The sequence below is a fragment of the Gottfriedia endophytica genome (assembly GCF_017814275.1).
GTDB classification, from domain to species: Bacteria; Bacillota; Bacilli; order Bacillales; family Bacillaceae_G; genus Gottfriedia; species Gottfriedia endophytica.
Genome location: NZ_JAGIYQ010000016.1, coordinates 1 through 84,786 on the forward strand (window position 1 = coordinate 1; position 84,786 = coordinate 84,786).

Annotated in this window: 81 protein-coding genes and 4 other annotated features; of the genes, 24 read left to right on the plus strand and 57 right to left on the minus strand. The window is 32.5% G+C overall.

The annotated features are described in order from the left end of the window. Nucleotides 1-155: 155 nt before the first annotated feature. The 4 genes from hemY to J5Y03_RS17065 form a co-directional block, all read right to left on the minus strand. Nucleotides 156-1,586: a protoporphyrinogen oxidase gene (gene hemY / locus J5Y03_RS17050; RefSeq protein WP_209407211.1), complete on the minus strand. Its 1,431-nt coding sequence runs from the start codon at nucleotides 1,584-1,586 to the stop codon at nucleotides 156-158. A 42-nt stretch (nucleotides 1,587-1,628) separates the two neighbouring features. Then, entirely contained in the window at nucleotides 1,629-2,561 is a 933-nt protein-coding gene (gene hemH, locus J5Y03_RS17055; protein WP_209407212.1) for a ferrochelatase, read from the minus strand. A 25-nt stretch (nucleotides 2,562-2,586) separates the two neighbouring features. Beyond that, nucleotides 2,587-3,630 (minus strand): uroporphyrinogen decarboxylase, encoded by a 1,044-nt coding sequence (hemE, locus tag J5Y03_RS17060; protein ID WP_209407213.1) that lies wholly within the window; start codon nucleotides 3,628-3,630, stop codon nucleotides 2,587-2,589. Nucleotides 3,631-4,105: 475 nt separating this feature from the next. Beyond that, nucleotides 4,106-6,229 (minus strand): transglycosylase domain-containing protein, encoded by a 2,124-nt coding sequence (locus tag J5Y03_RS17065; RefSeq protein WP_209407214.1) that lies wholly within the window; start codon nucleotides 6,227-6,229, stop codon nucleotides 4,106-4,108. 232 nt (nucleotides 6,230-6,461) lie between these two features. Between J5Y03_RS17065 and J5Y03_RS17070 the strand changes: the two genes are divergently transcribed. Next, nucleotides 6,462-7,625, plus strand: a complete 1,164-nt coding sequence (locus J5Y03_RS17070) for a M20 family metallopeptidase (protein WP_209407284.1) — start codon at nucleotides 6,462-6,464, stop codon at nucleotides 7,623-7,625. Further along, nucleotides 7,622-8,068 (plus strand): hypothetical protein, encoded by a 447-nt coding sequence (locus J5Y03_RS17075; protein ID WP_209407215.1) that lies wholly within the window; start codon nucleotides 7,622-7,624, stop codon nucleotides 8,066-8,068. The genes J5Y03_RS17070 and J5Y03_RS17075 overlap by 4 nt, the downstream gene beginning before the upstream one ends. A 1,039-nt stretch (nucleotides 8,069-9,107) precedes the next feature. Here J5Y03_RS17075 and J5Y03_RS17080 read toward each other — a convergent pair. The 8 genes from J5Y03_RS17080 to J5Y03_RS17115 all read right to left on the minus strand — a co-directional run bounded on the left by J5Y03_RS17080 (nucleotide 9,108) and on the right by J5Y03_RS17115 (nucleotide 15,169). Continuing rightward, nucleotides 9,108-9,488 carry a BsuPI-related putative proteinase inhibitor gene (locus J5Y03_RS17080; protein WP_209407216.1) on the minus strand — a complete coding sequence of 127 codons (381 nt, stop codon included), beginning with the start codon at nucleotides 9,486-9,488 and terminating at the stop codon, nucleotides 9,108-9,110. A gap of 426 nt (nucleotides 9,489-9,914) precedes the next feature. Continuing rightward, nucleotides 9,915-10,136: a hypothetical protein gene (locus J5Y03_RS17085; RefSeq protein WP_209407217.1), complete on the minus strand. Its 222-nt coding sequence runs from the start codon at nucleotides 10,134-10,136 to the stop codon at nucleotides 9,915-9,917. 3 nt (nucleotides 10,137-10,139) lie between these two features. Then, nucleotides 10,140-10,847, minus strand: coding sequence for an ABC transporter permease (locus J5Y03_RS17090; RefSeq protein ID WP_209407218.1), 708 nt, complete (start codon nucleotides 10,845-10,847; stop codon nucleotides 10,140-10,142). Further along, a complete protein-coding gene (locus J5Y03_RS17095) occupies nucleotides 10,831-11,574 on the minus strand; it encodes an ABC transporter ATP-binding protein (protein WP_209407219.1) in 744 nt (247 codons plus the stop codon). Before J5Y03_RS17095 ends, J5Y03_RS17090 begins: the two co-directional genes overlap by 17 nt. Further along, nucleotides 11,567-12,232, minus strand: coding sequence for a TetR/AcrR family transcriptional regulator (locus tag J5Y03_RS17100; protein ID WP_209407220.1), 666 nt, complete (start codon nucleotides 12,230-12,232; stop codon nucleotides 11,567-11,569). The genes J5Y03_RS17095 and J5Y03_RS17100 overlap by 8 nt, the downstream gene beginning before the upstream one ends. 244 nt (nucleotides 12,233-12,476) lie before the next feature. Further along, nucleotides 12,477-13,199 carry an EcsC family protein gene (locus tag J5Y03_RS17105; protein WP_209407221.1) on the minus strand — a complete coding sequence of 241 codons (723 nt, stop codon included), beginning with the start codon at nucleotides 13,197-13,199 and terminating at the stop codon, nucleotides 12,477-12,479. A 21-nt stretch (nucleotides 13,200-13,220) separates the two neighbouring features. After that, nucleotides 13,221-14,435, minus strand: coding sequence for an ABC transporter permease (locus J5Y03_RS17110; protein WP_209407222.1), 1,215 nt, complete (start codon nucleotides 14,433-14,435; stop codon nucleotides 13,221-13,223). Further along, entirely contained in the window at nucleotides 14,432-15,169 is a 738-nt protein-coding gene (locus tag J5Y03_RS17115) for an ABC transporter ATP-binding protein (protein ID WP_209407223.1), read from the minus strand. The genes J5Y03_RS17110 and J5Y03_RS17115 overlap by 4 nt, the downstream gene beginning before the upstream one ends. Before the next feature lie 1,041 nt (nucleotides 15,170-16,210). Between J5Y03_RS17115 and J5Y03_RS17120 the strand changes: the two genes are divergently transcribed. Further along, on the plus strand, nucleotides 16,211-16,648 hold the full coding sequence (locus J5Y03_RS17120) for an HIT family protein (protein WP_209407224.1): 438 nt from the start codon (nucleotides 16,211-16,213) through the stop codon (nucleotides 16,646-16,648). 259 nt (nucleotides 16,649-16,907) lie between these two features. Beyond that, nucleotides 16,908-17,468, plus strand: coding sequence for an HTH-type transcriptional regulator Hpr (locus J5Y03_RS17125; RefSeq protein ID WP_209407225.1), 561 nt, complete (start codon nucleotides 16,908-16,910; stop codon nucleotides 17,466-17,468). Here the strand turns inward: J5Y03_RS17125 and J5Y03_RS17130 are convergent. From J5Y03_RS17130 to J5Y03_RS17140, 3 genes are all read right to left on the minus strand, one after another. Beyond that, nucleotides 17,465-17,809: a DUF1878 family protein gene (locus J5Y03_RS17130; protein ID WP_209407226.1), complete on the minus strand. Its 345-nt coding sequence runs from the start codon at nucleotides 17,807-17,809 to the stop codon at nucleotides 17,465-17,467. The two genes, J5Y03_RS17125 and J5Y03_RS17130, sit on opposite strands and share 4 nt — an antisense overlap. A gap of 162 nt (nucleotides 17,810-17,971) precedes the next feature. After that, nucleotides 17,972-18,058, minus strand: a complete 87-nt coding sequence (locus J5Y03_RS17135) for a YjcZ family sporulation protein (protein WP_209407285.1) — start codon at nucleotides 18,056-18,058, stop codon at nucleotides 17,972-17,974. An 85-nt stretch (nucleotides 18,059-18,143) separates the two neighbouring features. Beyond that, a complete protein-coding gene (locus J5Y03_RS17140; RefSeq protein ID WP_209407286.1) occupies nucleotides 18,144-18,227 on the minus strand; it encodes a YjcZ family sporulation protein in 84 nt (27 codons plus the stop codon). 472 nt (nucleotides 18,228-18,699) lie between these two features. Here J5Y03_RS17140 and J5Y03_RS17145 point away from each other — a divergent pair, with 472 nt between their 5' ends. Further along, the gene (locus tag J5Y03_RS17145; RefSeq protein ID WP_209407227.1) at nucleotides 18,700-19,521 is read left to right on the plus strand and encodes a peptidylprolyl isomerase; all 822 of its coding nucleotides are present in this window, start codon (nucleotides 18,700-18,702) and stop codon (nucleotides 19,519-19,521) included. A 182-nt stretch (nucleotides 19,522-19,703) separates the two neighbouring features. On the opposite strand, the gene J5Y03_RS17150 is transcribed toward J5Y03_RS17145, so the two are convergent. Continuing rightward, complete coding sequence (locus J5Y03_RS17150; RefSeq protein WP_209407228.1) at nucleotides 19,704-19,907, minus strand: sporulation YhaL family protein; 204 nt, start codon at nucleotides 19,905-19,907, stop codon at nucleotides 19,704-19,706. A gap of 76 nt (nucleotides 19,908-19,983) precedes the next feature. Continuing rightward, complete coding sequence (gene yhaM, locus J5Y03_RS17155) at nucleotides 19,984-20,925, minus strand: 3'-5' exoribonuclease YhaM (RefSeq protein WP_209407229.1); 942 nt, start codon at nucleotides 20,923-20,925, stop codon at nucleotides 19,984-19,986. Nucleotides 20,926-21,128: 203 nt separating this feature from the next. Between yhaM and J5Y03_RS17160 the strand changes: the two genes are divergently transcribed. Continuing rightward, the gene (locus J5Y03_RS17160) at nucleotides 21,129-21,314 is read left to right on the plus strand and encodes a YhzD family protein (RefSeq protein WP_209407230.1); all 186 of its coding nucleotides are present in this window, start codon (nucleotides 21,129-21,131) and stop codon (nucleotides 21,312-21,314) included. A 164-nt stretch (nucleotides 21,315-21,478) separates the two neighbouring features. Here J5Y03_RS17160 and J5Y03_RS17165 read toward each other — a convergent pair whose 3' ends face one another. Further along, on the minus strand, nucleotides 21,479-22,270 hold the full coding sequence (locus J5Y03_RS17165; protein WP_209407231.1) for an enoyl-CoA hydratase: 792 nt from the start codon (nucleotides 22,268-22,270) through the stop codon (nucleotides 21,479-21,481). Between the two features lie 90 nt (nucleotides 22,271-22,360). Continuing rightward, entirely contained in the window at nucleotides 22,361-23,845 is a 1,485-nt protein-coding gene (locus J5Y03_RS17170; RefSeq protein WP_209407232.1) for a coproporphyrinogen III oxidase, read from the minus strand. A 254-nt stretch (nucleotides 23,846-24,099) separates the two neighbouring features. On the opposite strand from J5Y03_RS17170, the gene J5Y03_RS17175 reads away from it, so the two are divergent. Continuing rightward, nucleotides 24,100-25,209, plus strand: coding sequence for a lactonase family protein (locus J5Y03_RS17175; protein WP_209407233.1), 1,110 nt, complete (start codon nucleotides 24,100-24,102; stop codon nucleotides 25,207-25,209). A 213-nt stretch (nucleotides 25,210-25,422) separates the two neighbouring features. Here J5Y03_RS17175 and J5Y03_RS17180 read toward each other — a convergent pair whose 3' ends face one another. From J5Y03_RS17180 to J5Y03_RS17200, 5 genes are all read right to left on the minus strand, one after another. Next, complete coding sequence (locus J5Y03_RS17180; protein ID WP_209407234.1) at nucleotides 25,423-25,641, minus strand: DUF2922 domain-containing protein; 219 nt, start codon at nucleotides 25,639-25,641, stop codon at nucleotides 25,423-25,425. A gap of 26 nt (nucleotides 25,642-25,667) precedes the next feature. After that, nucleotides 25,668-25,883, minus strand: coding sequence for a DUF1659 domain-containing protein (locus J5Y03_RS17185; protein WP_209407235.1), 216 nt, complete (start codon nucleotides 25,881-25,883; stop codon nucleotides 25,668-25,670). 144 nt (nucleotides 25,884-26,027) lie between these two features. Beyond that, on the minus strand, nucleotides 26,028-26,897 hold the full coding sequence (locus J5Y03_RS17190) for a Cof-type HAD-IIB family hydrolase (protein WP_209407236.1): 870 nt from the start codon (nucleotides 26,895-26,897) through the stop codon (nucleotides 26,028-26,030). A 197-nt stretch (nucleotides 26,898-27,094) separates the two neighbouring features. Then, nucleotides 27,095-27,865 (minus strand): GNAT family N-acetyltransferase, encoded by a 771-nt coding sequence (locus J5Y03_RS17195; RefSeq protein ID WP_209407237.1) that lies wholly within the window; start codon nucleotides 27,863-27,865, stop codon nucleotides 27,095-27,097. Nucleotides 27,866-28,494: 629 nt separating this feature from the next. Further along, entirely contained in the window at nucleotides 28,495-28,848 is a 354-nt protein-coding gene (locus J5Y03_RS17200; RefSeq protein ID WP_209407238.1) for a YlbF family regulator, read from the minus strand. A 537-nt stretch (nucleotides 28,849-29,385) separates the two neighbouring features. Between J5Y03_RS17200 and J5Y03_RS17205 the strand changes: the two genes are divergently transcribed. From J5Y03_RS17205 to J5Y03_RS17230, 6 genes are all read left to right on the plus strand, one after another. Continuing rightward, entirely contained in the window at nucleotides 29,386-30,483 is a 1,098-nt protein-coding gene (locus J5Y03_RS17205) for a YheC/YheD family endospore coat-associated protein (protein WP_209407239.1), read from the plus strand. A gap of 21 nt (nucleotides 30,484-30,504) precedes the next feature. Further along, on the plus strand, nucleotides 30,505-31,590 hold the full coding sequence (locus J5Y03_RS17210; protein ID WP_245208949.1) for a YheC/YheD family endospore coat-associated protein: 1,086 nt from the start codon (nucleotides 30,505-30,507) through the stop codon (nucleotides 31,588-31,590). Next, nucleotides 31,590-32,942: a YheC/YheD family endospore coat-associated protein gene (locus J5Y03_RS17215; protein ID WP_209407241.1), complete on the plus strand. Its 1,353-nt coding sequence runs from the start codon at nucleotides 31,590-31,592 to the stop codon at nucleotides 32,940-32,942. The genes J5Y03_RS17210 and J5Y03_RS17215 overlap by 1 nt, the downstream gene beginning before the upstream one ends. Then, a complete protein-coding gene (locus J5Y03_RS17220) occupies nucleotides 32,939-34,123 on the plus strand; it encodes a YheC/YheD family protein (protein WP_209407242.1) in 1,185 nt (394 codons plus the stop codon). The genes J5Y03_RS17215 and J5Y03_RS17220 overlap by 4 nt, the downstream gene beginning before the upstream one ends. 67 nt (nucleotides 34,124-34,190) lie before the next feature. After that, on the plus strand, nucleotides 34,191-35,117 hold the full coding sequence (locus tag J5Y03_RS17225) for a PucR family transcriptional regulator (RefSeq protein ID WP_209407243.1): 927 nt from the start codon (nucleotides 34,191-34,193) through the stop codon (nucleotides 35,115-35,117). A gap of 165 nt (nucleotides 35,118-35,282) precedes the next feature. Then, complete coding sequence (locus J5Y03_RS17230) at nucleotides 35,283-36,380, plus strand: ABC transporter ATP-binding protein (protein WP_209407244.1); 1,098 nt, start codon at nucleotides 35,283-35,285, stop codon at nucleotides 36,378-36,380. A 58-nt stretch (nucleotides 36,381-36,438) separates the two neighbouring features. Here J5Y03_RS17230 and J5Y03_RS17235 read toward each other — a convergent pair whose 3' ends face one another. The 10 genes from J5Y03_RS17235 to J5Y03_RS17280 all read right to left on the minus strand — a co-directional run bounded on the left by J5Y03_RS17235 (nucleotide 36,439) and on the right by J5Y03_RS17280 (nucleotide 46,320). After that, the gene (locus tag J5Y03_RS17235) at nucleotides 36,439-36,681 is read right to left on the minus strand and encodes a hypothetical protein (protein WP_209407245.1); all 243 of its coding nucleotides are present in this window, start codon (nucleotides 36,679-36,681) and stop codon (nucleotides 36,439-36,441) included. Nucleotides 36,682-36,761: 80 nt separating this feature from the next. Beyond that, the gene (locus tag J5Y03_RS17240; RefSeq protein ID WP_209407246.1) at nucleotides 36,762-36,956 is read right to left on the minus strand and encodes an alpha/beta-type small acid-soluble spore protein; all 195 of its coding nucleotides are present in this window, start codon (nucleotides 36,954-36,956) and stop codon (nucleotides 36,762-36,764) included. Between the two features lie 155 nt (nucleotides 36,957-37,111). After that, the gene (locus J5Y03_RS17245) at nucleotides 37,112-37,846 is read right to left on the minus strand and encodes an amino acid ABC transporter ATP-binding protein (RefSeq protein ID WP_209407247.1); all 735 of its coding nucleotides are present in this window, start codon (nucleotides 37,844-37,846) and stop codon (nucleotides 37,112-37,114) included. 14 nt (nucleotides 37,847-37,860) lie between these two features. Next, nucleotides 37,861-38,556, minus strand: coding sequence for an amino acid ABC transporter permease (locus tag J5Y03_RS17250; protein ID WP_209407248.1), 696 nt, complete (start codon nucleotides 38,554-38,556; stop codon nucleotides 37,861-37,863). Further along, the gene (locus J5Y03_RS17255) at nucleotides 38,543-39,337 is read right to left on the minus strand and encodes an amino acid ABC transporter substrate-binding protein (protein WP_322099599.1); all 795 of its coding nucleotides are present in this window, start codon (nucleotides 39,335-39,337) and stop codon (nucleotides 38,543-38,545) included. The genes J5Y03_RS17250 and J5Y03_RS17255 overlap by 14 nt, the downstream gene beginning before the upstream one ends. Nucleotides 39,338-40,421: 1,084 nt before the next feature. Then, nucleotides 40,422-41,723, minus strand: a complete 1,302-nt coding sequence (locus tag J5Y03_RS20050) for a globin-coupled sensor protein (RefSeq protein ID WP_280850556.1) — start codon at nucleotides 41,721-41,723, stop codon at nucleotides 40,422-40,424. A 225-nt stretch (nucleotides 41,724-41,948) separates the two neighbouring features. Beyond that, on the minus strand, nucleotides 41,949-43,367 hold the full coding sequence (locus J5Y03_RS17265) for an amino acid permease (protein ID WP_209407250.1): 1,419 nt from the start codon (nucleotides 43,365-43,367) through the stop codon (nucleotides 41,949-41,951). Nucleotides 43,368-43,791: 424 nt separating this feature from the next. Then, nucleotides 43,792-45,108: a hemolysin family protein gene (locus J5Y03_RS17270; protein WP_209407251.1), complete on the minus strand. Its 1,317-nt coding sequence runs from the start codon at nucleotides 45,106-45,108 to the stop codon at nucleotides 43,792-43,794. Between the two features lie 105 nt (nucleotides 45,109-45,213). Further along, nucleotides 45,214-45,897 carry a zinc metallopeptidase gene (locus tag J5Y03_RS17275; RefSeq protein ID WP_209407252.1) on the minus strand — a complete coding sequence of 228 codons (684 nt, stop codon included), beginning with the start codon at nucleotides 45,895-45,897 and terminating at the stop codon, nucleotides 45,214-45,216. Between the two features lie 6 nt (nucleotides 45,898-45,903). Continuing rightward, nucleotides 45,904-46,320 (minus strand): MerR family transcriptional regulator, encoded by a 417-nt coding sequence (locus J5Y03_RS17280; protein ID WP_209407288.1) that lies wholly within the window; start codon nucleotides 46,318-46,320, stop codon nucleotides 45,904-45,906. Nucleotides 46,321-46,502: 182 nt separating this feature from the next. On the opposite strand from J5Y03_RS17280, the gene J5Y03_RS17285 reads away from it, so the two are divergent. After that, nucleotides 46,503-47,462, plus strand: coding sequence for an aminoglycoside phosphotransferase family protein (locus tag J5Y03_RS17285; protein ID WP_209407253.1), 960 nt, complete (start codon nucleotides 46,503-46,505; stop codon nucleotides 47,460-47,462). Nucleotides 47,463-47,764: 302 nt separating this feature from the next. Here the strand turns inward: J5Y03_RS17285 and J5Y03_RS17290 are convergent, their stop codons facing one another. The 6 genes from J5Y03_RS17290 to J5Y03_RS17315 all read right to left on the minus strand — a co-directional run bounded on the left by J5Y03_RS17290 (nucleotide 47,765) and on the right by J5Y03_RS17315 (nucleotide 54,889). Continuing rightward, a complete protein-coding gene (locus J5Y03_RS17290) occupies nucleotides 47,765-48,991 on the minus strand; it encodes an alpha/beta hydrolase family protein (protein ID WP_209407254.1) in 1,227 nt (408 codons plus the stop codon). A 418-nt stretch (nucleotides 48,992-49,409) separates the two neighbouring features. Further along, nucleotides 49,410-50,498, minus strand: a complete 1,089-nt coding sequence (locus J5Y03_RS17295) for a CapA family protein (protein ID WP_245208946.1) — start codon at nucleotides 50,496-50,498, stop codon at nucleotides 49,410-49,412. Nucleotides 50,499-50,643: 145 nt separating this feature from the next. After that, the gene (locus J5Y03_RS17300; RefSeq protein WP_209407255.1) at nucleotides 50,644-51,834 is read right to left on the minus strand and encodes an acetyl-CoA C-acetyltransferase; all 1,191 of its coding nucleotides are present in this window, start codon (nucleotides 51,832-51,834) and stop codon (nucleotides 50,644-50,646) included. Between the two features lie 127 nt (nucleotides 51,835-51,961). Then, a complete protein-coding gene (locus J5Y03_RS17305; RefSeq protein ID WP_209407256.1) occupies nucleotides 51,962-52,612 on the minus strand; it encodes a CoA transferase subunit B in 651 nt (216 codons plus the stop codon). A gap of 13 nt (nucleotides 52,613-52,625) precedes the next feature. Continuing rightward, a complete protein-coding gene (locus J5Y03_RS17310) occupies nucleotides 52,626-53,324 on the minus strand; it encodes a CoA transferase subunit A (RefSeq protein WP_209407257.1) in 699 nt (232 codons plus the stop codon). 683 nt (nucleotides 53,325-54,007) lie between these two features. Beyond that, on the minus strand, nucleotides 54,008-54,889 hold the full coding sequence (locus J5Y03_RS17315; protein ID WP_209407258.1) for an NAD-dependent epimerase/dehydratase family protein: 882 nt from the start codon (nucleotides 54,887-54,889) through the stop codon (nucleotides 54,008-54,010). Between the two features lie 168 nt (nucleotides 54,890-55,057). Between J5Y03_RS17315 and J5Y03_RS17320 the strand changes: the two genes are divergently transcribed. From J5Y03_RS17320 to J5Y03_RS17335, 4 genes are all read left to right on the plus strand, one after another. Further along, a complete protein-coding gene (locus J5Y03_RS17320; RefSeq protein WP_209407259.1) occupies nucleotides 55,058-55,381 on the plus strand; it encodes a hypothetical protein in 324 nt (107 codons plus the stop codon). A 437-nt stretch (nucleotides 55,382-55,818) separates the two neighbouring features. After that, a complete protein-coding gene (locus tag J5Y03_RS17325) occupies nucleotides 55,819-56,301 on the plus strand; it encodes a DUF2975 domain-containing protein (RefSeq protein ID WP_209407260.1) in 483 nt (160 codons plus the stop codon). A 10-nt stretch (nucleotides 56,302-56,311) separates the two neighbouring features. Then, complete coding sequence (locus J5Y03_RS17330; RefSeq protein ID WP_004434885.1) at nucleotides 56,312-56,530, plus strand: helix-turn-helix domain-containing protein; 219 nt, start codon at nucleotides 56,312-56,314, stop codon at nucleotides 56,528-56,530. Between the two features lie 330 nt (nucleotides 56,531-56,860). Continuing rightward, nucleotides 56,861-57,118, plus strand: coding sequence for a hypothetical protein (locus tag J5Y03_RS17335; protein ID WP_209407261.1), 258 nt, complete (start codon nucleotides 56,861-56,863; stop codon nucleotides 57,116-57,118). Nucleotides 57,119-57,684: 566 nt separating this feature from the next. On the opposite strand, the gene aspD is transcribed toward J5Y03_RS17335, so the two are convergent. The 5 genes from aspD to J5Y03_RS17360 form a co-directional block, all read right to left on the minus strand. Then, the gene (gene aspD, locus J5Y03_RS17340) at nucleotides 57,685-59,334 is read right to left on the minus strand and encodes an aspartate 4-decarboxylase (RefSeq protein ID WP_209407262.1); all 1,650 of its coding nucleotides are present in this window, start codon (nucleotides 59,332-59,334) and stop codon (nucleotides 57,685-57,687) included. A 98-nt stretch (nucleotides 59,335-59,432) separates the two neighbouring features. After that, nucleotides 59,433-60,632 carry an aspartate-alanine antiporter-like transporter gene (locus J5Y03_RS17345; protein WP_209407263.1) on the minus strand — a complete coding sequence of 400 codons (1,200 nt, stop codon included), beginning with the start codon at nucleotides 60,630-60,632 and terminating at the stop codon, nucleotides 59,433-59,435. A gap of 379 nt (nucleotides 60,633-61,011) precedes the next feature. Further along, nucleotides 61,012-61,926 carry a UDP-N-acetylmuramate dehydrogenase gene (gene murB, locus J5Y03_RS17350; RefSeq protein WP_209407264.1) on the minus strand — a complete coding sequence of 305 codons (915 nt, stop codon included), beginning with the start codon at nucleotides 61,924-61,926 and terminating at the stop codon, nucleotides 61,012-61,014. A gap of 304 nt (nucleotides 61,927-62,230) precedes the next feature. Further along, nucleotides 62,231-63,271, minus strand: coding sequence for a PTS sugar transporter subunit IIC (locus J5Y03_RS17355; RefSeq protein WP_209407265.1), 1,041 nt, complete (start codon nucleotides 63,269-63,271; stop codon nucleotides 62,231-62,233). 204 nt (nucleotides 63,272-63,475) lie between these two features. After that, nucleotides 63,476-64,660, minus strand: coding sequence for an MFS transporter (locus tag J5Y03_RS17360; RefSeq protein WP_209407290.1), 1,185 nt, complete (start codon nucleotides 64,658-64,660; stop codon nucleotides 63,476-63,478). Between the two features lie 185 nt (nucleotides 64,661-64,845). On the opposite strand from J5Y03_RS17360, the gene J5Y03_RS17365 reads away from it, so the two are divergent. Then, nucleotides 64,846-65,403: a PadR family transcriptional regulator gene (locus J5Y03_RS17365; protein WP_209407266.1), complete on the plus strand. Its 558-nt coding sequence runs from the start codon at nucleotides 64,846-64,848 to the stop codon at nucleotides 65,401-65,403. Between the two features lie 75 nt (nucleotides 65,404-65,478). On the opposite strand, the gene J5Y03_RS17370 is transcribed toward J5Y03_RS17365, so the two are convergent. Together J5Y03_RS17370 and J5Y03_RS17375 are read right to left on the minus strand one after the other, a co-directional pair. Next, complete coding sequence (locus J5Y03_RS17370; RefSeq protein ID WP_209407267.1) at nucleotides 65,479-66,456, minus strand: alpha/beta fold hydrolase; 978 nt, start codon at nucleotides 66,454-66,456, stop codon at nucleotides 65,479-65,481. A gap of 170 nt (nucleotides 66,457-66,626) precedes the next feature. Next, complete coding sequence (locus tag J5Y03_RS17375; protein ID WP_209407268.1) at nucleotides 66,627-67,262, minus strand: glycosyltransferase; 636 nt, start codon at nucleotides 67,260-67,262, stop codon at nucleotides 66,627-66,629. Between the two features lie 213 nt (nucleotides 67,263-67,475). Between J5Y03_RS17375 and J5Y03_RS17380 the strand changes: the two genes are divergently transcribed. Together J5Y03_RS17380 and J5Y03_RS17385 are read left to right on the plus strand one after the other, a co-directional pair. Further along, complete coding sequence (locus tag J5Y03_RS17380; RefSeq protein WP_209407269.1) at nucleotides 67,476-68,549, plus strand: hypothetical protein; 1,074 nt, start codon at nucleotides 67,476-67,478, stop codon at nucleotides 68,547-68,549. Nucleotides 68,550-68,948: 399 nt separating this feature from the next. Further along, entirely contained in the window at nucleotides 68,949-69,263 is a 315-nt protein-coding gene (locus J5Y03_RS17385; protein WP_209407270.1) for a TfoX/Sxy family protein, read from the plus strand. Between the two features lie 278 nt (nucleotides 69,264-69,541). Here the strand turns inward: J5Y03_RS17385 and J5Y03_RS17390 are convergent, their stop codons facing one another. From J5Y03_RS17390 to J5Y03_RS17405, 4 genes are all read right to left on the minus strand, one after another. Further along, complete coding sequence (locus J5Y03_RS17390; protein ID WP_209407271.1) at nucleotides 69,542-70,189, minus strand: hypothetical protein; 648 nt, start codon at nucleotides 70,187-70,189, stop codon at nucleotides 69,542-69,544. A 283-nt stretch (nucleotides 70,190-70,472) separates the two neighbouring features. Next, nucleotides 70,473-71,852, minus strand: coding sequence for an amino acid permease (locus J5Y03_RS17395; protein ID WP_209407272.1), 1,380 nt, complete (start codon nucleotides 71,850-71,852; stop codon nucleotides 70,473-70,475). A 137-nt stretch (nucleotides 71,853-71,989) separates the two neighbouring features. After that, nucleotides 71,990-72,218: a binding site (T-box leader), on the minus strand. A 48-nt stretch (nucleotides 72,219-72,266) separates the two neighbouring features. Then, nucleotides 72,267-72,496: a binding site (T-box leader), on the minus strand. A gap of 88 nt (nucleotides 72,497-72,584) precedes the next feature. Then, the gene (locus tag J5Y03_RS17400) at nucleotides 72,585-73,970 is read right to left on the minus strand and encodes an amino acid permease (RefSeq protein ID WP_209407273.1); all 1,386 of its coding nucleotides are present in this window, start codon (nucleotides 73,968-73,970) and stop codon (nucleotides 72,585-72,587) included. Between the two features lie 139 nt (nucleotides 73,971-74,109). Continuing rightward, nucleotides 74,110-74,340: a binding site (T-box leader), on the minus strand. Nucleotides 74,341-74,387: 47 nt separating this feature from the next. Next, nucleotides 74,388-74,616, minus strand: a binding site (T-box leader). An 87-nt stretch (nucleotides 74,617-74,703) separates the two neighbouring features. Further along, nucleotides 74,704-75,576 carry a GNAT family N-acetyltransferase gene (locus J5Y03_RS17405; protein WP_209407274.1) on the minus strand — a complete coding sequence of 291 codons (873 nt, stop codon included), beginning with the start codon at nucleotides 75,574-75,576 and terminating at the stop codon, nucleotides 74,704-74,706. A gap of 160 nt (nucleotides 75,577-75,736) precedes the next feature. Here J5Y03_RS17405 and J5Y03_RS17410 point away from each other — a divergent pair, with 160 nt between their 5' ends. Next, the gene (locus J5Y03_RS17410) at nucleotides 75,737-76,276 is read left to right on the plus strand and encodes a GNAT family N-acetyltransferase (RefSeq protein WP_209407275.1); all 540 of its coding nucleotides are present in this window, start codon (nucleotides 75,737-75,739) and stop codon (nucleotides 76,274-76,276) included. 92 nt (nucleotides 76,277-76,368) lie between these two features. Here the strand turns inward: J5Y03_RS17410 and J5Y03_RS17415 are convergent, their stop codons facing one another. Both J5Y03_RS17415 and trhA read right to left on the minus strand, forming a co-directional pair. Continuing rightward, nucleotides 76,369-76,803: a Dps family protein gene (locus J5Y03_RS17415; protein ID WP_209407276.1), complete on the minus strand. Its 435-nt coding sequence runs from the start codon at nucleotides 76,801-76,803 to the stop codon at nucleotides 76,369-76,371. Nucleotides 76,804-77,067: 264 nt separating this feature from the next. Continuing rightward, nucleotides 77,068-77,715, minus strand: a complete 648-nt coding sequence (gene trhA / locus J5Y03_RS17420; protein WP_209407277.1) for a PAQR family membrane homeostasis protein TrhA — start codon at nucleotides 77,713-77,715, stop codon at nucleotides 77,068-77,070. 194 nt (nucleotides 77,716-77,909) lie between these two features. On the opposite strand from trhA, the gene J5Y03_RS17425 reads away from it, so the two are divergent. Beyond that, nucleotides 77,910-78,494 (plus strand): DUF1836 domain-containing protein, encoded by a 585-nt coding sequence (locus tag J5Y03_RS17425; RefSeq protein ID WP_209407278.1) that lies wholly within the window; start codon nucleotides 77,910-77,912, stop codon nucleotides 78,492-78,494. 57 nt (nucleotides 78,495-78,551) lie between these two features. Here J5Y03_RS17425 and J5Y03_RS17430 read toward each other — a convergent pair whose 3' ends face one another. The 4 genes from J5Y03_RS17430 to J5Y03_RS17445 form a co-directional block, all read right to left on the minus strand. Next, nucleotides 78,552-79,115: a beta-class carbonic anhydrase gene (locus J5Y03_RS17430; protein WP_209407279.1), complete on the minus strand. Its 564-nt coding sequence runs from the start codon at nucleotides 79,113-79,115 to the stop codon at nucleotides 78,552-78,554. 414 nt (nucleotides 79,116-79,529) lie between these two features. Then, a complete protein-coding gene (locus J5Y03_RS17435) occupies nucleotides 79,530-80,306 on the minus strand; it encodes a hypothetical protein (protein WP_209407280.1) in 777 nt (258 codons plus the stop codon). After that, nucleotides 80,299-81,048, minus strand: coding sequence for a hypothetical protein (locus tag J5Y03_RS17440; RefSeq protein WP_209407281.1), 750 nt, complete (start codon nucleotides 81,046-81,048; stop codon nucleotides 80,299-80,301). Before J5Y03_RS17440 ends, J5Y03_RS17435 begins: the two co-directional genes overlap by 8 nt. A gap of 53 nt (nucleotides 81,049-81,101) precedes the next feature. After that, the gene (locus J5Y03_RS17445; protein WP_245208947.1) at nucleotides 81,102-81,887 is read right to left on the minus strand and encodes a phosphotransferase family protein; all 786 of its coding nucleotides are present in this window, start codon (nucleotides 81,885-81,887) and stop codon (nucleotides 81,102-81,104) included. A gap of 306 nt (nucleotides 81,888-82,193) precedes the next feature. On the opposite strand from J5Y03_RS17445, the gene J5Y03_RS17450 reads away from it, so the two are divergent. Continuing rightward, on the plus strand, nucleotides 82,194-84,620 hold the full coding sequence (locus J5Y03_RS17450) for an Ig-like domain-containing protein (RefSeq protein ID WP_209407283.1): 2,427 nt from the start codon (nucleotides 82,194-82,196) through the stop codon (nucleotides 84,618-84,620). Nucleotides 84,621-84,786 lie beyond the last annotated feature (166 nt).

An 84,786-nucleotide genomic window follows, 5' to 3' on the forward strand; every position in this document is an offset into this window, starting at 1 on the left:
TAAGCATGAATCAAAAAAGAAATTTAACTAAGTAATAGCTCAACATAAAGGCAAAAATAGAGCTATTTCCTGAAGGAAATAACTCTGTTTTTTTTTCATCTCCACTTTTTGGGGTCTTGACCAAAGTTGACTGCTCTTTTTTTAAATAATTTAAATCAATGAATAATAGCTACTTCTTCATTATTCTTGTTAAATAAAAGATCAAGTGTTTCTTTTACAGCCCGTTCTCCTTGGTCAATACAATCAGGTAGACCCGCTCCATAAAATGAGCTACCTACTATTGTTACACCAGGCATTTCTTCTTTTAAATAATTTTGAATTGCTTTTGTACGGTCAAGATGGTTAATTGTGTATTGTGGCATTGCTTCCTTCCAACGTGAAACAACAAAAAATTCTGGTTGTTCTGTAATGCTCATCGTTTTCTTTAAGTCCTTAAGCACAATATTCACTAATTCTTCATCTGTTTTATCACAAATGTCTTGATCATCAGGACGACCAACGTAACAACGTAATAACACTTTTCCTTTTGGACAAGCGTGTGGCCATTTTTTATGTGTCCAAGTACAAGCTGTAATTGTATAGTCGCTATTACGTGACACAACAAAGCCTGTTCCATCAATATCCTTCTTAATGGCACTTTCAGGGAAAGCCATTGCAACATTCGCTACACTTGTCGATGGGACAGATTTTAGAGTCTCAAATACAGCTTGGTGATTTAACATATTAGGTAAATGTTGATGTGGTACTGCAATGATTACTTTGTCAGCCTGTAAAATATGTCCATTATTTAGTAAGCATTCATAGCTACTACCAACTTTTCGAACTTCTAGCACTTTCATTCCTTTTAAAACATCTTCTTGTGGTAATTCTTCCTCAATTCGCTCAACGATTGATTGAAGACCATTTGTTAATGTTTGAAAAATCCCTTTACTTGGTGCAGGACTATTAGATGGTTTCTTTACTGGAACCGATTTTTTCATTCCTAACACAATACTTCCATGCTGTTGTTCAACTTGATAAAACTGCGGAAACGTTGCCATTAAACTCATTTTATCAATATTTCCAGCATATATTCCGGATAATAACGGCTCAATTAGATTTTCGACTACTTCGTTTCCTAATCTTCTTCTAAAAAAAGCACCAAGTGACATATCACCTTCAACTTTTGTTTTAGGTAAAACAAAATCAAAACTTGCTCTTAATTTTCCAATTGGTGAGAATAGACCTGAAAATGCAAAGGGCATGATTTTCGTAGGAATTCCCATCGTTGAACCTTCTGGCATGCTGTGAAGGTGATTATTTACTAAAACGAATGATTTCCCGGCAGTATTATGAACAATTTGGTTACTTAAACCTAAATTTCCCGCTAACCTAGAAGCACTTTTTTTTCGAGCTAAAAATGAATCCGGTCCACGTTCAATAACAAAGCCATCTTTACGGACAGTTTGAATTTTACCACCTAGAGATTGGGAAGCTTCTACTAGCTTTATATCCAATGGCAAATTCTTTTCCATTCGTTCTTTATGCAAATAATACGCAGCGGAAAGACCAGTCATTCCACCACCGATAATCACTACTTTTTTCATACTCTATCTTCTCTTTTCTTTATAGTAGTAAAAAAATTTCAATTATTGCTCATTTAACTTTTTTAATACAACATTACTTAATGAATCGATGAACAATTCATCAGTATTTGGCATAGGCGGTCTAACATACGCTTTATGCAATTCTTTCGTTACATTTTGACATTCAATATCATTGTCATAAAGTACTTCTAAATGTTCACTAACAAATCCGATTGGCAGATAAACATATGTGTTAAACCCATTTTCTTCGTCTAATGTTCTAGTCAAATCCTGCACATCTGGCCCTAACCAAGGATCAGGTGTATTACCTGCACTTTGCCAGCCTAATGCATAGTGACGAACATCAGTTTTTTCAAGAATTAAATTAGTTGTTTCTTTTAACTGATCAGGATATGGGTCACCATATGATAAGATCTTTTCCGGTAAACTATGGGCTGAGAAGACAAATACAGTTGATTCTTTCTCTGCTTCTGACATTGGTTGTAAAACTTTGTTTACTTCACTTACCCAATACCCAATAAATTTCTCTTCTTTATACCAATCCGTTACATGATAAATCGTTGGTCCTGTTATGCTTTCTGAATGCTTCGCAGCTCTCTCATTATATGATTTCACACTAAATGTTGAATAATGCGGTGCTAAAACAATGCTAACTGCTTTTTCTATGCCATCATTTTTCATTTGTTCTACAGCATCTTCAATAAATGGTTCGATATGCTTAAGTCCTAAATACGCTTTAAATTCATATTGATCTTGAACTGTATTTAGACGTTTTTCCAAAGCTTCAGCTTGTTCAACCGTAATTTTTGCAAGAGGTGAAATCCCTCCAATTGCACGATATCTCTCTGTTAATTCTTCAAGCATTTCAGGAGATGGTTTTCTTCCGCGACGTATATCTGTATAGTAGCGTTCAATATCTTCTTCTTTATATGGTGTACCATAAGCCATTACTAATAAACCAATTTTTTCTTTCATCCGAATCACCTATTCTCCCTGTTTGTTATGCTTGTCCTTTTGAAGAATATTCATGTACAAAATGTGTTAAGCGTTTTAATGTTTCTGGATTAACTTCAGGGAATACACCATGACCTAAGTTGAAGATATGACCAGGAAACTTTAGACCCTCATCAAGAATTGATTTTGCTTTTTCCTCAATAACTTCCCAAGGAGCTAATAAAAATGCTGGATCTAAGTTACCTTGTAGAGTTTTTGTAATTCCTTTTTCTCTAGCTTCAGTGATTGAAGTTCTCCAATCTAAACCAATTACATCTACAGGCAAATCATTCCACTCATGAATTAAATGACTTGCTCCAATACCAAACATAATCGTAGGTACATTAAACCCTTTTAAAGCTGTAAATATTTTATCCATGCAAGGCTTAATATAATAGCGATAATCAGGAGTATTCAATGCTCCAACCCATGAATCAAATAATTGAATAGCTTTTGCACCTGCATCTACTTGCGCTTTAACATATTTAATTGTCATATCTGCTAAATGGTTCATTAATGCAAACCATGCATCTGACTGAGAATACATAAATGATTTTGTTTTATTATAGTTACGAGATGGTCCACCTTCTATTAAATAACTAGCAAGTGTAAAAGGTGCACCTGCAAATCCAATCAATGGAACCGTTAAAATTTCAGTTGTTAGTAATTTAATTGTTTCAAATATATATGGTAATTGCTCAGTAGGTTCAATATCTGTTAATTTATTTACATCTTCAATTGATCTGATAGGATTATGAATAACCGGACCGATCCCTGCTTTTATCTCAACATCTATTCCAATTGCAGGTAGTGGTGACATAATATCCTTATACAAGATTGCAGCATCATTGTTATATTGTTCTACTGGTAATGCTGTTACATAAGCACATAACTCAGGTTGATGAGTAATTTCAAATAAAGAATACTTTTCTTTTATTTTTCGATATTCAGGCTGTGAACGCCCTGCCTGTCTCATATACCATACAGGTGTATGTGTTACTTTTTCTCCCCTAATTGCTTTCAAAAATGTATCGTTAAACTTTTTTGTCATTACTAGACACTCCCCCATAAAAAATAATCACTCTAATATCTAAACTTACTATACCTTTTGAGCTTTTAAAAGTATAGAAATCTATTTTAAATGTCACAAAACAGCCACATTTATATCCTACTTAATTTAAATTTGCTCTATTTATTGAATTTTTATCATTAAAAATACAGTAAAAGCTTATAATCATATTAAATTACACCTCTATTTTAGAATGCGTTAGTTGATTACAACTCCAGGATGCTCGCTTTCCGTGGGGCGTGAGCTGAGCCTCCTCGTCGCTATCGCTCCTGCGGGGTCTCACCCTTCCCGCTATTCCCACAGGAGTCTCGCACCTTCCGCTGTAATCAACTTCTTTCTTTATAGTTAGCAATCTCAAAAGAAACAACTTTTTAGAACGAAAACAACCTAAATAAAAAAGCCCCCCTTTAAATCCATCGGATAAAAAGAAGAGCTTTAAATGTGTTTATTCTCTATTTTATATGCTTGGTTTTAGTAAAATAGACCTATCTCCTTCTTGATTTGTTTGAGGATTATAAGGAACAACATAATAACTTGGTACCTTAAAAATATTTACAAATGTATCACGATATTCTCCAGTTCCAGTCACAGTATCAATTAACTGCGCTTTTCCGTTAGATACTCTATAAATATGATATTGCTGCCTTTTGTCTGAAGGTGGGGTCCAGTTAATTATGACAGTAAATAAACCAAAAGGAGTAAACGAAACTCTGGATGTCACATTAGCAATTGGACTCATATTGATTGGAGAAGCCAAGTCAATAATATTTTTCGGTTTTTTAAATCTAGTAGTAGGCTCACGACCAGCATCTCTTAAAATTTTCTTGAATAAAACAGTTGGATAAGTACTCCCATTTCGTAAAAAATGTGTTGCATCGGTTTTATCATACCCCATCCAGACAGCCCCTACTACTTCAGGGGTATAACCTACAAACCATGCATCTTTATTTCCTTCTGGATGTCCTGGTATATTTGTCGTACCTGTCTTACCAGCAAGATCACCGTAAAAAGCACCTCTACTTGCTGTTCCACTGTCTACAACACCCTTCAACATTTTTGTCATATACCAAGCAGTTTGTGGGCTATAAACTTTCTTTTCTTCAACCTTTGCTTCATGCACTAACTCATTATTACTATTATAAATTGCACTAATAACATAAGGTGTAAGAGCGTCCCCATCATGATCAAACGTACTAAAACCTTTTACTAGTTCGAGTGGCGTCATACCTTTTTGGAGGCCACCTAAAGCCATACTTAATCCTTGATCAGGTATGTGAATATCCATTTTATCTAAAAATCCTTTTGCATAATTAATTCCTATTTGATTCAATATCCAAACTGCGGGTATATTAGCAGATTGAAGAATTGCATCATACATCGTAATGTTTTTGCTATATTCATCATTAAAATTTTTCGGAGTATAGTTTCCAAAACTCATTGGTTCATTTGGTAATATTGAATATGGAGTATATTTTCCAGTTTCAAGTGCTGGCCCGTAATCTAGAATCGGCTTTATTGTAGAGCCAGGTTGTCGTTTAACATGAACTCTATTTATCCCTCTAAAGAAATAATTTCTTCCACCAATAGCTGCTTCAATTCCACCAGTTTTAGCATTTATTAAAACGAATGCACCTTCTGCTCCTGCATCTGTACCCGGAAAATAATTTCCATTTTTAAAAAGTTCATAGGCCACTAATTGTGTTCTTTTATCAATTGGAACTACAACCTTATATCCCCCACTTAATAATTCATCGTAAGATAGATTGTATTTCTTTTCTGCTTCACTGATCACCATATCAATGTAAGTAGCAAAACCATTTTCTAATTTTTGTTGTGTAATATGTAAAACAATCGGGGTTGTAATGTGACTATTATACTCCGCTTGAGTAATGTATCCATTTTTAACCATTGTATATAGGACTAGGTTTCTCCTTTTTTTACTATCTGTAGGATGTGTTACTGGATCATAGTAAGTTGGGGCCTTTAATAATGCAGCTAAATTGGCTCCCTCTTCTAATGTTAATTGACTAACCTCTTTCCCAAAATAATATTTCGCTGCTCCACCTATACCATATACACCGTGACCAAAATAAACTTGATTCAAATACATTTCAAGAATTTGTTTTTTCGTATAGGTTCGTTCTAAATTAATCGCAATAATAATTTCTTTTGTCTTTCGAAGTAATGTTTTTTCATTCGTTAAAAACACATTTTTTGCTAACTGTTGGGTAATTGTACTTGCCCCTTCTACCTTTCTACCAGCCATTAAATCATGTAAAATAGCTCGAGAGATCCCTTTTATATCAATTCCATGATGCTTATAAAATCGTTCATCTTCTATCGATACAAATGCGTTTGGAACATAAGAAGGCATATCATCAATTGATACAATTACATGATTTTCATTATAAAGTCTTGATATAAATTTCCCATTTGCATCAACCATTTGAGAAGTAGAGTGAATAACTAATTTATCTTTATCAATTACGTAATTTCCTAAAAAGATAATCACTAAATAACCTATAAAACCAATAAGAAAGACACCTATTATCCCAAGTGCTATATAACTCCACTTTTTCATATTGCTCACCATCTTTTAATTAATGCATTTAGCGCTTAGTATAACCATCTTCATTCATAAATATCTCATTTCTCACTAAATTATTGCCTCGGAAATACATAAATCTACAAAATTCCTTCTTAAATTGAAAAGGAATACTCTTTGAGATGTGGAATACATTTACTACAGCACAAATAAGGGGTGAATAGTATTGAATAATCTTTTTTCTTTATTAGATGACTTTTATCCAAATATGGTTGAAACAAGAAGATTTTTACATCAACATCCTGAATTATCCTTTCAAGAAGTAGAAACAGCTCGTTATATTCAAAATTTCTATGAAAAACTAGGTGTACCTTACAAAGCCAATATAGGTGGAAATGGAGTTGTCGCTACAATCGTAGGAAATGGTCCGGGTCGTACAATTGCACTAAGAGCAGATTTTGATGCACTACCAATTCAAGATGAAAAAAATGTACCTTATGCTTCAAAAGTTAAAGGTGTCATGCATGCTTGTGGACACGATGGACATACTGCGACACTCCTTTATTTAGCTAAAGCATTTTATGAAACTCGTAACAATTGGACCGGAAAAATCGTTTTAATTCATCAACATGCTGAAGAGTATGCACCAGGTGGAGCAAAATCAATGATCGAAGCAGGCTGCTTAGATGGAGTCGATGAGATTTATGGCACACACCTATGGGCACTAAATGAAACTGGATCTATCGGATATAGAAGTGGTCCCGTAATGGCTGCTGCAGACAGATTTTCAATTACAATTCAAGGTAAAGGTGGACATGGTGCAGCACCTCATAACTCGAAAGATAGCATCATAATTGGAAGTCAGATTGCGATAGCACTCCAACAAATTGTTAGTCGTAGAATTAATCCAATTGATACAGCTGTCGTTTCAATTGGTAGTTTTGAAGCAAAAAATGCATTTAATGTTATTGCAGACAAAGCAACCCTAATTGGTACGGTTAGAACATTTAAAAAAGATGTTCAAGAAAAAATTAAAATTGAAATGGAACGAATGATTAAAGGAATTTGTGATGCAAATGACGTTACATATTTATTCGAGTACGACGAAGGTTATCCGGCAGTGGTTAACCATGAATCAGAAACTGCACTTTTAGTACATTGTGCGAAAGAAATACAAGAAGTTCAAACTGTATCAGAAATAGAACCATCAATGGGTGGCGAAGATTTCGCATATTATTTAGAAAAGGTTCCTGGTACATTCTTTTTCACTGGTGCTAAATCACCTGACACAGAAACACCTTATCCACATCATCATCCAAAATTTGATTTTGATGAAAATGCCATGTTAATCGCAGCCAAAACACTTGGAGCAGTAACGTTACAAGCATTAAACAAACAACCTGCAACAGAAGAAGAAACTGTTGTGAGGTGAGCATAATCGAAGTAGTTGAAAGAAAAAAGAGACTTAATACACGTCTAATTTTTGGGTTATTAGTTATTGGAGTATTTATAGCTATAACTTTTCCAACATTTGGAAATGAGCTTAACAAATTTTTTGTTCAAAAGACAAAGAAAGAATCAACTGTTACGAAAACTTTAACTAAAGATGAAATTGCTCAGTTGCATGAACAACAATTGTATGGACTTACTTATAAATATGATAAGTGGAATACTAAATGGCTATCTAATGAAATTCGCGATGGAGCATACACGGTATTTAAAATGGATTTATTTATGTCAAACCAACCTGAATACGATTCAGCAAAAATTAAATTTAATGTTACTAAGTACAAAGTTGATGGTAAAATTGTTGAGTTTATGAGTAATAGTAAAATAACTCAAGTTCATTCAAAAAGTGGCTGGAAAGATAAATAATTCTATCATTCTTTAACATATAAAGGCACCCGAAGAAATTCGGATGCCTTTTAATATGCTATTCAAATAGGCTACGGAGAAATAAATTTTTAACGATGTCGCTCAACAATATAAAAAATTTCCAATTAGTATGACTGTAATTGATATAATAATAAAACCAATGAAAAATATCCTTTGAATTTTATTCCTCTAGATAATTACAGTGAGATTATTTGATTTCCGTTCCAGGATACTCGCTTTCCGTGGGGCGGGCGGTGAGCCTCCTCGTCGCTAACGCTCCTGCGGGGTCTCACCTGTCCCACTATTCCCACAGGAGTCTCGCACCCTCCGCTCCAATCAAATAATTATCATCAGTTTCCTTAAATTCTTAAAAAAAAACAACAATATTTATGAAAAGACCTACATTTAATTTCTTTTTATTCATTTTTTGACAAACACCATATCTTATTTTAGGATGTCAAAATCCTTCTAGTACCGTACCCACAATAAATTTACAATTATAATCCCACCACCTTACCAATTGGATTAAAAATAAAAAACAGCAGCTTTGATGTATTCTCAAAACAGCTGTTTCGTATCTTTATGAAATTCTACCAATAAGTTATTGATTGTACCGTCAAGCAAAATGTATTTTATGACGTATTCTTAGTTGGAGTAATTTTTATATTAATTACTTATATCTCCTTCTTCTAGTTTTTTGTTTAATAGCACATAATCATTTTTTAAAGGTTATTGCAACTCTATCTAATCTATCTCCATTTTGATAAAAACTTCAACACACATTACTTCTACATGTTAAATTGAAAAAAGCAATGAATCATGCTCTTGATAGATACCTGTATCACCGATTCCAATTGAAGTAGCTGATCAATTTAAGCAGGAGAGGAGGAAAATCCCATAACCTCCTTTCTTGCTTTACTTTGTGAGTGGCTCCAAAAAGAATTAATCGTTGCCGTGCCCCTACCTAGACCTCTACTGTTACAGTATAATTTCATTATTTCCCTGAAATCCTCGCTTATCGAACGGCTGTATTTTCAGGCTAAATATTGAATGTAAAAGAAGTAATTGGCTTTGAAGGTACAAGTTTGTCATTTATTTTCCATACATTTAATATGGCTTTAACTGTATACGTTCCCGCAGGTACTCGCTTGCCCTCATTCGTTTTGTAATTCCACGTACTTTTCCATTGGATTTGTTCACCGCTGTTTAACGACTTATGTTGAATCGCCTGTAAAAAAAATCTCCCTTTACTAAAATGATACACCTGTTCTCTGTGTGTATTATACACGGTATAATCATAAAACTGGCTTGTCAGAAACTCTAAAAGCATTGGCTGATCGCTATTATTTTTAAACGTAAAAGTAAATAAGGATTGTTCCTCGTCTGCGATGACATCCCCATCCCATTTCCAATCTGTCATGTATCTAACCTCCTTAGCTAAGATTAATTGTTTCCCGCTAACAAAAATTATCAAAAAACAAAAGATAGCTATTTTCAAATGATATTCCTTACTAATGTATAGATGTATCCCTTTAGTATTGCTTAGTTACTAAAAAAAACAATAGACTTTTAAGTTTGTACATTAGTTAGTAACAAATTCGAATCGCCAATATAATCATTATTTGTACAGGGTAAAGTAACTAAGTACAAAACTGATGGAAAAACAGTTGAGTTTATGAGTAATAGTAAAATAACTCAAGTTTATTCGAAAAGTGGTTGGAAAGATAAGTAATAAGTAACATTATTAGCACATAAAGGCACCTGAAGAAATTCAGATGCCTTATAATATGCTATTTATTAATAGAACCATTTAGCAAAATTTGTTTAAAATTTTTTTGGGGTTTTACTACATTTGTACAATCCCGCTCACAATAGCCATAATCCCTATTAATGAACAAACCAAACCAACATTTGTTTTACTACTCTTTCCTTTTGAACGCTTGCCGGCAAAAAAGAGAACAATCCCTACTATAGCAAGTACAATTCCGAAACCAACACTAAAAATATATAACTGTGATGAAGCACTATCAAGCGCATGATCTATTGCATTTTCAATTTTTTGTTCCATTTCCTACACCTCCATAAGATTTACTTTACGTATCAGACTAATTGAAAAGAATATTGCTACAAAAATCATAAATACACCAAAAAGATACATAGAAATCATATTTGCTGTAGTATTGACTACAATATTACTCATTAACGAAGCCATGAGAACGGCTGAAACAATTGTAGTAGGAATCGATTTCTTAATAAATCCAATGCCCGTCGAGATAATTCCTATACTTGCAGCTATTAAAGCCATGAAAAATGTAACTTGGATAGTTTGTAATATATTTGCAGAGGTAATGCTCCCCGTTACAAGATGCATGAATTCGTCTGTGATACCAAAAATCAAGAAAATTAAAAGATTGCTAATAATCATTGAAAAAATCGTAAATAGACTTACAACACTTAATTTTGAAAATAAAATTTTTCTTCGACTTACTGGGTAAGAAAAAAGTAATACAGGTCTCTTTCCAGAATAGTCCTCGATGACGAATTTAGAATACATAACAGCCGATAATACACAAAATGCCGCCATATTTAGCACCCCAAACAAAGGGATAAGATTGTTATATCCTAAAAAAATTCCTAAATCTTTATCGTTTGGATTTAGCTTTGGTGCATAGGCAAATAGATATAAGAAACCTAACATGACTGTAGTAATAATAATGCTAGCAATTGTATAAGTACGGATGTTATTTCTTCTCACTTCTAATTTAATAAGTTTTAACATTCCCAATCCTCCCCGTCATAATATCTAGAAAATAATCTTCAAGACCAGTAGGACATTCTGCCTTAACTTCGGTCAAAGAAACTTCTCGAATAACAGTGCCATTTACAATCACACCAATGGTATCGGCAATGTGCTCGATCTCTGACAAAATATGACTGGAAATCAATATCGTCATATTTTCATTTTTCACAAGATCAAGAAACAATTCTCTCATTTCTCTAATTCCCATTGGATCAAGTCCATTAATGGGTTCATCTAAAATTAATAATTTAGGTTTATGAATCAATGCCCTTGCTATAGCTAATCGTTGACGCATACCAAGAGAGAATTTTGAAACAGGCTGTTTGCCTGTGTTGTTTAAACCAACTTTCGTTAAAACTGAGTCTATCTCCGAGTTATTTGCATTCATATAAGCAAGATGTATCTCTAAATTTTCAGATGCTGATAAATGCTCGTAAAATATGGGCGTTTCGATAATAGTTCCTATATTTCTTAAAATTTCACCCCGGTCTGAATTAACATCCATACCTAATACTTGCGCTTTCCCCATTGTCGGAGTAAGTAAGCCAGACAGCATTTTAAATACCGTTGTTTTCCCAGCTCCATTTGCACCTAAAAATCCATAAATCGTTCCTTTTCGAACATTCATATTGCAGTTCTTTATCACTTCATGTCCATCAAAAGTTTTTGTAAGGTTCTCGACTTTTACAGCAGAAATATTATTCATTCGTTTTGTGCTCCTCTGGATATAACTTTTGCAATAATTCTTTTATCTTCACAAACAAATCGTCATGCAATATATCCATTCCGATTGATTTCAACAGATGTTGCAAAAATTTCAGACGCATCGCTACTTTGGCATGGTTACACTCAAAAATAACTGGGTCACACCAAATATTTAACAAAAGTAAAAAAACCTCTGCACATTCTTCTGGAAAATCAGTAATGATTGAGCCGTCCGCTATTCCTTCTTTTATGATCTCAGCAATAAGAGAAGCGTCTTTATTTACGCAATCTTTCATATAAGACACTACAAATTCTGGACTTTTTACACGAGAAGCCATCACATCGTCCAAATTATGCGCCTCTTGGCTAGTAAAGCTCTTTTCCAAAAGGGAAATTAGTTTTTCTTTTCCAGTGCACGTTCCCATTTCGGATAACCAACCGTTTACCATATTTTCCATGATTTGTGCCTGTAATTCGGTAACGGCATTGATGATTTCTTCCTTAGATTGAAAATGATGATAAATAGCCCCTTTTGATATTCCCGCAGTTTTAGCAATATCCTGCATACTGGTTTTATCAAATCCTTTTTCCAGAAATAGTTTTGCGGAAACAGACAAAATGGTTTCAATCGTTGCCTGTGAATTATATTTTTTTGCCATACTTATTGTCCTCCTAACCAGAAAATACCGACCGTTCGGTATTTATTTAGATTATATTTATTTTTCTAAAAATTGTCAATTATTTTCAAGTTAAATGTTTTATTTACCGAAACATTGAATAAACAGTACAAAACTAAAAAAAGCCATAGCTATTTAAACTATGACCAACCACCTATAAAAACGAGATACTATTAAAAATTAGTATCTCATTTATTTGTTATTATTCAGTTGTAAAAGACATACATCATATATTCTTAATTTGTTTCATATAACGTAAACGATATGCATTTTTAGCTGTTTCGCCAAGTTGCTCTAATAATTGATAGTTAACATACGCTCCTACAGGTGCACCAATAACCGGAACTAATTGCAATAATTTGGCAAAATCAATATGGTCACGATATTCCTGCTGAAGAGCCTCCCAGTTTACTTTTGGATGGTTTGAAGAAAACTTCTCCCAGTTTTCTATTATTTCATACACTTTTTTACGATGTTGATCACTTGAAAAAGCAAGTTGAAAGATATATAACATAAATAATCTCTCTTGTTCACTCTTTGGAGAAAAACCATATATTTTAGCTGCATCGTCTAAAAATCGAATTTTAATCCCTAACAATAACGGAAAATCAGCCATGCCAAGTAATAGCCCACCTGCTCCAGTTCCCGCTCCTTCAGCTGCTGAAATTTTCTTATATTGATTTAATTTATTTTCAAGCAAAGCATCTCTTTCATGAAGAGTTAACACATCCGAGACAACATCCCCACTAAATAAAACTGAACCACTCATAAAAAGAGTCATCATGTTTTTAATGGTAGAAGTCATTACTTCTTGAACTCTTCTTGGCATATATGATTGGAGCTTAATCTGTAGTTTTTTTGCCGCCACCCGAATAATTCCCGCATTTTCATGTATACGATGCTTCCATCTTGATAATTCAAATTGCACTCGATGTTCGTAAGACTCCACACTACTCACACCCTCACCGTTTTAAACTACTTGCTCTAATCTTCCCTTTACATAAAACGTAACAAACCAAAATGAAAAAACGATAAATACAGCTAGTATTATTACTATTTTTGAAAATAATATTCCCTTAAACATCAATATGCAAACAAATGTGATACTACTAATTAATTGCAAAATACTTAAAAGAACTTTAAGTGATTTTGGATTTTCTTTATTTTGTATTGGATAGATTCTCCATAAAACATGATATTCATACTGTTTCATAATTGTCATGTTTTGAATTCCTATTAAATAAAGAAATAGAATTCCGACAATTGTTTTTCCTAGTAGAGTCGGTACTAAATAAATACAAAAAGCACCAACAACTAATTGTCTTATAAACATACTTAAATAATTTCCATTTCTAACGAAAGCTCTAATCAATAGATAGTAAATAGGATCGCTCTTTTTGAAATAATTTATTACAAAATCAGCCCATCTTCTTCGTTTCACTTCACTTCGAACAGTTGGTACATCTGTAAACATATTAGCGATTCGATAAAAAAATGCTAATCGGCTTGCATCATTTTGAATATTTTTTTCCCATTGAATTCTCTTATTTGTACTCCATTTTTGAATACTGAAGAAATAGAATCCCATCAAAATAATCACTACAATGATTAAGCTTATATTCCATTTACATAATAAACCATAAATCAATACAACAGTTAATGCTATACGAACTAATAAATCAAAACTTTTCGTCAAAATTCCATTTGCATGTAAATGTAGATATGAAATATACAAGTGATAAGCCTTTAGGCAGAAAATGATCCCACAAAATGCAAAAAATGATGTTGATTCACCTAGTTTGAACTTTGCATACAACGGATATACTCCACCAAGACATAAAATGACAAGATAGCTTTGTAATCCTAAACTTACCCAAAAAGATTTAATAAAATAAGACTTCATCTTTTCTTCTAAAGGCAATAAAAAGATCCCATCTGGCTCCCTAAAATAGGTTGAAACCTTTCCCGTACAGACAACAACACTAAATAGTACTGCAAGAAATAATTCAACAGGAAATTTTAACGAAATAGAACTTAACAATTGCTGATAATAATAGGCACCAGCACCAAAAGCAAACACTAAAAATAACTTAATATGATCATTTAATATGTATTTACCATATTTTCGAATCTCTCTTATAAATAAGGAGAAACGATTTTTCCAAAGTCCATTTATAGTATTCATAATGTATGTTCCTTTGTAGCATGAATATAAATTTCGTCCAATGAAGCTGAACGCATTTGAAATTGATCTTGTAACTCTTGTAATGTACCTTGTGCAATTATCTCCCCTTCATGCATGATAATGAAGGCATCACAATACATTTGTGCTGTAGACAAAATATGCGTAGACATTAAGATGCCAGCACCTTTTTCTTTTTCTTTATTCAAAATGGTTAAAAGATCATTTATAGCAATCGGATCTAACCCTAGAAATGGTTCATCTATGATATATAGTTCTGGTTCAACAATTAACGCACAGACAAGCATTACTTTTTGTTTCATACCTTTTGAAAATGTAGATGGAAAATATTTGCGTTTCTCTAATAAACGGAATTTCTTTAGTAATTCTTCACTTCGTTTTTCAGCTTCTTCAATTGGAATATTATATGCTAATGCAGTTAATTCTAAATGTTCTTGTAGAGTTAGTTCTTCATAAATCATTGGTGTTTCTGGAACGTAAGCCAAACTCGAACGATATTTAGTTGGATTATCTTCAAAAGATTGACCTTTAATCTTGATTTCTCCGCTTTTCTGTTTCATTAATCCAAGAATATGTTTAATTGTGGTACTCTTCCCAGCTCCATTTAATCCAATTAACCCAACTAATTGATGCTGATCTATTGAAAAAGATATATCTTTTAAAATCGGTTGCCTTGTATAGCCACCTGTTAAATTTTTCACTTGCAGTAGTGTCATAATAACTATTCCTTTCTTTATCACAATCGTTTCTAATAATTTTATTTTAACAAATAAAGAATGAAACTACCTTATTCCATTTATTTAGTTATTAATTTTTTGATTCCTTCTTTTTTTTGTATATTTCTTTTTTAAACGGGTATTCTAATTTTTGAAGGGAAGGAAACAACTCTTTCCGTTTCAAAACTTGAAATGGGGTGTCTGTTAAAGAACAGTTAATTTGCGTTCAAACCTAAGTAAGATGATTGTAAAAGTGAAATGAGGTGTCTCCATTGGGTAGATAAAATCATTGCCTAAAACCACAATGATTAAAATCAGGAGATGGTGCGCTTGAACAGCATCGAATTATCCTAGGTAGAAGTATACCAACTTGCAAATGAGGTGTCTCGAGCAGAGAATTCATTTTGGTGTACCCATAATTGAACATTACAGCAAATGAGGTGTCTATTAAAGACCACTAAATTCTTACTTCCACTTCAGCAAGGAGCAACGATCAGTTGCTTCTTGTTTTTTTTAAGGCTGTTTTCGGACACATTGATGCTATTTTAGGATGCGTAAGTTGATTACAACTCCAGGATGCTCGCTTTCCGTGGGGCGTGAGCTGAGCCTCCTCGTCGCTATCGCTCCTGCGGGGTCTCAGCCTTCCCGCTATTCCCACAGGAGTCTCGCACCTTCCATTGTAATCAACTTTTGTCTTGTCTTTAATATTAAAAATCTCAAAAGCAACAAGAAAAGAGCCTTATTAATGTTTAGGCCTGTTAACGTTTATTTATTGATAATTAATAAAAACGAGTTTTAAGATAATATTCGAGACTCCTACGGAAAGAATGGGCAGCCGAGCCCCCGCAGAGAGGTACGAACGAGGATGCTCTTTTGCTAGTCCGTGGAAACCAAGTGGATTTTATCAAATATCAACAATTTATGTATAAAATACTGTGTTTTTTTGTCAAATACTTAATCTGTTACCCTTTACTTTCAAGCAATTGAATATGGTAAAATTAAGAAAAGAACCAATAAAAAATAAAAGGACTGGTGGCAGACATGACGCATGATGCAAATTGTATTTTTTGTAAAATTATTGAAGGCTCAATTCCTTCAGCAAAGGTTTACGAAGATGAACATGTTTTAGCTTTTTTAGATTTAAGTCAAGTTACAAAAGGGCATACTTTAGTTATTCCAAAAGTACATACTGAAAATATTTTTACAATGGATTCCGAAACGGCAAGTCACTATTTTGAAAAAGTTCCGATGATTGCTAATGCAATAAAAGAAGCTTTTCAAGTAGAAGGATTAAATATTCTAAATAATAGTGGTAGTATTGCTGGTCAAACAGTATTTCATTATCATATGCATCTTCTTCCGCGTTATGGAAATGAGGATGGCTTTGGTGTTACTTGGAAGTCTAATATGGAAAATTACACAAATGACCAATTACAGAACATTGCTTCTACAATCTCAAATAAAATTATAAGAAAATAACTTACGAAAAATTACTACAAAATTTAAATCCCATTTAATTACAGAGTTTGGAAGATTTTTTCCATTCTCTGTTTTTTTATTTTATTATATAAAAATATCTTTTTTATTTAGATATATTTGATTATAATATAAAAACAAGGGTTAAATTTGTCCAATTTGTGAAAATTTTTAAAAATTCTAAATAAAAGTTCTTTATTTATTCACATATTATTGGCATAATAATATTAGTCAGAAATTTATGTAAAAAGAAGGTGAAAAAATGAAAACGGATCAAAAATTATACACAATGAAAGAAGCCTTAATTTTTAGTCAACGAATTGCTCAACTTTCTAAGGCACTGTGGAAGTCTATCGAGAAGGATTGGCAGCAGTGGATTAAACCATATGATCTTAATATTAATGAACACCACATTTTAATGATAGCTTATCACCTAAAGGGTGCTTCAATTTCTGAGATAGCTAAATTTGGTGTAATGCATGTATCGACCGCTTTTAATTTTTCGAAAAAATTGGAAGAGCGCGGTTACCTTGTCTTTTCAAAAAAGGTAGAAGACAAACGTAATACATATATTGAGTTAACAGAAAAAGGGAATGACACATTGACGAAAATTTTAGAAGATTTCGACCCCGAGACTAATTCTGTTTTCCAAGGTACACTACCATTAAAAGAGTTTTACGGAAAATTCCCTGAAAATATGGAAATAATGGCAATTTTACGTAATATTTACGGAAAAGATTTTATCGATATTTTTGAAACTTCTCTCAAAAATATTGAAGTCGATTTTATTGAGGAAAATGACCGTTTAGTAAAAAGAGACTAAATTGTTCTTTTTTGTAAAAGGTGTTTAAACTCAGTCATTACATCAGTATAATATCCTTCAATAATCGAAGCTGTTACAAGATCATCTATGCAAATGGTTGAAGGTATTTCATCAATAAAGCTATTTAGAAGCGGATCAAAATGTAACAATCCCTCCGCTTTTTGCTTTTGGTACTCAATGTTCACATTTTCACATTTTCTTTTTATGTCTTCGATTTCTTTTTCATTTGTACAAGATTTTAATAACAAGAAACTCAATGGTTTTTTAGTAGTATCTACCATTTTCATTAATGTATCCACATAATATTCTAATCTTTCAATTCTTTCTTCTAACCTCTTCACATTTTTCTCCTACTTGTAACGTATTTGTTCCATGAACATGTTGCTAACTATATTTATTATAAATTTTTTTTCGTAGAAATGTAAAATATGTTCTAAATATTTCTATAAAAAAAACTCAACCAGAAGCTAAGCTTCTGGTTGAATACTTTTCTATTTTACGTTTTAGATCCAGCATGCACAACCAACAATTATTAATAAGATGAACAATACGACGATTAAAGCAAAGCCACCATGAAATCCCCCACTCATCGTATACACCTCCTTTTTTTATATATCATATCCTATGCTTATTTTGTTAAATTGGTATAGGTATTTATCACATTTTTCTTGGGTTTTAAATCCAGCATGCACAACCAATAATGATTAATAAAATAAATAAAACGACAATCAATGCAAAACCGCCATGTATACCATCCATTACAACAACCTCCTATACATTTATCCCTATTACTATATTCAAAGGATTCAAAATGCGTGTGCGTTTGTCACGATTTGACAAGCCAAAGTAAAAAATTTAATTAAAAGACTGTTTTATTCCAGGATGCTCGCTTTCCGTTAGGCGGAGGAGGAGCATCCTTGGCACTATCAGGCCATTGGGAACTTTCCTCCCACTCCAATCAACTTCTAAAAAAACAACAATCTTTTTGAAAAGACCCATTTAAAATCACTTATTTTCTTTTTCGAATAATTTTTGTCAAACACGCAAAAGATATGGTATATTTAATGCAGTAATTTATGGTAAAACTTGGTCAAACTTAAAGTAGATTTCTCAACATATATTCTTTTTATGTCGAACTATACTTAATACATATGTAAGACTGTAAAATTCAATAATCGCTAGAAAAGTTTATCAACCAAATCGATAAATTAACATTTTAGGAGATGACAAAATGAAAAAAATTCTTGTATCAGCTGTACTTGCTACATCTGTTTTAACTATGGCGGCATGTGGTAACACTGGCATCAATAGTGGTGATGTAGTAGCAAAATCGAATGCTGGAGACATTAAAGCCGGAGACTTTTATAATAAAATGAAGCAAACTACTGGTTTGCCTGTCTTAAAACAAATGGTAATAGAAGACTATTTAAATAAACATTATAAAGTTTCAGATACTGAGGTAAATAATAAATTTGATCAGTACAAATCTCAATATGGTAATCAATTTAGCACATTCCTTAAACAATATGGTTTTGCAAATGAAGCTGCATTCAAAGATCGTGTGAAATTAGATTTATTAACTCAAAAAGCAGCTTCAGACTTTGTAACAGACCAACAATTGAAAGCATATAAACCTGAAATTAGAGCAAGTCATATACTTGTAAAAGACGAAAAAACTGCAAATGATATCGAAACAAAACTTAAAAACGGTGCAAAATTCGAAGACTTAGCTAAGCAATATTCAACTGATCCTGGATCTAAAGATAAAGGTGGCGACCTTGGTTACTTTGGACAAGGTGTAATGGATCCTGTTTTTGAAAAAGCTGCTTATTCATTAAAAGTAGGCGAAATCAGCAAACCTGTAAAAACTCAGTTTGGTTACCATATCATTAAATTAGTTGATAAAAAACCAGTAAATGAAAAAGATGCTCGTCAAAAAATCGCTCAAGCAAGTCTTTCTACACCAGATGGTTTTACTAAATTATCTGATGAAATTCTAAAAAAAGCTAATTTCCAAATTGAAGATAAAGATTTAAAAGCACAAGCTAAATAATATGTTTTATTCGGACAGGCCCTCTTTTTTAAAGAAGGCCTGTTTTTTATGTAAGAACTGTTGAATTTCTCTCCAGTCAATTTCTTTTTCATTCTTTAATAAAACCCTTTTAAAAACAGCAATCTTTTGAAAATACTTTGCAATTTCGAATACAAAAAAAAAACTAACTGAATATTAATCAGTTAGTTAGGTGAAACTTCTGAATTTAGTTGAAGCTGTTCACGTCGGTCTCTTTCTTCTTTAATACGCTGCAAATAAATTTCGCCTTCTTTTTCAATGAATTCTTGATCAATTTCTTTTTCTTGTCTCGATGTATAGACAACCATAAATCCACTAATAAAGATTCCTATAACAACAGCATACATCCATATTGGTAATGAGAACATTTCACTCAGGTCTCCTTTCATTAGACAAGCTATCTATAAAAATTGTATGGCGTATCTAATGAAAGTATGAATAAAATTATAATTTTGGTTTATAAAAACTACGATTTTCTAATGCAAAAACTCGCTCAGTAAATTCACCTGGTTCAACTCTCTCTAGAGCTCGGTCAAGCATATTCATTTTCGCATCAATGTTATCGATATAATGAAGAATCTCAGCTTCCTTAATTAAAGGTAACTTTGGACTACCATATTCATATTTTCCATGGTGGCTTAGTACAAGGTGTTGCAAGACTGTTACTTCCTCTTCGCCCTCTATTCCAAGCTCAATTGCAGCATTACCTATTTCAATTGCAATTAAAGAAATATGGCCCAAAAGATTCCCTTCAACAGTATACTTTGTTGAAACTGGCCCAGAAAGCTCAGTTACTTTCCCAAGATCATGTAAAATGATTCCTGCATACAAAACATCTTTATTGATACTTGGATATAAATTCGCAATTGATTCTCCTAAACGTAACATACAATGAACATGATATGCTAATCCAGACACAAATTCATGGTGATTTTTTGTTGCTGCTGGATATTCTAAATACTCTTTTTGATGTTTACTCACTAAAAAGTCAGTTAGTTTTCTTATTTTCTCGTTTTTCATATTGTTTATGTATTTTGTTATGCTTTCGAACAACTCTTCTTTTGACAAAGGTGCTCTTGCAAAAAAATCATCAAAATTAACTTCATCATTTTCAGTTACAATTCGAATTTGTTTCAACTTTAATTGTAGTCTACCTCGATAATCATGTAGCTCCCCTTCAACTTTTACAACTGCACCTTCTTTATAAATCTCTTCTTGTTCAGCTGTAACATCCCAAATTTTCGCGTCAATTTCACCACTTTGATCTTGTAATGTAATTGTCAAAAAGGATTTTTGATTACTAGCTACTCCTTTTGTAACTGACTTAACATAAAAAAATGTTATAAACTTTTCACCAACTTCATATTCATACACTTTTTTACTCATATAAAAACCTCCATCTAAGATCAAGACAAATTATCATAATATACTTCCATATTATAATGCAAAACCAAATAATAATCTCAAGATTAACCAAGAATCATAATAAATATTTAGATTTAAAATTCTAATAATTCTTATTATATACTTTACACTCTTAAACTATTTATGCAAAAATAAAATTATGAGAGTGTAATGGAGGGATAAACATGGAAAAATTTCGTATAACTGCTTTTGAAAAAGATGGAGAACTACTCATTGATGAACAGTTTGAAGCTCTAAATGATATTGAAGCAAAGAAAATTGGGGAAGATAAACTCCAGAGTGTTTCAGCATTTGATAAAACACATCGTTGCATTGATTCGAAAGGAAAATTAATATTATTCCATCCGTAAAAAATGAGCTACCTTTTATAGGCAGCTCTTTTATGTTTTTGTCTAACTTCGGCTTCTACCTCCTCGGCCATTTCACAAAATCAAAGTGAAGGGAAAATCACCCTTCTCTTTGGTTTTGCTCCAATGTCTGTCAGAGATAAACGGGTTACTTACGCTTTTTGTTTTTACTTCCCAGTGAATTTTGGAATTCGCTTTTCTAAGAATGCTTGGACGCCTTCTTTATGGTCTAGAGATTTGCGCATTTCTGCTTGTCCTATTTTTTCTTGTTCAAGTACTGTTTTTAATTTTTCAATATTGACTGCATTGAAAACTTTCTTTGTTTGAATCATGGCTTTTACAGGTTTATTTAGAATTGCATGTACTCTTTCATTTATTGTTGATTGAAAATCACCTGTTAAAACATCATCAACTAACCCTAAATCTTTCGCTTCCTCAGCAGTTAGCTTTTTCCCTTCCCATATTAATTGCTTTGCCTTTACTTCCCCTATGCGTTTTTCAAGGAAGAAGTGGCCACCACCGTCAGGGATTAAACTGATTCCAATAAAGTTCATTGCCAACACAGCTGAATCATGTGCCCAAACATAATCACTTGCTAATGCTAAACTGAATCCAATTCCAGCAGCTGGACCATGAATTGCACTTATCACTATTTTGGGCAGAGTATATAATTTTAAGACTAACTCAGATATGCTATCCATGACTGGTCCAAACATACTTTCATCTGTGTTACTTAACATCGATTTAATATCTCCGCCAGCAGAAAAACCTTTTCCATTTCCACATAATACTACAACATCAATTTCTGATGATGCTGCAATGTCATCAAGTTTTACACTAAATTCTTTAAATGTTTCTTCGTTCATTGCATTTAGTACTTCAGGACGATTAAATACAACTGTTGCTACTCGTCCATCTTTTTTTAAGATTACATGCTCTGTAGAATTTACAACCGACATTACATTACCCCCTTAATTTTTTATTTCACAATTAATACATTAAGCAATTTATATAAAAATTCCTTCTTAGACAGAAAAAAACGACTAGCGTTAACTAGTCGTCATTGGAAAAAGCGTATCTAAAATCTTAATTTTTTCATGTGTATAATGCTCATAACCATCGTTATATGACTTAGGGTCCTTTGCATTAGCAAATCGAGTAATTTGCCCTGTTTGAGGATGTACAAATTTACTTGAAGCTCCACATCCAAGCCCTAGTATTGTTTGTTCCTCTTCCATGATTAAAATATTATAAAGACTATCTTGGCCATCTAAAGCATAACCAATGTTTTCTAGGTTACCCAAAATATTTTTTTGGCGGTATAAATAATATGGATGGTATTTATGACTAGAAGTCCATTCAGTCGCTTCATTCATCATTTGTTCGACTTCTTTTCGGTCGGCAACTTTGTATTTCTGTTTATTTTGTGTCATTTCAGAAGCTCGCTTAAATGAAAGAGTATGAACAGTTAATGATTCAGGCATTAGTTTTTCTGTTTCATTTAAGGTATGTTGAAATTCATTCAACCCTTCACCTGGTAATCCGATAATTAAATCCATATTTATGTTATTCATACCCATTTCTCGTGCTAAATGAAATTTTGTAATTGTTTCTTCTACTGTATGATGACGTCCTATTGCCTTCAATGTTTGTTGGTGGTAGGACTGCGGATTTATGCTAATTCGATCGATGTTCCATTTCTCTAATACCTCTAGTTTTTCTGGCGTAATTGTATCTGGTCTACCTGCTTCAACTGTAATTTCCCTTACATTTTTCATATTTGGGAAGCTACTATACATTTTTTCATATAACAGATCCATCTCTTCAGCCGTAATACTAGTTGGTGTGCCTCCACCATAATAGATGGTAGTAATATTAATGCCTCTTTCTTTTAAAAATGCTCCAACATATTCAATTTCATAATGAAGGCCATATAAAAATGAATCAACTGAGCCTTGTCTTCCATTAATTGCATATGCTGGGAAAGTACAATAAGCACATTTAGTAGGACAATAAGGTATACCAATATAGATGCTTACTTCATTTTGTAGATTGTATAAATCAGGAATAACCTGCAATTGACGATCAATGATATTTTGCATTAATGCAATTTTTTCTTCATGAATTAAATAGTCTTCTTGTAATTCTTTAAAAGCCGCTTCCCTCGACATACCACTTTTTAACTTTTTATGAAGAAGCTTAGTTGGACGAATACCCGTTAGAATCCCCCATTTTTGTTGAATCCCAGTATACTCTTGTAATAATTTTAAGAAAACATAGCTAACTGCTTTTTTTATTGCTTTAAAATGTAATTTGGGATCCTCATTTTTGTCATAGTGGGTTGAAAATTCATCTCCACCAACTAATGAACCTATAACTAAACATTTTGTCTCGTCAATGTTCATGTTAATCGTAATATTTGCATTTTGATCTTCGAAAAGATTCACTTTACATTCTTCAAAAAACAACTGGGATAATAAATCTAATGGCCTTTGAAAGCGTTCGTCACTTAGCCCTAGTACGTTTATATTCATTTCATCACCTATATAAAATAAAATAAGTTATTTCATTCACTTTTGCTCAGCTTATGAAACAACTCTATTATTTATCCTTCCTACACTTTCTATAAGTATAGAAAAATGTCTAATAATGGTCAATGTAGACGAATTGAAATGTTTATTAAATGTTGAAATAAATATGGACATTTCTTTTAAACCCAATTCCCATCAATTTTAGGAATTGAAGTGGCAAAGGAACCATATAAAATATGGAGGAGGTGAGTCATAAAATGCAGAAAATGAACAATTATTATCGTGAGAATGTGAGTATGGTTTACATTATGACCAATAATAATGTAATGAATCAAATCATTGCCTTTAATAGGGACATGAATGGACTGCTCACCTTTAGGGGGGCCTATCAAACTAATGGCAGAGGTACAGGTACAAGGGAAGTATCAACTGCAACTACAAACGATGGCATTGATCCTCTAGCGTCACAAGGTTCTCTAACTTTGTCCCGTGATGGCCGTTTTCTATTTGCAGTTAACGCAGGCAGTAATAGTATTAGTAGTTTTATCATAACCGATAATGGAGCACCTTCTCTCGTGGATGTGAAACCATCAGGAGGTGCTCAGCCCAATAGCATAAATGTATTTGGTAATCTTCTCTATGTTTCCAATGTAGGTAATGCAGCTAACAATTTTGCATCCAATATCACTGGTTTTCGCATAGATGATAACGGACGCCTTACTCCTATTCCCGGATCAACCCACTCTCTCAGTACTTACAATGCTCAACCAGCGCAGGTTCTTTTCACTCCAGATGGCAGTAAAATTCTTGTCTCTGAGCTTACATCAAACCATCTCAGTATATTCCATGTAAATAAAAATGGTACGATTACAGGACCGATCGTTAATGATTCATATGGTCAAGGACCATTGGGCGCCTATTTTCTATCGTCTGGAATCCTCTTAGTTACAGAAGCAGTATCAAATGCGCTATCGTCTTATTCATTGACTAACGATGGTATCCTTCATGTGATCAGCGGCTCTGTACCAAACGGATTTAAGACCGCATGTTGGGTTGTAACAACGAGGGATGAACGTTTTGCATTTACTACCAACACCTTAAGCGGCACCATTTCCACATACAGAATCGATCCCAATGGAGTACTATCGGTTGTCGGGCATATTACCAGTACACCAGTAGATACAGCTCCAGGTCTACCAATAGATGTAGGAGTGAGTAAAGATGGCCGCCATTTTTATACAATGAACGGAAATCAGGGTACAGTCTCAGTATTTACTATCCAAGATGATGGTAGTCTTGTTAGATTGCAGGTTGCTGCTTGGACTAATTTTCCTTATTTAGGATCACAAGGCTTAGCTGTTCTTTGATTCTATTGGTCCATAACTATTGATGGAGTAGAAAGTTTTTAGTCATCTTCAAAATTGTAATAAATGAGGTCATATATAGTACAAAAAGGATAGATAAAACAGGTCTGCTCCCCTGTTTATCTATCCTTTCCTTTTAGTCAATTATATGTGTAACATTGTTAAAAACACGATAATCTTATTAGATTAAAATATACCATTGAGCCTATCCTTACCCTATCCTAAGTTAATGTCTGCTACTTCACGACCAACTAGACGGGCACCCTGTTTCGCTACAATTGGACCACCTGCTGTTAAGAAAATATTGTTTGAAACAATCTTATCCATAACTTGATTAACTAATACTGGGTTCACCGGTGTCTTCGGATTATCTACTGTAATCGTTACGACCTTTTCCTTCGTATTTAAGAATTTCAACTCTAAAGTTTGTGTCATATAGCTTATCCTCCCCTATAAATTATTTAAGCTAATTGACCGCTTGTTGCAATATTAATTGAATCAAGCGGCATTACTTGTAGTGATGCTAACCCCGTTGCAACTTCTAACAACTTGTCCGGACTAGTGTCCACCTTTATGTTTTTGTAAGACTTTACCTTACAAATGTCTTTCCCATCTTGATTTTTGCCTGCAATCAATTTTAATTGCAGTGTTAACTGTTGAGCGGCAATTTGTGCCATATTCAACTCCCCCTTTCGTTGTATATATACGATGAATCAGTAAAAATTCGTTAATAAAGTAAAAAACTGACAAAAATGATTGTCAGTTTACATTTTCAATATGTCACAAATGTAGTAAGAAGTATTCATTACTATGATTATTTTCTATTTTTCCAAATTCAAATGATGTCTTAAAAATGGGAGTGGAAATTGTTTACGGAAATGCTCAACTACCATGTAAGCCACTCCGTTTTGATTGTTGGATCGAGTAATCCAATCTGCAGCTTTTTTTATTTCAATTGGCGCATTCCCCATCGCAACTCCAAGTCCAACACGCTCTATTAAAGGAAGGTCACTAAAACTATCTCCAATGACCACCATCTCATCGAAGTTTATATCTAGTTCATCTCCTAACCTTTTTAATCCATTGAATTTTGATACCCCTTTGCTCACAATTTCAATCCGCTTCTCCTCATGACATAAGCATTCTACCGTTTTAAATCTTTCTTCAATGTAGATTCGAACTTTATTTTTTTCGACTTCATCCGAAAAAAAGCACTCTATTTTCAATGGTGAGATTGAATTTTCTAGAACACTATGTGAAAGTGACTCAACAAATTGAATAGGATAAAAAACAGGATCAGCGTTTGATAATACCGCTTTTGCTACTAAATTTGATTGCATTTTTTTACGGTTTCCGATTGAAAAATGTTCATGAGAAATTCTTAAATTACAATCATACCTCTCTATTTTTTTTATGATCTCATACGCTATCTCTTCCTCAATTCGATTTTCAAAAATAGGGGTATCTATCGTTGAAGAAATAAAAGCTCCTGAATGTGAAATAAGCAAGGAAGGTATCTTTAGTACTTTTGCAATTTTTTTTGCAGATTGAAAGTTCCGACTAGTGAATAGTGTGACATATATTCCTTTTTCTTGTACATATTCAATTGCTTCTCTTGTCTCCTTAGTTAATTTCCCATTAGATTGCAACAACGTCCCATCTATATTTATAGCAAGTAATTTATAAATCATCCAAATCCCTCCAGCCTACAATCTTCTGTTACTAAACCTTATGACATGCCTAAAAAATTTAGAACGAAGAAATGGATAAATGTTTGTTTTACCAGGGAAAGTTCTAATAAATGAATTATATAAATTTATTTACAAGAAAATAAAATAAAGTTCTTAAATTTAATTAAACTAAAACTTATTTGTTTAAAAAAAATGCCTTATTCAAATACTACCATTTCTCCTACATCTATAAATCCAAAACGTTTATAGATATTTATACCATCCTCTGAAGCTTGTAAAACAACCGGTTTTTCTTTATCCTTTGTTTGATTTAGTAGGAATTGAAACATTTCACTACCATATCCTTTACCTCTGAATGCTTCTTTTGTCATCACATCATATATACCGTAACTATCTTTACTTTCTATTAATAAGCCAGTCGTTACAGGCATATTTTCATTTATGTATCCAACAAACATTTGAACTTCTGCACCTATTTGCACTTGTGAAAATTTATTAAAATAACTTTCTAATGCATCTTTTTCTGGTGTACCTTCAAACAGGCTTATAAAAACCTCTTTATATTTCATAAGTTCTTCATTATTTTTCACCAGGTTAATCATAAGCTGCTGAGAATTCCTTTGACTTACATTAAGAATATTTTCAAGTTTCATCATCACATTAACTTCTACTTCATTTAACTTATATTCTTTTGTTATTTTTCCCCAGTCTTTATTTAAAAATTGAGAATCAATCCAAGTGCTAAATTTAAACTCTTTTAATAATAAACTATTGATCCCTTGCGTAAATTCAACTCGACTTCGGATATTTGGAGATTTTGGTAATAATATATTAAATGTGTCTGTAGAGATTTTTGTATTCGATAGAGTAAAGTCATCAAACTTTATACATTCTCCATTAACTGCTTGAGTAAATTGCTTTAATTTTTCTTCTAAATTATTTATTACTAATTGTTGATTTGTAATCAAATTTTATCGACCTCCACTTTAATATACCGCCGTGTTTTTATTTATCTATTCAATTAATGTTCAAAAAACTATGTTTACGGAATCTATAAATTTACGCAACATTCTGAATGTAACGTCTATAGAAGTCAGTATTTTTCTTACCTCATACTCATTACTTAAAGGTGGTGAATAAGTGCCTTTAGTTATTCCTATTATAGTAATAATCGCCATTTTCATTTATATTTTAATATTATCGCTAGTAAAAAACTTTCAAGAGAGTTTGTTTATCTATTTCTTTAATTGTTTAACATAGTCCTCTATAAAGAAATATGAAATTTAAAAAGGACAACCTTTTCCAATAAATAATTCAATAGAAAAGCAATGTAGCTCCAATACCCTATGCTGGTTCATAGTTAATTGGATATTGATTTTATTTAATGATGATTTCTTATGTATTAATCGATTGCCTCATAATAATCGCTAAGAATCCATTTTTTCCCCCACGGAAAACAAGCATCACTACTTTTCAATCAACTTATCTCATTGTTAAATAGCAACAAAGTTTATAAAAACAACTTCCCTAAACACTATTTTTGACTTTTTGGAAACAAAAAAACTCCTCTATAAAAGAGAAGTTTTCTGCTTCAACATTATTGATTAATACCAGTGTAAAGATCTTCTAATGGTTTCATAATAATTTTGTTTAAATCTTGAATAACCGTATTTAGACGTTGTTCTGTTTGCATTAATTGTGCAATAAGCGGATTTTGAGATACTTTCGTAAAAAGCGCTTGTGCTTGAGCACTTTCTTGTTGAGTAATTTGTTGTCCTTGCATCATTTTTTGTTGTAACGTCATTTGGAAATTTTGAAATTCAGTAAATAATGGTTTCGCAACTGGATCAGATAACACTTGTTTATAAAGTGCTTGTAAACTTTGAAATTCAGGTTGCTCTTTTAAAGCATTTTGTAAAGTATAGGCAATATCATAAATATTTGTAGCCATGTATAGGATCCTCCTAAGCAATTAATTTCTTTAACTATACCAAACAATTTAATATATGTCAGACAATATCCATTATGTTCTTACTATTTTCATCTATACATTAATGTTTTGTAACTTCCAATCCAATCAATGTATACATTGTTGCTAATTCAGTATGTGTAAGTTGATTTCCACTCCAGGATGCTCGCTTTCCTAGGGGCGTGAGCTGAGCCTCCTCGTCGCGTACGCTCCTGCGGGGTCTCAGCCTTCCCGCATCTCCCACAGAAGCCTGGGCACCCTTCCGTTCCAATCAACTTCTGTCTTTTAAATTACAAAACCTAAAAGCAATAATCTTTTAAAAAACAGAAATCCATGCTAATAAAATTTGCACCATGGCCCATGAAAATAATGAATTCCCATTATAATGATTGTCTTTTAAGATATTATTTTCAGGGTAGCCTTTGAAAAAATCCGACTAAAAAGATTAAGAAAATGTATCACCATCTGGGCATTTGTCACATAGGATATTTTGACTTGTAAACGATTGGAGAGAAGATGATGCCTGCTCATAATTCAATAAACAAAGCGAAATCATTTGCAATTTTAACTGATTTAATCAAACCAAATGCTCCCTCTCCTCTTGGTACAATTACAGATTTTTGTAAAGAATTAGCTAAATTATGTGAAGAAAATGATGTAGTTTTTTATATGTCTACTCTTAAAGATTTCCAAACTGATCAATTTAGTGGTTACAAGTTTGTAAATGATCGTATCGAAAAAGTGGAAGTACCTCCTCCTTCAGTTATTCATAACCGTATTCATTTAAGAAAGAATGAAGCTACAAAAGAATTTAAGAACATCACTTCTCTATGTAAACAAATTGATATCCCTTTATTTAATGACCGCTTTTTAAATAAGATTGAAGTTTTTCAAAGCTTTATCGACTCTCCTTATCTAAAACCCTATGTTCCATATACAGAAGAATATGGTCATGATCGTCAGCTCGAAAAATTCCTTACATTGTATGAGACAATTTTTATCAAACCAATTCATGGAAGCCAAGGAAGAGGGATATTCAAAGTACTCAAAATAAAAAACTTCTTTTATCTTGAAGAAGAAGATGGTCACTCAAAAAAAGAAAAAGAATTCACCTCATTAAAAAATCTCTTAAGGTATTTGAAACCTCTCATGTACAAAAAGTCATACATTATTCAGCAAGGTATTCCACTTTTATTATCTAATAATCGACCATTAGATTTTCGTTTTTTATGTCATAAAAATCCACAAAAAAAATGGGAAGTTACATCATCCGTTGCTCGCATCAGCCATCAACAGCATTTTGTAAGTAACATTTCTAAGGGTGGAGAGATCGAAAAAGTTACTAGTCTACTTCAGTCGTTTTTATCAAAAAAAGAAGCTTATCATTTAAAGAAACTATTAGCTGAATTAGCGATTGAATGTTGTCAGTGGATTGACTCAACCTTTGATGGCCTATTTGTAGAATTTGGAGTTGATCTAGCGTTAGATCGTCATTTTAATCCATGGGTCATTGAAATGAATTCGAAGCCTTCAAAAGATTTAGGAGAACATTTTCAGTCAAATAAAATTCGTCCATCAACAAAGGCTATTTTTTCTTTTGCACAATCATATCTATAAGTTAAGGAGTGTTGAGTGAAAATGAGAATAGGTTATTTATCTTTAAAGGAACGTCAAGAAGGTGAATATGTTCAACATATGGCAAAGGCAGCAGCAAAACAAGGAATCGAATTTGTTCAATTTACACCGTTTAATATTCAACCAACAACAGAACTAATTCTAGGTTGGAAATACATTCCTTCTAAAGATGAATGGGAGAAAACGACATTTGAAATGCCTCAATTTATCTATGACCGCTGTTTTTATTCACCCAGTACAAAAAGTAAACAAGCAAGACCAATTGTAGAATGGCTGAAAAATAAAAAAGATGTAACTTTTCTTGGGTATGGCCTTCCAAATAAATGGGAGACCTACCAGGCACTCGTTACAGATAATGCATTAAAACCTTATCTACCTAAAACAAAAAAACTACTGCACCTAGCCGTTTTCTTTGAAGAACTACGAAAAACTAGAAAGCTTGTTTTAAAACCAATGAATGGTTCACGAGGTATTAATATTTTCTTTGTCACTTTAAATGCTTATTCCATTACAGTAGTTACACAAAAATTTAATGAAATTGATGAACAACAATTTAAAAATCGCGAGGAATTCTTTGAGTGGCTACATCCACTAGTAGACTCTCGTAATTACATTTACCAGCCATACCTTAATTTAACAACGGAACAAAACATGCCCCAAGATTTACGAGTCCTTCTCCAAAAAAATGAAGAAGGGAATTGGCATGTAGCAGGTAAGGGTATCCGAGTAGGCCAGAAAGATTCTGTTATTTCTAATTTAAGTGGGGGAAGTAGTATCATTCCATTTGAAGAATGGATAAAACAATATTCCCAACAATCTGCTCTCGTTTTACAGGACGAAATTGATACGATTTCATCAACACTTCCAATCACTCTTGAAAAGCATTTTCCTCCACTCTTTGAAATTGGGTTAGATTTAGGAATTGATGCACACCAGGCAGTATGGATTTTAGACATCAATTCGAAACCAGGGAGAAAAGTAGTTCTAAAAACAGATTTGGCGAATCAAGATAAAGTTTATTCAGCTCCTATTAAATATTGTAAATACCTACTTACTCAATCTAAAAATGAAAGAAGTGAAATTAGCTAATGATAGAAACTTTTCAGCTACAAACTCATCAGAGCGGAGATCAACTTGTACTAGTACCTGAACAATTTGCATTACCCAGAACCGTTGAATACATTTCTTTTGGATCAAAAAAACTTCCATGTCAACTTATTTCAATAAGTGGCCTACAAAATGAAATCTCTATATCGAGTAGTTTAGCTGAACAGCTTTGTATTCCTTTTGGTGGTAATATTTCACCTTACATTCATGAAAAAACCCTTTATCTTACTCCGTTAATCGGAATATTTACAGCTGGTTTTACCGAAAGCTTATTACGTCCAATTGGCGATCGAAGTATGCTATTTGCAAATTTAATTGCTTCAAACTCAAGTCAAAATAATTATATTTTTGTTTTTGGTACCCATTGTATCGATTGGGAATCTGAAATGATTTATGGTTATTTTTTCACAAGTGAACGTTGGGTACGCCATACCGTACCATTTCCAACAGTTATTTATAATCGTCTTCCTAATCGAAAAACAGAAAAACACCAGCACGTAAAATCTGTGAAACAACGATTACAGTCAGAATATCAAATCCCATGTTTTAACCCAGGATTTTTTAATAAATGGGATGTTTATTTGCAGTTAACACAATCCAGTGATGTTAGCCACTATTTACCCAAAACTGTAAAATTTAAAAATTTCGATGACATCGAACAGTTTCTCTCAGATTTTCAATATATTTATATGAAACCAGAAAATGGGAGCTTAGGATCAAGAGTCACAAATATACGTTATGCTAGAGAAGAAGAATGTTATTATTGCCGATATAGAGAGAATGGTACCAATAGACTTAAAAAATTTTCTACTTTGGAATCCTTAATTAACCATGTGTTTAAAGGTCATCGATTAGAAGATTTTATTATTCAACAAGGTATTTCACTACTTAGACATAAGCAAAAACCACTTGATTTTAGGGTACATGCAAATAAAAATGGAAACGGAATTTGGGAAGTAACTGCAATTGCAGCTAAAGTAGCCGGAAAAGGAAGTACCACTACCCATTTAAATAATGGCGGTGAAGTAAAAATGCTTGATGAATTATTTGAAAAGCAGATTGCTGAAGACTTCCGCACCAAACTATCGAATGCTGCTCTTCAAATCAGCAAAGTCCTTGATGAAAAAATCAAAGGGCACATTGGGGAAATTGGATTTGATTTAGGAATTGATCAAAATGGAAAAGTATGGTTATTTGAAGCGAATTCGAAACCAGGACGCTCAATCTTTTCACATCCTGAGTTACGAAAAATAGATAGTCATATGAAGCATTTATTCTTACAATACGCTACCCATCTTGCCAAAACAAACTTAACTGAGGTTGTGTTAAAATGACCTCAGTTTTTTATCACCTTACATCCTCGTGCTGGTATCATAATGATTCAAACGACATATGTAAATTAGGCAAAAATAAATTATCTATAAATAAGATAGTTAACCATACTTCAAGTAAAGATTATTTAACATTTCCTGTAAAAAAGAATGACACACATCTAGGACCAATTGTAGCGATTTTAACAGGTAAAGAACGAGAGCCTTTTAGTGGGAATTACGAAACTTTTAAACGGATTAGTAACTATATTATGAATAGTGGTGGAATACCTATAATTGTAACACCGTCAAGTTTTGTATATAAATGTGTGAATGCACATTATTATTGCTCGAATCGTAAGAAATGGATACAGATCCAATGCCCCTTTCCAGACCTAGTCTATAATCGAATACCCTCTCCTCTGCTTGAAAAATTACCAGAATACAAAAAAACCATACAATTAATTAAAGACTTTAATATACCGTTTTTTAATAAAGGTTTTTGCTCAAAAAAGGAATTTGTTGAACTTCTATCAAAGAATCGTAACTTATCTAAATACTTACCACCTTCTGTTACAATCCATTCTAAAGAAGAATTATTGTATTACCTTGTAACGTGGAAATCGATTTATGTAAAGCATCATGAAGCTTCGCAAGGAAAAGGAATATTTTGTTTTAATCTTTTGACTGAAAATCAGATTGAAATCCAATCTTCAAAAGGTCACTCACAAATTTGTTCTTTGGAGAAAGCTTGGAATTTTTTACGTCCTTTCCTTCATAGCACTGTCATTCAAAAAAACATTCATTCTATTTTAAGTAATGGACAAAAGTACGATTTGAGAGTACTGGTTCATAAGCAAAAAGAAAAATACATTGTATCTGGGATTGGGGTTCGAGTTGCAAATTTAAATGCAATTACAACACACGTACCAAGAGGTGGCTCAATTATGTCAGTAACTAAGTTATCTACTCCTGTTAATCAATTCATCATAAACAATCTAGCCAATGAAATTGGTAAAGCTCTGACTAACCGCTTTGGGCCATATTATGAATTTTCAATGGACATTGGCAGAGATAAAGAAAATCATTATTATATTTTTGAAGTCAACTCGAAACCAATGGTTTTTGATGAAGAAGAGATCAAAAAAAGAGGTCTTGAAAATTTGGTTTCACTTTTTTATGAATTAACTAAATTCGAGCCGTAAAATACGGTTCTTTTCTTTATGTAGTGATAAGGTGTAAAATATAAGAAACAAAGTGTGAGGTTACAAAATGATTGATAATTTAAATCGTTTATTCGGAAATGAAAATGTTATTCTATCCAATTCAACAATGAAAAGTGATGACTATTTCTGGTTTACAATCGATTCTTATCAAACACCGGTTGGAATAAAAAAAGAAGTGATAACAAACGACCAATTAAACTTGCTATATGCACTATTTCCAAACGCCGTATTATTTGAACACAAGCATGGTGCACATCAACAGTGGTATAACTATTTAATTCTAAAGAATGCAAAGAATCCTTTTACTGAAGAAAAAATTCCAATCCCCCAATCTATTCGCTTTATACAATTTAACATAAAGCAAAAAACAATTGATTATGCTGCATTTGAAGAAACAATTACCGCATTTTTTAACAATGAAGTTGCAATTATCTGGTGTAAAGCAAACCAAGGTTTCATTCTAGAAAAAATTCAGACCGAATCTTATGACAATAAATACATAAATTATGTTCAAGAAACACTTGCTGCTGATCTATTTTATGACATTACTTTTTTTATTGGAAAGCTTCACCATCCTCAAAGTAATTTACAGCAATTTTTTTCCTTTGAGCAAAACTGTTTTCAATACGCTTTACGAAATAAAAAACATAAAAATATTTTATTGCTCACGAATGAAATTCTTCCATATTTTCTATCTTTATTACCTCAAGAAATGACAGAGATCTTACCTGATCTAATATTATCAGAATTTAATCTAGACGATCCAATCTTAGAAACTGTAAAATTTTTTCTTCAAAATAATCAAAATATAACTGCTACTGCAAAGCAATCCTACCTTCATCGTAATACAGTACAATACCGTGTCGACAAATTTACAGAACGCACAGGTATAGATTTAAAAGATTTTCAAAGCAGTTACATTGCATTTTTAGCTATCTATTTATTAGAAAAAGTAACAGTTCCGAATAACTAATCACATTACCTAACGTAATTTTTCTGAACATTAAGATTTTTGTGCATTTTACACAAAGTTCTTATTGTTTTTTTGTACAGATTTACATTGTTTCAAAAAGCTCATTCTATTACACTTTATTAAAATAGGTTGTTAAATCAATTTAAAAAGAGAGGAAGTATATCCATGGCTGAATTACAGTTAAATAATATTTACAAAGTATATGATAATAATGTAACTGCAGTTCAAGATTTTAATCTACATATTGATGATAAAGAATTCATTGTTTTTGTAGGTCCATCTGGTTGTGGAAAATCAACAACTCTTCGTATGATTGCTGGATTAGAAGAAATTTCAAAAGGTGATTTTTATATTGATGGAGAACGAGTAAATGATGTCCAACCAAAAGATCGTGATATCGCGATGGTATTCCAAAACTATGCATTATACCCTCATATGACTGTATATGATAATATGGCATTCGGGTTAAAGCTTCGTAAGTTCGAAAAATCTGAAATTGAACGTCGAGTAAAAGAAGCAGCACGTATTTTAGGGCTTGAGGAATATTTAAAGCGCAAACCAAAAGCATTATCAGGTGGACAACGTCAACGTGTAGCTTTAGGACGTGCGATTGTTCGAGATGCAAAAGTTTTCTTAATGGATGAACCTTTATCAAATCTTGATGCGAAACTGCGTGTTCAAATGCGCTCAGAAATCTCAAAACTTCATCAACGTTTGCAAACAACAACGATTTATGTAACACATGATCAAACTGAAGCTATGACAATGGCAACAAGACTTGTTGTAATGAAAGATGGAATTATCCAACAAGTAGGAACACCAAAAGAGGTTTATGATCACCCAGAAAATATTTTTGTAGGGGGATTTATCGGTTCACCTGCAATGAACTTTTTTAATGGAAAATTAGAAGAAGGATTCATTATAGTAGGAGAAAAGAAAATTACGATTCCAGAAGGTAAAATGAAAACATTACGTGACAACGGTTACGTCGGAAAAGAAATTATCTTCGGTATTCGTCCAGAAGATATTCATGATGAGCCTGTATTCTTAAGCGCTTCTCCAGGCAGTATTTTAGATGTAAAAGTTGAAGTATCAGAATTACTCGGTGCTGAAACAATGCTTTATAGCTCCTTTGAAGGAAATGAATTTGTAGCAAGACTAGACGCCCGAACAACTTTTTCACATGGGCAAGAACTAAAATTAGCGATTGATATGAACAAAGCTCATTTCTTCAATAAAGAAACGGAAGAACGCATTCGCTGAAACCATTACCTATATATCATCAAAAAAATAGCGAAGTACTCTACTAGGTACTTCGTTTTTATATTTTCTCAATTAATTTAATCGCACTATCATTACAATGTTTACAATAATACAAATGGGCACAAAATAAATTTGAATTATTTTTCGTTAATCCATCTGTTAAAGCAGTCAATTCATAATCCATATAAGGGCTATAATTTTCATCATAATCCATCGCTCTTCCTTTATCTTCACATTCATTCTGGCACACAGAACATTGAACTTTTAATTCTGTTAAAGCATTACATAGTGGACAAATCATTTCGATCATTCACCTCTTTAAATATCATGCTGTCATAAGAAAGGGACGGAGAAGATCTCCATCCCTATATCCATTTTTATTTATTTAGAAAATCCATGTAATGATTGTTCTGCCATTGCAACTAAGCGTTTAGTAATTTCACCACCTACTGAACCATTAGCGCGAGCTGTTGTATCAGCACCTAATGTTACTCCAAATTCAGAAGCAATTTCATATTTCATTGCATCTAATGCTTGTTGAGCACCTGGAACTACTAAGTTATTGTTGTTTGCCATGTGTCTCACCTCCTTAAGTAGTGTAATGATAGTATGACTCAAATCTTTTTTCATATGTAATTAGAAAAGATGTAATTTATGGAAAAAAAGAGGCCTATTCTACAACCTAAGTGCATTATCACTTTCGTGTAGAATAACCTCTTTTAAACTTATTTCTATTGAATTAATTGTAAAAATTGTTTTGTACGTTCTTCTTTTGGGTGAACTAAAACTTGTTCTGGTGACCCTTGTTCAACGATATAGCCACCATCCATGAAAATCACTTCATTCGCTATATCACGAGCGAATTTCATTTCATGTGTTACAACAATCATTGTCATCCCTTCATCAGCTAATTCCTTCATAACTTTTAGTACTTCTTGTACAAGCTCCGGATCTAATGCAGAGGTAGGTTCGTCAAATAAAATAACTGAAGGTTCCATAGCTAAAGCACGTGCAATACCAACACGTTGTTGTTGGCCTCCAGATAATTGAAATGGATATAAATCGGCTTTATCACTTAATCCAACTTTTTTAAGAAGTCCAAGAGCCTTATCTTTAGCTTGCTTCTTATCCATTCTTTTAACTGTAATTAAACCTTCCATAACATTTTCTACAGCTGTGAAATGTGGAAATAAATGATGTTGTTGAAATACCATACCTGTTTTCGACCTAAGATTAATGATGTCTTTTTTAGGTACTGGTTTAGAAAAGTCAACCGTTTGACCTTCAATCGTTATTTTACCACTTGTTGGTTGTTCAAGAACGTTCATACAACGTAAAAAGGTTGTTTTACCCGAACCAGATGGACCAATGATAGCCGTTACTGTACCCTTTTCCACATTTAAATTAACATCCTTTAAAACCTCAAGCTCTCCAAACTGTTTTTTGATATGTTCTAATTTTATCACCTGGATACCCTCCTTTATTTTGCAATGAAGCGTTCAACACGACGTTCTAAGCTATGCTGAATAATTGATAAAATAAAGCAGATTACCCAATAGATTAGTCCAGCTTCAGAATAAATTAATAAAAATTTATAATTAACTGCCGCTATCTGTTGTGCTGTATGGAACATTTCAGTAACTAATATAAGCGATGCTAAAGAAGTATCTTTCACTAAACTAATGAACGTATTTGATAATGGTGGAAGTGATACCCTTGCTGCCTGAGGGATAATAATTCGTTTTAACGTCTGCCCATAAGTCATCCCCATAGAATATGCTGCTTCCCATTGTCCTTTATCAATTGATGAGATCGCGCCTCGAATGATTTCTGAAGCGTATGCTCCTACACTTAAAGAAAAGCCAATTATTGCAGAAATATATGGTGATATCGTAACTCCCAAACTTGGTAATCCATAAAAAATAATAAATAATTGAACTAATAAGGGTGTTCCCCGAATAATCGAAATATAAACTCTTGCAATGCCATTTAATATTTTATTACTTGAAAGACGGAAAAGAGCAGTAATAAAAGCTAAGATCAACCCAAAAAAGAACGTAATAATAGCTAATGGGATTGTACCTTCAATAGCAGTTTTAACCATTGGAAGGAAAGCATCCTTCGCAATGGTTAAAAGGTTATTCCAATCTTGAGAACTTAAATTACTTAAGTCCATTTTTACCGAACCATTTTTCTACAATTCGATTATATGTGCCGTCTTTTTTCATATCATCTAATGCTTTATTAACTGCTTTTACAAGAGAATCATCTGTTTTTCTGAACATAAATCCACTACTAGATGTATCTTTTTCAAGTGCAGCAATTTTCACTTTTTTATCGCCAGTTTCAGTTAAATAGTTTTGAACTGCAAGTTTGTCATTTATCGTTACATCAGCACGGTTCGATTCAATTAACTGTATTGCTTGACTAAACCCTTCAATTCCTACGATTTGAGCTCCATATTGTTTTGCAATTCCTGTGTAGTTACTAGTTAATGATTGAGCAGATTTTAAGCCTTTAATATCGTTAAAAGACTTTATTTTATTGTTACTACTTGGTACAACTAATGCTGCTGAAGAACTACTATATGGTTCTGAAAATAAATATTCTTTTTGACGGTCTGGTTTAATTCCAACTTCATTTGCAATCATATCAAAACGACTTGAGTTTAACCCAGCAAACATTGAGTCCCATTGAGTTTCAAAATATTTAGGCTTTACACCTAAGCGTTTTGCAACTTCATTTGAAAGATCAATATCAAATCCAGTTAAATTACCATTTTTATCATGGAATGTGAATGGTGCATATGTACCTTCTGTTCCTATTTTTAATTCACCGCTTTTCTTCACAGCAGAAAGTGTATCAGTATTTTTATTTGAAGTATTACTACATCCAGCTGCAAAACCTAATGCTAATACTACAGTACCTAATGTCAAAGATAATTTTTTAAAGTTCATCATTATCAATCTCCTTAATTCTTATAGGAATTCTCGCCTTTAATGATAATATTCTATTTTTGAAAAAATATCAACAAAAATTAACTAAAGAATATTATTTTCATTAAAAAGAGGTTTATACTAAAAAAAGAGTAAATTTAGCAAAAAATCGTCTAAATTTACCCTTTTGATTACCAAAATATTTTCATGGTTACTTATCACTAATTATTTATAAAGTTGCTTTCTTAAACATCGGTGCTATTTTAAAATGCGTTAGTTGATTACAACTCCAGATTGCTCTCTTCCCGCTATACCCACAAGAGTCTCGCATCTTCCGCCCGAATCAACTTCTGTCTTTTAAATCACAAAACCTAAAAGCAACAAAAAAAGAGCCTTTAGAAAAGAGACATCCATGCTAATAAAATTCGCACCATGGCCCATGAAAATAAGGAATTCATCCTATAATGATGTTCTTTTAACATAATATTTTCATCCAATAAAAAAGGCCTTTTACGAATGTGTACGTAAAAGGTAAATGAAGAGGTTTTGTAAGAAACGATTGTGAGAAAAGATTTGACTGATTACTTTATTCAATATTATGAATCAAAAATGCAATAACCTACTAAAGTTGAACAAAGTAAAAACAATGTAATGTTAAGTGTAACTGCTAATTCACCCATCATTAATCCCCCATTTATTCGTTATGTGCTTACACTTTTATATTACAACAATTACAAATTCACGGAACATTCTATTTGTTAAGGATTTGTGAACAATTATACAAAGATTAGCAAAATAACTCTTGGAATAGCCTTGATTAGATGGTTGTTTTTAATAATCTGTTTTCGTATACATTGTTGCTATTTCAGTATGTGTAAGTTGACTTCCACTCCAGGATGCTCGCTTTCCTATGGGCGTGAGTTGAGCCTCCTCGTCGCTAACGCTCCTGTGGGGTCTCTCAGCCTTCCCGCATCTCCCACAGAAGCCTGGGCACACTTCCGTTCCAATCAACGTATGTCTTTTAAATTATAAAACCTAAAAGCAACAATTTTTTAAAAAGAGGCTTTTAATAAAGTGTAAAATTGTAACTGTATCAAATTATTAGTTATGAAATTGCAGTTGCTTCATTTAAGACTTCCGCAGAACGTGTTACCTCTGCAGTTGCTTGGTAAATCGTTACGATATTCTCTCTTAATTCATCAACTTGCTTACAAATCTCATCCATTGTAACTGTATTATCTTTAGTAGATTGATTTATGCTATTTAGAACTTCCCTTGTTTTATTCGTAAATTCTAATCCATATTCCATTTCTTTCTTAACGTTATTAATTGATCCCATGACTTCTTCAGTACATTTATTACTAATCATCGTTATTGATTTAATCTCTAAAATCGATTTTTTCGTATTTTCAGCTAGTTTTTTAACTTCAGTTGCAACAACTGCAAATCCCTTTCCATGTTGACCAGCCCTAGCTGCTTCAATAGCTGAATTAAGCGCCAACAAATTGGTTTGTTCAGCAATCTCTTGAACTAGTCTTACAACTTGTTCGATTTCTGCATTTGATTGAATTAATTCCCCTAATGATTCCTCAACAGCTTTCATTAAATTAATAATTTCACCCATTTTTTCGTTTGTGTAATCAATCGTTTGTTTTCCGTTTTCTACTAATTTTACAGTATTACCAAATTCATTATTAGTATGATGAATGTGACCTTGTACTTGCTCACTATTTTGGGCTAATTTCTCAACAGATGCATTTGTTTCTTCAGATATTGCCAGTAGATGTGTACTAGTATTTAACATTTGCTGAGTAATCTCATTTTTAACTCTTAAATAATCTTGCTCCTTTACATTTATACTTTCTATTTCATACGCCTGTAAGACTAGTTGTTGTTCTAAACAAAAGATTTTCATAATTGTTGAAAATGCTAAATCAAGTTCCTCTTTTGTTTTTATTTCTGAAGAAACAACTACTAGAACTTTATGAAGTAGATGATGAATTGCTCCCATGTACCAACTTGTATCTAATCCAATACGAAAATGTGTTTTAGCTATGTTCCGTCTTTTATTAATATAATTTGTATTAATTTCACCATTGAACATTTCAAGTATATGGATTTTTAATGTATTTATTAACTTACTAATAGAACTATATCTTTCAATGATTTCTTTTAAATGTCGAACCTTCAAAATTGAATCATAAAATGCAGCAGCTAATTCTTGAATGTGTTCCTCAATAATAGGTTTTATCGATTTTAATACTTTTAAATCATTTTCACCTAAATTAATTAATGACATCATCTCAATTACTTTATCATCTTGGATAGAAAGTACCACTTGGTTAGAAAGATAATTTTCTAACCATAAAATCACTGAATTTTTCCGTGAAGAAAATTTATTAAACATAAGACCCTCCAATTTGTTTTACTAATTTGAATATACTAATAATTACCCCAAATTTCCTATTAATATTTCGAAATATTTGTGACATTTTTCACTTATGAGAAATTTCTTAGAAAGCTCAAAAAGGTTCTTTATCATTTAGATGTAATTTATTTTATTAACATAAGAACTATCCGATTGAATATTCATAAAAAAAGAAGCTAAAAAAATTAGCTTCTTTTTTTATCGTTATTTTTGAACAAAATTTTGTTCTTCATATACACTTCCATTGAGCTTACTATGATTTTTACTGTAACTAAAATAAACAAACAAACCAATGACAATCCATATTCCACATGCTATCCATGTTACTTTTGAAAGATTCAATATTAAATATATACATAATCCCGCACTAACAATCGGAAAAACAGGTACGAACGGTACTCTAAATCCTCTTTTAAGTTCTGAATGACGTTTTCTTAAAATTAAGATTGATAACGATACTAATGTAAATGCTAACAAAGTACCCATGTTAATTAATTCAGCAAGTGTACCAATATTAACAAATCCACCAATCAATGCTGCCACTATCCCTGTCATCCAAGTATTTTTAAAAGGTGTCTGGAATTTAGGATGTACTTTAGAAAAAGTTTTTGGTAATAAGCCATCTTTGCTCATTGAATAAGAGATTCGAACTTGTCCAAATAAAGACACTAATAATACCGTTGTAATCCCTATAATTGCACCAACTGAAATGATTCCTGCAAGCCAATCTTGTCCGACATATTGTAATGCAAATGAAACTGGATTAGATAGATTAAGTTTTGTATAAGGTACCATCCCTGTTAAAATTTGTGAAACTGCAATATATAGAATCGTACAAACTGTTAATGCAGAAATAATACCAATTGGCAAATCACGCTTAGGTTTTCTTACTTCTTCAGCAGCTGTTGCAACTGCATCAAAGCCAATAAAAGCAAAAAATACGGTTGCAGCACCAGTTACAATTCCATGAAATCCAAATGGCATAAAAGGATGCCAGTTAGCAGGTTTTACATATTTCGCTCCAGCTATAATAAAAAGTATGATTACTGCTAGTTTAACTATTACCATTATATTATTAACTCTTGCACTTTCTTTAATTCCTTTTGATAAAAGAGCTGTAATAATTAAAACAATTAAAACTGCCGGTAAATCTACTATTCCCTTACTTCCTCCACCAGGTGTTGACGTTATGGCTGCTGGTAAATGGATGCCAAATCCTCCTATTAATGATTGAAAATAAGCGGACCAACCACTTGCTACAGCAGAAACAGCCAATAAGTATTCTAGCATTAGATCCCAACCAATTATGAATGCCACTAGTTCTCCAATGGTGGCATATGAATACGTATAAACACTACCCGATATTGGTACAGTTGAAGCAAACTCTGCATAACAAAACGCCGTTAATGCACATGCTATACCAGCAAGGACGAAAGATAAAGAAATTGCTGGCCCTGCATGAGTAGCAGCTACAATTCCAGTTAAAACAAAAATACCTGTTCCAATAGTCATTCCAATCCCTAACAAAGTTAAATCAAATGCACCTAATGATCTTTTTAACTGACTATTACTACTTTCTTCAAGCATTTTTGAAATTGATTTTTTACGAAATACATTACTCATGCCAATTCCTCACTTTTTAATTATTCGATTTTTTCTGATTATTTAGATTTTATCATAATTCGTCAGACTTTCAACGTTTATTTAGAAATTAACAAAAAATGTTACTATTTTACATTTTTTATACTATTTAGGGTATTTGTTTTAGGTGATTTTTACTACTTATAATCTAAACGCACTAAATTTGAACAATTTTGAGGTGAGTGTCTTATTGTATATTAATATGAGATAAAGTGAAACTTCCATGAGTGGGGGTTTTTTCATCCCCCACTCATGGCTAGCCCGCCCAATCGGGCTTTTACGGGCAGTTATCCCCCACCTATCTCCCTCTTTTCTCTTTGAATCTTGAGGTAGGGGTCTTACTGCCCGCGAATAGCGGGATAAATAATAAACCCGAAGATGTGAAAGTTCATCTTCGGGCTTAAGATTAGTTTGCAGGTAAAGCATCACTATTTGTTTTCTTGATTTCTACTAGTTTAATTTGATGTGCATCCATTGAAGTAACTTTAAACTCATAGTCTTCAAAGAAAATAGATTGACCTTGCTTAATATCATGGTTTTGTGTTAACATCCAACCACCAATTGTGTCTACATCTTCATCTTCCACAAATAGACCAAGAAGATCGTTTATTTCTGTAATCAACACTTTTCCTTCAACTATCTTATGTGTATCGTTAATATGTTGGATAGGAGGTTGTTCATCTCCATCATACTCATCACGAATTTCTCCAACAATTTCTTCAAGTATATCTTCCATTGTTAATAATCCTGCTGTTCCACCATACTCGTCATACAAAATTGCAAGAGGGATACGTTTCTTTTGCATTTGTAATAAAAGATCATGAATTGCAATTGTTTCAATTACTTGAATGACTGGACGAGTATACGTAGCTATGTCATACGTTTTATCAACCTTTCCGTCTAAATAACGAATAAAAAAGTCTTTTACGTTGACCATACCAATGATATTATCTTTATCCTCACCGAAGACCGGGTAACGCGTGTATTGCTCATGTTTAAGCGTATTTAAATGGTCTTCTAGCTTATCTTCTGCGTAAAGTCCGACAATCTCAGTACGTGGTACCATTATTTCTTTAGCTAAACGATTATCGAATTCAAAAATATTATTTAAATATTTATACTCAGCTTGGTTAATTTCTCCATTTTCAAAACTCTCCGAAAGGATTATTCTTAATTCTTCTTCCGTATGAGCTTCTTCTGATTCAGAAGCAGGTTTTAATCCAAATAACCCTGCAACAAATCGAGAAGAATGATTTAACATCCAAATAAACGGAAAGGCAATTTTATAAAAATAGATTAAAGGTGTTGAAAGAAGTAGTGCAACACCTTCAGCTTTTTGAATTGCTACCGTTTTAGGTGCCAGTTCGCCTATTACAACATGAATAAATGTAATCAGGGAGAAGGCAATAATGTAAGAAATTGTGGTCGCAACCGATGGATTCATGCCAATTTTTTCTGCTAAAGGTTCGATTAAACGAAAAATAGTTGGCTCACCTATTACCCCTAGACCTAATGCAGTAACTGTAATTCCTAGCTGACAAGCTGATAAATATTCATCTAAATTTGAAATAACCTTTTTAGCTGCTAATGCACCACGTTTTTTTTCAGCTACTAGCTGATCAATTCGACTTGAACGAATCTTTACGATTGCAAATTCTGTTGCAACGAAGAACGCTGTAAGTGCGATTAAAAACAAAATCATAAACAAGTTAACTATGTCCAATGACAACCCTGAGAATCGCTTCTCAGGTGTTCACCTCCTGTATATAAACCGTATTATAGTTAGTCTACTACTCTATATTATTACGTACCAGAATCTTATTATCTATTAATCTTCTTCGTTTTGTCTAAAAATTAATATATATTTTACCAATTCAAGAACTGAAATTAAAGCTGCTGCTAAATAAGTTAATGCTGCAGCCCCTAATACTTTATTTACACCTTCTGCATCACTTTTGCTGATAATCCCATCTGCTAACATAATCTTTTTTGCACGTGAACTTGCATTAAATTCAACAGGTAATGTGATTACCTGAAATGCAACAACGACAGAAAAGAAAAGAATCCCTAATCCAATTAGAGAAGTAGCATGAAAGATAAATCCAGCTAGTAAAAGTAATGGTGCAATACCACTTGTTATATTTAACAATGGGAATATTTGATGACGTAAAGTCAAAAATCCATAAGATTCTTCATGCTGAATGGCATGACCAACTTCATGGGCAGCTACAGAAACTGATGCAATACTTGTTCCGTAGTATACGTCTTCTGATAATCGAACCACTTTAGATGTTGGGTCATAATGATCACTTAATCTACCAGGAATCACTTCTACTGGTACATGAAATAACCCACGATCATTTAATATTTTCCTAGCAACATCCGCACCTGTATATCCAAAAGTTGCTGGTACTTGAGACCATTTTGAGAAATTATTTGATACTTTTGATTGTGCCCAAAGTGATAAACCAAAGGCAATAAAAATAAGTATATCCATAGGATGAAAGAACATCGCTACTCACATGTCTCCTTTATTTGAAAATGTGTTTAATGTTTGTACTAACGGAAAAACGTGTTGGTGTAATGTATTTATTAGCACCTCTTTTTCACTAGAATCCATTAGCTGCAAACCTGTTTTTAATTTAGTTAACTCACATTCAAGCTGAATGATTTGATCAAAAATTGAGTGTACTTGTTCAAATACACAAGTATTCTGTAGAAGTTGGTTCTTTAATAATCCTCTAATTTCTTCTAAAGGTATTCTCATCTTCTTACAGTGTTCAATGATGCGAAGGGTATTTAAAGCTTCCTTTGCATAATATCGATAATTTGATCGTGAGCGTTTTGCTTCAAGCAAACCTAAATTCGTATAATAGTCAATTGTACGTTTCGATACTTGAGCTATTTCCGCCAATTCGCCGATTCGGTACTCGATCCCAACTGAAGCCCCCCTTTTAAACTATAATACTCCCATTATATATTTTATAAAGTGTACAGTCAAACGTGATAGTTTCTTACAGTAATATCGATGATATCAAAAAATTGATTAAAGGAAATTTCATACTAAGTGGCGAATAACTTTTTTCTGTCAATTTTGAATTAATTGGAGGTGTGTAAATGAAAAGGATCCATTCAGTCTTAAAAAAACTATCCAGTCATCAAAAACCAATAGAAATTCTCCAAATTACAAAAGGATTTTCTTTTGAAGAAAAATGGAAGGTTTCATTTCATAAAAATGAATCTATTTTCATTAAAATCTATCAATTGGAGAAAAAAGAGATTGCTTATGGAATTTATATTCACTTACAAAGTTTTTTAAACTTACATGTTCCAATTCAAATTCCTATTCAATTTATTGAAATACCAGAAGAATCGATTTGTGCTCAAGTTATGAGCTGGGTTGAGGGGAAAGATGGAGAAGAACTGTTACCGACATTTTCTAGTGAAGAACAGTATCTTTGTGGTATTCAAGCAGGTAAAGCACTTAAAATGATCCATACTGTTGTTCAAAAAGAAAGTTCTGAAACCTGGAAAACATATCGTTTAAATAAATATAAACGGTATATGACTCTCCTTAAGGAAGCCGGCTATTCATATCCTTATATTGAAAAGATAGAGGAGTTTGTAGAAATTTCTAGTCACTATTTGGATAATCGACCAATGCATTTTTTACATGATGACTTCCATCCTTCCAACTTATTATTTCACAATCAAAATTTTACAGGTGTTATCGATTTTGACCGGTTTGAATGGGGAGATCCATACCATGATTTTCATAAAACAGCTTTGTTTAGTAGGCGAATTAGTATTCCATTTTCCGTAGGACAAATTCACGGTTATTTTAATGGAGAACCTGAAAATGAATTTTGGATGTATTATGCTCTTTATGCCGCAATGATTATCCCATCTGATATCGTTTGGACACATAAAGTTATACCAGATAAAATTAACGAAATGTGGGATCGAATTAACCAAATTGTTAACGATCATCAAGGGTTTACCTCACCCATGCCTACATGGTACAAGGAAAGCAAAATGGAACATTGGTACATTAGAAAAGCGGAAGCGACTTGGTAGCTCTGAAAGGCTTTGGAGCAAAAATCAAGAGAAGGGTGCTTTTCCCTTCACTTGATTTTTGTGAAAAGACCGAAGAGCTAGGCGCTGGAGCTAGACATCTAAAAAAGCGGAACGGGCTTGCTTACCTCCGAAAGACATTGGAGCAACCAACTAGGGAAGGGTGCTTTTCCCTTCACTTGTTGGTTGTGAAATGGCCGAGGAGGTAGCCCGTGCAGCTAGACAAATAGAAAAGCAGAAGCGACTTGAACAAATCAGAAAAGGACATCTCCATTCAAAATATAAAATGAAGATGTCCTAAAGAATTACTTTTTAGTTGGATAAATTACTTTACCTGTTTTCTCATCTTTTACTACACTATTTTTATTTTTCTTAGCAAATGCAATTGCATCAGTTGTAGAGATAAATACATCTAATTTATCTTTTCCTACATAAACACCATAACGATATGCGACAGAAGTTTTAAAGTAAACATTTTTACCTGTTTTCAAATCTACTACTCTTCTACCAGCCTGCCCATTAGCAAATACCTTTGAGCTACTTAAATCACTAAATGTATTTAAAATTAATTGATGGTAATAAACAGCATACTGGTTAGTATTTTTCCAAATGGATTTATATGAGAAATCTGGTTGCACTAACTGAATGTCTGTTTTCACATTACTCAGAGCATATTTTTTTGCATCATTAAATTTACCAAATGATTTTACAAATTTTCCATTTGCGTACACTTTATAAGTTGATAGAGTTTGATAAAATGTAGAAATTAAACTTTTATCTTCTGAAGACTTTGGACTAGTCACATCAACATAAACATTATTTCCTACGTTAACCATTCCGTACATTTTATTTTTACCATCTACATCTTCACCAGTAATAATGTAGTTTGTTGTATTTTTCATTGCATCCAAATATTTATCTTTATATGCAGTCGCTACAGCTCCCATTGAATTAAATGTTACTACAGGATAGCTAAGTGCTAAGTTTATTTTTGCACTTTGTGCTAAGTGGCCACCCATACCATGTCCAGTTAAAGAGATACTGACATTTGGATTATCTTTAGTCACGTCATCTATCACTTGCTTTGTAAAAGCCTTATCCTCTGCATCTTGAGGATGGACGACAAGATGCGTTGTTGGATCTTCATATGATTTGTAATTATCACTCCAGTCTCTTGGTAGTGGGTCTACACCATCTTTTCCTTCTGTTCCTTTATAAGCAATAATTACCTCTGTATTTGATGGGTCTTCAAGTGCAATTGCTTCGAAACCCTCATCAATATTCCCTTTTCCAGCAACATTAATGACTTTCCAATCTCCTAACGTATTCTTTTGATCAATTGACGCACTACTTATTTCGCTTACTTTTTTATTTAAGTTTTTATATACATCATTATTTAAAGCTAATTCGGATGCATATAACTCTTTATATACTTTCGTCAAATCTAGATTTGAACTTGTACTTGCTCCAACATGTTGAAATGGTTGAATAGCTAGTGAAACACCTAATAACATAACAGCTAACTTTTTCATTTTTATACTCACCTCATAAAATAGTAATTTTAATAACTTGCACTCTATGTAAGCCTAAATGTTAATTCCAAAACTGAACTACGCCTATTAGTAAGTTGCTTACCGCTCATCTTATCCATCCCTTTTCGTTTTTACTGTCTTTTCCCTCCTTTGTTTCATAACCATCTAAAACGATTTTTCCAAACATAAAAGTAAGAATATTGAAAAAACTATAGATAAAGGATGTCTAATAAATGTCGCGTGTATTTTATTTTTCGGCAGGACCTTCTAATCTTCCTCTTTCTATATTAAAAAAAGTTCAAGAATCGATATTAACTTACTTAGATCCATTTGTTGTTATTCTATTATAATAGTGAAAAACGCGATTTATTCAGTTGAATTTACTGACCAAATCGCATTTTGTTTTCAACCTATTAGACTATTTAGAAACCATTGAGCAAGTCGAAGTAAACTTTGTATTATACGATAGCTTATTTAATTTCTTAATTATCGTTTGGTTGTATGCGTTGTTAACAGGTCTAGGCTGACCATTATCAATATGAAGAGGTATGATTGAACTAGATACTTTATTATTTTGTAATGTCAGCTTTACAATCATCGATTCTTTTCCCTTTGGACTACTATTGCCCTCAAAAACGAAATTTCCTAAGCTATAATAAATCGGTTTTCCTTTATACAGCTCTGTACCCATTAAAGAATGACTGTGTGCACCAATTACGACATCTACCCCAGCATCAATATATTGTTTACCCATTGTTCTTGCATAAGCCTCTGGATAATCCATACGCTCTTTATTCCAATGAACGAAAACAATTGTGTAGTCAGACTTTTTAACGGCATTCTTCACATAGCTCATCATAGGATTCATCGTATAACCTGATGCAATACCAGCTCTCGACTTACTTGCCATCCAAGAAGTATCCGGTAATACACGACTTATTCCTAAGATCGCTATCTTTTTCCCATTAATTGTTCTATATTGTGCTGTAAAAGCGTCATCAATATTTTTCCCAGCACCTGTATAGCCGATATTTGCCTTTTTCAAATAATTCATCGTGTCGAATAAAGCAACTGGACCGTAGTCTAAAGTGTGATTATTCGCTAATGAAACAATATCTATTCCAGCATTTTTAATTCCTTGAACAGTTTTCGGTTGAGAACGAAATGTAAATTCTTTAGTTGCTGCATTACCTCTTGTTGATACAGACGTTTCTAAATTTACAACAGATAAATCTGAGTTTTTAAAATAAGGACTAACATATTTAAAAGGATAATCTACACCATATTTGTTAATCCTAGCCCCAACACCTTTATCTAACATTACATCACCAGCAAATGTTATGGTAATGGGTTTTGTAGTATTATTTGCAGGAATTTGTGCTGCTTTTACATCATCAGTAAATAATTTCTCGTTTCCAGGTATAAGTACTACTACTAAAAATGCAACCAAAAGAATGAAAGTTGCCCTTCGAACGATTTTCTTCATCATATTATTTAATGGAATCATAGAAATTATCTCCCCCTTTTTAATAAAAATTTAGCTTACCAATATTATCACAAATCTTTTGAACTATTAAGCTTTATTTATTGATTAGCTGTTTAACAGAAATAATAATAGGAAGTTAGTAACCTAACTCCCTTAATATCTTTTACTATTTACTATTTTCAATAATACTCGCTACTCCCTGTCCTCCACCAATACAAAGCCCAGCTACACCATAACTCTCATCTCTTCTTTTTAGCTCATGAATTAATGTAACAAGTATTCTGGCACCACTTGCTCCAATCGGATGACCTAAAGCAATTGCACCACCATTAACATTTACTTTAGCTGGATCAAAGTTACATTCTTTGCTAACAGCAATAGATTGAACAGCAAATGCTTCATTTGCTTCAATTAAATCCATATCATCTATTGTTAACCCCGTTTTTTCTAAAACTTTTTTAATCGCTGCTGCTGCGCCGATTCCCATTATACTTGGATCTACACCAGCTATTGCATTTCCAACTAATTTTACTAACGGTTTAAGACCAAGTTCCAATGCTTTACTTTCCTTCATTAAGACTAGTGCAGCTGCACCATCATTTATTCCGGAAGCATTTGCAGCAGTAACAGTTCCATCTTTTTTAAATGCTGGTTTAAGCTTTTCTAAAACACTCATTGTTGTATTAAATTTAGGAAATTCATCATCCTTAAATACAATATCATTCCCTTTTCTTTGAGGAATTACTATTGGTACAATTTCTTCTACAAAACGTTCAGCTTTTATCGCAGCTTCCGCTTTTTGTTGGCTTTCTAAAGCAAATTGATCTTGTTCTTCCCTTGAAATAGTATATTTTTCAGCTAAGTTTTCAGCTGTTATTCCCATATGATAATCATTAAAGGCACACCATAATCCATCTTTGATCATGCTATCTTCTACTTTTTGATGCCCCATTTTATACCCTTCACGAACTCCCTCAAGAAGATATGGTGACTGACTCATGTTTTCCATACCACCAGCAACAACAATCTCTGACTCACCTGACAAAATAGCTTGTGCTGCTAAATGAACAGTCTTTAATCCAGAACCACAAACTTTATTAATTGTAAATGAAGATGTCGTTTGAGGAATTCCTGCTAATATTGCAGCTTGGCGTGCTGGATTTTGTCCAAGGCCAGCCTGCAGTACATTCCCCATGATCACTTCATCAACTAACTCAGGATTTAAATTTACCTTTTGAAGAGCTGCTTCGATAACCGCTGCTCCTAATTTAACAGCAGAAACATTTTTAAGTGAACCATTAAAACTTCCAATTGCCGTTCTGACAGCGCTTACAATAACTACATGATCTTTATTCAATCTAATCAACTACTTTCTCTATATGTTATTTATTTCATGTTTAAGGAAACCTTTGCTTGGTTTTGCAAAGGTTTCCTAACTTCATTTCTATTACTCTACATAATTTCTAATCTTCTCTTAAATTAAATTAAACTTCAGATAATAAATTTGGATGAACGATGAAGCTAGCTTCTGTTTTCTCTTTTATTTCTTCAATTGTAGTATGAGGTGATTTTTCAACTAATGTCATTTTTCCATCATTAAAATCAAACACAGCTAATTCAGTAATTAATCGATGAACGACACCTTTACCAGTTAAAGGGAGTGTACATGCTTGTTTAACTTTACTTTCTCCGTACTTATTTACGTGTTCCATGACTACTACCACTTTTTTAGCTCCATTAACTAAATCCATGGCACCCCCCATACCCTTAACCATTTTTCCTGGTATCATCCAATTCGCTAAGTCACCTTCTTGTGAAACCTCCATACCACCTAAAATAGCTAAATCAATATGGCCACCGCGAATCATTGAAAAAGATTCCGCACTATCAAAATAGGAAGCTCCTAAAACAGCAGTAACTGTTTCCTTTCCAGCATTAATTAAGTCAGGATCAACTTGCTCTTCTGAAGGATAAGGTCCAATACCTAGTAAGCCATTTTCAGATTGAAGCATTACATTCATTCCAGTAGGGATATAATTTGCTAGCAGTGTTGGTAGTCCAATACCTAAGTTTACATACATTCCATCCTGTATCTCTTTAACAGCACGCTCTACAATGATTTGTCTTACATCCATTTCGATTCCTCCTTTACTGTGTAACCTTACGGCGTTCTATTCTTTTCTCATAAGTTTGACCAACTAACACATGTTGAACGTATATTCCAGGTGTATGTATTTCATCTGCCTCTAGCTCGCCTACTTCTACTATTTCTTCAACTTCTACAATCGTGATTTTTCCTGCCATTGCTGCTAATGGGTTGAAATTTCTTGCTGTTTTTCTAAATACAAGATTCCCTTGAGTGTCGGCTTTCCAAGCTTTAACAAGCGCTACGTCTCCAACAATCCCTTTTTCTAGTAAATACGTTTTGCCATCAAATTCCTTAAGTTCTTTCCCATCTGCTATAGGAGTACCTACACCTGTTGCTGTATAAAAACCTGGGATACCTGCTCCGCCTGCACGAATTCGCTCAGCTAATGTTCCTTGGGGTACTAGTTCTACTTCAAGTTCCCCACTTAGGAACTGCTTTTCAAAAATTTTATTTTCTCCTACGTATGAAGAGACCATTTTTTTAATTTGCTTATTCGCTAAAAGTAGTCCAAGTCCAAAATCATCCACTCCACAGTTGTTACTAACGACCGTTAAATCGTTTACTCCCTTTTCACGTAAAGCAAATATTAAATTTTCTGGTATACCACATAATCCGAACCCACCAACGATAATGGTAGATCCATCTTGAACCACAGATACTGCTTCTTCAAATGAAGTTAATACTTTACTTTTACTCATTTTTTTACCCCTTTCAAAAAAATATGATTTAATTATTGGTTTAGTTCAGGTAAATATAATAAAGAATACTTGTAATATTCAGATAAATAATTTTATAAAAGGCTTTTTTCGTAGACTTTGTTGCTATTAAAGTATGTGTAAGTTGATTTCCACTCCAGGATGCTCGCTTTCCTTGGGGCGTGAGCTGAGCCTCCTCGTCGCATACGCTCCTGTGGGGTCTCAGCTTTCCCACATCTCCCACAGGAGTCGAGCACCCTTCCGTTTCAATCAACTTCTGTCTTTTAAATTACAAAACCTAAAATCAACAATCATTAAAAAAAGAGCCTAAAAAATACCATTATTATTTAATCTATGTGTATGCTCTATTACTTTTAACTCTATATAGACTTTCAATTAAAATATGATATTAAAGATAAAAAAACACCTTTTCGTAACCGCTTCCAATTCTGTTTAATGAAATCATTTTCTCTTATTCTACATTTCAATCACTCTCCCTCACTCAAAGGAATCTTAATTAAAATTATTTTGTAGATACTTACTTATTTCAACAATTTTTTCATTTTACCTTCTATAATTTAAAGTTTCTTATCCATTAAAATTTTCTTTTCTTAAAAGGAAGTCCTTTTTTACAATATTTATACACTAAAAGGTGCTCTTTTAAAACATTAGAACCTAGTCATATTTCATTTTTTAACGAGATTCTTTTGATAAGAATGAATTAATTTTTTTATCTCGTCTTTCACATTTGAAAATTTAAAACCTAAATCTTTTGCTAATTGGTTGCTTAAATATGTATGGCTATATGTATCATAAGGTGATTGGTTTTCTTTCTCTCCTTGATCTACAATATTCGCTTTTATTCCAAGTTCTTCTTCACATATTTGGATTAACTCATTAAATGTGATGACATCATTAGAACAAGCATTTATTGGACCTGTTACATCATTTGTAGATAACCAATTAAGGAATTCACCTGCTTCTTCCTCCGTAATAAACGTCATTTCATTTTCAAGATTTTTAATAACAAGCTCTTGATGATTCCAAATTTTCTTAACATGAAACAGTAATCTTTCAGTATAATCATTTTCACCAATCACAACAGGGAATCGAACAGCAACTACCGGAAAGTCTGCCTGTTGGAAAAGAATAGCCTCAGCTAATTTTTTACCTTCAGCATATGTGTAGTCTTCTCTATTCCCATACTGAATAGGATAAGTATAAGGATTAAATCTATCTTCTATCACATTTTTACATTCCTCATAGACTGCTAATGTAGAAGTAAAAACGAACCTACCTACTTTTCCTTTTAATACATTAACTATTTCCTTTGCTTCATTTGGAGAATAGCAAATATTATCATATACTACATCCCATGATTGTTGTGCTAGTTGCTCCATTGAATTAGGATTGTCCCGATTAAATACAATACGTTTTACCTTTTCACCAAAATCATCCTTCGTTAACCCTCTAGTGGCGATCGTTACATCGTAATTGGCATTTATTAATTGTTCTACTAATCTTTTACCAAAAAAGCGAGTTCCACCTAATACTAATACTTTTTTCATAACTTTCACCTCTTTCAATTTCCAAATAGTATTCGTTTTTTTTCTATAAAATCCTTTTTTAAGAATATGAATAAAGTATTAATAGGTTTGAATATCGTCTATTTCTTATTAAACTAACTGGCAGGATAGTTGAATAAGAATTTTACATGTAGAATAAGGTTAAATTAAGTGTTAAAATCTCTTATTAGTAGAGTGTACGAAGATATAAATAAAAACGAAAAAGGTTGGAAGTTAATGGAAATAACAAATCCTAAATCTAAATTAGCATTAACATTGGCAATAGTTTCGTTTATCATACCATTAGGTTTTATAATCGCTGTTATTGCTTTAGTTATTACAAAAGAAAGTATGAAAGAGATTGAAAGATTTAATCAAAAAGGGAAAGTGTTTGCACGATCAGCAAAGATTACTAGCATAGTATCTATTTGTATTCATGCCATTGCTTTATTAATTGTAATATTGGCACTAGGGTTTGATTTTTTTAATAAATAATTTCAATTTTTATAGTTTCTTATTGAACTATCGCATGCGTTAGTTGAAGATCATAAGGCTGTTTCGGTAGCCCTTTTTATTTGTTTGACAAACAGGATTGTTGTACAAGGAAATATAAGATATTGATAAAACAGCAAATAGACAAGAGTGTGAAGAAATGGATCATTCGGTAGGTTACATCTTTTGGGGGCTAATTGTTTCTAGTGTGTTTCTTTTTGTATGGGGTCTTTGGAAAAAGTCTTGGGAATTATTGCTGTAAATTTAACATTTTAAATTAAGAGCATTTCTGTGTAATGAGAAATGCTTTTTATTTTTGTCAAAATTAAAAGGATATTTCAGTAACAATAATAATATAATGAAAAACAATACTAATTTATCGCAAAACAATAAAACGTATGATAAAATCATGTTGTCATTAATTAAGCGAGGTGCTTTTTATGAAACAAGTTACGACACTCTTTTTAAAGCTAGCTGTTATTTTTATAGGAATCCCAGTTCTTGCATTGTGCATATTTTTGGTGCCTAAGTTCGGGAATTTTGCTGGAGAATTGTATCCAGATATTGCTTATATGAAATCTCTCGTTTTAATCGATATGTACGCGGCAGCGATACCTTTTTACTTTGCTCTGTATCAAGCTTTTAAACTTTTAAGCTATATTGATAAGAACCAAGCGTTCTCGGAATTATCGATAAAGGCTTTAAAGAATATAAAATACTGTGCCATCACGGTCAGTACCTTGTACCTGCTAGGTATGCCACTCTACTATCTCATGGCGGAAAGAGTTGACCCTCCATTTATCATTCCAATCGGATTGGTCATTATTTTCGCCTCTATGGTGTTCGCCGTATTTGCTGCTGTTCTCCAACGGCTTCTACAAGAAGCGATTAACATAAAATCAGAAAATGATTTAACGGTTTGAGGTGGAGGATATGGCAATTATTATTAATATTGATGTGATGTTAGCAAAACGAAAAATGAGCGTAACGGAGCTTTCGGAGAGGGTTGGGATTACGATGGCGAATCTTTCCATTCTGAAAAATGGGAAAGCAAAAGCGGTTCGTTTTTCAACATTAGAAGCGATATGTAAGACTTTGGATTGTCAGCCAGGTGATATTTTGGAGTACAAAAGCGATGAAGACACTCAATAAAAACAGACAACAACTTTCTTCAACCAACGGGATTAGATAGTTAAATTAAGATGAAGGGATAGCGATTAAGCTATCCCTTCTCTGCGTTTATTATTGTTATTTAATTAGAGAATTCCATTGATATTAGTGACAAAAAATGTGATGTGATTTGCAATGTTTGCACCTCAAAAGGGAACCCGTTATTATAAAACGACCTGCTCTTTTTTTCTAGGTATATTTTCCACACAAAACTTAATTTAATTAATTTACATAATTCAACTATCGCATGCGATAGTTGAATTAGACTTCAATGTATTAACTTTCATAATTTAAAATAGTTGGAGGATTCTTTTGGAAAGTATAAGAAAGCAAGCTTACAAAGTATTAATTCACCAAGCTTTATTAGATACAAAAAATTGCAATGATACTGAAGAGATATTTCACATAGCTCATACTTTTCATAACCTTACTGAAACCTTAGTTGAGGATTTTAAAGGTTATAATGAAGAAGCATTATGGAGCAGAATAAGTTTTCTTGAAGAAAATTTTGGATTAATGCACTATAGAAGAATGTTTGAAGAAACGATAAAAAGGATGAGTAAAGATTAAGATACATTCTTATTAAACAACCGCATGCGATAGTTGAATACGATCACAAGTCAGTAGTGAGATATCTTATATGAAGATACTAACAGATTATTGACAAAGAGTCAGGGATTAGATGAAGCAAAATAAAATAGAAGTTAAAAAATTGAAAAGTGAATATTGTAATGATGAACATTTAACTATTGTAGTTAACGAAGTGCCGTTAGATGTTATTATACATAATCTCTATCCAAGTAGTTGATTCCTTGGATGCCCTTTTCTAAAAGATTGTTTCGTTTGAGATTTCTAACTTTAAAGACAGAAGTTGATTGCAATGGAAGGTGCGAGACTCCTGTGGGTATAGCGAGAAGGCTGAGACCCCGCAGGCTTGCCGAGGAGGCTCAGCTCTCGCCCCACGGAAAGGGAGCATCCTGGAGTTGTAATCAACTAACACTTTTTAAAATAGCAACAATGTATACGAAAACAGCCTTTTATTGAAGGTGAATCATTATTTGTAGTACACAAAAAGATAGAAATAGCAGATAATATCAATACTTCTGCTTTCCTATCCTTCTTTTTTTACCCAAAAATCAGTTGTTATTCTTTCTTATTGAAGCTCGCCAGTCTTCAGCATATTCTTCAAATGCACGATTTAAAGCTTTACCAATTTCGATATAATCTTCATTTTGTAAATTAGCAAGTGAAATTCGAATTGACCATTCAGGACCTTTAAACCCAGCTCCGTTTAATAATACAATTGAATCCTCTTCTGCTAACCGAAATAATAAATCTGTAGGATAATAATTTTCTTTTAAATACTGAATAAATTCCTCACCGTACTTTATTTTTCCCCAAACCATTAAATCGATTTGAGTATAATAGGAAGTACTATTTTTATCATCTAGTATTTTAATCCCACCTAAATGATCATATAGCAATTTTTTTCGTTGGCGACAAATTGCTTTTGTTTGACTTTTATATTTGTCTTCTTCGTCTAGTAATGCAAAAGCAGAAAATATAGCCATTTGCACTTGTTGTGGTGTTGATAATCCAGCTGTATGGTTTAACGCTACTTGACGACTATCTGCTACAATCCGATTAATAAATTGGATTTTTTCTGGTTCAGTTGTAATCGTTTCATAGCGATTCAACAACTCTTTTTTTTGATCCTGAGGCAATTCCGTAATTAATTGATCAAACACATTTTTTTGATGAAGTGCAATTACACCTAAACGCCACCCTGTTGCACCAAAATATTTTGAATAGGAGTAAACACCAACTGTATTGTACGGAAGTTCTGACATGATTGAATGAAAATCGTCAACGAAAGTACCATATACATCATCAGTAATAATCATCAGATTTGGATTTTTATTTTTTACAATGGATTTTAAATACTCCATAGACTCTTTATTGATGGCAACGGATGGTGGATTACTTGGATTGACAACAAATAGTGCTTTTACATTTGGATCAGCAATTTTATCTAACTCTTCATTTGTATATTGCCAAGTATGATACCCTTCTTCATTATGAGCATTCGCAAAAATTGGAGCGATCTGAAAATCGTATCTAGATAAATGTGGTATTTCTAAATAGGGTGTAAAAATTGGAACCATTAATGCGATGCGATCTCCTTTTTCCAACAAATGATTTGCTACCAAAGAATCAAAAATATAACACATTGCAGCCGTTCCACCTTCAACTGCAAATAGATCAAACTTTCCTTCTATTGGTTGATTACTGCATAATTCTTTCATTATATAGTCATGGACAATTTGCTCGGTATGTAATAACATTCGATCTGGAACAGGATAGTTGTCAGCAATAATTCCATCTACTAATTCGTAAATCCAACGATTGGGTTCAAAGTTATGTTTCGTTATTCCATAATCCACGATATTTTTTAAGAGCTCGATTCCTGGAGAGTCTTTATGTTCTTTTACAAAAGTATAAAATCGGTCTGCAATTCCCTTACCATATGGCATACCAGCTAGATCGCCATCTTTCCAAATCCTCTGTGTTTCTTCAACTGCAAATTGCCCTAATGTAAAAAAAGCCTGTCTTGGGGTAGCAGCCGTCCAATTCGGATTTCCTCTCCCCGCATTAAACATGGCGCGAACTCGTTTTTTCTGAGTAGCTTTTGCCAAGTCCAATAACTTATCCTTTAGCTCGAATGGACTTAATTTTTTGTAACCTTCCATTAATTTTCTTCGTTTATCAGATTTATCTAATGGCATATTACTCCTCATTTCTTATGTGTAAAGATGAAGTTAGAATGAATGATCTTATATTAGGCTATGTTAAACAACATTGTTGATATTCACGAGAATAGATCCTAAGAAAAGAATAAAACAATCACCGTACCCCAGACAGTTAAAAGAATATTACCTATTGCATATGGGATAGTATATCCTAATACAGGAACGTTACTTTTTGCTTTTTCACATATTGCACCAAGTGAGGGAGTTGAAGTTTGTGCCCCTGCACATGCACCTAATGTAATAGCTGCATTCCATTTAAATATGTACTTACCTAAAAAGATTCCCACAATCAAAGGAATTAATGTGACAACAATCCCAGCAAAGAAAAAACTAATTCCAGAATGCTTTAATCCTGTTACAAATCCAGGACCAGCATTAATACCAACCACTGCAACGAATGCAGATAATCCCATATTACTTAAAAACCAAACTGTTTCTTTTGGAATTAGACCAACTTTTGGTTTTTTCGAATGAATTAATCCAAAAAACAAGCCCATAATTAGTGCCCCACCACTAGTTGATAAATTGATTCCTACCGCACCAACCTTTAACGCTGGAATTCCAATTAGACCTCCAAGTAAAATTCCCAAAGATAGGAAAATAATATCTGTTTCAATTGATTTTTTTTCAGTTTTATCAACAACCGAATCATTAACAATTGCCTTATTATGATGCATATCATGTTCAATTTTTTTACACTCTTCAACAATATCTACACCATATATTTTTGGACCAATTATAGAAATTAAAAATGCCGCTCCAATCGTTCCAAAAATATATGTTACGGCATAGCCTACTGGAACAAAGTCTGACATTTGTTTTTTTGCTGTGGCAGTACCACTTAAATGAGCAATTGCATCTTGTGCAACACCAATCATCGAAGATTGTGTTAATGCACCTGCCCCTAATCCAGCTGCTTGCCCAGCATTATATCCTAATAATTTTGCTACTAGTACTGTGCATCCGAGTCCTACAGCACAAACTATGGCTGCAAATAGAACTTGAGGTAATCCCTCTTTCTTTAAACCCTTAAAAAATTGAGGACCAACGTTATAACCTAATGAAAATAAAAATAATAGAAAGAACACGGCTTTGACTGTTGGATTAATTGTAATATTAAGTTGACCAACAATAACCCCAGTAATTAATACACCTGGTACAGCTCCAATCGTAAAAGTACCAATTCTTATTTTTCCAATTGCATAACCAATAGCTAATGTAAAAAACAATGCAAGCTCAGGATATTGTGTAAATGTAGTTTGGATCCAGTGCATATCATTCACCTCTTTATTTCGTTCTATGAGTATATTTTCCATTTGTAAGTATTAAAATTCTGATCTAACTATTTGAGTGGGTTTGTTAGAACAAATAAAACATCATTACAATGTTCCAAAAACCTTTTAGTAACACAATCTTTTATAAAGGCTGTTTTCGTATACATTGTTGCTATATTAGAATGCCTTAGTTGATTACAACTCCAGGATACTCGCTTTCCGTGGGGCGTGAGCTGAGCCTCCTCGCTATTCCCACAGGAGTCTCGCACCTTCCGTTGTAATCAACTTCTCTCTTTAAAATTAAAAACAATCTTTTAGAATAAAGCCTTTATAAAAAAAAAAAAAAGCACCCACATAAGTGAGTACTTTTAACAAGTTATTATAAGTCTTCTCCAACAATCTTTACTTCTCTCTCTAATTCTATACCGAACTTTTCCTTTACAACCTCTTGAACATGATTGATCAGGTTAATATAATCTGTTGCAGTAGCATTATCTTTATTAATAATAAAACCTGCATGTTTTAATGATACTTCAGCTCCACCAATATTTGTTCCTTGAAGGCCACTATCTTGAATTAATTTTCCTGCAAAATGACCTGGAGGACGTTTAAAAACACTACCAGCAGAAGGATATTCTAATGGCTGCTTTTCTTCTCTTTTCTGAGTAAGATCATCCATTTTTTCTTTAATCTCTTTATAATTCCCTTTTTCTAATTGGAAGGTAGCTTCTAGCGCAATATAGCCTTTTTTGGCAATAATGCTTTTACGATATCCTAATTCTAATTCTTCTTTAGATAAAGTAAGCACTTCGCCTTCTGGTGAAATAACAACTGTGCTAACAATTATATCTTGTATCTCTCCACCGTATGCTCCTGCATTCATCGCTAGTGCTCCACCAATAGAACCTGGGATTCCACAAGCAAACTCTAGTCCTGTAAGATTCGCTTCTAGAGCTTTTCTTGAAGCTTCAATAATACTTACACCACTTTGGACAACCATTCTATTTTCATTAATTGTTAAGTTATTAAACTTTTTTAAATTTAAGACAATGCCTCTAAATCCACCATCTTTTACGACCATGTTAGATCCATTACCAATTAATAACAATGGAATCGAATGTTCTTTAGCAAAAGTAACAATATTTTTCACTTGTTCAACAGTAGTTGGTGTAACAAAATAATCCGCTTTTCCACCAAGTTTAGTTGCAGTATGATTTTTTAAAATTTCATCTAACTTTACATTTTCTTCAGAAACAATTTCAACTATTTTTTGTAACACTTTATTATTTAACATATTTTTCAAATCCTTTTCTTACTATCTAATTGATAAGCATAGTAAGAAATATTATACCATTTATTAACCCTACTGGCATTCCCTTAATTTTTTAATATAATATTCTTTATTTTCTCTTAATTAAAGTCTGTTTTAGTATACATTGTTGCTATTCAGAAAGTTGATTTCCATTCCAGGATGCTCACTTTCCTTGGGGCGTGAGTTGAGCCTCCTCGTCGCATACCCTTCCGTTCCAATCAACTTCTGTTTTTTAAATTACAAAACCTAAAAGCAACAATCTTTAAAAAAGAACCTAATTAAAAGATTAATAAAATTGCTTTTGTATGACTAAATCATTTCTTCTAATCAGATTTTGCTTTTTTAAAATAAAAAATAAAGTATAAGTAATAAAAATAGGAACTAGTAGATACGTTACAATCATAGGGATTAACATACCTATACCAAACTCAGAAAGTAATGAAATTGGCGTTACTAATGCACATAACCCGATCCCCACTATACCTTTTCCAACTTCAATATGAAAAAGTAAAGTTGAAATCACACCTGCAACTACACTTGATACTAATGAAGGTAACACAATCCAAGCATTTTCCAGGATATTTGGAAGTAAGATTGCTGGTGTGCAAATCGATAAAGTAATTGACGATTTCAAATCATTTTCCCTATTGGATATAGCTGCTAATCCTACAAATTGAGCTACACAACCTGCTAAAGCAGCACCTCCAGCAAGTCCATTTAGATCTAATGCAATAGCTAGTGCCACAGATAGAATAGGTGAAAATGTTAAGAATCCCCAGACAATCGATAAAATAATCGATAAAAGTAAAGGATTACCTTCAGTTACTTGATTAATATATTGACCAATTATTTGGAATATAGGATCAATGAACTTAGATAATCCAAATCCAATGCTGCCTACTACAATAATAATTCCAAGAGGAACAATGATTATATCAAATACTACTTTACCCATTAATCTTTTTCCAAAATACGTCGCCACTAAAGCTGTAGTTAGTGCATCAATTGGATTACCAACTGCAATCGAAATTTCATTGAGATCATTCAAATACATTGCACCTGCTCCTAAGCATGACGCAATCATTGTTGAAAAAATAACTAGTCCATCAGCACCAAACATGATTGGAATGACAAAACCAATCATTGTTGACATTAAGCTTTTGGCAATTGCCCCCATTGATAAGATTCCGGTTGAACCAAATAGATTACCAAGTTCATCAATTAACATGCTAATACCAATTGTAATAAATACTGCAATTGTCCATCTATTTGATGTGTGAAATATCCTTAACTTTTGTAAGTTGTTCATTTTTTTGCCTACCTTCATTCAAGTTCTTTCTAAAGATTAGTATGGCAAAAAAGGTTATTTTTCTTACTTTGTTTGTAATTATCGAAACTAAAATAAGTAATTGAAAAAAGGAGCAGATTTTTTCCGCTCCTTTTTGAGTGTTAATTTGTATGATAAATGTGCCGCTAAAAATCTAAATAAACTGTTTTATTAATCATATTTGATGTTTTATACTTCTGAAGATTATTCAATAGAACCCATAAATCGTCTACCTGAAAATAATACTAATAAAGCAGCTAATACAGCAAAAGCACCAAAATAGAATGGAATATGTGGGTTAAACCATTCTGCTAATTTTCCTGCTAGCCATGGAGCAATGGCTCCCCCAACAAAGCGAACAAAGCTATATGCAGATGAGGCAATAGATCGTTCCACTGGAGAAACTTCCATTACAGCCGTTGTAATTAATGTATTGTTAATACCAAGTAGTGCACCAGCAAGAATAATACAAACAACTAGTGTAGCCTTTGATTCAATATTTAATCCCATAATTACTAAATCTACTGCAAATAAGAATAAAACTCCGTACATTGTTTTCATAGTACCGAAAACTCTTTGAAGTTTAGGAGCAACCACTACCGAAGTAAATGCTAAAAGTACTCCCCATCCAAAGAACGTAAAACCAATTCCATATTCTCCCATTCTTAATACAAATGGAGAGAAAGCTAATAACGTAAAAAATCCAAAGTTGTAAAGTAATGCAGTAATACCAATTGATAATAATCCGCCATGACCTAGAGCTTTAAGTGGTTCTCCTAATGAGATTTTCTTTGCAGGTTTTGGTAAATCCCCTATTAATACAAAGATTAAAATAAAACCAATTAACATTAAGATTGCTACTCCAAAGAATGGATAGCGCCAGCTCATTTTCCCTAAAAATCCCCCAAGTAACGGTCCAACAGACATCCCAAGTCCGATTGCTGCTTCATATAGAATGATTGCATTTTCTGTACCACCACTTGCAACACTTACAATTACCGCTAGTGCAGTTGAGATAAAGAACGCATTACCAAATCCCCATCCTGCACGAAAACCAATTAATTGATTTACCGTATTGGACAGTCCTCCTAAACACGAGAATACAATAATAAATAATAGCCCGAATAATAAAGTTCTTTTAGGTCCAATACGACTTGATACAAATCCCGTAACTAACATAACGATACCTGTAATCAATAAATAGCTTGTAAATAATAAAGATACCTGACTTGGACTAGCATGTAATTGTGAAGCTAAGGCTGGTAGGATTGGATCAACCAAACCAATTCCCATAAACGCTACAATACATGCAAAAGCAACTGCCCAAGCAGATTTATTTTGATTAAAAATCGACTTTAACGAATGAGAAGAATGGTCTTCTTTACTCATTACATTCTCATTTACATTTGGATTTCCCATCATATACCTCCTCAAATTTTTAGATCTTTTTAATTACTGTACTTTAAAAGTATATTCCCAAACGTGATTATATGTCAATATTTATATATGTAAATATTTATATAATATTTATTTTGTTTTCATGATATACTAGACATTAAATAAGGAGGTTGAAAATGAACTCTCTTGCATATGCATTACTTAGTATGCTCATTCGAAAATCTTGTACAGGCTATGAGTTAACCCAATTTTTGGAAACATTCTGGCAAGCTAAACATAGTCAAATCTATCCTTTACTAAAAAAATTAGAAAATGCCGATATGCTTACTTTTGTTTATGAACATCAAACAGCTAAGCCAGATAAAAAAATCTATACGATTACTCCAAAAGGAAAAGAAGTATTATCTGAATGGATTGCGACAAAGCCATCCCCACCAGTTTCAAGAGATGAATTTTTAATAAAAGCATACGCCATTTGGTTAACTGACACTGAAACAGCTAGTGAACTTTTTAACGAACGTATTGATTTTTATCAAAAAAAAATAGATTTCCGAAAAGAAAAAATTGCGGAAATGGAACTAGCATATGGACAACAATTATTGGATCCAACAGCAAGTCATTTCGGAAGATACATATTATTTAAAAGGAAACTAAAACTTGAGCAGGATGAAGTAGAATGGTGTCAGTGGGTACTTTCAATACTAGTAAACAATACAGAACAAGCTAGTATTTAGTAACATAAAAAAGACTGCCGATTTTATATGGCAGTCTTTTTTATTGATTTTTTTTAAAGAGTAAAAGGTACTAGATTATAAATCCTTATTTGTTTCTTCTATTAATAAAGAAAGGAATTTATCTTTCTCTTCAATCATCGGAGAATGAGCAGAATCTTCAAACCATATCCAATATTTTTCTGGAGCCTCTATTTTTTTATAAAATTCATAAGACGGCTCATAGTGGATCATCAAATCGTGCCTTCCCATACAAAAGTAAATTGGAACTTCGATGTTTTGAATATCATGATTAAAATTTATCTTTTTCATTTCATCTTGCAAATGTTTCATACTAAAAAATTGACCTTTTAAAAGATTAATAATATCAAACAAAGCATATTCACCACTTGTAAAAATGTCCTTAACGTACTTCTTAAGCAATTTCCCATCACGAGAAATGCCTCCACTAAATACTTCCATGTACTTTTGATGAACTCTGTCATGCTTAAGATTACTCCAAGGTGGCAATCCCATGTTAGATAATTTTTCAAATGCTTTTTTATTATTTATTGCTTTTGCTTTTTCTAAAAGAAAATTATAAGATAATTGTTCACTTTCGATATAATTCCCGTACTGTGCCACACCAAAATATCTCTGGAATAATTGAGGTTCCTTTTGAACTGCCAATAAACCAATAATGGTCCCCCAAGAATGTCCTAATAAATAAATTTTGTCTTGTTGAAACCGTTCACGTAAATAATTTGTCACTTCAATTGTATCATTTACAATTTGATTGATCGTCATTGTCTCAGAAGGTATCTTTTTGGAGTATGATAAACCAGCACCTCTTTGATCCCAATTAACGATTACAAAATGTTTTTCTAGTTCCTTTTGAGATTTTCTAGCAAATCCGATTCTTGCACTGCCTGGCCCGCCATGTACCTTTAATATTATAGGCTTATCTCGATCTTCACCTCTTATATAGAGCCATTGTTCTAATTGTCCAATCTTTATTTTAAAAAGCTCCGAAATAGACTTTTCTTTCTTTATTTGATGTGCTTTTCTTACAAACATAATATTCTCCTAAATTTTTAATTGAATATCTTATAGATTCTATAACTATAGCTACCATCTCTCTATTCCATTTAAACATTTTATCTCCTTCTAAAGGAAGGAAAAGATAGGATAAGCAGTAAAAAGACACTCCAACGGATTTGGAATGCCTTTAAATTTAAAGAGATAAATTAAAATTTTTTTGGAAATTGTTTTGCAATTCCTTTAGAAATAATGTCCGCAAACATTAACATATGATTTTCGCCTTTATCATAAGCGTTAATATAATCTTTCCATTGTTTTTTCAAGTAAAATACAGCTTCATCAGTAGTCAATTTTAAATGAGTATAGAACATATCCGTCAGAACTTTTTTCGACCAATTAGGATTTAATTTATGTAAAAACGCTACAATGTCATCTGCATTTTTATACCATAGTTTATTGTACTTATCTAAATCACTTGTATTACCTGCTTTCGCAGCATCTACAACTTGACCAGCAATTACAATATGCTCACGAAGTAGCTTCGCAAATTGTTTTGCATTATTTGTTCCATAGTATGGTGCAATAGACTTCCCTAGATCATCTTGATTCTTCAAAAGTCTATTCAGTACATCACCTTTGTCTTCTAAATTAGCTATATCACTAACAATAAAACTATTCGTCCAATGTACGTATTCATGCCATAACTTTCTTTGTAGTTTTTCATAGTTACATGCTTTTGGAGTAAACTTAGCTTGAACCCTTTCATCTGTATTAGCTAAGCTTGTAATAGATGTTAGAATAAGAAAAACAACTGCAATCATAAGCGACAAATATTTTTTCATAAACATACCTACCTTTTATCAATTTTTTCAGTTAGTAGCATTTGAAGTTTATATGTTTCTTATTCATGCTTTATAGAAAAAATTGATCTTTGCTTACCATGGACGATGTAAAATTAAACCGAAAATTTCCGGACTTATTTATTGATATTTCAAACAAATACCCATTTCATAACAAGCATTTAATGTATAATTAGGGTATGGAGGGTTGTCAAAATGATCTCTATTTCAAGGACAAAGTGGATGTGGTTTTATTTATTACTTACTTTAGTTGTTTCTTCAAATATCCTTATTTATCAACTTACTATAATGCAACCTTTACCTAATCAGGTGGCGTTAGGAACATTATTTGATTTCATCATTACTATACCTCTCCTCACTTATTTCTTTATTATTAGGAAACGTTATTCGTGGAAATATCTACTATCAATTGCTTTTTTAGGTTATGGTGCAGCTTATCTAATCATTCCACATAATATGCTAACCTCTTTTCATAACACTAGTTATATCCCAGTTTTCTTTGAAGGAGTTTTTCTCTTTATTGAGCTTTACATTGGATATAAACTAATTCGAAAACTTCCAGCAATTATTCGTAATTTCAACAATAACTATCCCAATACTTCTACTTTTCAGGAGAGATTAGAAGAAGCTTTAATGCTTCATTTAAAACCTTCACGAACTATTGATATCATTTCAAGTGAAATAACTATGCTTTATTACAGTTTATTTTCTTGGAGGAAAAAACAAGTTTCTGTATTAGAGAATGAAGCAGTCTTTACTTTTCATAAGAAAACAAGCTTCGTAGCTTTTTATGTGATGATGATTCATGCAATTGTTCTAGAATCGATTGAATTTCATTTTTTACTTCACTCTTGGAGTCCAGTAATCTCCTTTATAGCCTTGTTGTTGAATGTCTATGCAGTTTTACTTTTTTTAGCAGAAATTCAAGCAATTCGACTATGTCCTATTTTCCTAACAAACCATCAGCTACATTTTCAAATTGGCGTAATGAAGAGATTAAAAGTATCGCTAGAGGACATTAAAAGTGTTCATTATTACGATGGACCAGAAAAAATATCTAAAAAAGAAAGCAAACATATTTTTGATGGTGTTCTTTCTGAATTTATGAAGGAGAAACCTTCAATTGAAATCGAATTACATTCTCCTAAAAAAGCTAAGTTTTTATATGGAATCAGTAAAAATGTCACAAAAATTCATCTACGACCAGATGAACCACAAAGATTTTATGAAGTAGTTAATTCAAAATTAAAAGATGAATTAAATCTATAGGGATAACAAGTAACATTTTATCTTCAATCTTATTTATCCCGCATTAACGGGCAGTAAGACCCCCACCTCAAGATTAAGAGGAATACGAAGAAGATAGGTGGGGGTCTTACTGCCCGTAAAAGCCCGTTTGGTTCAACTAACCATCAGTGGGGGATGAAAAAAAAACCACTGAAGTTTCACTTTATTGATAGGTATTTGCCCAAAAGTTCTGGTGGGTTATTTTTAATATTAGATATTAACTATAAACAGCTATATCTTATTAGGTAAGATACTAATAATATTAAAACTCTCTGAAATAATATAGATATTATTTCTTTTAATAGTTGTTTATTATGTTATATATAACTATTTGGTCAAGTAATAAAACCGGTGAATTTTAAAATGATAGGGGGTAATAAGATGCAAACTATAGAGCAATTTGAACAAATCGGTAAAGAATTAGTCGATATTTTTGGCGTCGCAAAAGGATCCATGTTTGGACATAAAGGATTTAAAATTAGGGGTAAATTCTTTGCTTTCTTAAATGGTGACAACTTTGTCGTAAAATTAAATCAAGAAGAATATGAAAAAGCTTTGTCAATAGTAGGAGCACACCCTTTTAGCCCAATGGGAAAACCAATGAAAGAATGGATTGAACTACCTAATTCGATATCAAATGAATGGTTTAATTATTCGATTAAGGCTAAAAACTATGTTGAAAGTTTATCTAAATAATTTGATAGTGTGAAACTTCCATCAGTTGGGGGTTTACTCCCCGTTGATGCGGAATAAAATAAAAAATAAATTGAGTGCTCAATTTATTTTTATATCCCATAAATCCAATCAAATGAAACACTCTACATTCCATCCTCTTTCTTTTAAGCTGTTTTCGTAAAAAAAACAATCTTTTAGAAAAAAGCCTTCATTTTATTTACTTATAACTAGGCAATAAAATGATTCCCCTCCATATTAAAACAAGAGCATACATTTTTGATGTACGCTCTTGCTTACGATTAGACATTTTTTATTTTATTAATCTCTCTTTTTAAATAATCATTTCGGCTTTGTTCAGCTTTTAATATTTGATGTAATGTACTATTAATTTTTACTCGATCTTTTGTCTCAATAGCTTTTTCTAATTGGAAATGTAACTCCCTGTGTGCTTTAAAATTCTCAATTTTATCTTGTATTTCAGGATCATTTCCTGCAAATTGCTTCCACAAGTTGAAACGTTGCTGCATAGCTTCCTGTTTTGTAATCTTACCTTTTTTCACGTTGTTCTGAATATCGTCTAGTTGAGTCTTATAGGTTGTTTTAAATTCTTCTCGCTTAACTTTAAATGCTCTTCTTTTTTGTTCAAAATGTTTTTGAACTTCTGGATCTTTTCTATATAGATTAAATATCTCTTTTCGTTCTGCAAAAACCTTATTAAATGCCGGCTTTAATTCTGGTGCATATTGTCCAGTTAAATTCACAAGATTTTTTTCTTGATTTTCAATATACTCATTCTTATAATGTTCTCCCCCCTCATGTCCACCTTTATGTTTCCACTCATGGTGGTCCTTCGAAGTATTTTTATTCGTTTCTGCTTGTGCAATAGTAGGAACAATTATTCCTGTAGCTACAACTGGAATCATTAATGACTTAATCCACTTTTTCATGAAAATCACTCCTTAAAATTTTTCATCATTAGTTTACCCATCTTTGTTGGAAACATTATCCTGTATAAATTAGAATTTCATGAGAGGTTAAAAAGTATTAATTGGATAGTCAACTTAAGAAAATCAGATTAATAAAGAGAATAGTGAAATTGCAGAATAAAGTGTTGAAATGGCTGGTTTAGATTAAGGCTGCTTCCTTTCCAATCAACTTCTGCCTTTTAAATTTCAAAACCTAAAATCAACAATCTTAAAAAAAGAGCCTTAAATTAAAGAAAGCAGACGATTAACTCGCCTGCTCTTCTGATCCTTTATTATTCTTCAAAGATTTTCCTTTTATGAATGAAAAAACAATTAAAATTGCTAAAGTACTAAAGCATACGATTGTTCCAACTGAAATGCCATTACTAAATGTTGATCCGAAAAAGATCATTAACAATCCAACAATTCCTATTATTGTGGTTATTGGGAATAATTTGACTTTAAAAACTGGTACTGTCTTATAAGTTGGACGTAATTTTAATTGTGCAAGACAAATGCTTAACCATAATAAAATTACTGTAAATCCTGGTATCGTCATCATGTATCCAATAACTTTTCCGGGAGCTAAGAATGCTAAAAATGCCCCGATTAATAAAAAGAATCCATTTAATACGATTGCGAAGATTGGGACACCTGATTTTGTAGTAGTTTTTAAAAATTCTGGTGCTTCTCCTTTTTCAGCTAAAGAAAACATTGTTCTCGAAGTTGCAAAAATTCCTGAGTTTGCTGCTGATAATACGGCTGTTAGGAGGACAAAGTTCATTATATGTGCCGCACCTGGAATACCAATTGCTCCCATAACTTGAACAAATGGGCTCTCTTGTCCTGAAACCTGATTCCAAGGAATTAAACCTGAAATGATAAGAATTGGTAATACATAGAAAACAACAACTCGCCAGACAACGCCTTTAATCACTTTGGGTAAAACTTTTTCAACATCTTTTGTTTCTGAAATTGCCACTCCAATTAACTCCGAACCACCGTATGAAAACATAACAATCAAGCAAGCATTTAATACTCCACTAATCCCATGTGGTAAAAATCCACCATTACCTGTTAAATGTTGCATTGGAGTAGTTGGTGATAAATCGGTAAAACCAAACAAAACTGCTCCACCAATTAGAATAAATAAGACTAATGCTGTAATTTTTATACTTGCAAACCAAAATTCTAATTCACCATAAAACTTAACTTGAAAACAATTGATTCCTACTATTAGTGCTCCACAAATCAAACTTAATAACCAAAGTGGTACTTCAGGAAACCAAAACTGTAAAAAAGAACCCGCTGCTAAAATTTCTACAATTGTTACTAAAGTCCAGTTAATCCAGTACAACCATCCAACTACAAATGAAAAGTGAAAACCAAATGCTTTATGAACTAAATGTTGTACATTTAAATTGGGGTAAACGACAGCCATCTCTGCCAGAGCAGACATAACAATTAATAATAAAAACCCACCAATTAAGTATGAAATAATTACTCCTGGTCCTGCAATTCCTAGTGTATCTCCGCTCCCCTTAAATATCCCAGTTCCAATCATACCAGCAAGTGCTAAAAATTGGACATGTCTAGGTAATAGCTCTTTCTTTAATTGATCTTTCTTTAATTGATCCTTCTTCATTTTCCTTCTCCTTCTTTCGTATATATTTTTTACATTTATTCTTGAGTTTCAAATAATAATAGTCGCTTTCCATGCACTCACCCCTCTCAGTATCAAATAAAGAAAATTTCCCATAAAAAAATCCCTACTGTTTTCACAGTAGGGACGAATAACTTGTATTCGCGGTACCACCCTAATTATTAGTACAGCATTTAGTACTAATCACTTCATTTCATAACGGCTCTTCACCGTCTTCCCCTTACATTACTGTTCGAAGAAGATGCTCCTGGATTGTAATTCGTGTTGTTTTTTGTACTGATTCCCACCAACCATCAGCTCTCTGTAACAGGGAAAACTCCACTACTCTATTCCATTCATAGCAAATCTATTATTCTATTTTCTTTTAAAAACATAAAAAATCCCTACTGTTTTCACAGTAGGGACGAAATTTAGTATTCGCGGTACCACCCTAATTATTAGTACATAATATTTTGTACTAATCACTTCATTTCATAACGGCTCCTCACCGTCTTCCCCTCACTTTATTGCTCGAAGAAGATGCTCCTGGACTGTAATTCGCGTTGTTTTTTGTACTGATTTCCACCAACCATCAGCTCTCTATAACAGGGAAAACTCCACTACTTTGTTCCATTCATTGCGTTTCGTATTTGATTAATGACTATATTATTGTGTTTGTTTTAAAATGTCAATACTTTTTTATATAGTCTCTGTTAACTCGAATTCAACTTCCTTTTAATTTTTTAAAATCGGCCCGATTAACTCCTGCTCCTTTGATCCTTTATTTTTTTTCAAAGGTCTTCCTTTTATGAATGAAAGAACAATTAATACTGCTAATGTTGAAAAGCATACGACTGTTCCAACTGAAATACCATTACTGAATGTTGATCCGAAAAAGATTATAAGCAACCCAGCAATTCCTATTATTGTCATAATTGGGAATAGTTTGACTTTAAAAGATGGTATTTTTGTGTATTTTGGACGTAATTTTAATTGTGCACAACAGATACTGATCCAGACTAAAATGATTGTAAATCCTGGTATCGTCATCATGTATCCTATAATTTTACCAGGAGCTAAGTAAGCCAAAAATGCACCGATTAATAAAAATAATCCATTTAATATTATTGCAAAAATTGGGACGCCTGATTTTGTAGTTGTTTTTAATATTTCTGGTGCTTCCCCTTTCTCAGCTAAAGCAAACATCGTTCTAGAGGTTGCGAAGATTCCAGAATTAGCAGCAGATAATACGGCTGTTAGTAGAATGAAATTCATGATATGTGCCGCTCCTGGAATTCCAATCGCTCCAATGACTTGAACAAATGGACTCTCTTGTCCTGAAACCTTATTCCAAGGAATTAATCCTGCAATAATAAGCATTGGAAATACATAGAAAACAACAACTCGCCATACAACACCTTTAATCACTTTAGGTAATACTTTTTCAACATCTTTTGTTTCTGAAATTGCTACACCAATTAATTCCGACCCACCATAAGAAAACATAACAATCAAGCAAGCGTTTAATACTCCACTAATCCCATGTGGTAAAAATCCACCATGACCAGTTAAATGTAGCATAGGAGTAGTTGGGGATAAATCAGAGAAACCCAATAATACTGCTCCACCTAGTATAATAAATAATGCTAATGCTGTAATTTTTATACTTGCAAACCAAAATTCCATTTCACCGTAAAATTTCACTTGAATACAATTAATTCCTACAATCAGTGCACCACAAATTAAACTTAATAACCAAAGAGGTACGTTTGGAAACCAAAATTGTAAAAATGATCCTGCTGCTAAAATTTCTACAATTGTTACTAATATCCAGTTAAACCAGTACAACCAACCAACTACAAATGAAAAGTGAAAACCAAATGCTTTATGAACTAAATGTTGTACATTTAAATTTGGGTAAACAACAGCCATCTCTGCTAAAGCAGACATAACGATTAATAAAAGAAAACCACCAATTAAGTATGAAATGATAACTCCTGGTCCCGCAATTCCTAACGTGTCCCCACTCCCCTTAAAAATTCCAGTTCCAATCATACCAGCAAGTGCTAAAAATTGGACATGTCTAGGCAATAACTCTTTCTTTAATTGATCCTTCTCCATATTCCTTCTCCTTCTTCCGTTTATATTTTTTATATTTATGCTTGCTTTTAAAAAAATAATAGTCGCTTTCCATCCAATCACCCCTCTCAGTGTCAAAATAAAGAAAATTTCCTATAAAAAAAATCCCTACTGTTTTCACAGTAGGGACGAATTACTTATATTCGCGGTACCACCCTAATTATTAGTACATTTAATTTTGTACTAATCACTTCATTTCATAACGGCTATTCACCGTCTTCCCCTCACAATAATGCTCGAAGAAGATGCTCCTGGATTGAAATTCATGTAGATTTTTGTACTGATTTCCACCAACCATCAGCTCTCTGTTACAGGGAAAACTACACTACTTTATTCCATTCATCGCAAATCCATTATTCTATTTTCATTAAAAACACAAAAAGTCCCTACTGTTTTCACAGTAGGGACGAATAGAAGTATTCGCGGTACCACCCTAATTATTAGTACATTTAATTTGTACTAATCACTTCATTTCATAACGGCTCCTCACCGTCTTCCCCTCACATTGTCGTTCGAAGAAGATGCTCCTGGATTGAATTTCGTGTTGTTTTTTGTACTGATTTCCACCAACCATCAGCTCTCTATGACAGGGAAAACTCCACTACTTTGTTCCATTCATTGCTTTTCTTATTTGATTAATGATTATACTATTGTGTTTATTTCGTAATGTCAACACTTTTTTATAAAGTTCTGTTAATTCGAATTCAACTCCCTTTTAATTGCATGGGATTAAAATAGCACCACAGTTTTTTTCATAAAATTCGATTGGTCCTGCTTCTCCAATAATAGCGTAGTAATATCCCTTCATTTTCATCTCGTAAAGACAACTATGGAGAAGGGCTTTTCCAATTCCTTTTTCACGTTGATTACCCGCTATTCCCATTGGTCCAAATACTCCCTTTTGCTTGTTATACACGTCATAACAAGCAAATCCTTGAATCTTATCTTGATGCTTTGCAAGATAGATTGGTATATCATTTTGTATAAATCCATGCTTAATTGATTCTACCCATCCACTTCCAAACTCTTTTTCTATAAATTCAAGTAACTCATCTTGATCTTTTCTAGTTGCTTTTTGGATAGAATGATGTTCTATTATTATTTTAGAATAATTATATTCTTGTAACTTCACAACTAAATCACGACTTGTACAAACAATATTTTTCATTTCAATTAGTTCATTTTCCGAAAAAATTTGATAGACTATATTGCTTTTATCTGCAAATATCGCTTGAAAAACATGTCCTTCATTTATGAATCTTTGTTTATAATGATTCCTTCTTTTTTCTGCATTTTCTAGTAGATTATAAGTTGTAATAGACAAGGGAAGTTGAAAAGAAGAACATCCTACATGCTCTTTTTGAACAGTATTATCAATGTCCTCTAATAGTTCTTCTAAGTTTCTTAATTTATTGTTTTCTGAAACATATAAAAACAATTCCCCACAAACACCACTTTTCTCATTTATCAGCCCTAAAAACAAATGCAATGGTGAAATAATTCCATGCTGATATTTTTGAACGATTACTTCTGTCTCTTGAACTACTTTTTTCATCCGATCAGTAAATTTATATTCAGTTATTTCCAATTCATCGCCTCCTCTATATTTTTTATCAAATTATTCTAACTATTGTAAATATATATTATAATGAATTTGAAAAGGTTTAAATAGGATTTTACTATTTCAAACCAATTATTGGGATTCATCACTTTTTATTATTCCAATATACTTTCTAGGAGAGAATGATATGAAAAAAGCTAATAACGTTTATATAAGACCGCTAAATACTGAAGATGCAGCAGATAGTCTAAAATTACAATTGAATAATCGCGATTTCTTTGAAAAATTTTCAATGTCTCGTAATACTGAGTTTTATACAATTGAAGGACAAACTCATCGGATAAAACCATTTACAGCAAGTATGCAAAATGACCAAGAGTATTACTTTGGAATCTATAAAAATGATGACCACACATTAATTGGCACAATTAACCTCTTCCAAGTTTTACGAGGATCACTTCAAAGTGCCTTCATAGGATATTTTTTGGACAAAAATCAGAATGGTAAGGGTTTTACTACGGAAGCTGTTAAATTAATTGTGGAGTATGCATTTAATGAATTAAATTTACATCGAATAGAGGCTGGCGTGATGCCTCAAAATATTGGATCAATTCGAGTGTTAGAAAAAGCTGGTTTTCATATAGAAGGTCTAGCTCAAAAAAATGTAAAGATAAATGAAAAATGGGAAGACCATCAGATGCTAGCTATCGTAAATCCTAATGACTAAATAGTCTGGGTTTAAAAATAATACATAAAAAACAAGCATTAGACTTGTGACTAATGCTTGTTTTTTGTTGTTATTCTGAATGAACAAATAAATTATCCCAAAAACGCTTTTAACATCCATAATTGCTTTTCAATTTTGCCAATTTTATCTCGAAATAAATCTGCTGTTTCTTCATCGTCATTTTCTTCTGCTAAATTAATAACTGTTCTACTTTCATTAACAATTATTTCATAATCTGCTATTAAGTCAGCAACCATATCAATCGCATTTAATTCTCTATTACCTTCTGTTAATGTTGTAACCTCTAAGCATTCACGTAAGGTTGCAATCGGCAGTCCACCGATTGTTAAGATCCTCTCACCTATTTCATCAATGTTTGTATTTGCGTCATTATAATACTGCTCAAATTTTTCATGTAGCGTAAAAAAATTCAAGCCCTTTACATACCAGTGATAATTATGTAATTTGACATACAATACATTCCAATTGGCTAATTGTTGATTTAGTGCATTTTCTAATGTGTTCATTAAAATTCTCCTGCCTTAACAAAATTAATTTGTACAAAAGAATTTTCCCCTAACCTAAAATAATCTATTCTTGAAAATCTAACATCCTTGAATAGATTCTCATCTACATATCAATTTATCCCGCATTAACGGACAGTAAGACCCCCACTTCAAGATTCAGAGAAAAACAAAGAAGATAGCTGTGGGATAACTGTCCATAAAAGCCCGATTGGGCTGGCTAACCATCAATGGGGGATGAAGCCCCCAACTGATGGAAGTTTCACTTTATATCACATAAAAATAAACACATAAAAAATGAGCAAGACTTCCAAGTAAAATAAAAATATGAAATATTTCATGATGACCAAAATACTTAAATTCTAACCATTTTGGCTTAGCACCATAAATGAATCCACCTATCGTATAGAAAACTCCACCTAACAACAAAAATAATAAACCACTTATACTTAATGTCCCTGATAAAGGTTTGATAAATAGTACGATCATCCACCCCATGACGATATAAATCGATGTCGATAACCACCTCGGACAACTAAACCAAAACATCTTGAAAACAATTCCACAAACAGCAGTTAAATATATCAATGTAAATAATATCCACCCTATTTTATTATGCAAAGAAATTAAACAAAATGGTGTGTAAGTTCCAGCTATTAGAATAAATATCATTGAATGATCAATTTTTCTAAAAAAATAGATTACCTTATCCTTTGCAACAACTGAGTGATAGGTTGCAGAGGCTGAATAAAGAACGATTAAACTAATTCCAAACATGATTACTGCAAAAATGGTCGTTGGAGATGGCATTGTTATTGATACCTTTACAACCATGCAAAGCAGTGCAATAAAAGATAAAATTGCACCAGCTAAATGTGTAAATGCATTAATCGGCTCTCTTATATAATTATTCATTTCGACAACCCCTCTATTATTTTATGTAGTTTTAATAACTACTTATGATTATATGACCACAACATCATCTAGTCAATATTTACAAAAAACTTTTTTCATACTACTATTAGTACTATAAAGTACTTAAACAAAGAGTATTTCAGTGATTTATTTCATAAAAATTAATATCACAACTAAAAGTTGAGGGTTTTCAAATGGAGAATATTAATAAGCTAATCGAAAAAATGTACTTAGAAAATAAAATTACACTTGAAGATATACCAAATGTTGATTTATACGTGGATCAAGTTGTTCAATTGTTTGAAAATAATTTTGGTCAAACAACAAGAAATGAAGATGAAAAAGTACTAACAAAAACAATGATTAATAATTACGCAAAAGGAAAACTATTTTTCCCTATTAAAAACAAAAAATATTCGAAGGAACATATCATTTTAATCAGCTTAATTTATCAATTGAAGGGAGCTCTTTCTATTAATGATATAAAGAGCTCCTTAGAAGAAATAAACAATCAAATTGAAAGTAAAGAAGATTTTAAACTTGATTCTCTTTACAAAAGTTATCTTCAATTATATGAAAACAATGCAAACAATTTTAGGATTGAGATAGAAGATCGGATGAAGGAAGTAAAAGAAGTAGCTGAGACCTCTGAAAATGGAAGTAACGAAGAGAATGAAAAGTTTCTTCTCCTATCTTCCTTGGTAACCATGAGTAATTTATATAGACGTTTAGCTGAAAAAATTGTGGATGAAATGACTCTTACAGAATCTAAAAAGTAACCATCCATCACAAATAAAGACACAAAAAGAGCCACCAATAACGGTGGCTCCTTTAACTTATAGTTCACTAGATAAATCTTTATCAACTACATCTAATTTTCCAGTAAGTGGATCAATGACTAATCCGTGTACTGGAATATGTTTTGGAATAAGAGGGTGATTACGAATAATCGAAACACTGTGCTTCACACTCTCCCCAACATCATCAAAACCAACTAAAAACTTGTCTAAATTTATTCCAGCGAATTTCAATAATTCTAGATTTTCTTCAGGTATGCCTGCATCAATCATCTTTTTCTGAACATTTTTCGGATTTGTTGCCGACATTCCACACTGGTGATGCCCAATCACAAAAACTTCTTTTACACCTAATTCATAAATTGAAATTAAAAGACTACGCATAACAGAACCAAAAGGATGACTTATGATTCCTCCAGCAGTTTTAATAATCTTAGCATCTCCGTTTTTTAAATTTAGCGCTTTAGGTAAAAGTTCGATTAAGCGTGTATCCATACAAGTTACAATTGCCATTTGCTTATCAGGAAATTTTGTAGCTATGTAAGGCTCATACTCCTTATTTTCAACAAAACGTTTATTATAGTCTAAAATTTCATTGATCATTTGGTTTCACCCTTAATAATTTATTTTTTTAAACTGTAACTATTTTGGTCTATTTTTGAAAAAATGACAAATAAAATGCTTGTGAAGTATATTTTTAGCTTTAATAACTACATTGTTCAGATAAAGTGAAACTTCCATCAGTGGGGGTTTTCTTCATCCCCCACTGATGGTTAGCCCGCCTTATACAATACTGAAATTAAACCAAAAATATAAATAACATCTCTACTGTCAGCTAATGTTTGACCAGCCCAAAGACAACGAAATGATTTATTTATCATAATCCTACCCCTTATTTTTTCATCTGAATGAGGGATAGATTTTCATATTGAACTACCTCCGAAATCATAATTTGAGTTTATGATTCATCTCACACTGTATTCTACTCCTTTACTTGCTTCAAAAGCTAATAAAATATTATTTTTGTTTAGGAAAGAGAATATGTTCTCCTTCTAAATTTTCTTCCATTGCATCTTGAATGAAATTAATTTGACTATTCCCAACTCCACTTCCCCTACCACCTTCAACAGGGTATATTAGCTTTGTTATTTTATTATTTTTATCCAAAGGTAACCATAAAACCATCATGGAGGTTGGCTGTTCGAAACTAGAAAACAGTGAATCAGATTGATTTGATGAATTTATATATGTTTCATCATTCATGATTCGCTCCCATTTTTTTGGAAATCTATATAATCCATAGGAACTTCCATTTAACATTTTTTCAGATTTCATTTGAATTTTAGGTTCATATTTCCAAACTCCCTCAGAGAATGAAAATTGACGCTCTTTTGTTAAATAAAAATTTATTTTATGAACTTGGCTTGTTGGCATATTCCACAACAGATAATATTTAAAAGAACCATTCGACTTAATTTTCCACAATTTAGGATCGAACATATTTATTTCAATCGAAGCTATTTCCCATTCATTATTGTTCCAACTCCAATTTATTATCCCGTAATCATTTTCTTTCGATAAATAGGGAACAAAGACATGCTTTTTATCAATGAAAACACGGTCCTGAATTTTTTTCACATCATATTCAGGATATTCCCTTGCTATCTCCTTCATTACTTCTTTATTTGATAAAAATGGTTTAGGACTTTGGGGTATTAAATTATTAACCCACAAAATGAAGTATAGTAAAAAAATAGTACACACAATCAATAAAGTTTTCTTCTTTTTAATCATCATGTGTACCACCTTTTTCGAAATCTAAAAATGATTCTTTTGAACGGAAATAATATTGTTTTGACGGAATTGAAATGAGCAATCCTTTCCCATCCCGTTCTACATAAATAATTGATTTTATTCCGCTACCTTTTTTAGGAATTGCATCCATCAAAATATATGGAAATCTTTCAATACTTTTGTTAGTATCTCGATTTTCATATGTTTGGTTATACCATTCGTCACTATATATTGGTTTCTCTTTCATTTTAGATAATTGTGAGTGTAATTTCTCTTTATTAAGAGTCGCAGGTTTTGCTGATGGATGTGTAGTAAGAATTGATGCATGATTCACATTTGAAATATAAGAAGTTGCAGAACTAGAAGGATAAAACAACTCATTTATTGGTGATATCAAAAGACTTGTTAATAGGAAAATAAAATTTACGAAAAAACCAAACCATGCGAAGGCTCGGTAACGAATCCATCTTTCTTTATTACCATTTCTTCTAAGTATCCAATAGAGGATCCAAACTCCTAATGGCAAAATTGGAATTTTGATTAATGTTCCGTAGATTGATGTATTAATAGAAAACATGAAAAGGCCTACCCAACACACAATTAAAACCTTTAATTTATTTGGTTTCTCCTCTTGCTTCTTATAAATTAGATAGATTAATATTCCAATAACTATATACGTAATTCCACTTACTAAAACGGCGGGCAAATTAGGAAACAAATCAAAATTAAGCGTAAATTTCATTACTCATCTCCTTACATCAAATTATTTAGATGGTTATTATCCGATTCGAAAAATTAAAAAAATTCATATAACCCATTATCAAAATATTGACGTTCTTCATTGTTAATAATTTTGCTTCTGTACCCTTCAAAGAAAATTGCTACGTCTTCTTCTTCAAATACATCTTTCTTTCGTCTAATTGCTAAAGAAGCATCATATCTTGGATCACCAAATGCTCCCCCGCTCCAATCAATAATTCCACTGATTTTGCCATTGTTCATTAAAACATTATCCACTGTGAAATCTCCATGGATTAGAGTTTGCTTAACTGGCCGCGGTTTATTTGTCTTTATGGTATCTAATAATTCTCTTGTTCCATCAACCTCATAGTGTTTCAAGTTATACTCGGCTGTTTTTAACATTTCTTCTAGCCAAGTGGAGCTAGGGTAAAACTCTTTTGGACAAGGAGTGGAATGAATTTGCGATAATACTTTACCAAATTGATAAACAATGTCCTGCCTTTTCTCTCTGTTTTTTTCATTGAGAAGTGCGCTTCTTACTGTTTCACCTTCCAAAAAATCCATTAATATCCATGATTGAGATTCCTCTTTTTGTTCAACAAAATTAAATACGTTAGGAATTGGCAATGAACAATTTTTAAGAGCATTTAGTACGGACGACTCTTTTGATAGCCATGAACAGTATTGTTCGCCCTTGGCTCTTTTTACAACATAGGTAGTAGCATCAGTCTCAATCACAGCAACATCAGATGTACATCCTTGCTTCGGGTATTGGATATTTTTAATAACTCCTAATTCTTCCTTTATTTCAATTGGTAATTCATTGATTTGTATAGGCAACAAATAGTATCCTCCTTTCGAGGTTTTTCTAATATCGTCTACTAACCTACTATGCAGAAATCAATTTTCTCTTATTAATCCTACTAATTAATCGAAATGAAAATTGGCAGTCAGTTAAATTATATCTTAAATTTACATACTTTTAATCAGAAAAATTAGAATTTTTTAAATTGACAAATTCCAATCAAATAAGTTTCTCTTACTATCTTAAATTCTGGACGAATGATCAATCTCAAAGTAGTTTTCTATAAATCAATATTTTTCGACAAATGCTTATTATGTTACACTACGTTTTGGGGTGATGAAATGAAAAGATTTTGCTATGTATTTATTTTAATAATGTTAGTTTGTATGAGTATTCCATCATTAGAAATAAAAGCTGATGAGACAGCAACTCTCTATGGGATTACGGACGATAACAACATAAGAGGAACAATTCAATCATACGGTGAAGTTCATCACTATTACTTTGTTCCACAAACTACTGGATATATGATTCTGTATGTTGAAAAAGGAAATCAATTAGATGTACAAGTATCTAACGAAAAGCGACTGGCCCATCCAGAAACAATTACTGAAAGCCGAGATGAACTTTATGTAGTTGAGGGTGAACGATACGATGTAACTGTGAAAGGTAACGTTGGAGATTATTCAATAAAAGCAATTCTTCCACGTAATGAGACAAGTTGGAATGATGCATATGAACCAAATGATACTATTCCAATGAGTTACCCAATTGAAAATCGTAAAGAAATCACTAGCTATATTGAAAACGGAGAAGACAGAGATTATTACCGATTCGAAGTAACCAAAAGTGGCGAAATAATGGCAACTCTTGAAGATTATCCGAACAATTTTCATATGGAATTAATTGATTCGCAGGGAAATGACTTATCACCGGAGGATAATAAGCCAAATGGAAAAAACATTTCTTACTGGGCTAATAAACCAGGTACATATTACATAATGATTAGGTCTTCCCCGGGACGTGGTTCAGAAACTAACCCTTACAAACTAAAAGTAACCTTTCCAACTGAAGAAGGTAATCTCTTACAAGATAACGCTGGTGAACCAAATGATGTATTTCAAGACGCATATCCATTACAGCCGGAAAAGGATTATTCATTTGCATTTGAGGATAAAAAAGATGTTGATTGGTACAAAGTTGTCCTAGATAAACCAGGTAAAATCATTCTTTTTGGAAGTAAAAATAGCCAAGACTTTACTATGATGTGGTACAACGAACAACATCAACCATTGGACTATCGTGCAATAGCTATTCGACAACAGCCTAATCGATATTTTAGTAATACTGGGTCTTCCAATATACCTGCTGGAACTTATTACGTAAGAGTAACACGTGATGTTCTAACAAATGAACGCGAGGAATATTCTTTGCGCTTAACAATCGTTGGGCCAGATGATGCATCAGAAGATTCACCTAATGAACTTGTAATCGGTAATGAAGTACATGATCGAATAGACTATATAAATGATATTGATTTGTATCAATTGAGCAGTGGAAAAGTAGGGATTTTAGAAGTTACGCTTCATGCTAATTTTGATGCTGTACTTACACTCAGAGATCAACAAGGTCATATCGTTCAACCTAGCATCCGAGTAGAAGGTGATGATAAAATATATAGTTATAATTTAAATGGCTTACCTTCCCTTTTTTTTATTAAATCACCAAACGAATCCTATGGACCAAATATGACATATTCTATCAGAACAAAGATACTTCCGTCCTATACTGTAAATGACATAAAAAGTACAGACAAAGTAATAACAGGAACAGCTTTTCCAAATGAACCTATCTTGATATTCGCAAATCCACAAACTGAACTAGGTAGTGGACAGGCGGATGATAAGGGGAATTTCTCGATTCCTGTTACAACACTTGAAGATAGTGAAAAAATTCTTCTTTGCTTTGCAAAAAGTATTTGGGATTACTATACCCCAATCCAAATTCCAGTTAAAGTAGTTACAAAACCTACTATTCATATGGTTGACGATTATGGTGATCAAGATTCGACTATTCGAGGAATAGGAAAACCAAATTCAACGGTTGAAGTGAGAAAGAACGGAATTCTACTTGGAAAAGGTATTGTTTTGGAAAATGGAATGTTTTCAATTTCGATTCCAAATCAACCACCAGGTACACAGCTCACATTAAAAGCAACTGATCATTTTGGAAATGTCAGCAATCCTATAAGTATAGTTGTAAAGGAAAAAATTCCATTAAGAATTCAACAAGTAGATAAAATAGCCGATTATACTACCCTAATTAATGGAAAAAGCAAGCCGAATTCAACAGTTATTGTGAAAAAAAACAATATAATTATTGGGAAGAGTATTGTTGATGGTAATGGAAATTTTCACATCAATATCCCAAAACAACAATCTGGAACGATTCTTGGTCTTACAGCAACAGATAAATTTGGGCGTTTAAGTCCTCCTATCTACAGGACTGTAATCGATTTAACGCCACCGAAAAAGCCTACAGTTTCGCCTGTTACAACAAAGTCGACAGTAATCAAAGGCACAGGTGAACAGTACACAATGGTTATCATTACAAAAGGAAGTAAAGAGTTAAAACGAGGGACTTTGACGAAAAAAGGGACTTTCGCAGTAAATATTCCAAATCAAAAAAGTGGAACAGTTCTAACAGTCAGATTAAGAGACCAAAGTGGTAATCTTTCTGTTCCAGTAGTCATTACTGTAAAAAAATAAACACAATACTTTTCCTACTGTTATAAAAGTGTCTAGTAGTTAATAAAATGTACCCTATAGAATAGACACTTAAAAAAAGTCTACCTATAGGGTACTTTTTTGTATAATAAGAAAAAATGGAAATTGGGGAAAAGTTAGAATGAGTAAAAAGCTATTTACAGAGAAA

Excerpts from the sequence above, each read along its gene's own strand:
- hemY (WP_209407211.1), bottom strand. The coding sequence starts at position 1,586 with ATGAAAAAAGTAGTGATTATCGGTGGTGGAATGACTGGTCTTTCCGCT.
- hemH (WP_209407212.1), bottom strand. The coding sequence starts at position 2,561 with ATGAAAGAAAAAATTGGTTTATTAGTAATGGCTTATGGTACACCATAT.
- hemE (WP_209407213.1), bottom strand. The coding sequence starts at position 3,630 with ATGACAAAAAAGTTTAACGATACATTTTTGAAAGCAATTAGGGGAGAA.
- J5Y03_RS17065 (WP_209407214.1), bottom strand. The coding sequence starts at position 6,229 with ATGAAAAAGTGGAGTTATATAGCACTTGGGATAATAGGTGTCTTTCTT.
- J5Y03_RS17070 (WP_209407284.1), top strand. The coding sequence starts at position 6,462 with ATGGTTGAAACAAGAAGATTTTTACATCAACATCCTGAATTATCCTTT.
- J5Y03_RS17080 (WP_209407216.1), bottom strand. The coding sequence starts at position 9,488 with ATGACAGATTGGAAATGGGATGGGGATGTCATCGCAGACGAGGAACAA.
- J5Y03_RS17085 (WP_209407217.1), bottom strand. The coding sequence starts at position 10,136 with ATGGAACAAAAAATTGAAAATGCAATAGATCATGCGCTTGATAGTGCT.
- J5Y03_RS17090 (WP_209407218.1), bottom strand. The coding sequence starts at position 10,847 with ATGTTAAAACTTATTAAATTAGAAGTGAGAAGAAATAACATCCGTACT.
- J5Y03_RS17095 (WP_209407219.1), bottom strand. The coding sequence starts at position 11,574 with ATGAATAATATTTCTGCTGTAAAAGTCGAGAACCTTACAAAAACTTTT.
- J5Y03_RS17100 (WP_209407220.1), bottom strand. The coding sequence starts at position 12,232 with ATGGCAAAAAAATATAATTCACAGGCAACGATTGAAACCATTTTGTCT.
- J5Y03_RS17110 (WP_209407222.1), bottom strand. The coding sequence starts at position 14,435 with ATGAATACTATAAATGGACTTTGGAAAAATCGTTTCTCCTTATTTATA.
- J5Y03_RS17115 (WP_209407223.1), bottom strand. The coding sequence starts at position 15,169 with ATGACACTACTGCAAGTGAAAAATTTAACAGGTGGCTATACAAGGCAA.
- J5Y03_RS17120 (WP_209407224.1), top strand. The coding sequence starts at position 16,211 with ATGACGCATGATGCAAATTGTATTTTTTGTAAAATTATTGAAGGCTCA.
- J5Y03_RS17125 (WP_209407225.1), top strand. The coding sequence starts at position 16,908 with ATGAAAACGGATCAAAAATTATACACAATGAAAGAAGCCTTAATTTTT.
- J5Y03_RS17135 (WP_209407285.1), bottom strand. The coding sequence starts at position 18,058 with ATGAGTGGGGGATTTCATGGTGGCTTTGCTTTAATCGTCGTATTGTTC.
- J5Y03_RS17140 (WP_209407286.1), bottom strand. The coding sequence starts at position 18,227 with ATGGATGGTATACATGGCGGTTTTGCATTGATTGTCGTTTTATTTATT.
- J5Y03_RS17145 (WP_209407227.1), top strand. The coding sequence starts at position 18,700 with ATGAAAAAAATTCTTGTATCAGCTGTACTTGCTACATCTGTTTTAACT.
- J5Y03_RS17150 (WP_209407228.1), bottom strand. The coding sequence starts at position 19,907 with ATGTTCTCATTACCAATATGGATGTATGCTGTTGTTATAGGAATCTTT.
- yhaM (WP_209407229.1), bottom strand. The coding sequence starts at position 20,925 with ATGAGTAAAAAAGTGTATGAATATGAAGTTGGTGAAAAGTTTATAACA.
- J5Y03_RS17160 (WP_209407230.1), top strand. The coding sequence starts at position 21,129 with ATGGAAAAATTTCGTATAACTGCTTTTGAAAAAGATGGAGAACTACTC.
- J5Y03_RS17165 (WP_209407231.1), bottom strand. The coding sequence starts at position 22,270 with ATGTCGGTTGTAAATTCTACAGAGCATGTAATCTTAAAAAAAGATGGA.
- J5Y03_RS17170 (WP_209407232.1), bottom strand. The coding sequence starts at position 23,845 with ATGAATATAAACGTACTAGGGCTAAGTGACGAACGCTTTCAAAGGCCA.
- J5Y03_RS17175 (WP_209407233.1), top strand. The coding sequence starts at position 24,100 with ATGCAGAAAATGAACAATTATTATCGTGAGAATGTGAGTATGGTTTAC.
- J5Y03_RS17180 (WP_209407234.1), bottom strand. The coding sequence starts at position 25,641 with ATGACACAAACTTTAGAGTTGAAATTCTTAAATACGAAGGAAAAGGTC.
- J5Y03_RS17185 (WP_209407235.1), bottom strand. The coding sequence starts at position 25,883 with ATGGCACAAATTGCCGCTCAACAGTTAACACTGCAATTAAAATTGATT.
- J5Y03_RS17190 (WP_209407236.1), bottom strand. The coding sequence starts at position 26,897 with ATGATTTATAAATTACTTGCTATAAATATAGATGGGACGTTGTTGCAA.
- J5Y03_RS17200 (WP_209407238.1), bottom strand. The coding sequence starts at position 28,848 with ATGGCTACAAATATTTATGATATTGCCTATACTTTACAAAATGCTTTA.
- J5Y03_RS17205 (WP_209407239.1), top strand. The coding sequence starts at position 29,386 with ATGCCTGCTCATAATTCAATAAACAAAGCGAAATCATTTGCAATTTTA.
- J5Y03_RS17210 (WP_245208949.1), top strand. The coding sequence starts at position 30,505 with ATGAGAATAGGTTATTTATCTTTAAAGGAACGTCAAGAAGGTGAATAT.
- J5Y03_RS17215 (WP_209407241.1), top strand. The coding sequence starts at position 31,590 with ATGATAGAAACTTTTCAGCTACAAACTCATCAGAGCGGAGATCAACTT.
- J5Y03_RS17220 (WP_209407242.1), top strand. The coding sequence starts at position 32,939 with ATGACCTCAGTTTTTTATCACCTTACATCCTCGTGCTGGTATCATAAT.
- J5Y03_RS17225 (WP_209407243.1), top strand. The coding sequence starts at position 34,191 with ATGATTGATAATTTAAATCGTTTATTCGGAAATGAAAATGTTATTCTA.
- J5Y03_RS17230 (WP_209407244.1), top strand. The coding sequence starts at position 35,283 with ATGGCTGAATTACAGTTAAATAATATTTACAAAGTATATGATAATAAT.
- J5Y03_RS17235 (WP_209407245.1), bottom strand. The coding sequence starts at position 36,681 with ATGATTTGTCCACTATGTAATGCTTTAACAGAATTAAAAGTTCAATGT.
- J5Y03_RS17240 (WP_209407246.1), bottom strand. The coding sequence starts at position 36,956 with ATGGCAAACAACAATAACTTAGTAGTTCCAGGTGCTCAACAAGCATTA.
- J5Y03_RS17250 (WP_209407248.1), bottom strand. The coding sequence starts at position 38,556 with ATGGACTTAAGTAATTTAAGTTCTCAAGATTGGAATAACCTTTTAACC.
- J5Y03_RS17255 (WP_322099599.1), bottom strand. The coding sequence starts at position 39,337 with ATGAACTTTAAAAAATTATCTTTGACATTAGGTACTGTAGTATTAGCA.
- J5Y03_RS20050 (WP_280850556.1), bottom strand. The coding sequence starts at position 41,723 with ATGTTTAATAAATTTTCTTCACGGAAAAATTCAGTGATTTTATGGTTA.
- J5Y03_RS17265 (WP_209407250.1), bottom strand. The coding sequence starts at position 43,367 with ATGAGTAATGTATTTCGTAAAAAATCAATTTCAAAAATGCTTGAAGAA.
- J5Y03_RS17275 (WP_209407252.1), bottom strand. The coding sequence starts at position 45,897 with ATGTTCTTTCATCCTATGGATATACTTATTTTTATTGCCTTTGGTTTA.
- J5Y03_RS17285 (WP_209407253.1), top strand. The coding sequence starts at position 46,503 with ATGAAAAGGATCCATTCAGTCTTAAAAAAACTATCCAGTCATCAAAAA.
- J5Y03_RS17290 (WP_209407254.1), bottom strand. The coding sequence starts at position 48,991 with ATGAAAAAGTTAGCTGTTATGTTATTAGGTGTTTCACTAGCTATTCAA.
- J5Y03_RS17295 (WP_245208946.1), bottom strand. The coding sequence starts at position 50,498 with ATGATTCCATTAAATAATATGATGAAGAAAATCGTTCGAAGGGCAACT.
- J5Y03_RS17305 (WP_209407256.1), bottom strand. The coding sequence starts at position 52,612 with ATGGATGTAAGACAAATCATTGTAGAGCGTGCTGTTAAAGAGATACAG.
- J5Y03_RS17310 (WP_209407257.1), bottom strand. The coding sequence starts at position 53,324 with ATGAGTAAAAGTAAAGTATTAACTTCATTTGAAGAAGCAGTATCTGTG.
- J5Y03_RS17315 (WP_209407258.1), bottom strand. The coding sequence starts at position 54,889 with ATGAAAAAAGTATTAGTATTAGGTGGAACTCGCTTTTTTGGTAAAAGA.
- J5Y03_RS17325 (WP_209407260.1), top strand. The coding sequence starts at position 55,819 with ATGAAACAAGTTACGACACTCTTTTTAAAGCTAGCTGTTATTTTTATA.
- J5Y03_RS17330 (WP_004434885.1), top strand. The coding sequence starts at position 56,312 with ATGGCAATTATTATTAATATTGATGTGATGTTAGCAAAACGAAAAATG.
- aspD (WP_209407262.1), bottom strand. The coding sequence starts at position 59,334 with ATGCCATTAGATAAATCTGATAAACGAAGAAAATTAATGGAAGGTTAC.
- J5Y03_RS17345 (WP_209407263.1), bottom strand. The coding sequence starts at position 60,632 with ATGCACTGGATCCAAACTACATTTACACAATATCCTGAGCTTGCATTG.
- murB (WP_209407264.1), bottom strand. The coding sequence starts at position 61,926 with ATGTTAAATAATAAAGTGTTACAAAAAATAGTTGAAATTGTTTCTGAA.
- J5Y03_RS17355 (WP_209407265.1), bottom strand. The coding sequence starts at position 63,271 with ATGAAGGTAGGCAAAAAAATGAACAACTTACAAAAGTTAAGGATATTT.
- J5Y03_RS17360 (WP_209407290.1), bottom strand. The coding sequence starts at position 64,660 with ATGAGTAAAGAAGACCATTCTTCTCATTCGTTAAAGTCGATTTTTAAT.
- J5Y03_RS17365 (WP_209407266.1), top strand. The coding sequence starts at position 64,846 with ATGAACTCTCTTGCATATGCATTACTTAGTATGCTCATTCGAAAATCT.
- J5Y03_RS17370 (WP_209407267.1), bottom strand. The coding sequence starts at position 66,456 with ATGTTTGTAAGAAAAGCACATCAAATAAAGAAAGAAAAGTCTATTTCG.
- J5Y03_RS17375 (WP_209407268.1), bottom strand. The coding sequence starts at position 67,262 with ATGAAAAAATATTTGTCGCTTATGATTGCAGTTGTTTTTCTTATTCTA.
- J5Y03_RS17380 (WP_209407269.1), top strand. The coding sequence starts at position 67,476 with ATGATCTCTATTTCAAGGACAAAGTGGATGTGGTTTTATTTATTACTT.
- J5Y03_RS17385 (WP_209407270.1), top strand. The coding sequence starts at position 68,949 with ATGCAAACTATAGAGCAATTTGAACAAATCGGTAAAGAATTAGTCGAT.
- J5Y03_RS17390 (WP_209407271.1), bottom strand. The coding sequence starts at position 70,189 with ATGAAAAAGTGGATTAAGTCATTAATGATTCCAGTTGTAGCTACAGGA.
- J5Y03_RS17395 (WP_209407272.1), bottom strand. The coding sequence starts at position 71,852 with ATGAAGAAGGATCAATTAAAGAAAGATCAATTAAAGAAAGAGCTATTA.
- J5Y03_RS17400 (WP_209407273.1), bottom strand. The coding sequence starts at position 73,970 with ATGGAGAAGGATCAATTAAAGAAAGAGTTATTGCCTAGACATGTCCAA.
- J5Y03_RS17410 (WP_209407275.1), top strand. The coding sequence starts at position 75,737 with ATGAAAAAAGCTAATAACGTTTATATAAGACCGCTAAATACTGAAGAT.
- J5Y03_RS17415 (WP_209407276.1), bottom strand. The coding sequence starts at position 76,803 with ATGAACACATTAGAAAATGCACTAAATCAACAATTAGCCAATTGGAAT.
- trhA (WP_209407277.1), bottom strand. The coding sequence starts at position 77,715 with ATGAATAATTATATAAGAGAGCCGATTAATGCATTTACACATTTAGCT.
- J5Y03_RS17425 (WP_209407278.1), top strand. The coding sequence starts at position 77,910 with ATGGAGAATATTAATAAGCTAATCGAAAAAATGTACTTAGAAAATAAA.
- J5Y03_RS17430 (WP_209407279.1), bottom strand. The coding sequence starts at position 79,115 with ATGATCAATGAAATTTTAGACTATAATAAACGTTTTGTTGAAAATAAG.
- J5Y03_RS17435 (WP_209407280.1), bottom strand. The coding sequence starts at position 80,306 with ATGATTAAAAAGAAGAAAACTTTATTGATTGTGTGTACTATTTTTTTA.
- J5Y03_RS17440 (WP_209407281.1), bottom strand. The coding sequence starts at position 81,048 with ATGAAATTTACGCTTAATTTTGATTTGTTTCCTAATTTGCCCGCCGTT.
- J5Y03_RS17450 (WP_209407283.1), top strand. The coding sequence starts at position 82,194 with ATGAAAAGATTTTGCTATGTATTTATTTTAATAATGTTAGTTTGTATG.